Origin of the sequence: Klebsiella sp. CN_Kp088, from assembly GCF_040064335.1 — a bacterium.
In the GTDB taxonomy this organism is placed as follows: domain Bacteria; phylum Pseudomonadota; class Gammaproteobacteria; order Enterobacterales; family Enterobacteriaceae; genus Klebsiella; species Klebsiella aerogenes.
Genome location: NZ_JBEAIQ010000027.1, coordinates 1 through 114,648, shown reverse-complemented (window position 1 = coordinate 114,648; position 114,648 = coordinate 1). Strand labels below are relative to the sequence as shown.

The window sequence follows — 114,648 nt, the reverse complement described above, 5'->3', positions numbered from 1 at the left end:
CAATCCGAAGGCGTTGCCAGCCTGCGGTTTTGCCATCGGTATCGAACGCCTGCTGTTACTCATTCAGACCGTCAGCCAGAAAGATAATCCGTTGTGGCATTTTCACCCTGACGTGGTCATTACCAGTGAATGTCAGGATGATGGCCTGCGGGCCCAGATGCTGGCGGAGCTACTGCGCCAACGTATTGAAAAGTTAAGCGTGATGGTGGATTGCAGCGGCAACAAACTTAAACGCCAGCATCAGACCGCCCTGCAAAGTCAGTGTCGCGCGATAATCACGCTGAATACCGACAATGAGATACGGCTGTGGGACCTCGCCAGCTCCCGTCAAATGACGCTCGAAGAGAAAGCGCTCATTGACTGGCTGCAACAGCACTGCCAGTAAACACGTCCAGATTGGGTACCGTGCGGCAGGACGGTACTCGTCCCGGCGCTAATCCCGCCTTCAGCATTTCACCCTGACACACAGCGAGATCCTTAAGCAGAGAACCGTGGACATGCCGAGAAAAAACAGATTATTTATTCCGGGGATGCCGCATCTGGCGCAGCTTCGCGGGCATAATGGCGAGGAGTTATTCCGCCACGAGGAGGATTACTCTGCCTTCGAACGGTGTATGCAAGACGCGGCGCAACGTTACGCCGTGTCTATTCATAGTTGGTCACTTGCCGTCCCACGTATCCTGCTGCTGGTCAGCGCTCCGGATAAACAGGCGCTGAGCCGTTTTATTCAGCATATCGGACGCAGCTATGTGCCTTATTACAATCGTCGTTACCAACGTCATGGCGCATTGTGGGACAGCCGCTACTTATGCAGCCCCCTGGAACCTGAAACCTATTTCCTGGCCGTGAAGCGCTTTATTGAATGTGACGAGGACGGGAGCCCGGGGTGCCATAGTCACGGTAATCTGCCTTCAGGTTTGATAGTCCCCCATCCTGTCTGGCTCAAGCTCGGTGAGAATGAGCAACAGCGACAGGCCCACTTCCAGGAATTCTGCCGGCAACCGGTAAATCGGGCGCTGGTGACCAGGATTCGCCATGCGTTGGCGCAAAATTGCCTGCTCGCCTCGCCAGCATTGAGCCAGCAACTTGAAGCCCAGATGGAAAGGCCGCTGCGGGCACGACATTGCGGCCGCCCGCGTAAATATGAATCCTCTCCATCAGAACAGTGGACCTGGCTGGAACTTCAGGCTGAACAGTTTCTGCGCCAGCATGGCTATCAACAAATCAGGTTACCCTTACTTGAACATACATCGCTATTCGCCCCAGGCGGCCCGGTGATGGCCGACAAGGGAAAATTACGTGGCGATGGGACAACCGGATGTCTGCGCCTGATGGCCGATAACCCTCATACCGCAGTAATGAGCCGGATTTGGTATTCGGGCGCCATGTTCCGTCAACGCTCCCTGGATGGAGATATCCGGCAAAATCATCAAATTGGCGTCGAAGCCTTCGGCATGCCGGGGGTTGATATCGAACTTGAGCATCTGGTTATGCAGGCGGTTTTCTTCAGGCGTATTGGCCTCGGTGAAATGGCGGAACTGCATATTAATATGCTGGGTGACGAGGCCTCGCTGGCGGCTTTCCGCCGGGCGTTGCGCGATTACTATCAGCCCATCTCGCGTTTGCTGAACCCGGAGCAGCAGCACTGGCTGGAGAAACATCCGGAGTGGTTGATCCATCATGAGGATATCCTTCTTCAGCGTCTTGCTCCTGCGGCGCCCTGCCTGGCGGATTTTATTACCGTTGACTCCCGTCATCGATTCCAGCGACTTCAGCACGCCCTGACCCAAGCCGGTATTGCCTGGCAATACGATCCTGCGCTGTTTCCCGCCAATGACTATTGTCAGTTGGTCTTTGAATGGCGCAGCATTGCCATGGAGCGCGAGTTAATCATCAGCCGTGGCGGCCGATACGATGCCTGCGCCAGCCGTATTGCTGAAAAACCGGTTTCCGCCTGCGGTTTTGCATTCATGATGGAGCCGATTGTCACTCTGCTCGGTTATCGTCCCCAACCCGCCAGAGCGCATCCGCCGACCGACATTGTGATTATTGCAGGCCAGCCTCGCGTGGCTGCTAAGGCAGTGCTGCTCGGGCGTAGCCTGCGTCAGCAATTTCCCTATTTAAGCATCATCAACGACTGCTCTCCCCAACGAATCAGCACCCGCTATAAAAATTCCAGACGCCTGGGGGCGAGATTTATTCTTGAAATCGAAGGCGACGGAGAAACGGTTATCCTCTCTGATTCACGGGACCATCGTATTAAGATTTGCACGCTTGATAACATCACCGATCGGCTCGCGCAGGTCGTTCTGTCTCAGTGATGAACGCAGGCCGATAAGAGGATATGTTTATCTCACTCCATTATTTGATTAAAAGGACGTCGCGCATCCTGCAGCCATGGAATACGCCTATCATTCGGGTATACCAGACAAAAGCGTGTCGCCAGACGATGCGCCTCGGCCAGGTCTCGCTGCTGTAACGCCAGCAAGATCTGCGTGAAGGAGACATTCGGGTCCGGTTGAACACGCACATAGTCTGGCGCCCAGCGGCGAACGGCTGCCAGCCAACGCTCATCACGGGTATGTTGATATCGTTGTAGATACCCCATCTGGACATCAAACCGGTAGCGAGTGGCAAGCAGCCAGCCTCCCACAGGGAGAGATTCGGCCAGACGCCACTGTGTTGATTGTCGCTCCGCCAGCGTCAGTTGCTGTTGCGTATGCAGCGTGAGAAACAACAATGGAGTGATGACAGCAACCGCGATCAATGCCACAGCGCGCAACAGCGACGCCAGGGTGAGCGGCAGCCGGGCCCCTTTTCGCCGGCAGTCTGCGCAACGAAGCAACAAAATCAGCAGTAGCCAATGTGGCGTTGACTGCCTGACGGGGTATTCCGTCAACATATGGATAACCACGGGTAGCGCCGCCACCAGGCAGGCGCGATGCCAGCGATTGCCGTACAGCCAGAGCCATAAACCACTCGCCATAAAACAAAGCGCCCCCAGCAGTCCAATCAGACCGCCCTCCACCAGCCACAGCGCCAGTTCGTTATGCGGATGCGAGATGCTGCTCAGCCCCAACGGCCCCGCGCGTTCAAGAAACACGGCGGCGAAACTGCCCACGCCCCATCCGGTCCACGGACGTTCGGCAAATAATGCCAGCGATGCTTTCAACACTGTCCAGCGCACCTGGGAGGTCGTCAGGTGATTAATCGTCACCACCGACAAGAAATGGCGAGCAAGCGCGCCCGCAATCATGCCTATCGCCAGCGGCAGCAGGAGTAACAGCAGCGTACGGCGCTGCGCAGGAAAAACCGCCAGCAGCAAGACCTCGCCTACCGCCACAGACAGGTAACCGGTTTGCGACTGAGACTCATGCAGTACAAATCCCATTATCACCAGAGCAATCGCGATGATAATTCGATATCCGCCACGTAGCCGTAAAAAAAGCAATGCTGACAGCAGCACGCCACACGCCGTGAAGCTGGCCATCAGATTAACCTGCTGAAAAATACCGTAGGGGCGTGTACCGCGCCGCCAGGCAAACTCCCAGTAATTCACCCCCGGCCAATGCCAGTATTGATAGGTAAACGCCAGACATTCGAGGACACACGCGCCCCAGAGCAGAGCCAGCAGTACTGTCAGCGTGTTTGTCGTAAGCGGAATTTGCAACGTCGCCAAATAGACAAGCACGCCTCCCAGCAACGCCCCCGCGACCAGCAGCGCCTCGGACCGCCAAACCTCAGGCGTCAACAGACAAAGCAACGTCAGAATGAGCGCCCCCATCGTAAACCCCGCGGCGGGTATAGTTATCCGCCAGCGTTGACGAGGTACCAGCATCAATGCGCTAGCTGCCAGCACAACGGCATAAATCCATGCCGTTATATTTAGCGGCAACGACAAACCGCTACCGCCGTTATTCGGCCAGTAGAGATGCATTGCCCCACCCCAGAAAAACAGACTGACAACCAGCAATACTTTCTGCGCCGGCAGCGGCGCAATACGATGCAATGCGTTCATCATGCTACTGGTAGCTCAGCGTCCAGGTCCCGCTGGCGCTGAAGGGGCCGTATTCGAGAGTCTGATTTTTTAACGCCGACGGTTCCGCCGCGACCCATGCCAAAAAGTTCAGCGTCATCGAGCCTTCAGTAATCTCTTTGACTGACGTGCTTTCATCAAGGCGGATTGCCGTACCATCCTCTTCGCTCATTCCGATGCCGATTCCGGAGGCGCCTTGTTCACTGCTATCCAGCGCCAGATGATCCGCCAGCTCCGCATCTTCACTTCCGCTGAAAGTGACCGAGATCCCGCGAAAAACCTCCGGGTTGCAGTCGCGTAACTCAATGCTGAATTTTTTCGGCTTACTGCGCCCCGAGAGATAGAGATCCTGGGTCGCGATTTGCCCGAAATCGACCTCGATTTTGTCGCCTCCTGGCGCAAGGCTGCAGGCCAGCGCTCGAATGGTGCCGTGAAAATACATATCGCCGCCGACCAGCTTAGTGTCGGCCTGCGCCAAGCCGCCAAGCAGTAGCGCGCTGGTGGCGATTAACAGCGTAAATCTCATGGCATCCCCCTACTGAAACTGCGCGACAACGGTGGCAGAGGCTTCAAACTCACCTTCTTTGACGCTTCCCACGCCCGGTTTGGCCACCGGCGCGGCGGTAAGATTCCAGTCGCCCTGATTCTGGTAAAAACCCTTCACGTTGTAGAACTGATTGGGCACGACGGTGCCACCGCTCGCGTCTTTAATCATAATGCCGAGATCGTCGCGTTTCTGTCCGCCACTCAACGTGCCGAGAAGATGATCGTTAAACCCAGCCGTACCTGACGCCGTGGTGGTTTGTACACCTAAATTGATGTTCAGCGCGCCCTGATCGAAGCTGCCACCTTCACAGACCACGTGTATCGGGATCGACTTGCTGTAGTTGGTACCGTTGAGCCGGGCGGCGGAGCCTGGCAAATCGCCAAATTCGATGCTGATTTTGTCTCCCCGATTAAAGATGCATTTGTCCGGCACCGTAATGAGCCCGGATTTAATGACCACACGGGAAATTGGCGTTGTCGGCGTAGGGCCAGCGCTGCCCAGACGTCCAGCAACCTCCACCAGCGACTGAGAAGTGATATTGATGCCGTTAATAATGGGTTTAGTGACAATAAACGTCACTTTTCCTTTAGAGCCACTTTCAATGTTAGTGGCTCGCTCGTAGCCCCTGCGCTTTTTGCAGCTGTGGTCGTTGTAGCGATTCGAAAAGTTGGTGAACGGCGCCTGAACATAGTTGTTATACCGCCCGGCGACCCATACCTGGACTTCCACATCCAGGTACTCATTCAGACGAAAACGGTTCGCTCCCTGATTAGAAGGCGGCATGGTGGTCGTGGTGGTGTAGTAAATCGGCTGTCGCGAGATGTCGGCCTGCTCACAATGAAAGTCCACGACATACCAACTCCCCAAATTCCAGGTGAACGGATCCGTTCTGCCGCCCTCGTGGTTTTTGCTGACATCCAGTGAGTTCAGTTCAATATCGTACTGATGCGGCGATCCGCCCTGAGGTTCTCCCTCACCGAGAGTAAATGCCTGCCCGGCCAGCGGACAGCCAGCCAGGACGACCCACAGCAGCGCTTTGTGCAATACGCTCATAGATACTCCAGCTTAAGTCTGACCAGACCGTTAAATTCGCCAGCGGTCACCTCCTGCCCAAAAGATTCCAGCGCGGCAAGAAAGTGAATCGCGTTATCGCCCGGCTTGAGGATCCACATGCGTTGCGGTTGATTCAGGTGGATCAACTGGTTGCGTTCGGTCAGTAGCCGAATGCCCGCGCCGCGCACATCGCCGCGAATCCGCCCAAGATCGCTGTTTTCCGGCGCACTTTCGGCCATCAGTGTCATCGAAACGCCACGCTCCACCGTACTGTGCGACAGCTCAGGGAGCTCGCTGGTCTGCCCAGGGAAGTCCTTTAACGTGTGCCCGGAGCCTTTTAAGCAGCCATTCAGGTGCAGCGTCACCAATACCGGATCGCTGCGATCGCCGCTCTGGCGAAAGCGGCTGGCGGAAATATCACCGAGATCGATGGTCTGATCGCGTGAAGCCATATCCAGCACGCACGGCGAAACGAATACCCGACCGTGAAAGCGGACGTTGCCATACTCGCCGGAAACGTTGCTCATATCATGGCGGCCGCTTGTGGCCTGAACCGAGCAGGCCATGCCTGCCATCAGCAGAGCGCAAAGCATCTTTTTCATTTACGAGTCCTTTACCGGGGCTGTTGCTCCATCGGCAATGCTTTACACACATTGCCTGTGCAGCTGAATTTCAATTCAGGGTGACCGCCAAAATCGTTCACGTACATCATGCTGAACTGGCTGACGCTGGCGTCCGAAACCTTGAAATCGAGAGAGGATTTTGGCGGGATCATAATCCCCGGGAAATCAGTCAGTCTGCCGCCGCCCTGGGCTTCAGGTTTGCGGCTCAAGCCGATTAAGGTGACGAAGTATGGCGTTGGGTTATCCACGGTCCAGCGCTGACCCTGCTTGTGAAAGATCAGTTGGTTTTGCCACACCGCCCCCGGCGTTTCCGGCACGATAGCTGTCGGCCGATAGAACAATTTGATCCGCGACTGCATCGCCAGCTGCAGCACGTTCGGCTTATCCGGTTTTGGCGGAATTTCACGCACGTTCAGGTAGAACAGACTCTCGCGATCCTGTGGCAACGCGTTAACTCCGCTGGTTTTCGTCACGCGGGCGATTCCCTTCTGCCCACCGTTAATCCGTTGCAGCGGCGGTAAGACCATTAATGGCGAGGTAATTTTTGTTCCGTGGGCGTCCTCTACCCACGACTGAGCCAGAAATGGAATGCTCGGGCTGGTGTTGGTTAAGTTCGCACTTACCGAGCGAGCATCACCGGTGATAATCATGCGTGTACGGTCGAGCGCAATACCCGCCCACGAAGCATTGATCTGGGCAATAAAAAACAGGCCACAGGCGACGGGTTTAAGCCAACGGCGCGCGAATTTAAGAGATTGATTATTCATGACAAAATTCATTCAGGTTATTGAAATTATTCACAAGGCAACAGCACGTTACCTTCCGGGTTGATTTGTTGTGGCACCTGTAAGTGACACTGCGCACGGCCAGCCCAGGCAACGGAAAGACGCTCGGACGGATTCACCCCCGCAATCCAGGCCATGCCGTTTTCCATCACCATGGCGACGCTGACGCCGTTGGCGTTAAACACTTCGGCGCCAAACGGCGGCACCGAGCCATCCTTCAGGCGCAGCAGCGCCATCATTTTTTGCCCCTGCGCGACGGCAAAGCGCTGGTAGCCAATAGCGCCTTCCGTCAGGGTGTTAGTCACGATCGCTTTGGTCGCGGAAATGTCCTCGTCCATGGCGTCCACATCGATACGGGTATCAAAGCTGTGATAACTGACGACGTCCGGTACAACAGCAATACCGAAACGATTTGAATGCGCCTGTTCACCGTTAAGCGGCACATTGGCAACGCCATCGGTATCAACCATCACTCTGGCGGTATTCATTGACGCCTGACTGTTATGTAGCGCCGCGCCGTGACGCGTCGCCGTAAAGCCGCCGCGTACCGTGCCGCCAACGGAGAAATAGCGTGATTGCTGCCAGCTGACGTTAGATTCCAGTTCCGCCATCATGCTGCGATGCTGGTAATAGCCATCAAATGCCGTATGCCCTTCACCGGAAACCCCTGCGCGCAAACGCCACGGATTGTTACGATCGCGGTTATCGGAATACGAAACCATTTGACTGGTTTGGTTACCGCTGTTCTGTAATTCATAATCCATAGAGCGACCATCACCCCATGGCACTGAAATTGAAAGCGAGAGACTGTCGTCCCGCTTGCCCTGATACTCAGAGCGATAAGCCGCGAGGTTGGCGCTGATCCCCTGGATACCCGCGAAGGAAAAACTGTGTCCCATCGATAACCCGTAACGATCCTGGGAACCGCGATCCCAATAGTTCTGGTGGGTATAGGTGAGGTAGAGCGTGGTCGCTAAATGCGGATCGTCAGCAAAAAAGGTTTTGTTGCCGGTAACGGTGTACATCTCTTTTTCGTTGCCGGCGCTGTTGTTACTTTCATACTGCTCGTCGAGAAACTGCGAGAAGGTACGGAAATTACGCTGTGAAAAGCGGTATCCGGCAAAGGTAATCGCGCTGTTGTACTCATCAAAGGTTTTGGCATAGCTGAGCTTAAAGGACATGCCTTTTTGTTCAGCCTGATGCTTCACCCGACTCACGGATTGCGTCGCATCGGCCGACAGCGCTCCCAGCCAGCTTAAATCCCGTCCTATCCCCATCGACCAGGCGTTGTAGCGCTCGCCGGTGAGCAACGCGCCGCCGTACAGTGACCATGCATTGCTCACCCCCCAGGAAAAATCGCCGCTATAAAACGCAGGGCCCTGAACGTCGTGGTTATAACGCGACGGCTTACCAACCGCGGCGTTGTAGCGAACATAACCCGGACGCGTCAGATAAGGGATATCAGCCGTATTGACCTGGAAAGTTTGTACGCTGCCATCCTGCTCTTCGACGCGCACATCCAACGTACCGCGTACCGAACCGTGCAGATCCTGAATATTAAACGGCCCAGCAGGAACGGTGGTTTGATAGATAACACGCCCCTGCTGACTGACGGTGACCTTCGCATTACTGCGGGCGATGCCGTGCACTTCAGGCGCGTAGCCCTGCAAATTTGGCGGCAGCATACGCTCATCGCTGGCGAGGTTGACCCCGGTGAAGCGCACCGAATCAAAAACCTGAGAATTCAAATAGATTTCGCCGACCGTCAGTTTTGCAGCCTGCATCGGTAACGGGCGATAAGCATAGATCTGATCCCAGTCGATACGCCCATGATTATCATCTGAAGCGTAATTGGCCTGATACTGGCCACGAAAACGCCATGCGCCGAGGTTAAAACCAGTCTGCCCATAGCCGGACAGAGAGCGATAATGATCGCCACCCTGTTCGTAATGCGTGGCCTGTCCTGAGATGCTGTAGTCAAAAATCAGCCCGGCGACGCCGTTATCCCAGCGCTCAGGCGGCGTCCAGTCTGGGTCGCTATATTTCATCCATGCCTGAGGCACGGTAATGTCCAGTACGCCTGCGCTATTATTCAGCGCCACACCCGGCAGGTGGGAAATGTCATAGCAGGTTGCGTTAATGGGATGAATATGGGTCAGCGCCTCTTCTTTGAGCGCCAGTAACTCAAGTTGTTGCGGCGTCAGACACGCTATAGATTTATGTGAATTGGCCGGATCGGCGATATAACGGATTGTCTGCTGAGGAATCTCCTGGCTGTTAATTCGAACATCCAGCAGATATTCTCCGGGAGCCACAAAGTTGCCTTCGGAAAAACGCTGTAAATCGACATTATGCCTGTCGCTGGCATCCAGTACGTCGGTATTAAATTCAATAGCCTCATCCGCTTCAGCGCATGAAGCGGCGCAGACCAGAGCAATAAATAGCGCCAGACGTTTTTTATCTGTTTTCAGCGTGATCATTTTCGTTCGCAACCTTCAGATACCCGAATTGCAGTGCAGCTCAGAGATAATTCACAACAAAATGCGTGACCGCAGTAAATTCGCCAGATGTCATTCTTCCGTCGCGGGAGATCAAATAAGCCGTAAATTTAAGCGTATTTTTTCCTGGGTTAAGTACATAGTCCGGTGATGGTTCGCCCAGATGAATTTGCTGTCCTTTGCTGTCGTATATTTCTATCGCTAAATTTTCAGTTTCCGATTGCACGCTTAGATAATCTGGATTGTCCCTATCGGGGGCACCGGAAAAAGTAATATTGGCGCGTTGAAACACATTACCGGGGTGTTGAGAATCCCCTAGTGAGCATCCCAGCAAATGAATGCTGAAATTATGCGCAGATACTTTTTCAGGTTTACCGGAAATATCTCTGGCTGAGAGATCATCGAATTCAACCAGTAGCGACCGGTCGCGCGGATCGACATAACAAGCAGCCTCAATAATATTTCCCCGCATACGCATTTTTCCGGGCGTACTGACAAGACGGAGAGTGTCAGCCGAAACCCATGCAGGCGATATGAAGATAAAAAGCAGTAAAATACGCCATCCAGGCATAACCGCATTTCCTTTCAGTTATTCGCAGGAAGGGTTAAGCAGGCGCGATAATGCGCCCGCTGCAGATCGTTACTGATAATCGATCTGGAAATTAACGGTAGATTCGAAATCACCCGGAGTTACCGCTGCAGATGCGTTGTTTGCCTGCAGGTAAGCGACGAAATCAATGTCGGTTTCGCCATCGGTAATGTTGACCTGAGAGGCAGCTTTACCCCACTCAACATCCTGGTTGCCGCTGTCAACCATACCGATGCCTGCGCCCTTGGCGGTACCAGAGGTGAAGGCGGCTAGCGCGTTGTTGTCTGCATCAATAGTTGCCGGGGTATAAGTTACGGTAGCGGTTTTTGCGACAGTCGTATCGCAACCCTGCAGAACAATTTTGGCATGTTTAACGCCAGCACGTTGGTTGTCTTTTAACTGAGAAGTTGGGATCTCGCCAAAATTCACCTGCACCGGGCTGGATTCTGGCGCCAGACCACATGCGGAATTAACGAGAGAGCCGGTGAAGTGGATTTTACCGTTAGTCGGTTCAACATTTTTTGCAGCGAAAGCAGAAGAGGCAGTAAAAGTCATTCCCGCCATCAGCGCACAGGCCACAGCCACGTTTTTCATTTTCATATTACTACTTAACCTTATATCTGTTTTTGGGTTATTCCGACGATCTATTTCCGCAGACAATTCCTGTCCGGGAAAACCCGATCTCGCGGTGGCGGCAGCGCATATCCTTGCAAACAATCCATCTCGAACCGCACCGTATTTTGAACTTCATTGGTATTCCATCAGAAATACCGTCCACAGTCGTTTACGCTGTTTCGGGGCTTATATTAAGTCGACGAAAAATTGACACAATGCCAAAATACGGAATCAATCAAACTCAGGAAATCGTGTTGCTCTCCAGCCTGCAGATCGATCATTTACCTAAAAACCAGCCAAAAAACACGCAACCAACAGTGTTAATGTCTATTATTTATAGTTTTTATAGAGTTTTTAACTATCAACTATTTTTTAATTTAGAACAGATAACTGGCAAAATATATTTATAAAATATTTTTAAAAATTGAAATGGATACCAAAAGTGAGTGCTGACAATAAGATAGTGAAAGAAAGGAAGGAGAATGAATGATTACATAAAGAATATTAAAATATTGTTATGTAAATGATAATAAAGCGATCTATGGCACAACCTCTTTTTATAAATGAATTATGTTATGCTGTTGCTTCCCCCACTCGAATGCGAGATATCCTGCTTTAAAGGAGACATCAGTGATTTCTCATATACCAATAAACAAAATTAAATCCGTAATTATTGGTGATGGTTTAGTTTTCAGACCACTTAAAAATACCCTAAAAGACGTGGCATCTGGTGAAATAGCCACATTGAATAACGTGGCTACACAATTACTGCTCTATTTGTTGCAAAATGGTAAAGAGATATCCTCGCGCGATGAAATTCTGCTGAATGTTTTCCAGCATAATGGCGCCAGAGCGACGGATGCGAATCTTAACCAGCACATTTCATTTTTGCGCAAAGCCATTACGTCGACAGGTCATCCTGCAGAACTCATCGTTACCATTCCTCGTATTGGATTTCGGATGGGCGACGTCAATATCAATATTCAGCTACAGGAAGAAGCGCAAACGGCCGCCAGAGTTGCCTATGTTGCATCGACGCCGAGGAGAAAGAAACCAAACCGGTGGCCTGTCGCTATCACAGCGTTAATTACCAGCATCGCCGTACTGGCAACAGCGTGGTTAACATGGATACCCAATCATATAGCCATGACGGACGCAGCTATCTTGCGAACCATCGACTACGAGCAATGCCGTGTACATATATTAGGAAATGCACTCACAGACACGATAACCGAAAAGAAAGCGCTGGATATTTTCAAGTCCGTGGGGATTAGCCCCAACTGCTCGCACCCTAAAGACCTGTATCTTAATACCTGGGCGAGCAACCATAACCTGGTTGAGTGGTCGTTTGCCGCAGAATGCGGCCTCAACCTCGGCTATTACCATTGCATCAGCCAGTATCGCCATCATGAGGAATGATATGAAGCAGGAAAGCGATCACTCTTTTTTACTCTGGTCAGTCGTAATCGTCATTATTGGGCTGGCAGCTATCGCCTATTTGATTATCACTGGGAATGCTAAAAAACAAGAAATCAGTTTTTCCTGCTCCTCGGAATTCACGTCGATAATCGACATCCAGAATACCAAAAAGGAACTCCACGGAATCATGTTGATTACCAGCTACAACTCCGGGCATCTTTCATTATCAGTGCAAGGAAAGCTCAAAAGCGATGACGGCGAGTTTGCTGTAAACCGAAAATTGTTCTTTCGGTATGCTCGTCCGCTTGGACATACTGCCGGCGTTTTCATGCTCACCCCCGAGGGACGCGAAAAATCCCCCGATGATAATGCAACGGACGCTGTCGATTACCTCTTCTTCGACGCTTACGAACATGCCGACAAGCTGTATATGTTAAAGCGCCTGAATGAGGAAACGGTTCTTATTGGCGATAACTTTTCACCCCGCTTCGCCTGCGTGATGAATCACTTCGCAGATTAATCACCTTCTGGATATGCGTCGGGTTAAGGATGACCTGATGTATCTCTAAATATGAATGGCACGATTATGCGAGATACTTACAGTAAGACAACATGTGAAGCCGTCAGGCGACTTCATCAGGATATAGCAGACAGTGAAATTTATCAGATGTCCATGTACCCGAAGGAGCGTGTAGTGGCGCAGCGTGGGGTTATTCTGGGGCAGAATGCCCCCTTATTCGTTGGGATAAGAAAATTCAGCAGTGACTAGATGTGACTCTGATTTATCAGATTGGACGTCATACGCGAAGTTATACCGCTCTCCAGGCGTAAACTTAAATCCGAACACAGGAAGACACTCACCCTTCGGTACATAAACAGGCTTGTCATCGAAAATCTTGTGAAGAGAGCCGCTATTATCGCTATTGATTTGAATAGCAGTGATCCGTTCCTGTGGCTCCAGTGGTGACACCACACAAACTTGATTATCTTTGATTAATGCCGTTGTAGATTCACGATCTACCATTCGATCGCCAGGCCCAGGGCATCCCGTTAAGAGAAATACAACACCCAGCAACATTTTGTTCTTCATGTTTAACGCCCCTTCCCTGTTACGATTTTCTGGTAAAGCGAAGGGACATCCTGCAACATATCTACGCCCCTGTACATCCCCATGCGCCCTGCTCTCTGATAGTAGGACCACTTACTGATCCCATAAACCAGTAGTAACCAGTAATCAGCTAAAATAGAGGCTTGCTGCTCAAGAGAGTAATCGGTGAGCTTTTCTTTATCCAGCCTGTAGGTATATTCAGCAGCCCAGCTAAACGCACCCCGCATTCTCACCCATTGCCCGTGCTGGTGTTGCCAGACATGCCCCAGTTCATGGATGAAAACATATTTATCTTCAACGAAAACCGAGTTTGCGGAAAAGTCTTCCCTGTACATCTGTTTTCTGTACCACAACCCCCGTTGGAAGTCATCGCGTAGTTCTGTTTCTGGAGGCCGAACGGTAAATAGCTGTCGCAATGAATCCAGACACGGCTATAAACTATCGAATCACCGAATACCCTACGAGCCATTGCTATCTCGCCTAACGTCATCCGGCGTAATGTTCCTTCCTCTGCCTGGGCGCTCATAAACAGTCCTCCTTGTATGTTTTATATCAGGGTATCCAGGGGGGCATAAAATGCGCAACTAACAGATTTTGGGCAATAGAAGCCATAAAGCCCCGTTGGTGATACAGCAACAAGCGGAGCGTAACAACTTCATTAGATTGTCTGATAGATCACACCTTATCAGGGTGCTCGTTTACCTTTCGGAGCATGAGTGAAGCGCTGGCAGAATCGAATCTGTAGCTATCTATCCACCTGTTTATGAGGCTGTGCAGCCTTTACATTGGGCTTAAATGCGTGTGACCAATCTGTCGATGAAATGACAATGCCCAGTTAGGTTTTTGTTCACGTTGTACTATCGCGGTATGACTCTGGAACTGCGCCAACGTTAAGTTTAACTTTCATCTAACCGTTAACTTCACGTGAAAACTAACAGTGTATTTTTGAGTGGTACTACGAGAGATTGCTTATATATACGGGGTCAGTAACCTGTTTCAAAAACAGCAAGTTACAAAACATGTGTGACTACAAGAGAAATTCTGGAGCGGGCGAAGGGAATCGAACCCTCGTATAGAGCTTGGGAAGCTCTCGTTCTACCATTGAACTACGCCCGCGAAGAGGTGCGAAAAGCATTATAGACCTTACGCACCCTGTGGCAAGCCCGGATTGGGCTAACTGCTGATAAAATAACCTTTTAGCACTTAGGCTTACTGCCTTGCGGCGGCAGATAACGCAGCGGGTCGATGGCCGTGGCGCGATAGCGAATCTGGAAATGCAGCCGTACGGAATCAGCGTCCGTACTACCCATGGTTGCAATCTGCTGGCCAATCTTCACGCTCTGGCCGTTATTAACCATCATCTTATCGTTATGCGCATACGCGGTGATGTAATCCTCGTTATGCTTAATCATGATCAGGTTGCCGTAACCGCGCAGCTGGTTGCCGACGTAGACCACCTTACCGGCGCCGGCGGCGTAAACCGGCTGGCCGCGGGTACCGGCAATATCGATACCTTTATTGCCGCCATCGCGGGTGGAGTACGGCATCACCACTCTACCGCTGGTCGGCCAGCGCCAGCAGCGCTGCCCCACAGGCGGCCATGAGGACTGCGGCACCGCCGATGATGGCGTCACGGCGGCTGTGCGGGTGCTGGAGGATTTTTTCCCGGCGGTGCTGCTTTTTGATTTTGAACCGCCGTTAAGTTTCAGCTTCTGCCCGACTTCAATAGTATATGGCGGAGAGATGTTATTCAGGCGCGCCAGATCGCGTACGCTGGTGCCGGTACTACGGGAGATCGCATACAGCGTATCGCCGCGTTTCACGGTATAGGTGGACCCAGAATCGGAAGTACTGGAACAGCCGGCTAAAGTCAGGCTAGCAAGCAGCATTATCGCGATATAAAAGCGTGTTTTCATCAGGCGTCCTGCACTCAACGGTTTCTCATCTCGGCATCATGGACGAATATCATACCAGCCCGAGGGACGATCCCCAATGTTCTACGCTTATTCTACGACCTCTACTCCCTTCGGCGCGTTAAATGGATAGCCTCCGGCGATAATATCCATCAACGCCGGGAGATACGACATCGACGGTAATTTCACCAGCGCCGGATAAAATATCTGCGGCGAGGGGAAGACATCAACCACATAGCAATGAGGCAGTTTTTCAGCATTCACTTCCGAGGATGGCAACAACGTCGCCGCTTCCAGTCCGCCCTCCAGCCAGTCGAGAATTACTCCTGGTTGGGTAATATGCATAATCACTTTCGCGCTGACGCCGGATTTACGAAACAGATCCATCAGCATCTCATAGGTGCCGGAATCTTTCGCCCGGTGAAGCAGCACCAGCGGCATCGTCGCCAGCGCGTTATAATCGAAGGGGTTAGACGGCGGCTGCGGCAAACATTTTTTATTAATGACGGCTACCAATTTTATCGGGTCAAAGGAGACATAATCGAAACCCTCACTACGGTAGGGTCGCTGTATTAAGGCCAGGTCGATAGCGCCTTCATTTAATAACGTTTCCAGATGACTTGAATCGGTCACCGAGATATTTATTGCCGTTTCTGGATTTCGCCGATAGAGCTCCATTAATAAAGGCTGAAAATAGTTTTGATAAAGATGAGTTAAGCCAACGCGCACTTCCGCACGGGTCTTTTGCGCAATATCGGCCGTTTCCCTGGCGGTATCTTCCACCTGGCGTAATATTTCACAACCCTTACGATAAAGAAAATAGCCTGCTTCCGTTGGTTCAATACGGTTGCCGCGGCGTTCAAAAAGCGACACCTGCAGCTCTTCTTCAAGCTCCTGTATCCGCTTACTGAGCGGCGGCTGCGCCATGTTGAGCGATTTCGCCGCCTGGCTAACCGAGCCATGTTCGACCACCCGGCAAAAATAGCGTAAGCGCTTCAGATCCATTATCTAACCCCTCTTTATCTGCAGGTCAGTATTGCACTAATGGAATCAAATAAAAAGCCGCGCCAATTTATCCATTTTAATTAATCATTTCTTAACAGCTTTTTAAATTAAACCTTTTTGATCTACTGACCATCCGGTAAACGGTATTTGTTTAATTATTCGAACAAAAATATTGTGCGGTTAGCAAAATTGCTTTCCCAAAGGAACACTCATGGCACACTCAGATAAAAAAGCGCCGTCATCGGTGCACGATTTACGCTCTGCCCTGGCGCTACTAAAAACGCTACCTGGCGAGTATGTTGAAACCGATACTGAAGTCGATCCCCACGCCGAGCTCTCCGGCGTTTATCGCTACGTGGGCGCCGGCGGTACCTGCCAGCGTCCGACGCGTAAGAACGGCCCGGTGATGGTATTTAACAATATTAAGGGCTTCAATGACATTAGCGTAGCCATCGGTCTGAACGGTTCACGCCAGCGCATCAGCCAGTTCCTGCAGTGCGAACCGGCGAAACTGGGTCACCTGTTGAAAGACTCCGTTGAAAATGCCATTGCCCCGACCATGGTGCAGGGCGCGGCGGTATGCCAGGAAGTGGTGCACCTCGCCAGCGATGATGATTTCGATCTGCGCAAACTGCTGCCTGCGCCAACCAACACCGAAGAAGACGCTGGCCCTTATATCACCATGGGCCTGTGCTATGCCTCCGATCCGCAAACCGGTGAATCCGATATCACCATTCATCGTCTGTGCGTACAGAGCCGCGATGAACTCTCAATGTGGCTGACGCCGGGCCGCCATATCGATGCCTTCCGCATGAAGGCGGAAGCGGCGGGGCAGCCGCTGCCGATCTCGATTAGTATCGGCGTGGACCCGGCTATCGAAATCGCCGCCTGCTTTGAACCGCCGACCACCCCGCTGGGCTTTGATGAGCTAAGTATCGCCGGCGCGCTGCGCGGCCATCCGGTGGAGATGGTGCAGTGTAAAACCATTAATGAAAAAGCCATCGCCCACGCTGAAATCGTTATCGAAGGCGAACTGCTGCCGAACGTACGCGTGCGTGAAGATCAAAACACCAATACCGGCCGCGCCATGCCGGAGTTCCCTGGCTATACCGGCGAAGCCAAAGAGGCGATTCCGGTCATTAAAGTTAAAGCGGTTACCCATCGTATCAACCCCATCTGGCGCACCACCGTCGGGCCAGGCGAAGAACATGTCAACATGGCCGGGATCCCGACCGAAGCCAGTATTCTCGATATGGTAGAACGCGCCATGCCGGGCAAATTGCTCAACGTCTTCGCCCACTCGGCGGGCGGCGGCAAGCTGCTCGCGGTGCTGCAATTCAAAAAGTCGTCCCCAGCCGATGAAGGCCGCCAGCGCCAGGCTGCGCTACTGGCGTTCTCCGCCTTCCCGGAACTCAAACACGTTATTCTGGTAGATGAAGATGTTGATATTTTCGATAGCGACGACGTGCTATGGGCGATGCAAACCCGTTACCAAGGCGATGTCGATACCGTGGTGATCCCTGGCGTACGTTGCCATCCGCTCGACCCATCGCAGGTGCCGGAATACAGCCCCAGCATTCTGCAGCAGGGAATGTCGTGTAAAACCATTTTCGACTGCACCGTACCGTTCCATCTGAAGCACAACTTTGAGCGCTCTAAGTTCAAAGCGGTTGATGTAAAACGTTTCCTGCCGGATTTCGAATAAGGGCAAATACCATGACACCACGCATCATCATTGGCATTAGCGGCGCTTCCGGATTCCAGTACGGCGTCAAAGCGCTGGAGCTTCTGCAGCCGCAGGCGGTAGAAGTGCACCTTGTGGTCTCCAAAGGCGCGGAAAAGACCTGCGAGCTGGAAACGGACTACCGCTTAGACGAAGTGATGGCGCTGGCTGACGTGGTACACCCTATCAACCATCTGGGCGCATCTATCTCCAGCGGATCGTTTAAAACGCTGGGGATGTTAGTCGCCCCCTGCTCAATGCGGTCATTGGGCGCTATCGCCCACTGTCTCACCGATAATCTGCTCACCCGCGCGGCGGACGTGGTGCTGAAGGAACGCCGTCGGCTGGTGTTGTTAGCGCGCGAGACCCCGCTCAACCTCGGCCATATACGCAATATGGCGGCGGTTACCGAGATGGGCGGCATCATCTTTCCACCGGTTCCGGCGCTCTATCAACGCCCGCAAAGCGCAGATGACATTATTACCCATAGCGTGAACCGCGCGCTCGACCTCTTTGACCTTGAGGTCAATAACATCCCACGCTGGGGTGAAGGCGCGCTGCATTACGCGTAACAGGAACTCGCAATGTTAATTGGTCCATATGTAAATGGTTCCGCCGTGATCATCGGCGGATTGATCGGCGCCATGGCCGGAGGCAAACTTCCGGAACGCGTCAAAACCGCGCTACCGATGACCTTTGGTCTCTGTTCCGTCGGCCTGGGCATCACCCTGGTACTGAAGGTGAAATATATGCCGGCGGTAGTGCTGGCAATGGTACTCGGCGCTTTCCTCGGCGAACTGCTGCATCTGGAAAAACGCATCGGTAGCGCGGCGGGTTCAACGCGCGGCTTGATTAATAAAGTTCTGCCGCCTGTTCAGGGGTTAGGACATGAGGAGTTCACCGAAAAATTCGTCGCTATCCTGGTGCTGTTTTGCGCCAGCGGTACCGGTATTTTCGGCGCTATGACCGAAGGTATGAGCGGTGATCCGTCGATCCTGTACATTAAAACGATCCTCGACCTGTTCACCGCCGGGATATTCGCAACTCTGCTGGGTTACGCGGTGATGACCATCGCTATCCCGCAGATCGTCATTCAGGTGGCGCTGGCGATGCTGGCGGTGTTTATTCTGCCGATGATCACCCCGTCAATGATGGCGGATTTCTCCTGCGCCGGTGGATTGCTGATGGTAGCGACCGGATTGCGTATCTGTAACATCAAGCTTTTCCCGGTCGCCAACATGCTACCAGGGCTTGTTTTGGTAATGCCTTTCTCCCATTTATGGGCTACCCTAGTGGCCTGAGTACATGACCCGGCGGGTTTGTGCCGGGTCATTTATTTTTTTCAGGAGTCGTCATGGCCGGGGAACACGTCATTTTGCTGGATGAGCAAGATAAACCCACAGGTATGCTGGAGAAGTATGCCGCCCACACGCTCGATACCCCTTTGCATCTCGCGTTTTCCTGCTGGTTGTTCAATGAGCAAGGCCAGTTCCTGGTCACGCGCCGCTCGCTTAGCAAAAAAGCCTGGCCTGGCGTGTGGACTAACTCAGTGTGCGGACATCCGCAACAGGGCGAAACCTTCGAGCAGGCCGTCACCCGGCGCTGCCGCTTCGAACTGGGCGTCGAGATCGCTGATATTGCCCCCGTCCACCCGGCCTTCCGCTACCGCGCCGTCGCACCGAATGGCATCGTCGAAAACGAAGTCTGCCCGGTTTTTGCCGCACGCGTGGTCAGCGAACTACAACCTAATGATGATGAAGTGATGGATTATCAGTGGGTTGAGCTGCCGGAAATGTTAAGCGCGCTGGCCGCTACCCCGTGGGCCTTTAGCCCGTGGATGGTGCTGGAAGCCAAAAACAAAAACGCGCGTCAGGCGTTGATAGACTTTGTCGCGCGTTTACGCGCGTAACCGCGAGTGACAAGCATTAACGACCCGGGCTACGCCAGCGACGAACCTTGACATCAAATATAAAAAAACCCGGCAAGCCGGGTTTTTTGCTTTTCGCGAAAAGCGATTATTTCTGCGGACGCATCGCCGGGAACAGAATAACGTCGCGGATGGTGTGGCTGTTAGTGAACAGCATCACCATACGGTCGATACCGATGCCCAGACCGGCGGTCGGCGGCAGGCCGTGTTCCAGCGCGGTGACGTAGTCTTCGTCGTAGAACATCGCTTCGTCGTCGCCGGCGGCTTTCGCATCAACCTGATCCTGGAAACGCTGCGCCTGGTCTTCCGCATCGTTCAGCTCGCTGAAACCGTTACCGATTTCGCGGCCGCCGATGAAGAATTCAAAGCGGTCGGTGATTTCCGGGTTCACGTCGTTACGACGGGCCAGCGGAGAAACTTCTGCCGGGTATTCGGTGATGAAGGTCGGCTGGATCAGATGCGCTTCCGCCACTTCTTCGAAGATCTCGGTCACGATACGGCCCAGACCCCAGCTCTTCTCAACTTTGATGCCGATAGACTCAGCGATCGCTTTCGCGGAATCGAAGTTATCCAGATCCGCCATCTCGGTTTCCGGACGGTATTTCTTGATAGCTTCACGCATGGTCAGTTTTTCAAACGGCTTGCCGAAATCGAAAGTCTGATCGCCATAAGGCACCGCGGTATTACCGAGGATGTCCTGCGCCAGGGTGCGGAACAGGGATTCGGTCAGCTCAATCAGATCTTTATAATCCGCATACGCCATATAGAGTTCCATCATGGTGAACTCTGGGTTGTGGCGAACGGAGATCCCTTCGTTACGGAAGTTACGGTTGATTTCAAAGACGCGTTCGAAGCCGCCAACCACCAGACGCTTGAGGTACAGTTCCGGCGCGATACGCAGGTACATGTCCAGATCCAGCGCATTGTGATGGGTGATGAACGGACGCGCGGAAGCGCCGCCTGGGATCACCTGCATCATCGGGGTTTCCACTTCCATAAAGCCGCGGCCAACCATGAACTGACGGATGCCAGCCAGGATCTGCGAACGTACTTTGAAGGTGTTACGGGATTCGTCGTTGGAGATCAGATCGAGATAACGCTGACGATAACGCGCTTCCTGATCCTGCAGGCCGTGGAATTTATCCGGCAGCGGGCGCAGGGCTTTGGTCAGCAGACGCAGCTCGGTGCAGTGGATCGACAGCTCGCCGGTTTTGGTTTTGAACAGCTTACCGCGGGCGGCGATAATGTCGCCGAGATCCCATTTTTTGAACTGATCGTTGTAGACGCCTTCCGCCAGATCATCACGCGCGACGTACAGCTGAATGCGGCCGCCGACATCCTGCAGGGTAACGAAAGACGCTTTACCCATGATACGACGGGTCATCATGCGCCCAGCAACGGCCACTTCAACGTTCAGCGCTTCCAGCTCTTCGTTTTCTTTGGCATCGAAGTCAGCGTGCAGTTGGTCAGAGGTATGGTCACGACGGAAATCGTTCGGGAATGCGACGCCCTGCTCACGCAGCGCAGCCAGCTTCTCACGACGGGTTTTCAGTTCATTATTAAGGTCAATTGCCGCGTCAGCGCCCTGTGCTTGTTGTTCAGACATGTTGGTTCCTCATAACCCTGCTTTCAAACTTGCTTCGATAAATTGGTCCAGGCTGCCATCGAGCACCGCCTGAGTGTTGCGGGTTTCCACCCCGGTGCGCAGATCTTTAATACGCGAGTCGTCCAGCACGTAAGAGCGGATCTGGCTGCCCCAGCCGATGTCGGATTTGTTATCTTCCATCACCTGCTTCTCGGCATTTTTCTTCTGCATTTCCAGCTCATAAAGCTTCGCTTTCATCTGCTTCATGGCCTGGTCTTTGTTCTTGTGCTGCGAACGGTCGTTCTGGCACTGCGTCACTAACCCGGTCGGGATATGGGTAATACGCACCGCGGATTCCGTACGGTTAACGTGCTGACCACCGGCGCCGGACGCGCGGTATACGTCAATGCGCAGGTCGGCTGGGTTAATTTCGATATCGATATCGTCATCAACTTCCGGGTAAACGAACGCCGAGCTAAAGGAGGTATGACGGCGGCCGCCGGAATCGAACGGGCTCTTACGCACCAGGCGGTGAACGCCAGTTTCAGTACGCAGCCAGCCGTAGGCGTAATCGCCAATGATTTTGATGGTCACGGATTTAATGCCCGCGACTTCACCTTCGGATTCTTCGATGATTTCGGTCTTAAAGCCGCGCGCTTCCGCCCAACGCAGGTACATGCGCATCAGCATGCTGGCCCAGTCCTGGGCTTCGGTGCCGCCGGAACCGGCCTGAATATCGAGATAGCAGTCGGCGCTGTCATATTCGCCGGAGAACATGCGGCGGAACTCAAGCTGCGCCAGCTTCTCTTCCAGCCCGTCCAGCTCGGCAACCGCTTCGTTGAAGGTCTCTTCGTCTTCGGCTTCTACCGCCAGCTCCAGCAGTCCGGCGACATCTTCCAGACCCTGGGTCATCTGATCCAGCGTTTCGACGATAGCTTCCAAGGAAGAACGTTCTTTGCCCAGCGCCTGTGCGCGCTCAGGTTCGTTCCAGACGTCCGGCTGTTCCAGCTCGGCGTTTACTTCTTCGAGACGCTCTTTCTTCGCATCGTAGTCAAAGATACCCCCTAAGAACGTCGGAGCGCTCCGTGAGGTCCTGAATGCGGTTTTTTACCGGATTTATTTCAAACATGGTCGGTTTCTTTTAATGGATTTGTCAAAATGCGGTGATAAGAGCGGAATTCTACCGGATTCGCGCCCTTATTAATACACTGTTGTCAATTTGGCCAGAGGTGATCGATGATCAGCTGCAGGCTGCGGTTGCCGCGGAACTCGTTGATGTCGAGCTTGTAGGCTAACTGTACTTCACGCACGCCGTTATCCGGCCAAATGGAAGTATCGATGTTGAAGGCAATACCGTCCAGCAGCGGCCCGCCGTCAACCGGTTCGACCATCACCTTCAGGTGACGCTCGCCCACCAGCCGCTGCTGCAGCAGGCGGAAACGGCCATCAAACAACGGTTCCGGGAACATCTGCCCCCATGGCCCGGCATCGCGCAGCATCTGCGCCACTTCCATGCTCATCTCCGCCGCCGCCAGCGGGCCATCGGAAACCACCTCGCCCTGCAATAATGCGGGATCCAGCCACTCGGTCACCAGCTCGCCGAAGCGCTGTTGAAACTCTTCAAAACGCGCCTCTTCCAGCGATAAGCCCGCCGCCATCGCGTGGCCGCCAAACTTCAGGATTAACCCAGGATAAAGCGTATCAAGGCGCTCCAACGCATCGCGCATGTGCAGCCCCTGAATGGAGCGGCCAGAACCTTTGAGCGTGCCGTCGCCGGTAGGCGCAAAAGCGATAACCGGGCGATGGAAGCGCTCTTTAATCCGTGATGCCAGGATGCCGACTACCCCCTGATGCCATTGCGGATGGTACATCGCCAGCCCGCCGGGCAGGGTGTCGCTACTGCGTTCCAGCTGCTGGCACAGAGTCAGCGCTTCGGCCTGCATCCCCTGCTCAATCTCTTTGCGCGTCTGGTTAAGCGCATCGAGCTCATTGGCCAGCACCCGCGCTTCGCCGATGTTATCGCACAGCAGCAGTGCAACGCCGACGGACATATCATCCAGCCGCCCCGCAGCATTCAGGCGCGGCCCGAGGGCGAAACCGAGATCGCTGGCGGCAAGCTTTTGCGGATCGCGGTTGGAAATTTCCAGCAGCGCTTTAATGCCTGGCCGACATTTTCCGGCGCGAATGCGGCTTAACCCCTGCCAGGTCAGGATGCGGTTGTTAGCATCTAACGGCACCACGTCCGCAACGGTGCCCAGCGCCACTAAATCCAGCAGCTCGGCAAGGTTTGGCGCGGCGATACCGCGGGCCTCGAACCAGCCGTTATCGCGCAGGAAGGTGCGCAGCGCCAGCATCAGATAAAACGCCACCCCGACCCCGGCCAGTGATTTTGACGGGAAGTCGCAATCGCGCAGGTTAGGGTTAACGATGGCCTCCGCCGCCGGCAGCGTATCGCCCGGCAGGTGGTGATCGGTCACCAGCACCGGGATACCGAGCTTATGGGCGTGATCGACGCCGGCATGTGATGAAATACCGTTATCGACGGTCATGATCATCTGCGCGCCGCGCGCGTGCGCCTGCTCGACCACTTCCGGGCTTAAACCATAGCCGTCTTCAAAACGGTTCGGCACCAGATAGGAAACGTTGCCGTAGCCCAGCGCGCGCAGCGCCAGCACGCTGAGCGCGGTACTGGTGGCGCCGTCGGCGTCAAAATCGCCGACCACCACAATATGTAACCCTTTCTGGAAAGCGTCATGCAGCATTTCAACGGCTTTTTCAACGCCGGTGAGTTGCGTCCATGGCAACATGCCTTTGACGCCGCGTTCCAGCTCCTGCGCGCTGCGCACGCCGCGGCTGGCATACAACCGCTGCAGTAGCGGCGGCAGGTCGGCGGGGAGGTCGACGCCATCAACCGCCTCGCGGCGGCGTAGTTGTATCTGTTGTTTCACGCGAATCAGTTACCGCTTGTCTGTTTTTGATGCTCGTCGAGGAAAGCTTTAAGCTCTTTCGGCCCCTGATAGCCCGGCAGCACCATGCCGTTGCTGAGAACCATCGCCGGGGTGCCGTTGACGCCCATTTGCACCCCGAGGGTATAATGTTTGGCGATATCTACGCTGCAGCTCGCCGGCTGTACGCCCTTACCGTTCATGGCGTCATCCAGCGCTTTGTTGCGATCTTTCGCACACCAGATCGCTTTCATGTCCTGCTCGGCCTGGCTTTGCAGCCCCTGGCGCGGGAAGGCCAGATAACGCACGGTGATCCCCAGCGCGTTATAGTCGCTCATCTGCTCGTGCAGCTTGTGGCAGTAGCCGCAGGTGATGTCGGTAAAGACGGTAATGACATGCTGCTCCTTCGGCGCTTTATAGACAATCATCTCTTTGGTTAAGGCGTTCAGCTTGCCGACCAGCAACTGGTTGGTGACGTTAACCGGCTGCGCGCCGCTAACGTCATACATCGGTCCCTGAATAATGTGTTTGCCATCGTCAGTGACGTACAGCACGCCGCTGTCGGTGAGCACCGTGCTCATCCCGGAAACCGGCGACGGTTGGATATCGGTGCTCTGCACACCCAGTTTCGCCAGCGACTGTTTGATCGCCGCGCTATCGGCATGCGCCGCGCCGGAGAGTGAAGCCGCCAGCAGGGTGAACATCAATAAACCTTTTTTCATACTCAGTCCTTTTATTCAGCACTCACGCCCGCGGGTGATGCTGTTGATGAAGTTGTCGTAAACGTTCGGTCGCCACGTGGGTGTAGATCTGCGTGGTGGAGAGATCGCTGTGTCCTAACAGCATCTGTACCACGCGTAAATCGGCGCCGTGATTGAGCAAATGCGTGGCAAACGCATGACGCAACACGTGCGGGGAGAGCTTCGCGCTGTCGATCCCCGCCAGTACGGCATAGTGTTTAATGCGGTGCCAGAATGTCTGGCGCGTCATCTGCTGCGCGCGCTGGCTGGGGAAAAGCACGTCCGAAGCCACGCCGTTCAGCAGCCACGGGCGGCCGTATTCAAGGTAATTTTCTACCCATGACACCGCCTCTTCGCCCAGCGGCACCAGCCGCTCTTTGTTGCCTTTACCAATGACCCGCAGTACGCCCTGTCGCAGGCTGATATCGCTCATCGTCAGGCCAACCAGTTCGGAGACGCGCAGGCCGGTGGCATACAGCACTTCCAGCATCGCCTTATCGCGCAACTCCAGCGGCTGCTCCACCAGCGGCGCCTGCAGCAGACGCTCAACCTGCGCCTCGCTGAGATCTTTCGGCAGCCGCTGCGGCAGCTTCGGCGAAGCCAGCAGCGCGCTGGGATCGTCCGGGCGGACTTTCTCCCGGTACAAATGCTGGAAGAAGCGGCGCACGGCGCTAAGCAGCCGCGCGGTACTGGTCGCTTTGTAGCCGCCGGTTTGCCGCTCGGCCAGCAGCGCCTGTAGATCGTCGCTGCCGACGCTCGCCAGCGACAGCCCGCGATGATGCAGCCACTCTACTAACATCGTCAAATCGCGGCGATAGGCGCTGAGCGTGTTCTCCGCCAGATTACGCTCCAGCCAAAGGGCATCGAGAAACTGTTCAATTTGTGCCAGATCCTGTTTCACATCGGCCTCTTTGTTCGTTATACGCCCTCATTATGCCTTAAGAGGCCGCCTTTCTGGTACACTGGGCGCAATTCACGGCAAGAATTGAGACGTTTACGCGATGAATATAGGTCTTTTTTACGGCTCCAGTACCTGCTACACCGAAATGGCCGCGGAAAAAATCCGCGATATCATCGGCCCCGAGCTGGTGACGCTGCATAATCTGAAAGATGACTCCCCCGCGCTGATGAGCCAGTACGACGTGCTGATTCTCGGCATCCCGACCTGGGATTTCGGCGAAATTCAGGAAGACTGGGAAGCGGTCTGGGAACAGCTCGACGCCTTAGATCTGAATGGCAAAATCGTCGCGCTGTACGGCATGGGCGATCAGCTTGGTTACGGCGAATGGTTCCTTGATGCGCTGGGGATGCTGCACGATAAGCTGGCGACCAAAGGCGTGAAGTTTGTCGGCTACTGGCCAACCGAGGGCTATGAGTTCACCAGCCCGAAACCGGTTATCGCCGATGGCCAACTGTTTGTCGGCCTGGCGCTGGATGAAACCAATCAGTACGACCTGAGCGATGAGCGCATCCAGAACTGGTGCGAGCAGATCCTCGGCGAAATGGCGGAGCACTTCGCCTGATCCTGAGTTAGTCGTGCGCCGGTTTTTGCAGCACCAGCCGGCGCAAATCCCGCCATTCTCCCGCATCCATACTATCCGCCGCCACCCACAAATGCTGGCTACGGCCGGTTTCCGCATGCTTCAGGCGCAGCAGCATCCCGCTGCTGATAACCCATGGCGTCCCGACGATATCCCATTCCGTTTTTTGCCACCGTAAACGGGAATCGATCAACAGCTTAATTTCTCCCTGGCAGGCGTGGATCCGCCGCTGGCTGCGCACGCAGTCAAACACCACCAGCGATAGCAACAGGAGCCAAATCGGGGTGTAGCTTAACGGCCAGGGCATGAGCAGCACTATCGCCGCCACCACCCCGTGCAGCAGCAGCGAGAACCACTGCGAACGCCAGGAAATACGTAAATCAGATTGCCACAGGACCACGTTCCCGATTCCGAGTCTGGATTAAATTAATCATCCGTTGAAGTTGCGCATCTGCCGGCTTGCCGTGATTCATCAGCCAGTTAAACAGATCCGGATCATCGTTCTCCAGCAAACGGATGAACAGGCGCTTGTCGTCATCGCTGAGCGTGTCGTACTCATACTCGAAAAACGGCATGATGGAGATATCGAGTTCGCGCATACCGCGGCGGCATGCCCAGTGGATGCGAGCTTTGTTGTTAATGTCCATGTTGTCCTTCCAGCATCAAGATATAGCTTAGTTTAACCCTTTTTAGGCACTTACTTTACAGTAATATCGCCTTGTGCGAGCAGCATTCCATAAAAGCCCAAAATCCGGTTGGCTATTCACCGCATCCTGAGGGCACAAATGGCTTGCCGAAAGCGCTTGCATTGCACCATAGCTCTTTTACCATTAGTCATTCACTCTGCGTTAAGCTATTCAGGATATGACTATGGCTTTTACACCTTTTCCTCCGCGTCAGCCCTCTTTTTCCGCTCGTCTGCCGTTAACGCTGATGACGCTGGATGATTGGGCGTTGGCGACGATTACCGGTCCGGATGGCGAGAAGTATCTGCAGGGGCAGATCACCGCCGATGTCAGCCATTTAACCGCCGATCAGCATCTGCTTGCCGCGCACTGTGATGCCAAAGGCAAAATGTGGAGCAACCTGCGCGTCTTCCACCGCGACGGCGGTTTCGCGTGGATTGAGCGCCGCAGCCTGCGCGAAGCGCAGCTGACCGAACTGAAAAAATATGCCGTCTTCTCCAAAGTCACCATCGCCGCAAACGACGATCTGGTCCTGCTGGGCGTTGCCGGTTTCCAGGCGCGCGCCGCGCTGGCTCCATTGTTCGCCGCGCTGCCGGACGCTGGTAAACCGGTGGTCACCGAAGGCGTGACCAGCCTGCTGTGGTTTGAACATCCTGCCGAACGCTTCCTGCTGGTGACCGATGCCGACACCGCCAACCGGGTGACAGACGCGCTGCGCGGCGAAGCGCAGCTTAACAACAGCCAGCAGTGGCTGGCGCTGAACATCGAGGCCGGTCTGCCGGTTATCGACAGCGTAAACAGCGCGCAGTTCATTCCGCAGGCGACCAACCTGCAAGCGTTGGGCGGTATCAGCTTCAAGAAAGGCTGCTACACCGGCCAGGAAATGGTCGCCCGGGCGAAATTCCGCGGCGCCAATAAACGCGCGCTGTGGACGCTGGCGGGTACCGCCAGCCGGGTGCCGGAAGCCGGGGAAGATCTGGAGCTGAAAATGGGCGACAACTGGCGCCGCACCGGTACGGTGCTGGCAGCCGTACAGTTGGATGACGGAAGCCTGATGGTCCAGGTGGTGATGAATAACGATATGGAACCGGACAGCGTGTTCCGCGTGCGTGATGATGCCGGCAGCCTGAGCATCAAGCCATTGCCGTATTCGCTGGAAGAAGATTAAGGAACAGTTCCCGGCTTACGGCGCTTGCGCCTTAGCCGGGCTACCAGCCTGCAGAATATCGTGACCGCGGCAAGCGCAGCGCCATCGTGGAATTTCCAGACCGCAGAATATCGTAGCCACGGTAAGCGCAGCGCCACCGTGGAATTTACAGGCCGCAGAATATCGTAGCCACGGTAAGCGCAGCGCCACCGTGGAATTTCCAGGCCGCAGAATATCGTAGCCACGGTAAGCGTAGCGCCGCCGTGGACGTTTGATCAGGACTGGCCGACGTAAAGATAAATCGCCAGGAAGTGACACACGCTGCCGCCGAGCACGAAGCCGTGCCAGATAGCGTGGTTATAAGGAATACGTTTGCAGACGTAGAAGATGACCCCCAGCGAGTACACCACCCCGCCAACCGCCAGCAGCGTTACCCCGCCCACCGCCAGCTTCACCGCCAGTTGATAGACCACGATAAGCGACAGCCAGCCCATCGTCAGATAGGTCACCAGCGACAAAATTTTAAAGCGGTGCGCGATAGTCAGCTTAAACAGGATCCCCAGTAGCGCCAGGCTCCAGATGACAATCATCAACCCCTTTGCCAGCGGCGAATTCAATCCCACCAGCAAAAATGGCGTGTAGGTTCCGGCAATCAGCAAGTAGATGGCGCAGTGGTCGAATTTCTTGAGCCACTGTTTCGCCCGCTGATGCGGGATAGCGTGATAGAGCGTGGAAGCGAGGAACAGCATAATCATACTGCCGCCGTACAGGCTGTAGCTGGTGATCGCCGTCGCGCTGGCGTTCGTGTCTACCGCCTGCACCAGCAGCAACACAAGGCCGACAATACCGAACACCAGCCCGATCCCGTGACTGATGCTGTTGGCAACTTCCTCTGCCAGAGAATATCCCTGAGTGATTAATGGTTTGCGAACCATATTTTGACTCCGTGAAAACAAGAACGCTTTCATTGCCCACTTAGGTTAACTGAGAATGATTCCAGTGAACACCTGTTAGCTAAAATAAAACGATGTATATTTGTAAACACATTAAAATCATAGTGTTACAACAATATTTCAACTAACAGTTGTGCTGGTTTTATTTAAAGGCGTTTGAATTCAATAACATAAAACCGATCTTCCGCAGGATAGATTTCACTGATGACCTCCCGCAGTTGTTCGAGGGTCATATTCTCCTGTTGAGCATGCTGTTCAGTTAGCGTGTCGAGGGTCACCGTCGAGGTCGCGGTAACGGCGATAGTGCAAAAGTAGCCGTCATCTTCATAGCGTCCGACGCGCAGCACGTCACCGGGCTTAAAGTGCGACTCCGCCGCATCGCGAATGGTGATCGTTTTGCGCCCGGCGAGGATGTCGTCCTGAAAACGCTGAAAAAAGGTAATGTCATTAGCCTGCATGATATAATTCCGTCCTGGTCTTTATGAATTGTGAGTTCGCCACTGTGAGTATGTTCTCCCACGCCGCTGTCGCCAGTCTCAATAATCTTGAGATGATGGTCTACCACTACGTCATTAAGAATCGTGACAAAGTGATGTACATGACTATTCGCGAACTGGCCGAGGCTGCCGGGGTCTCCACCACCACCGTGTTGCGCTTCTGCCGCAAACTGCAGTGCGAGGGCTACTCTGAATTTCGCGTACGCTTTAAATTATATCTTGAGCAGAATGAGCCTCAACAGGCAAATATCGGCGCCAGCGAAATAATGAGCTTTTTTAAAAGCGTCAATAATGACGAGTTCGATCAATTGCTCGAACAAGCCGTCGATATTATTCTCTCCTCCGAGCGTATTATTTTCGTCGGCGCCGGTACTTCCGGCGCGCTGGCGAAATATGGCGCGCGCTTCTTTTCCAACGTCGGGAAATTCAGCAACCATATTGACGATCCTTATTTCCCGGTCACCAATGACATGGCTCGCAACGCGCTGGCGATTGTGCTTTCCGTCTCCGGTGAAACCGAAGAGATCCTGCGCTTTGCCAGCCAGTTCAGCCTGCATCACTGTAAGGTGATGTCGATTACCAGCCATGAACATTCGCGGCTGGCAAAACTGGCTGATTTCAATCTCTCCTGGCACGTGCCGCAAACGCGCATCGGCGGCGTTTACGATATTACAACACAGATTCCGGTGATATATATTCTCGAATCCCTGGGGCGTAAATTAGCGCGCAAAATCGGCTTAAAATAACAGCCTGTTTTTTCGATGTAACATATTACCTTTAGCGGGATTTGTTATATCGTGACATTCAATTTCGCTTTGCTAGACTCAATCGCAATAGTTATTCATAGAGATTAGCAAAGATGAAAAAATTGACTCTTCCCAAAGACTTTTTATGGGGCGGCGCGGTCGCCGCGCATCAGGTTGAAGGTGGCTGGAATAAAGGCGGCAAAGGCCCCAGCATCTGCGACGTTTTAACCGGCGGGGCGCACGGCGTGCCGCGCGAAATCACCCAACAGGTCGAAGCGGGTAAGTATTACCCTAACCATGAAGCGGTTGATTTTTACGGCCACTACAAAGAAGACATCAAATTGTTCGCCGAGATGGGTTTCAAATGCTTCCGCACCTCTATTGCCTGGACCCGCATCTTCCCGCAGGGCGACGAAACTCAGCCAAATGAAGAAGGGCTGAAATTCTACGATGACATGTTTGATGAACTGCTGAAGTACAACATCGAGCCAGTGATCACCCTTTCCCACTTTGAAATGCCGCTGCATCTGGTACAGCAGTACGGCGGTTGGACCAACCGCAAAGTGGTCGATTTCTTTGTGCGCTTCGCCGAAGTTGTCTTTGAGCGCTATAAGCACAAAGTGAAATACTGGATGACCTTTAACGAGATCAATAACCAGCGTAACTGGCGCGCGCCGCTGTTCGGCTACTGCTGTTCCGGCGTGGTCTATACCGAGCATGAAAACCCGGAAGAGACCATGTACCAGGTGCTGCATCACCAGTTCGTCGCCAGCGCGCTGGCGGTGAAAGCGGCGCGCCGCATCAACCCGGAAATGCAGGTCGGCTGCATGCTGGCGATGGTCGCCCTCTACCCTTACTCCTGCAAACCGGAAGATGTCATGTTTGCCCAGGAGTCGATGCGCGAACGCTATGTCTTTACCGATGTCCAACTGCGCGGCTACTACCCGAGCTACGTGTTGAATGAATGGGAACGCCGCGGCTTCAACATCAAGATGGAAGACGGCGACGCGCAGATCCTGCGTGAAGGCACCTGCGCCTATCTCGGCTTCAGCTACTACATGACCAACGCGGTGAAAGCCGAAGGCGGCACCGGCGATGCCATTTCCGGCTTCGAAGGCAGCGTGCCGAACCCGCATGTGAAAGCCTCCGACTGGGGCTGGCAGATTGACCCGGTTGGCCTGCGCTACGCCCTGTGCGAATTGTATGAGCGCTACCAGAAGCCGCTGTTTATCGTGGAAAACGGCTTTGGCGCCTACGACAAAGTAGAAGCCGACGGCAGCATCAATGATGACTACCGCATCGATTATCTCCGCGCCCACGTCGAAGAGATGATTAAAGCGGTGACTTATGACGGCGTTGATCTGATGGGTTATACCCCATGGGGCTGCATCGACTGCGTCTCCTTCACCACTGGCCAGTACAGCAAACGCTACGGCTTCATCTACGTTAATAAACACGACGACGGCACCGGCGACATGTCCCGCTCGCGCAAGAAGAGCTTTAACTGGTACAAAGAAGTCATCGCCAGCAACGGCGAGAATCTGTAATTAACCGCCCTCTCCCGGCCGGGAGGGGGCAAATCACTTATCCGCCAGACACTTCTTTACAGCTTTACCATTGCTAAAACGCGTTCGCCCGATAAGATAGGCCTCGTGAATATTTGAGGCGACCATGATTAAGCGACAACGCAAAGCCATTCTTCTTGTACTCCTTGCCTGCCTGGTGGTGCTGATCTGCACCGCCCAGAGAATGGCGGGGATGCATGCGTTGGTGATGAACGTCACGGCCGCCAGCCAATCCGCTCAACCTGGCCCGGATAATGCCGAGGCGCCGGTTTCCCCCTGCGAACTCAGCGCCAAGTCGCTGATGGCCGTTCCGCCGATGCTGTTTGAAGGGGCGCTATTAGCGATCGCTCTGCTGCTGGCGGTGCTGGCGGCCATCCCGCCGCGCATCGAGCGAATCTGGCCTCCCCGCGTCATTTCTCCTCCCCGATTGCGGGTGCATCTACGATTATGCGTCTTCCGTGAGTGATTAATTCTCCTGACAGCTCAGGTTAATTTATTACTTACGGAGAAAATTTATGTTTATGGTATTCAGGCGACTGCTGGTCTGCCTGCTTTGGCTATGGCTGCCCGTCAGCCAGGCCGCCGATAGCGGCTGGCTGCGCGCCGCCGACAATCAACACGCCAGCGTGCGCCTGCGGGCGCAAAGCGAAAGCAATGGCGACACCCGCCTGCTTTTAGACGTAGCGCTGGAAAAGGGCTGGAAAACCTACTGGCGTTCGCCGGGCGAAGGCGGCATCGCGCCAGCTATCGCCTGGCACACGCCGCTGGAGGTTAACTGGCGCTGGCCGACGCCGCAGCGCTTCGACGTCGCGGGTATTTCCACTCAGGGGTATCACGGCGACGTCAGCTTCCCGATGACCCTGCGCGGCAAAATACCGCCGACGCTCAGCGGCGTACTGACGCTCTCTACCTGCAGCAATGTCTGCATTCTCACTGACTACCCCTTTTCGCTGGATATGACGGCTCCGGCGGGAGAGCGTTTTAATTACGATTTCACCCGCGCGATGGGCACGCTGCCCCTGCGCGACGGTCTCACCTCGGCGCTTAGCGCCAGCTACGTCAGCGGAAAGCTGACGGTAACCGCCCGCCGCGATGCCGGCTGGCAGCAGCCAGCGCTGTTTATCGACAGCATGGAGGATGTCGATTTCGGCAAGCCGAGCTTTACCAGCCGCGGCGATACATTGACCGCCACCGTACCGGTCACCGATAGCTGGGGCGAAGCGGCGCCGGATCTGAGCGGCAAAACGCTGTCGCTGGTGCTGGCTGATAGCGGCCAGGCGCAGGAAAGCCATATCGCCATCGCCGCCGGCAGCGCCGCGCCGGGGCTGGCGTTAGGCTGGGTGCTGCTGATGGCGCTGGCCGGCGGGCTTATCCTCAACGTCATGCCTTGCGTGCTGCCGGTGTTGGCGATGAAACTCGGCTCATTGGTGCAAACCGAACGTCGTGAACGCGGCGCGGTGCGGCGGCAGTTCCTCGCCTCGGTATGCGGAATCGTCGTCTCCTTCCTGGCGCTGGCGCTGATGATGACCGCGCTACGTTTAGGTAATCAGGCGCTCGGCTGGGGGATCCAGTTCCAGAACCCGTGGTTTATCGGCGCGATGGCGCTGGTGATGGTGCTGTTCAGCGCCAGTTTATTAGGGCTGTTCGAAATCCGTCTCTCCTCCAACGCCAGTACCTTCCTCGCCACCCGCGGCGGCAACGGCTTAATGGGCCATTTCTGGCAGGGCGCCTTCGCCACTCTGCTGGCGACGCCCTGTACCGCGCCGTTCCTCGGCACCGCCGTTTCGGTGGCGCTGGTAGCGCCGCTGCCGCTGCTGTGGGGGATTTTCTTCGCCATGGGGATCGGCATGAGCCTGCCGTGGCTGCTTATCGTCGCCTGGCCGGGTCTGGCGCAACGACTTCCACGTCCAGGCCTCTGGATGAATCATCTGCGCGTGGTGTTGGGGCTAATGATGCTTGGTTCAGCGCTATGGCTGGTTAGCCTGCTGACGATCCACATCGGCCGTACGCCGGTGCTTACCCTGCTGGTGATTCTGGCCATCGTCCTGCTCCTGGCCACCGCCTGGCGCTACCGCTGGCGTACGGCGCTGCGCGCGGGCGCTCTGGCCATCGTGGTGGCGGGCGCCGTCGCCTTTGTCGCACAACAGGACGGCCAGGGCCCGCGCCGAGACCGGGTTAACTGGCAGCCGCTCAGCGAGCAGGCTATCGCTAACGCCCTTGCGGAGCATAAACGGGTATTTATTGATGTCACCGCCGACTGGTGCGTGACCTGTAAAGCCAATAAATACAACGTGCTGCTGCGGGATGACATCCAGCAGGCGCTATCAGCGCCAGATGTGATCGCCTTACGCGGCGACTGGAGCCGCCCCTCCGCTGACATTAGTCATTTTTTAACCGCACGCGGCAGCGCCGCGGTGCCGTTTAACCAGATTTACGGACCGGGATTGCCGCAGGGACAAATTCTGCCTGCGCTGTTAGACCGCGAACAACTTCTCGCCACCCTGTCCGCCGCTAAAGGAAAATAACATGAGAGCTATCACCGCCTTATTACTGCTGTGCGTATCGGCCTTCAGCTTCGCCGCCCCGGCGGAAGAACCACAATCGAACGGTAATGACCAGTTAGCCCAGCTGCTGTTTAACGATCCGAATAGTCCGCGCACCGGCGCGAAAGAGCCAAAACTCACAATCGTCTCGTTTACCGATTACAACTGTCCTTACTGCAAACAGTTTGATCCGATGCTGGAAAAAATCGTCCACGATAATCCGGATATTCAGCTCATCGTTAAGCTGCTGCCGTTTAAAGGGCAGAGTTCGGTGAATGCCGCTAAAGCCGCGCTCTCCACCTGGCGTCAACAGCCCGATAAGTTCTGGGCGCTGCATCAGCGGCTGATGGCGAAAAAAGGCTATCACGATGACGCCAGCATCGCCGCCGCGCAGAAGAAAACCGCCACCGATAGCGTGAATATCGATGACAAGACCATGGATTCGCTGAAAATGAACCTGTTTTTGTCGCAGGTGCTGAATATTCAGGGCACCCCGGCGACCATCATCGGCGATCAGATGGTGGCCGGCGCGATCCCTGCTGAAGACCTGGAGGGGCTGGTGAAAGAGCAGCTGGCGAAAGCCCGTGGCCAGTAAACTCAGGCGCTGGCTACGCGAGCTGGCGGTGTGGCTGCTGATTGGCGCGGCGGTGAGCCTGGCGGTGGATTATTTTCGCCAGCCCGCGCTGCCGCAAAACTTCAGCGCCACATCGCTGCAGACACTCGACGGCAGGACGCTGGATCTGAACGCCATGAGCCAGCAAAAGCCGCTGCTGCTGTACGTCTGGGCGACCTGGTGCGGAGTCTGTCGCTATACCACGCCGTCGGTGGCATCGCTTGCCGCCGACGGCGGCAATGTGCTGACGGTAGCCCTGCGTTCCGGCGATAACGCCGCGCTGGAGAAGTGGCTGACCAGGAAGAAAATGGCGCTGCCAACGGTGAATGATCCAAGCGGTCAGCTGGCGCGGCAGTGGGATATCCAGGTAACGCCAACGCTGGTGGTCATTTCTCAAGGTGAGGTGAAGTCGGTTACCACCGGCTGGACCAGCAGTTGGGGAATGCGCCTGCGGCTGTGGCTGGCCTCCTGGTAGACCGCCGGGCAATAGACATCTACGGGTTATTTACCGCCCGCCAGTTCGAGGAAGCTACCCGTCACATACGACGCTTTGTCGCTCAGCAGCCAGGCAATGGCCTGAGCGACCTCTTCCGGCTGGCCGCCGCGCTGCATCGGTAGCGAATTTTTTACCCGGTCCACGCGTCCCGGTTCGCCGCCGGAGGCGTGCATCTCGGTATAAATCAGCCCCGGACGCACGCCGTTTACCCGAATCCCCTGCGCCGCCACCTCCAGCGCCAGCCCGGTGGTCAGAGTATCTACCGCCCCTTTCGACGCGGCATAGTCAACGTACTCTCCCGGCGCGCCAAGGCGCGAGGCCGCCGACGAAACGTTAACTATCGCCCCGCCCTTGCCGCCATGCCGATGCGACATGCGCTTTACCGCCTCACGGCAACAGAGGAAGTAGCCGGTGACGTTGGTGGCCAGCACGCGGTTAATACGCTCGGCGCTCAGGCTCTCCACCGTACATTGGGTAAACAGGATCCCGGCGTTGTTGACCAACGCCGTCAGCGGTTCGCCCATACGGTCAATCGCCTCAAACATCGCCATCACCTGCGCTTCATCGCTGATATCCGCCCGCAGCGCCGTGGCTTTGCCGCCAGATTCAACTATGGTATTGACCACTTCGGTGGCGGCTTTAATGTTGTGATGGTAATTGACCGCGACGGTATACCCTTCCTGCGCCAACAGCAGCGCCGTCGCCCGGCCTATGCCGCGGCTCGCGCCGCTAATCAGAGCTATCGCCATACCTTCCCTCCAAAAAATAAAGGCGCCGCAGCGCCTTTAAAAGTTTAGCTAATTAGCCACTTACTGGTATTCGCTCATCGGTACGCAGGAGCAGAACAGGTTACGGTCGCCGTAGACGTCATCCAGGCGTTTCACCGTTGGCCAGTACTTGTTGTGCAACCCAGCCGGGAATACCGCCAGCTCGCGGCTGTACGGATGGTTCCACTCGCTCACCAGCTCGCCCTGGGTGTGCGGCGCGTTCACCAGCGGGTTATCTTCCAGCGGCCATTCACCGGCTTTAACGCGATCGATTTCCGCGCGGATCGCCAGCATGGCGTCAATAAAGCGGTCCAGTTCTACCTTGCTTTCCGATTCCGTCGGCTCAACCATCAGCGTCCCGGCGACCGGGAAGGACATGGTCGGCGCATGGAAACCAAAGTCGATCAGGCGTTTAGCAATATCCAGCTCGCTAATGCCGGTCTCTTCTTTCAGCGGACGAATATCAAGAATACATTCGTGCGCCACGCGACCATCGCGGCCGGTATAGAGCACCGGGTAAGCATCTTTCAGCCGGGTAGCGATATAGTTGGCGTTGAGAATCGCGTTCTGGCTCGCCTGCTTCAAGCCTTCCGCGCCCATCATGCGAATATACATCCAGCTGATCGGCAGAATGGAAGCGCTGCCGAACGGCGCGGCGGAAACCGCGCCCTGGCGGGTCAGCATGCCTTCAATTTGTACCACGCTGTGGCCCGGTACAAACGGCGCCAGGTGCGCTTTCACGCCGATAGGGCCCATACCCGGACCGCCACCGCCGTGCGGAATGCAGAAGGTTTTATGCAGGTTGAGGTGCGAAACGTCAGCGCCGATAAAGCCCGGAGAAGTGATCCCGACCTGGGCGTTCATGTTGGCGCCATCGAGGTAAACCTGGCCGCCGAATTGATGCACTATCTCGCACACTTCACGGATGGTCTCTTCATACACGCCGTGGGTCGACGGATAGGTGACCATGATGCAGGAGAGATTCGCCCCTGCCTGCTCTGCTTTTTCACGCAGATCGGCAAGATCGATGTTGCCGTTTTTATCGCAGGCAACGACCACTACCTGCATACCCGCCATCTGCGCGGAAGCCGGGTTAGTGCCGTGTGCGGAGCTTGGGATCAGGCAGATATCGCGATGGCCTTCGTTGCGGCTCTCGTGATAGTGGCGAATCGCCAGCAGGCCAGCATACTCGCCCTGCGCGCCGGAGTTCGGCTGCATACAGACGGCGTCATAGCCGGTCAGTTTCACCAGCCAGTCTGAAAGCTGGGCGATCATCTGATGATAACCTTCCGCCTGCTCGACCGGGCAGAACGGGTGCAGCTCGGCAAATTCCGGCCAGGTGATCGGGATCATCTCCGCTGCGGCGTTCAGTTTCATGGTGCAGGAGCCCAGCGGGATCATCGCCTGGTTCAGCGCCAGATCTTTACGCTCCAGCGCGTGCATATAGCGCATCATCTCGGTTTCGCTATGGTAGCGGTTAAACACCGGATGGGTGAGGATCGCATCGTCGCGCAGCATCGCCGCCGGGATCGAACGGCTATCCAGCGCCACGTCTTTATCCAGGGTATCGATATCCAGACCGTGATCGTCGCCAACGATGGCGCGGAACAGGTTCAGCACATCTTCGCGGGTGGTCGCTTCATCGAGCGTAATGCCAACCGCGCCGTGAATATCGCTACGCAGATTAATCTGCAGCGCTTCGGCACGCGCCAGCACCGCGGCTTTATCCGCCACTTCGACGCAAAGGGTGTCAAAGTAGTGCGCATGGCGCAGCTTCAGCCCTTTCTTCTGCAGGCCGTCGGCCAGAATGTCGGTCAGGCGATGAATGCGGCCAGCGATACGTTTCAGGCCCGCCGGGCCGTGGAAAACCGCGTACAGGCTGGCGATGTTGGCCAGCAGAACCTGCGAGGTACAAATGTTGGAGTTCGCTTTCTCGCGGCGGATATGCTGCTCGCGAGTCTGCATCGCCATGCGCAGCGCGGTATTACCCGCCGCATCTTTCGATACGCCGATAATACGGCCCGGCATGGAGCGTTTGAATTCATCTTTCGCGGCGAAGAAGGCCGCGTGCGGGCCGCCATAGCCCATCGGCACGCCGAAACGTTGAGCGGAGCCGAAGACAATATCGGCGCCCTGCTTGCCCGGCGCCGTCAGCAGCACCAGCGCCATAAAGTCGGCGGCGACGCTGACAATCACTTTGCGCGCTTTCAGCTCGGCGATCAGTTTACTGTAATCGTGGATTTCACCGGTGGTGCCAACCTGCTGCAACAGCACGCCAAAAACATCCTGGTGATCGAGCACTTTGTCGGCGTCATCGACAATCACGTCGAAGCCAAAGGTTTCCGCACGGGTGCGAACCACATCCAGGGTTTGTGGATGAACGTCGGCGGCAACGAAGAAGCGGTTGGCGTTCTTCAGTTTGCTCACGCGTTTGGCCATCGCCATCGCTTCGGCGGCGGCGGTGGCTTCATCAAGCAGCGAAGCGGAAGCGATATCCAACCCGGTCAGATCCAGAGTGACCTGCTGGAAGTTGAGCAGCGATTCCAGACGGCCCTGGGATACTTCCGGTTGGTAAGGGGTGTAGGCGGTGTACCAGCCCGGGTTTTCCAGCATGTTGCGCTGAATGACCGGCGGCAGTTGTACGGCGGTGTAGCCCATGCCGATGTAAGACTTGAAGCGCTTGTTGCGACCGGCGATCGCCTTCAGCTCCGCCAGCGCGGCGAATTCGGTAGTCGCGTCGCCCACCTGTGGTGGGGTCGCCAGCTGGATATCCTGCGGCACAATCTGGCCGATCAGGGCGTTAAGCGAATCCGCGCCGACGGTCTTCAGCATCTCTTGCTGCTGCTGAGCGTCCGAGCCAATGTGACGTTCAATAAAGGCGTCGCGGTTTTCAAGCTGACTTAAAGTCTGAGTCATGAGCGATGGTTCCTGAAACGTGCGGTGAATCGTGATTGTCTCTACTTACCTGAATTGCCCGGTGGCGCTAGCGCTTACCGGGCCTACAAAGTTCGTAGGCCGGATAAGCGCAGCGCCATCCGGCACACATTTATTCGTCTTCTAACAGAGCTTCATACGCGGCGGCATCCAGCAGCGCGGCAACCTGCGCTTCGTCGCTGGCTTTAATTTTGAAGATCCAGCCGTCGGCATACGGGTCGCTGTTGACCAGTTCCGGAGAGTCGTTCAGCTCTTCGTTGACGGCAACGATTTCACCGCTAATCGGCGCGTAGATATCGGAAGCCGCTTTCACGGATTCGGCAACGGCGCAATCGGCGCCCGCTTCAACGGTGGCGCCCACTTCCGGCAGGTCAACGAAAACCATGTCGCCAAGCAACTCCTGCGCGTGCTCGGTGATCCCGACGGTATAGGTGCCGTCCGCTTCTTTACGCAGCCACTCGTGTTCTTTGCTGTATTTCAGTTCTGCTGGTACGTTGCTCATCAATTCATCTCCAAAAAAGGGAAATCACACAATGGCTTTGCCATTGCGTACAAAACCAGGTTTAGTCACTTTTACCGGCATTTCACGGTTACGAATTTGCACCACCGCGGTTTCGCCAATCCCGGCCGGTACGCGAGCCAGCGCGATGCTGTAGCCCAGCGTCGGCGAGAAGGTGCCGCTGGTGATAATGCCTTCTTTTTGATTACCGTCGCTATCGGTAAAACGTACCGGCAGGCCGCCGCGCAGGACGCCTTTCTCGGTCATCACCAGGCCAACCAGCTGCTCGGTGCCTTTTTCGCGCTGCATTTCCAGCGCTTCGCGGCCGATGAAGTTACGATCGGCGGGCTCCCAGGCGATAGTCCAGCCCATGTTCGCCGCCAGCGGCGAGACGCCTTCGTCCATCTCCTGGCCGTAAAGATTCATCCCGGCTTCCAGGCGCAGGGTGTCGCGCGCGCCAAGGCCGCAAGGCTTAACGCCGGCGTCCAGCAGACCGCGCCAGAAATCCGCCGCCTGCTCGTTCGGCATAGCGATTTCATAACCCGCTTCGCCGGTATAACCGGTGGTGGCGATAAACAGGTCGCCGGCCTGTACGCCGAAGAACGGCTTCATGCCTTCCACGGCCTGGCGCTGAGCGTCGGTGAACAGCGTCGCCGCCTTCGCTTTCGCCTGCGGACCCTGCACCGCGATCAGCGACAGATCGTCGCGAACGGTGATTTCAAGACCGTAAGGTTCGGCTTGTTCGGAAATCCAGGCGAGGTCTTTTTCACGAGTGGCGGAGTTAACAACGAGGCGGAAATAATCTTCAGAAAGGAAATAAACAATCAGGTCATCGATGACGCCGGCGGAAGCGGTTAGCATGCCGGTGTAGAGCGCTTTGCCTGGGGTGGTAAGCTTCGCCACATCGTTTGCCAGCAAATAGCGCAAGAACTCTCTGATCCGGCTGCCGTGGAAATCGACGATGGTCATATGCGACACATCGAACATCCCTGCATCGCCGCGCACCGCGTGGTGCTCATCAATCTGGGACCCGTAATGCAGCGGCATCATCCAGCCATGGAAATCCACCATGCGAGCGCCGCACAGCGTGTGTTGTTCATACAACGGAGTCTGTTGAGCCATCTTTTCCTCATCGAATAAAACGGAACCAGCCACGATATTGTCGGCGATTTTGCGCCACGAAATCCGGCGACGGCACCGCTTACGGACACCGACGCAAACGTTCTCTTTTGCCTGAACTTACCACCGAACCCGGTGCTAAACCATAAGGTAAATCAGGACATCACATTAGCTTATGACCAAAGCGCGCAGAAAAGCCTACAGAGTTATTGACTGGAAAAAAGCGATTTGTGCCACATAAAATTAACATAATGAGCAAACCAGTCAGGTGATAATGGTGTTTTATGCGATTTTATGGGCCTAATTTCTTTAACAAAAAAAAGAGCGCATTAATAAAACTAATGCGAAAAAAGAGGTGAAATTAGAATATTTCAAATGAGAGAGAAAACCCGGCACGCAGGCCGGGTAAAAGAAGTGTGACGGGGTTAACGTAACCAGGCGGGGAGATCGTTGAGGCCCATGGCCTGGCGAATCAACTGTGGTTTTACGCCAGGCAGCGAATCGGCCAGTTTGAGCCCCATATCGCGGAGGAGTTTCTTCGCCGGATGGCTGCCGGAAAACATTTCGCGGAACCCCTGCATACCCGCCAGCATCAGCGCGGCGCTGTGCTTGCGGCTGCGCTCATAGCGGCGCAGGTACAAATGCTGACCGATATCTTTACCCTGCGCGTGCAGGCGCTTCAGCTCGTCGATAAGCTCGGCGGCGTCCATAAAGCCAAGGTTCACCCCCTGCCCGGCCAGCGGATGAATAGTGTGGGCGGCATCGCCAACCAGCGCCAGACGATGGGCGGCGAACTGACGCGCGTAGCGTCCGGTCAGCGGGAAAACCTGCCGATCGCTCTCAAGCTGGCAAAGGCCAAGGCGATTATCAAAAGCGATGTTCAGCGCCTGGTTAAACGCGGCTGCATCGGCCTGCTGCATTCGCTGCGCCTCCTCCGGCGACAGCGACCAGACGATCGAGCACAGATGCGGATCGCTAAGCGGCAGGAAGGCCAGAATGCCTTCACCGTGGAACGCCTGACGCGCCACGGCCTGATGCGGCTCGGTGGTTCGTATCGTCGCCACCAGCGCATGATGGCGATAGTCCCAGAAGGTCAGCGGAATATCGGCTTTATTGCGCAGCCACGAATTGGCGCCATCGGCGCCGACCACCAGCCGCGCGGTCAGCATGCTACCGTCCTGCAGGCTCAGAAAAGCTTCGTTTTCGCCCCACGCTACCTGCTGCAGTTGCGCAGGCGCCAGCAGGGTAACGTCAGCACAGCGCTGCGCCTTCTGCCACAGCGCGTGATGCACCACGGCATTTTCAATAATATGGCCCAGATGGCTAAAGCCCATGCTCTGGTCATCGAAGCTAATGCGGCCAAAGCTATCTTTGTCCCACACTTCCATGCCGTGATAGCAGCTGGCGCGCTGGGAGATGATTTCGCTCCAGACGCCCAGCTTATCCAGTAACTTTTCGCTGGCGGCATTAATAGCCGAAACGCGCAGCGCCGGCGGCGCATCGGCGTCAAGAGGCTGCGGCGCCGCTTGTTCCAGCACCGCGACGCGCAGGCCGCTGCCCTGTAAACCACAGGCTACCGCCAGTCCCACCATTCCGCCGCCAACAATGGCAACATCAACACTTTGCACGTTCTACTCCTTAACGGGGAACCCAACCGAGGGTACGCTGCGCCAGCGCATCGCGCGCCGGGGTAAATAATTCCATCGCCATCAGACCGACGTTGCGCCCCGCCACCAGCGGCGCCCAACGGTTGGCAAAGAGATGCACCAGCCCATCGGTCACGCCGATGGTGGCGGCTTTATCATCCGCTCGCCGCGCCTGGTAGCGGCATAGCAGAGAATAATTGCCCGCATCCTCGCCGAGCCCGTGGGCGTCGGCAAGCAGTTCAGCCAGGCTCATCACGTCGCGCAGGCCGAGATTAAAGCCCTGCCCGGCGATCGGGTGCAATGTCTGCGCCGCGTTGCCGACCAGCGCCAGACGGTGCGACACCGAACGGATGGCGGTGGTTAACGCCAGCGGATAAACACTACGCTTACCGGCATGGGTAATGCGCCCCAGCCGCCAGCCAAACGCCTGCTGTAATTGTTGGCAAAAACGTTCGTCAGACCAGCTAAGCACCTCGTCGCGCCGCGACTGCGGATGGCACCACACCAGCGAACAGCGCCCTTGCGACATCGGCAGCATCGCCAGCGGACCGTGCTCGGTAAAGCGCTCGAAGGCGCGGCCTTCGTGCGGCAACGCGGTGCTAACGTTGGCGATAATCGCCAGTTGCTCATAGGGCTGCTGCTGCCAGCTAATGCCGCAGCGCGCGCCCAGCGACGAACGCGAACCATCTGCCGCCACCAGCAGCTTACCGTTGATCGTTTCGCCGCTATCGAGGGTGAGGCTGACGCTGTCCTGGCTGCGGTTGACCGCTTCCACTTTCGCCGGACAGTGCAGGGTGACGCCCGGCGCCTCGCGCAGCAGGCTAAACAGCCGCTGGCCGACATCGTGGAGTTCAACCACCTGCCCCAGCGCCGACAGGCCGTAATCGGCCGCCGCCAGGCTTACAAAACCGGCATGGCCGCGGTCGCTGACGTGTACCCGCTGGATAGGCGTCGCTCGTTTAGCAAGGTTCTGCCAGATACCGATGCGCGCCAGCTGCTGGCAGGTGCCCGCAGCCAGGGCGATCGCCCGATCGTCAAAACCTGGGTGGCGTGACGACGCCGGATCCTGCGCTTCAATCAGATGAACCGGCAGCGCACCGCCGGTCAAACGGGAGATGGCCAGCGCGAGCGTCGCGCCGGTCATCCCGCCGCCGACAATCAGCACGCTCATGACTGGCGCGCCGCCGCCATCAGCGCCTCGATCTCATCCGCCTTCTTCACCACGCTGGCGGTGAGATTTTCGTTGCCATCTTCGGTAATCACGATGTCATCTTCAATACGAATGCCGATGCCGCGATATTGGGCCGGTACGTCGGCGTCGGTGGCGATATACAGCCCCGGCTCGACGGTCAACACCATTCCCGGTTCCAGCACGCGCGAACGGTCGGTGTCGTAATTACCGACATCGTGCACATCCAGACCCAACCAGTGGCTCAGGCCATGCATGAAGTAAGGACGGTGGGCGTTGTTGGCGATAAGCTCGTCAATCTCGCCTTTCAGGATCCCCAGCCGCACCAGGCCGGTAATCATAATGCGCACCACTTCCTGATTAACCTCATAAATGGAGGTACCCGGACGATACAGCTCCAGCGCGGTTTCCAGCGATTCCAGCACGATGTCGTAGATTTCACGCTGCGGTTTAGTGAATTTACCGTTAACCGGGAAGGTGCGGGTGATATCGCCCGCATAGCCGCGGTATTCACAGCCGGCGTCAATCAGCACTAAATCGCCATCACGCAGTTCGGATTCGTTTTCGGTGTAGTGCAGGATGCAGGCGTTTTCGCCGCCGCCAACGATGGTGTTATAAGACGGGAAACGCGCGCCGTGGCGGTTGAATTCGTGGAGAATTTCGCCTTCCAGCTGATATTCGAACATGCCCGGGCGGCATTTTTCCATCGCCCGGGTATGGGCAAGGGCGGAAATTTCACCGGCGCGGCGCATCACTTCCAGCTCTTCCGCGGATTTGAACAGGCGCATTTCATGCACCACAGGCCGCCAGTCGATGACGGAGTTCGGCGCCTGCAGGTTTTGACGTGAACCTTTACGCAGTTTTTCGAGGGCGTTAAACACAATTTCATCGGCATAGGCATATTCGCCCTGGGCAAAATAGATAGCGTCCAGGCCGTTGAGCAGTTGATACAGCTGCTGGTTGATTTCGCTAAACGCCAGCGCGCGATCGACGCCGAGTTTACCCGGCGCGGCATCCTGGCCCAGACGGCGGCCAAACCAGATTTCCGCCGTCAGATCGCGAACGCGGTTAAACAGCACGCTATGATTGTGCGTTTCATCGCTTTTGATCAGCACCAGCAGCGCTTCCGGTTCGTTGAAGCCGGTGAAGTACCAAAAATCGCTGTTCTGCCGGTAGGGATATTCCGAATCTGCGCTGCGTACCGCTTCCGGCGCGGCAAAAATCAGCGCCGCGCTGCCCGGCTGCATCTGCGCCAATAATGCCTGGCGACGAGAAAGAAACTCCTGCTGTGTCATGACGCCCCCTGAATGTCGTTTTTATTTAGTGTAACGTTGGCTTGCGTACTTCCGGTGCGGTTGGCTGCTGGCGCGCGAAGGTATCGTGGCACAGTAACGCGGCGACGCGTACGTACTCAATAATCTCTTCGAGAGACATTTCCAGCTCTTCCTGGTCTTCATCTTCGTCGTAGCCGAGTTGCGCAATGTTACGCAGATCATCGATGGCTTCGCCGGTCTCATCCTTCACTTTATCCAGCTTCGGCTGGGTCACGCCAAGGCCGAGCAGGAAATGGTTTACCCAGCCCGCCAGCGCATCGGCGCGGTCGAAAACGCTGACGTTGTCGCCTTCCGGCATATACAGCTGGAACAGGAAACCATCATCTTCCAGCGAATCGCTGGTGGCGGAATGCATGCTACGCAGCGCCTGGGCCAGTTCATGACCAAAGGCAAGGCCTTCGTTGGTCAGGTCATGCACCAGCGGCTGCCAGCTGCTGTCGGTGTTGCCGCCGCAAAGGATGCCGCTTATCAAACCGTGCATTTCGGCCGGGGTTAATCCCACCCCTTGTTGGTTCAGTAACTGGTCTACATCGTTGTAACCAGGCATTTCGTTCTGTATAGACATGCGCATTCGTCATCGTTGGGAGAAATATTCATGATATGCTACCACTTTGGACCCTGGTGAACCAGAAAAGGGCTTGTATCCCCGCACCAGGGTAGCTATAGTGTCGCCCCTTCGCAGAGCCGGGCTCGGACGTGAAGGCAGCGCAGTCAATCAGCAGGAAGGTGGCATGTCTGCACAACCCGTAGATCTCCAAATTTTTGGCCGTTCACTGCGAGTGAATTGCCCGCCTGAACAAAGGGATGCCCTGAATCAGGCAGCTGAAGACCTTAATCAGCGGTTGCAAGATTTAAAAGAACGCACTAGAGTCACAAATACTGAGCAGCTGGTCTTCATCGCCGCGTTGAACATCAGCTATGAGTTGACTCAGGAAAAAGCGAAGACCCGCGACTACGCCTCCAGTATGGAACAGCGCATTCGCATGCTTCAGCAGACCATCGAACAGGCATTGCTTGAGCAAGGTCGCATAAGCGAAAGACCGGGGTCGAAGTTTGAATAACACTTTGTCGTTAACTGTGTTAGAGTAATCGCAAGAACAAAATTTCTCTGAGATGTTTGCAAGCGGGCCAGTCCCCTGAGCCGATATTTCATACCACAAGAATGTGGCGCTCCACGGTTGGTGAGCATGCTCGGTTCGCCCGAGAAGCCTTAAAACTGTGACGACGCATTCACCTTGAACCAAGGGTTCAAGGGTTACAGCCTGCGGCGGCATCTCGGAGATTCCCTTCTTAAGTTTGCATTATCCCCTCAACGTTGTTTTCGGCCTGTGCCGCCCTGTATTACACTTTCCCGTATCGTTTCGCCTGCTCGTAATGAGACCAGCATGACTATACAGCCCGATATCCCGCTCTCCAGACAGCAAATTCGCCAGCAGATCCGCGAGCGTAGACGCGCGCTTAGCGCCGAACAGCAGCAGCGCTTCGCCCTGCAGGCCGCTGAACGAATGATGGCGTATCCGCCCGTCGTTCTCGCTCATACCGTGGCGCTGTTCCTCTCCTTCGACGGCGAGCTGGACACCCAACCGCTGATCGAGCAATTGTGGCGGGCGGGCAAGCGGGTTTATCTGCCGGTACTGCATCCGTTTAGCCCCGGTAATCTGCTGTTTTTGCATTACCATCCGCAAAGCCAGCTGATTTTCAATCGCCTGAAGATTTACGAACCAAAGCTCGACGTGCGCGACGTCCTGCCGCTGGCCGAGCTCGATGTGCTGATTACCCCACTGGTCGCCTTCGATGCCAGCGGTCAACGCCTGGGGATGGGCGGCGGTTTCTATGATCGTACTTTACAGAACTGGCGGCAGTATCGCCTGCAGCCGGTAGGCTACGCCCACGACTGCCAGCAGGTGGATACGCTGCCGAGCGAACAGTGGGATATACCGCTGCCGGCGGTGATTACGCCAGGTAAAACCTGGCGCTGGTAGAAAGTGATGCGGGTTCGAGAATTGCGCCCGGAAGACATTAAAAAAATACGGGCAGGTATGCGACCTGCCCGTGAGGCAACAACAAATTAGTACAGCAGACGGGCGCGGATGGTGCCCGGGATCGCTTTCATCGCCAGCAGCGCCTGCTGCGCGACGTCGCCATCGGCTTCGATATCAATTACCACATAGCCCATCTGCGGAGTCGTTTGCAGATACTGGGCGGCGATGTTGATGTTCTGCGCGGCGAAAATCTGGTTAAGCGCCGTCAGGATGCCCGGGCGGTTTTCATGAATATGCAGCAGACGGCGACCGCCGTGCAGCGGCAGAGAAACCTCCGGGAAGTTCACCGCCGACAGCGTAGAACCGTTATCGGAATACTTCGCCAGCTTGCCAGCCACTTCCAGACCAATGTTCTCTTGCGCTTCCTGAGTTGAACCGCCGATATGCGGCGTCAGGATCACGTTATCGAATTCGCATAGCGGAGAGTTAAACGGATCGCTGTTGGTCGCCGGCTCCGTCGGGAAGACGTCAATGGCCGCGCCGGCCAGGTGTTTACGCGACAGCGCATCGCACAGCGCCGGGATATCGACCACCGTGCCGCGAGAGGCGTTGATCAGCAGCGCGCCCGGTTTCATCAGCGCCAGCTCTTCCGGCCCCATCATGTTTTTGGTGGAGGCGTTTTCCGGCACGTGCAGGCTAACGACATCGCTCATGTTCAGCAGGTCGGAGAGATGCTGAACCTGCGTGGCGTTGCCCAGCGGCAGTTTGTTTTCGATATCATAAAAATAGACGTGCATCCCCAGTGATTCCGCCAGAATGCCGAGCTGGGTGCCGATATGGCCGTAACCGATAATCCCCAGTTTTTTGCCGCGCGCTTCAAAGCTGCCTACCGCCTGCTTATTCCACACGCCGCGATGCGCCTTGGCGTTAGCTTCCGGCACGCCGCGCAGCATCAGCAGCAGCTCGCCGATGACCAGCTCAGCCACCGAACGGGTGTTCGAGAACGGGGCGTTAAATACCGGGATACCGCGCTTTGCCGCCGCATCCAGATCGACCTGATTGGTGCCGATACAGAAGCAGCCCACCGCCACCAGTTTTTCCGCCGCGGCGAAGATCTCTTCAGTCAGATGAGTACGGGAACGCAGGCCGATAAAATGGGCATCACGGATCGACGCTTTCAGCTCTTCAGTATCCAGCGCGCCTTTGTGAAATTCGATGTTGGTGTAACCTGCCGCACGAAGGTTATCGATTGCTTTCTGATGCACGCCTTCAACGAGCAGAAATTTAATCTTGTCTTTTTCCAGTGATACCTTAGCCATTTCCCCGTCCTGTTTTTATTGGTACTGATGTCGTGCTGAACAAAAACTCTTCCAGCAACATATCAAAAAAAACTATCGCGGCAATATGAACGTTTGCCTCGCCGACCTGAAGAAATATCACGTTGAAGCAAAAGACAGGACAAAACACCAGAAAGAGAATAGATGGCAGATTGTTACTCAGAAAGGTTACGTAAATGTGACACAAGTCACCAAATTAAGGCCATAGAAAAAAATTTAGGGGGAAGCGCGAAACTTCCCCCCGATCGTCTTATTTGTTGACGATGGTTTTCACGCCGTCGGCGGTACCGATCAGCGCCACGTCGGCGCCGCGGTTGGCGAACAACCCGACGGTCACCACGCCCGGAATACCGTTAATGGCGTTTTCCAGCGCGATAGCATCAAGAATTTCCAGGCCGTGTACATCGAGGATCACGTTGCCGTTATCCGTCACCACGCCCTGACGATATTCCGGGCGGCCGCCCAGCTTCACCAGCTGACGCGCGACGGCGCTGCGCGCCATCGGGATCACTTCCACCGGCAGCGGGAAGTTGCCGAGGATATCAACCTGCTTAGAGGCGTCGGCGATGCAGATAAACTTATCGGCAACCGAGGCGATGATCTTTTCGCGGGTCAGCGCCGCTCCGCCGCCTTTGATCATCTGCATGTGGCCGTTAATTTCATCCGCGCCGTCAACGTAGATGCCCAGGCGGTCAACGGAGTTAAGGTCGAATACCGGGATACCGAGGCTTTTCAGCTTCTCGGTGGAGGCGTCGGAGCTGGAGACCGCGCCTTCGATCTGCCCTTTCATGGTTCCCAGCGCATCAATAAAATGCGCCGCCGTGGAGCCGGTGCCGACACCCACAATGGTGCCCGGTTGTACATATTGCAGCGCTGCCCAGCCAACTGCTTTTTTCAGTTCATCCTGCGTCATGATTATCGTCCGAGATGTGAATACTTACCGCGCATTATAGAACATCGACGGATGAAATGTCCCTGCGATGGCGATCACACATCTGAGCAGACCATTTTCGTCTTTATCAAAAACAAATTTATGTCATAGTGCGGGTTAACGAAAAGTTATGGGGGTACGCCAGAATAATGAAACGACCGGACTACAGAACATTACAAGCGCTGGATGCGGTGATTAGGGAACGTGGGTTTGAGCGCGCCGCGCAGAAGCTATGCATTACACAGTCCGCCGTCTCACAGCGTATCAAACAGCTGGAAAACATGTTTGGCCAACCGCTGCTGGTGCGTACCGTACCGCCGCGCCCGACCGAGCAGGGGCAAAAACTGTTGGCTCTGCTGCGCCAGGTTGAGCTGCTGGAAGAAGAGTGGCTGGGCGATGAGCAGACCGGCTCCACGCCGCTGCTGCTGTCGTTGGCGGTCAACGCCGACAGTCTGGCGACCTGGCTGCTGCCGGCGCTGGCCAACGTGCTATCCGACTCCCCTATTCGCCTCAATCTGCAGGTTGAAGATGAAACCCGCACCCAGGAGCGCTTGCGCCGTGGGGAAGTAGTCGGCGCGGTGAGTATTCAGCCGCAGGCGCTGCCAAGCTGCCTGGTCGATCAACTCGGCGCGCTCGATTACCTGTTCGTCGCCTCGAAGGAATTTGCGCAACGCTATTTCCCTAACGGGGTAACGCGTTCTGCGCTGCTGAAAGCGCCGGTGGTCGCCTTCGATCATCTCGACGATATGCATCAGGCGTTCCTGCAGCAAAACTTCGACCTGCCGCCGGGCAGCGTGCCTTGCCATATCGTCAACTCGTCGGAGGCCTTCGTGCAGCTGGCGCGCCAGGGCACCACCTGCTGTATGATCCCGCATCTGCAGATCGAGAAAGAGCTGAAGAGCGGCGAGCTTATCGACCTGACGCCGGGGCTGTTCCAACGCCGGATGCTTTACTGGCACCGTTTTGCGCCGGAAAGCCGCATGATGCGCCGGGTGACCGATGCGCTTATTGATTACGGCCACAAGGTGTTGCGCCAGGATTAAACGGCGGGCATAAAAAAAGCCACTTCACTGAAGTGGCTTTTTTGTCGCTGCGGCTTACTGAGCCGGTTTCGGCGCTTCCGCTGGTTTCACCGGCGCGGCAGGCGCGGCGGCCTGTGCTGGCTGCAGTTCAAAGACCACGTCAACCTGATCATCAAACTGGATGGTCGCCTGCTCGTAGGTTTCCTGCGCGGAGACCGGCGCGGCGTCAGCTGCCTTCATCATGCGAACCATCGGGCTCGGCTGATAGTTGGAAACATGGTAACGCACGCTATAGACCGGACCCAGCTTGCTGTGGAAGCCAGCAGCCAGTTCCTGCGCCTGATGTACCGCATCATCGATAGCCGCTTTACGCGCTTTATCTTTATAGGCGTCAGGTTGCGCAACGCCCAGCGATACGGAACGAATTTCGTTCAGCCCCGCTTTCAGCGCGCCGTCCAGCAGGCCATTCAGCTTATCGAGCTGACGCAGGGTAACTTCAACGGTACGCACCGCGCGATAGCCCTTGAGGATGCTTTTGCCGTTCTGATAGTCGTAATCAGGTTGGGTACGCAGGTTCGCCGAGCTGATATCCTTTTTGGCAATGCCGCTCTTTTCGAGGAAAGAGAGATATTGCGCAACGCGATCGTCAGCCTGTTTTTTTGCCGATGCCGCATCTTTTGCCGCGACGTTAACTTCAATCGCCAGAGTGGCGATATCCGGAACCGCTGCAACGCTTGCTGTGCCTGAAGTCACAATGTGCGGGCCATCCGGCAATTCACTTGCCTGCGCCGCCATAGTGCTGAATCCGAGTGCTGCCGCCAGGGCTAAGACTTTTAACTTCACTGTCGTTTCTCCATCTTGCTTAGGTCGCCCATTTTAAGGACGCATGCCAGCTAGCTTAGCGCTTACGCGCGGAAAGTCCATCGGACTAAGCCTGGTTGATGAGCATCTGTATATGTTGTAAGCCATCTTTTGCCAACTGCAGGGCGATAAACCACATCACCAGCCCGACAAGCACGTTGATGATTCGCTGCGCCCGCGCGGTACGTAAACGCGGCGCCAGCCACGCGGCCAACAGCGCCAGGCCGAAGAACCATAAGAATGACGCGCTAATCGTCCCCAGCGCGAACCAGCGTTTGGGCTCGACCGCCAGCTGGCCGCCAAGACTGCCCAGCACCACGAAAGTATCGAGATACACATGAGGGTTAAGCCAGGTCACCGCCAGCATGGTGACGATGATTTTCCAACGTCCCTGCTTCATCACCTCGGCGCTGGCCAGCTCGAGATTATTGCTCATCGCCGTTTTCAAGGCGCCGAAGCCATACCATAACAAGAAGGCGACGCCGCCCCAGGTGACCAGCGCCAGCAGCCACGGCGACTGCATCAGTAGCGCGCTACCGCCGAAAATTCCGGCGCAGATCAACGCCAGATCGCTAAGCGCGCACAACAGCGCAATCATTAAATGATACTGACGGCGGATCCCCTGATTCATCACGAAAGCGTTTTGCGGCCCGAGCGGCAGGATCATCGCCGCACCCAGCGCAAGCCCTTGAAAGTAATAAGATAGCATCGTTTAATTTTCCGGTTTCATCGTTAATGCCGGAGAATATAGCGCGCCGTCAACATTAGCGGAAATTGATAATTTTAATCATTAATAAGTGAAGCTAATATACAAAGACAAAAAAAGACCGGCAGTGCCGGTCTTGCACCATTGCTGGAAAAAATTACTGCGCTTTTTCCTGCTGATTCACCATATGTACATCCATCTGCGGATACGGGAAGCTGATGCCGTTGGCGTCGAAATCACGCTTAATGCGCTCCAGCACGTCCCAGTAGACGTTTTGCAGGTCGCTGCTTTTGCTCCATACGCGAACCACGAAGTTCACCGAAGAGGCGCCCAGTTCGTTAAGGCGAACGGTCATTTCGCGATCGCGCAGAATGCGGTCGTCGGATTCGATAATCGCGGTCAGCAGTTGTTTCACCTTATCGATATCGGCATCGTAGGAGACGCCGATAATAAACTCATTACGGCGCGCCGGCTCACGGGAGAAGTTAATGATATTGCCAGCGATGATTTTGCCATTCGGCACCACCACGATTTTGCCATCAACAGTACGCAGGGTAGTGGAGAAAATCTGCACGTTCTGCACGGTGCCCGCGATGCCGCCGAGATCGACATATTCACCGGCGCGGAACGGACGGAACATCACCAGCAGCACGCCTGCGGCAAGGTTCGACAACGACCCCTGCAGCGCCAGACCCACGGCCAAACCGGCGGCGCCCAGCACGGCGATCACTGAGGCGGTCTGTACGCCAACGCGGCCCAGGGCGGCAATCAGCGTAAAGGCGATAATCGCATAGCGCACCAGCGCGGAGAGAAAATCGGCGACAGTCGCGTCGATCTTACGCGCCAGCATCAGGCGGTTGACGGTGTTAGAAACGATGCGCGCCACGATCATCCCGATGATCAGGATAACGATAGCGGCAACGATGTTGACGGCATAGCTCAGCAGCAACTCCTGGTTGCGCGCCAGCCAGGTCCCGGCATGGTTGATGCTATCGACAACGTTCAAATCTTCCATTTAGTAATCCTTGGGTCATATCAAAAAAAAGCAAATGAGATCATTCTCACGAAAATGACCTTTTAAAGGTAAACAAAAACCACCGAAGATGCCATTTCTCAATCTGATCCAGTTGAAACTAACGCAGCATTACGCTTGCGCAGGACGATCCACCATCCGCAAAAAACCGCTGACTAATGCCTCTTTGCGCTCGAACGCCCTGGCGATTTCACTGACAACTTTACCGCTGCCGGCATTCTTCCAGGCAACGGAGAGCGGCGAAGGCTGGCGGGGGTTGGCGACCGCACGGGCCACCAGCGCGCCGGACTCCAGGTAAGCGCGACACATCCGCTCCGGCAAAAAGCCGACTCCCAGACCGCTAAGATGGCAGGCCAGCTTGGTGCTGAGATCCGGCACCTTGATCTCTTTTTGCCCATTGAGCAGCCAGGCGACACGACGCGTCAGAGTCCGCGATGTATCTTCAATATTAATTGCCGGATAGCGGCGTAGCGTATCGTCGGAGAGCACCGCCGCGGGATGAGTGGCAAGGGGATGATTCTGCGCCACCACAAACTGCCAGCGAATATCGCCGAGCGGCAATAAAGAGATATTGTTGGACAGGGATTCCGAGCCGGTGACGCCAATCGCCAGCTGGAAATCGTCGTATAGCAAAGAGTCCCAGACCCCCATATAGACCTGGCGGGAAAGCTGAAAGCGGGTAAAGGGAAACTGCTGATGTAGCCAGGTCAGAAGATCCGCGGCGCTCTGCGGCTGATACAGAAGATTATTGATAACGATATTAACCTGTCTTTCGACGCCGGCATTAATCTGCTGGAGTTCATCGGGCATCACGTCGAGCCAGTTCAGCCACTGCCGACAGTGCTCAAGCAGATGTTGCCCGGCCAGCGTCAGGCTTACCGATCGGGTCGTGCGTAAGAAGAGCTGCGTTGCCACCTGCTCTTCCAGCGTTTTGATACGATAACTAATCGCCGCCGGCGTTTTGTGCAGCAGACTGGCCGCGCGGGAGAAACTCCCGGTCTCGGCGACCTGTATAAACGTGCGGATGGTTTCCTGATCGAGCATGCGTTCTCCTTGAATCCACTCTCTGTAACCAGTGCTGCGCGAATGCCATCCCCAGCAGCGTATCAGCCCCAGAAGTATGACCTACCGCCAGCAAACGCTGAATTGCCCGCCTGGGATCGCCTGTCGACCGCAGCCCGCGCATTACCTTAACCACCGGCAGCGAAAACTCGCCGCGCCTGGCGCTATTCAGATAGCTACAGCTTACCGAAGTTGTCAGCGAGGTAAGTTGATCCGCCGGGGGGATAAACGCGTGCAGGCGGTCAGAAAAACCGGCGCCGTACAGCATCGCCAACATCCCGGCGAGCATATCATCGCCGCTGGGGGTTAATCCCGGCCCGTTGCCAATCAGCCATCCCCAGTCCGGGAGATCGCCGTGCCGCCAGCGCTCAAGCTCGCCCATAATAGATGAATAAAGCGGCATATCCGCTAACGGTTGATTGAGCGCAACGCGAAGTCCGCTCTGACATGAATAAGACGAAAGATCGAGAGGAAACGAGTGGCCGACGGGAAAGCGAAGTTTGAGCGTCCGACGCGGACGGATGGCGACTCCCGCCCCCCATAACAAGCGCCCTTGCTTTACCAGCCGCGGAAGATTAGCCAACTGCGCAAACTGGGTGCTGCTAAGCAGAATACCCGTCGGACCCATACCTTTGCCGTAGCGAAACAGCGTCAGCAAAGCCCCATCGGCGTGGACGAAATTAACCGCCTGTGAAAACCGGCTATGACGCTGCCACACGCCATCGGCTAACTGTTCAAGGCCGTTACAGGCCAGCGCATTGAGGGTTTTCATCGGCGTCTCTCCGGGGCGGCAGCGCCGCCCCTCTCTCGAGTCAGGCAGTAATGTGGTGCAGTTCCGCTAACGCTTCCAGCGCTTTCTCAAAGCACAGCAGCGGTGCGCGAACGGTTCCCGCTCCCACCTGGCCTATCCCTGCTTCGCGGTGGGCAATACCGGTATTGATAAACGGCGTGATGCCGGTTTCCACGACCCGACGAACATCCAGCCCCAGGCAGGCGCCTTTGAAATCCCATGATGGGATCTGGAACAGCGGGTTGTTGGCGAGATAGATTTCAGACATCTCTTCCGATGTTTCCAGCGCCGCGCCCATTCCACCAGCGCCGACAAACCGCGTCACGCCCGGTGCGGCGATCATCGCCGCGCCGCCGATCCCCAGCGTTTCGGTAATCGCGCTATCGCCGATGTCAGGGTTAGCATCCGCCTGGCTGTATCCGGTGAAGAACAGCCCCTGCGGCGTATTCACCGGTGCGGTAAACCAGCGATCGCCGGTACCGCTAACACGAATGCCGAACTCGCGGCCATTGCGGGTCATGGCGGTCACCACCGAGCCGGCTTTAATTTCCGCCGCCGCATCCATCACCGCTTTGCTGTAAGCCATCGCCAGGTTGAGGAAGAACTGATCGGTGACGCTGAGGAACTGCAGCACGGCGACAATTTCCGCATTCGGTCGATCCAGACCGGCAATGACCGGCGATAGCGTGCGCAGCAGCAGCGACGAGGCGGCGATATTACGCTGGTGGAACTCATCGCCCATGGTAATCGCCTGCGCCATCATCGCCGTCAGGTCAACGCCGTTTTCCATCCGCGACAGCGCCTCCTGCAGCACCGGCGCGAGCGTGTCGCGCATCCAGCGCAGACGCGTTTGCACATCCTCGCCGTAGGCGCCGAAGCGCATCACTTTACCGATCCCTTCGTTCAGGTTGCAGCAGGATTGGTTGCCATGAACCATATCGCGCACCACCAGCACCGGCATGTTCGCCGAGGTAATCCCCCCCATCGGCCCCACCGCGCCCACGTGGTGACAAGGGATGAATTCCACCTCTCCCTGCTCCAGCATCCGCACGGCTTCTTCTTCGCTCGTCGCCCAGCCTTCAAACAACGAAGCGCCGATACAGGCTCCGCGCATCGGCCCGGTCATCTCTTGCCAGGCGATTGGCGGCCCGGCGTGCAGTAATTTACGTCCAGAAGATAATTCAGCCACCGCCTCTTTCGCAGGGCGGACGGCAACCCAATGCGGGCGCGCGGCTTTAATTCGTTCGATAATGGCTTCGTTAGCCTGTGCAATTGATGAGTACATATCCATACCTCTGAACTTAATGTAACTGCTTGAGTAAACTGGCAAGACGAGCGTTACCGCCGGCAACGGGCGCCCACTGATAATGCACCACTGGCGTACCGCTGCTTTGTAGATCCAGCGCGAAGCTGCGCAACCCGGCATTAATGACCTGCACGCCGTCGAGCAGCGGGTTATGCGCTGTCGATTCGCTCTGCGGCTGATGCTGCGTCAGGCTAACCGCCAGTAGCGTCGCCTCTTCGAGGGTTTCGACCACCGCAACCCCGGCATCGCGCAGGATGGCTATCTGCTCGCTACGGCCCTGCGGGTCGGCATCGGTACCGGTCATGGTGGCGATAACCACCAACGGCGCGACACGTTTACGGCGAACCTGCTCGATGGCCTCAACCACCGCCCCGGCCGGATCGGCGCAGGCGCCATAGCCCAGCACCACATCCAGCAACAGCACGCCAACTTCCGGCATCGCCGCCAGCTTCTCAATTTCAATGCTGCGGGTGGTGGGGTCGATCATCGGGTGCGGTCTGCCGAGGGTGTAGCTATCGTCGCCAAGGTCAACAATGCGATGCCCGCCGGCTTCCAGCATCACACCGTCGGCGTGGCTGTCGCTGACCGGCACTCCCAGATGGGCGGAAAGCAGCATCGCGGCCTCGGCGGCAAGGGTACCGCCAGCGTACAGGCCATAAATCCCCTTGCCTGCAACCTGCGGCTGGCTCTGCCGCTGTTGCGCGACCCGCATCAGCAGTACCGCCAGTTGCGCGGCGTCCGCCAGCGAGTTCGCCAGCCAGACGTTGCCCTCGCGGCGCTGCTCGGCACGGCTGCCGAGGAACAGCGCCACCACCGGTTTATTCTGTTTTTGCATGGCGGCAATGATGCGGGCACGCACCTGTGGCGAAGGCGGTTTGGAGACAAAAGCGATAACCTGCGTCGCGCTATCGGCCGCCAGCATCTCCAGCGCGGTCAGGGCGCTGATACCGCCGACTTCGGCGCTGAGATCACGCCCGCCAAGGCCGATGGCGTGGCTAATTCCCTGTTGATGCAGCGCCACCTGCGAGGTGATTTCCTGGATGCCGGTCCCCGATGCGCCGATGACGCCAATTCCGCCCTGCGGCAAAACGTTAGCGAAAGCCAGTGGGCTACCAGCGATCATCGCCGTCCCGCAGTCCGGACCCATTACAATGAGCCCCTTCTCGCGAGCCAGCGTTTTCAGTTCAACTTCTTGCTCCAGCGGGACGTTATCGGAAAACAGCATCACACTCTTATTGGCTAACAATCCCTCTTTCGCCACCCCGGCGGCGTACTCGCCTGCCACCGAAACCAGCAACAGATTCGCGTCCGGTAATTTCTGGCAGGCGCTCTCCCAGCGCCGCGCCTTGACCAGCTGCGTTGAACTGCCCGATGCATTAGCGATAGCGCTCAGCTCTTTCTCTAATTGTTCACGGATTAAATCGAGAATTTCCGGCTGCGCTTCCTGCGTGCGGACTGCGACACAAATATCGTTGGGCGTCGCCTCGGCGAAATCCGGGTGCCAGAATCCGGTCGACTCCAGCATTGATTTATTCGCCGGGGTGCCCATCATGACCGAAACCTGATCCACTTCCGGGCGTTCACTTAATTTGCGGGAAATAATCATCAGGCTTACGGAATCCTGAAAGCTTCCCTTTTTAATAAAAGCGTAAATCATTACCGCTACCTCTTTATGTGCGTTTTTCTTTTAAAAACAGCATGGCGACCAGACCAATGACCAGCAGCGCAGCGGAAACATAAAAACTCGAAGCCAGACTGCCGGTAATATCACGCGCCGCCCCTGCAATAATTGGCGCCAGAATCGATGAGCTCATGCCGATAAAATTAAATAAACCAAACGCGGTGCTGTAATTGGTTTCATCGACGCTATCGGCGACCAGCGCCACCAGCACCGGATCCAGCGCCAGTTTGCCAACCAGGCCGTACACGCACAGCGCCACGATGACGCCGGTCATACTCGGCATCCAAATAATGGAAAGCATGCTGGCAATCGCCACCGGCACGAGGAATAAAATTAACGGTTTGCGGCGGCCTAATTTATCCGACAGTCCCGAAAACAACAGCGCGCCGGGAATAGAGATCCACGCGACCAGCGACGAAATAAACCCAGTTTCGCTACCGGCAATACCGCGCTCGTTTTGCAGATAATAAGGAAGCCAGGTCAGAATAACGAAGAAACCAAACAGGCTGCAGAACACCATGATATAGGTCAGAATTAAATTACGATTCTTCAACAGATCGCTAAATTTGCCTTTTTGTACCGGCTTGCCCTCGGCGTCGGCGGTGCGTTTTTTCTCTTTCACAAAGAGCCAGATAGCAACCCCTACCAGCACCGAAGGTATCGCCATGGCATAAAACGGCATCCGCCAGGAGTAACCCTGGTCATAAACCAGCCAACTGGAGGTCATCAGACCCAACGCGATGCCAAAGGCCATTCCGCTATTGATAATCGCGCTACCCAGCGAGCGGAACTTTTTCGGGATCTGCTCGGAAGACAATCCGTACTGCGGGCCATAATATGTCCCCTCGCCTGCGCCGGTGACCACGCGGGCAAACAGCAGCATATACCAGCTTTTTACCCAACCGGTGACCGCGGTAAAAACGCCAAATAGAATAAACCCAGGCACCAGCACTTTTTTCTTACCGATTTTGTCCCCGAGGATCCCCGCCGGCACCTGCAGCAATGCATAAGAAAAATAAAATACGGAGTTGAGCACTCCTAATTGCGTACCGCTTAAACCAAATTCTTTTTCCAGCTCACCCATCACCGGATTTAATACCGTGCGATCGGCATACATAAATACCCAACCTAACCAGAAAAGAAATACCGTGACCCACCAGGCGGGTATTCCTTTTCTTTTGGTCACCTCGGTTACCTCATACGTTCCTGACATAAGCTATCTCCCGACAATATTCACCTCAGGCCATCCCAGAGGATGGGTGAAGGATGGATGTTTTAACTCCGCTAACCATATCGGGGTAACCATGTATTTCATTTGAACAAAGTCACACAAAATCCATTGTTTTAAATTCCTAAAGACTGCTGACGAAATTATTAAAAAAAATCTAATAATCATCTTTAAAAACATTTAAATAAAACCAGCGAATATAATATTTATTAGCGAGATATTTTTTACTCTCGATAAAGTGGCGACCTCATCACATTACCTGGCCGCTAAAACGATATTTTTAGCGCACTTCTATAATTCAATGAGGTCATCATGAAAAAGAAAATCGTTATTGCGCTGGGTGGTAATGCACTGCTGCAGCGCGGAGAAGTGCTCAGCGCGGAAAATCAGCAGCGCAGCATTCAACTTTTTGCCCGGATGGCGGCGGAATTAGCCCGCGATTACCAACTGGTGATCGTACACGGCAATGGCCCGCAGGTCGGGTTGCTGGCGCTGCAAAACGCCGCCTATCAGGAATCTCCCGCCTGGCCGCTGGATATTCTGGTCGCGGAAAGTCAGGGGATGATAGGCTTCGCTATCGCTCAGGAACTGATGCAGTACGCCGGTGCGCCGGTCAGCACCCTGATGACGCGCGTAGAGGTGGCGGCAAATGATGACGCTTTCGCGGCGCCGGGGAAATATATTGGCCCGGTTTATCAGCCGCAGCAGCAGGCGGAGCTGGAAAAACGCTATGGTTGGCAGATGAAAGCGGATGGCGACTATATCCGTCGGGTGGTCCCTTCCCCCAGACCGCTAAATATTGTTGATAGCGCGGCCATTCAGACGCTGATGGATGCCGGTCATCTGGTGATTTGCTGCGGCGGCGGCGGGATCCCGGTGGTTGCCGATACGCACGGTTACCGGGGAGTCGAAGCGGTTATCGATAAAGATCTGACGGCGGCGGCGCTTGCCAGTGCCATTCACGCCGACCACCTGCTGATTCTGACGGATGCCGATGCGGTCTATGTTGACTGGGGGACGCCGCAGGCTCGCCCGTTGCATCACGCCACCATTGCGACGCTCGCGCCCTTTGCCGCGCCGGACGGCGCAATGGGGCCGAAGGCGGAAGCGGTCATTCAGTTTGTCAAACAGACCGGAAATAACGCCTTTATCGGCGCGTTAAAGGATGCGCCACAGATATTAGCCGGGGAGAAAGGGACCTGTGTAAGCCGCTAAAAAAAATGGCTTCCCGCAGGAAGCCATTTTTATGCCGGTAATAAAAGAAAACGCCGTTTCCTTCATTACCTCGCAGCAAGCTAAATTACAGAACGTCGATCGCGTTCAGCTCTTTGAATGCCTGCTCCAGACGGGTCACCATAGAGGTCTGAGCGGCACGCAGCCATACGCGCGGATCGTAGTATTTCTTGTTCGGCTGGTCTTCGCCTTTCGGGTTGCCCAGCTGGCCCTGCAGGTAAGCTTCGTTCGCTTTGTAGTACTGCAGGATACCGTCCCAGGTCGCCCATTGGGTGTCGGTATCGATGTTCATTTTCACAACGCCGTAGCTGACGGAGTCTTTGATTTCCTGAGCGGAAGAACCGGAACCGCCGTGGAAGACGAAGTTCAGGCTGTTGTGCGGCAGGTTGTGTTTCTTAGAAACATATTCCTGAGAGTCGCGCAGGATAGTCGGAGTCAGAACCACGTTACCCGGCTTGTAAACGCCGTGTACGTTACCGAAGGAAGCGGCGATGGTGAAGCGCGGGCTGATTTTGCTCAGCTCGGTGTACGCGTAATCAACGTCTTCCGGCTGGGTGTACAGTGCGGAAGCGTCCATGTGGCTGTTGTCCACGCCGTCTTCTTCACCGCCGGTGCAGCCCAGTTCGATTTCCAGAGTCATGCCCATTTTAGCCATGCGAGCCAGGTACTTAGAGCAGATCTCGATGTTTTCGTGCAGGGATTCTTCGGACAGGTCGATCATGTGGGAAGAGAACAGCGGTTTACCAGTGGCAGCGAAGTGTTTTTCACCCGCGTCCAGCAGACCGTCGATCCACGGCAGCAGTTTCTTCGCGCAGTGGTCAGTGTGCAGGATAACCGGCACACCGTAGTGTTCAGCCATCTGGTGAACGTGATGCGCGCCAGAGATAGCGCCGAGGATAGCAGCGCCCTGCGGAACGTCAGTTTTCACGCCTTTGCCCGCGATGAACGCAGCGCCGCCGTTAGAGAACTGTACGATAACCGGAGAACGAACTTTCGCAGCAGCTTCCAGAACGGCGTTGATGGAATCAGTACCCACGCAGTTTACCGCTGGCAGAGCAAAGTTGTTTTCTTTAGCTACCTGGAACACTTTCTGAACGTCGTCGCCAGTGATGACGCCCGGTTTTACGAAATCAAAAATTTTAGACATGTTACTTAGTCCTGTATCTGTATCTTCGACCGTTGAAGAAGGTTCGCGAGCTGTACAAAATTGTACGTTAGCGCGCTGAAAAACAGGCGGGTTTCCCCGCCTGAACTAAATTACTGCTTAGCGCGCTCTTCGAGCATTGCTACTGCCGGCAGAACTTTGCCTTCCACGAATTCGAGGAATGCGCCGCCGCCAGTGGAGATGTAGGAGATTTTGTCAGCGATGCCGAACAGGTCGATCGCCGCCAGGGTGTCACCGCCGCCTGCGATAGAGAAACCTTCGCTGTCTGCGATAGCATTAGCGACGATTTCAGTACCTTTACGGAAGTTCGGGAATTCGAATACGCCAACCGGGCCATTCCACAGAATGGTTTTGGCGTTTTTCAGGATTTCAGCCAGTTTCTGTGCGGAAACGTCGCCGAGGTCCAGAATCTGCTCGTCATCTTTGATGTCGTTAACGGATTTCAGGGTCGCAGTGGCGGTTTCAGAGAACTCGGTAGCGACGCGAACGTCAGTCGGAACCGGGATATCGCAGGTGCTCAGCAGGCGCTTAGCTTCGTCAACCAGGTCCGCTTCGTACAGGGATTTACCGACGTTGTGGCCTTGAGCGGCAACGAAGGTGTTAGCGATACCGCCGCCTACGATCAGCTGGTCAGCGATTTTGGACAGAGAGTCGAGAACGGTCAGTTTGGTGGAAACTTTAGAACCGCCAACGATAGCAACCATCGGACGAGCCGGCTCTTTCAGCGCTTTACCCAGCGCGTCGAGTTCAGCGGCCAGCAGCGGGCCTGCACAAGCGACATCGGCGAATTTACCGATACCGTGGGTGGAAGCCTGCGCGCGGTGCGCGGTACCGAAAGCGTCCATGACGAATACGTCACACAGCGCAGCGTATTTCTTAGACAGTTCTTCGTCGTCTTTTTTCTCGCCTTTGTTGAAGCGAACGTTTTCCAGAACCACCAGTTCACCGGCAGCAACGTCAACGCCATCCAGGTAATCTTTAACCAGACGAACCGGGTTAGACAGTTTGTCTTTCAGGTAATTAACAACCGGCAACAGAGAGAATTCTTCGTTGTACTCGCCTTCGGTCGGACGACCCAGGTGAGAAGTAACCATTACTTTAGCACCCTGTTTCAGCGCCAGTTCGATGGTCGGCAGGGAGGCGCGGATACGCGCGTCGCTGGTCACTTTGCCATCTTTAACCGGTACGTTCAGATCAGCACGGATGAAAACGCGTTTACCAGCTAGATCCAAATCGGTCATCTTAATTACAGACATGGTGAATCCTCTCGTTGATTCTTGATAAAGTTTTGCAAGCGCCACAGCGCCTTACCTGAAACCTTGCGCAGCCATCGCTAACGTCGTGTCGAGCATTCGGTTAGCAAAGCCCCATTCGTTATCGCACCAGACCAACGTTTTGATCAGATGCGCGCCACTGACCCTGGTTTGCGTACCATCGACGATGGCGCTGTGCGGGTCGTGGTTAAAATCTGTCGAGACCAACGGTAATTCCGTATAGTCAACTATACCATGAAATGCTCCCTGTGCTGCTTTTTGCAGCAACTGGTTGACTTCACAGGCCTTTACCGGTTTTTTCACCGTCACGCTCAGGTCAATTGCGGTGACGTTAATCGTCGGTACACGTACCGCGATCGCCTCAAAACGGTCGTTAAACTGCGGGAAAATACGGGTGATCCCCGCCGCAAGTTTAGTATCAACCGGAATAATTGACTGGCTGGCCGCACGGGTGCGCCGCAGATCCGGGTGATAGGCATCGATCACCTGCTGGTCGTGCATCGCGGAGTGGATTGTCGTGACCGTTCCTGACTCAATGCCGTAGGCATCATCTAGCAGTTTAATGACCGGAATAATGCAGTTGGTAGTGCAGGAGGCGTTGGAGACAATGCGGTGCTCCGCGCGCAGTTCATCATGGTTGACGCCGAAGACTACCGTTGCGTCGAGATCGTTGCCGCCAGGATGTGAAAAGAGCACTTTCTTCGCGCCAGCCTGAAGATGGGCTTCGCCATGTTCACGGCTACCGTATACGCCGGTACAGTCCAGCACCACATCCACCGCCAGCTCCTGCCAGGGCAGCGCGGCGATAGAAGGCTCATGCAGTAGACGAATGACGTCATCGCCGACATACAGCTGTTCCCGCTCCTGGCGAACATCCCAGGAAAAACGGCCATGGCTGGTGTCGTACTTCAATAAATGCGCGATGCCTGCGGCATCCGCCAGTTCATTGATCGCCACCACGGTGATTTCCGCACGACGCCCGGATTCATACAAAGCGCGAACCACGTTGCGTCCTATGCGACCGAAGCCATTAATCGCGATGCGTATGGTCATAGGTCTCCTGCAAGGTTATCCCTGATTTGAGGTGGCTGACAGAGTAATCCAGCAACGCCTTTAGGGGAACCTTACCTGTCGCAAACTGCGACTGATTGATTAATTGTCGAACATTTATACGACTGAAACGCTTCAGCTAGAATAAGCCAAAGTCGGAATAAAAGGAATGTTTGTCCAGAGCAATAAACCAGCTATATGACTTGCGTCACATTTTCTTTGGAATAATTTACAGGATAGTTACATGTTCGAGGAATAGCGCCTACAAAAAGCCAGGTGGCGAGATAAAAGCAAAACGGTAACCCAGGGGTTACCGTTTTTGGTGTTCGCACCCTCTCCCACAGGAGAGGGTTGAGGTGCGGGCATCAGCCCGCACCGTACCAGCGATTACAGCAGTGCTTTCGCTTTGGCGACAACGTTGTCAACGGTGAAGCCGAACTCTTCAAACAGCTGCTCTGCCGGCGCAGACTCACCGAAGGTGGTCATGCCAACGATGGCGCCGTTCAGGCCAACGTATTTGAACCAGTAGTCCGCGATACCGGCTTCTACCGCTACGCGGGCAGAAACGGCTTTCGGCAGTACGGATTCACGATAGGCCGCATCCTGCTTGTCGAACGCATCGGTGGACGGCATGGAGACCACGCGCGCCTTCACGCCTTCAGCGGTCAGTTTGTCCCACGCTGCAACCGCCAGCTCCACTTCTGAACCGGTGGCGATGAAGATCAGTTCCGGCTGGCCGGCGCAATCTTTCAGCACATAACCGCCGCGGGCCACGTTTGCCAGTTGCTCTGCGGTACGCTCCTGCTGCGCCAGATTCTGACGGGAGAGGATCAGCGCGGTCGGGCCGTCCTGACGCTCTACGCCATATTTCCACGCAATCGCGGATTCAACCTGGTCACACGGACGCCAGGTGGACATGTTCGGCGTGACGCGCAGGGAAGCCACCTGCTCTACCGGCTGGTGAGTCGGGCCATCTTCGCCCAGACCGATGGAGTCGTGGGTGTAGACCATCACCTGACGCTGTTTCATCAGCGCCGCCATGCGTACCGCGTTACGCGCATATTCCACGAACATCAGGAAGGTAGAGGTGTACGGCAGGAAACCGCCGTGCAGCGAGATACCGTTGGCAATTGCGGTCATACCGAATTCACGTACGCCGTAATGGATGTAGTTACCGGCGGTGTCTTCGTTGATCGGCTTAGAGCCGGACCACAGGGTCAGGTTGGACGGCGCCAGGTCGGCAGAACCGCCGAGGAATTCCGGCAGCAGCGGGCCAAACGCTTCAATGGCGTTCTGCGATGCTTTGCGGCTGGCGATCTTCGCCGGATTCGCCTGCAGCTTAGCGATGAACTCGTTAGCTTTGGCGTCGAAGTCAGACGGCATTTCGCCTTTCATACGGCGGGTGAATTCGGCGGCTTCCTGCGGGAAGGCTTTGGCGTAGGCGGCAAACTTGTCGTTCCACGCGGCTTCTTTCGCCTGGCCAGCTTCTTTCGCATCCCACTGCGCATAGATGTCAGACGGGATTTCAAACGGGCCGTATTTCCAGCCCAGCGCTTCGCGGGTCAGCGCGATTTCCGCGTCGCCCAGCGGCGCGCCGTGGGAATCATGGGTGCCTGCTTTGTTCGGCGAACCGAAGCCGATGATGGTTTTGCACATCAGCAGGGACGGTTTGTCGGTGACCGCGCGCGCTTCTTCTACCGCGCGTTTGATGGCGTCAGCGTCGTGACCGTCAACGCCGCGCACCACGTGCCAGCCGTAGGCTTCAAAGCGTTTCGCGGTATCGTCGGTGAACCAGCCTTCAACGTGGCCATCGATGGAGATGCCGTTGTCATCATAGAACGCCACCAGTTTACCCAGTTTCAGGGTACCGGCCAGGGAGCACACTTCGTGAGAAATGCCTTCCATCATGCAGCCGTCGCCCATGAAGGCGTAGGTGAAGTGATCGACGATGTCGTGTCCTGGACGGTTAAACTGCGCCGCCAGCGTTTTTTCCGCGATAGCCATACCGACTGCGTTAGCGATACCCTGGCCCAGCGGGCCGGTGGTGGTTTCCACGCCTGCGGTGTAGCCGACTTCCGGGTGGCCCGGAGTCTTGGAGTGCAGCTGACGGAAGTTTTTCAGTTCTTCAATCGGCAGATCATAACCGGTGAGGTGCAGCAGGCTGTAAATCAGCATGGAGCCGTGACCGTTGGACAGCACGAAGCGGTCGCGATCGGCCCAGGACGGGTTCTGCGGGTTATGGTTCAGGAAATCACGCCACAGGACTTCGGCAATGTCAGCCATGCCCATCGGGGCGCCAGGGTGGCCGGATTTGGCTTTCTGTACAGCGTCCATGCTCAGCGCACGAATAGCGTTGGCAAGCTCTTTACGTGAGGACATTTTGACTCCAGTTCGGATGTTATAAGGCCATGCCCTTAACGACTTGACGAGAGCGCGTTTTGGGCTACGCCGGAAAAAAGTGTGAACAATGTAACCCAAGCGACAAAGCATGTACATGGAGCATCCTTTTGCCCATTAAGAAATCTCTGGAACACGTTGTGCTGCCGCGGAATCCACTCGCCCGGATCATGAGATACTATTTATACTTTGCACAGGACGAGGCGGGTCCGTCGTCGCCCATTATTCAGATAAAAAACCATAAGATTGTGGAAGATAAAAATGAAAATTCGCTCAACCCTTCTTGCCTTCGGGATCGCAGCAACGTTAACCGGATGTCAGAACATGGACTCCAACGCCCTGCTGAGCTCGGGCGCGGAAGCATTCCAGGCCTACTCTCTTAGCGACGAACAGGTAAAAACCTTAAGCGACCAGGCGTGTAAAGAGATGGACGCCAAAGCCACTATTTCTCCGGCCAGCAGCGAGTACAGCAAACGCCTGAGCAAGATTGCCGCGGCGCTGGGCAATAACATCAACGGTCAGCCGGTCAACTATAAGGTTTATGAAACAAAAGACGTCAACGCCTTCGCGATGGCCAACGGCTGCATCCGCGTTTATAGCGGCCTGATGGACCTGATGAACGATAATGAAGTGGAAGCGGTTATCGGCCACGAAATGGGCCACGTTGCGTTGGGCCACGTGAAGAAAGGGATGCAGGTCGCGCTGGGCACCAACGCCGTGCGCGCGGCGGCGGCCTCCGCTGGCGGCATCGTCGGCAGCCTGTCGCAGTCGCAGCTGGGCGATCTCGGCGAAAAACTGGTGAACTCGCAGTTCTCCCAGCGCCAGGAGTCGGAAGCGGACGACTACTCTTACGACCTGCTGCGTAAACGCGGCATCAATCCATCGGGGCTGGCCACCAGCTTCGAAAAACTGGCCAAGCTGGAAGCCGGCCGTCAGAGCTCCATGTTTGACGATCACCCGGCATCGGAAGCCCGCGCGCAGCATATTCGCGATCGCATGAAGACCGACGGTATTAAATAAGCGACAGCGGGAGGCATTATTGCCTCCCTTTTTTATATACCTGTAAAAATATTTAACCGCATCAATTGATAATTTAAGCGCACAAACCGTTAATTATTATCACAGCGCATCACAGCCAATTATTTTATGCCCGGCGATTCAGAAATATATTATTTGGTAAATTAAAAAGGCCGCACACTATCTGGCTTCCAGAATCGTCTTTAGCCGAATAATAAATAGTCCACCCCTTACTACCTGGCGCACGGCTCACGCGCCATACAGCCTGTTTCCGGCTGCAATAACTGCTCACACAATGATTGCTTTCGACATTATTTCAGGAGAATATCTGACTGGCAGTGATTCCCTTGAATATATCGACAGACAGAGAAGTGCCCTCAGTGAAAAAAGAATTATCATTACTCGCACTTGGCATTATTGCCGCCGCGCCGGCTTTCGCCAGCCAACAATCTACCAGTCAGGGCTTTATTGAAGACAGCCACCTCGATCTCTTTTTACGTAACGCTTATATCAAACGCGATTATCGCGATGGTTTGCCGGATAAAGCCGAATGGGGTCAGGGTATCATCGCTACCTTCGAGTCCGGCTTTACTCAAGGGCCGGTCGGCTTCGGCGTTGACGGCATTGCACAGTACGCCGTGCGCCTCGACGGCGGCCGCGGCCGCAGCGGCGCAGGCGGTATCGACTTTTTCGCCCAGGATGATGATGGCCGCGCGAAGTCCGATTTAGCAAAATTTGGCGCTACCGCTAAAATGCGCTTCTCGAATACCGTACTCAGCTACGGCAGCCAGCGCCCGATGCTGCCCATCGTCTACGCCGATGACTCGCGGCTGCTGTATGAGAGCTATACCGGTACCATGCTGACCTCAAGAGAAATCGACGGTCTGGAAATTAACGCCGGTTATCTCACCGATCAGCAGCGCAAAAGCGACGACAGCCACAATAGCGGCCTGAAGAGCCTGACCTTTGGCGGCGCCAGCTATCAATTCAACGACCAGCTCAGCGGCGCGCTTTACGCTTCGCACGTCGAGGACGTGCTGAATAAGCAGTATCTCGGCCTGAACTACAAGCAGCCGTTCGCCGCCGACCAGCAGCTGATTGTTGACTTCAATGGCTATAACTCGCGCTTAGATCAAGAGTATGCCGACGCCAATGACACCGGGCGCAGCAACAGCATCTGGAGCCTGGCCGCCAGCTATATCTGGGATATTCATACCTTTAAAGTCGCTTACCAGCAAAGCAGCGGCAGCACCGGCTACCACTACGGCGGGTATCAGAATCAGGGCGGCGTTGGCGATGGCGGCAACACCATCTGGCTGGCTAACTCCTACTGGTCCGATTTTAACGGCGAGGATGAACGTTCCTGGCAGGCCTCCTATGGCCTGGATTTTGCCGGACTGGGCGTACCGGGTCTGAGCTGGACCACCGCCTACGTTCGCGGCGATAACATTAAAACCGCCGAGACCAGCAACGGCAAAGAACACGAATGGTTCAACCAGGTGCAGTACCAGGTGCAAAACGGCATGGCGAAAGATTTGAAATTGAGACTCCGCTATTCGGTGCTGCGCGTTTCCAGCAACGCCAGCGACTATAACGTCAGCGGTAATGAAGTGCGGTTCTACGTCGAATATCCGTTTAACGTGTTTTAACCGTGTAATGAACCCTCTCCTGTGAGCCGGCCCTCTCCCGGTGCGCGGGAGCAACCGTGCGGCGCCTTGATCAACCCCCTGTGCCGTGCGGTACCCTCTCCCCGGAAGGGAGAGGGTTGGGGTCACTGGGTTATATTAATACAGCGTCTTCTGCGGCGGGCCGGCAAAGCGCAGCGCGCCAATCTGGCCCATTTTCACTTCCACCACCGATGGCCCCGGTATCGCCAGCGCTTCGGTCATCACCGCCTGGAAATCCTCCGCCCGTTCCACGCTCCACGCCTGCAGACCAATCGCCTGCGCCAACAGGGTAAAGTCCGGCGTGTGCAGCTCGTTGTAATACTGGCGGCCGCCAAAGTACTTATCCTGAATACCGCGCATCACGCCGTAGCCGCCATCGTTCATAATCAACAGCGTCACGTTGGCCTTCTCCTGCGCCAGGGTCGCCAGCTCGCCAAGGTTGAGGCTCAGGCCGCCGTCGCCGACCAAGCCGACCACTTTCCGTTGCGGATTGGCAATCGCGGTGCCCACCGCCATCGGTAGCCCCATACCGATGGCGCCGGCCAGAGAATGGATATTCATCAGCGGGCCGTGAGCGCGGAACAGACGGCTGCCCCACAGGCTGCCGGAAACGGTAATATCGCGCACCAGGATGCCGTCATCGGGCAGCGCCTGCGCAATTGCGTCATTCAATTTAGCGTAAGCGCCGCACTGGTCGCGCAGCCCCTGCTCCGCCGCCTCTACCGCCGCTTTAAGCTGGCTATCCCAACGCGCATCTCCCCACATCCGGCCCTGTACTCGCTTCGCCAGCACGTCTAATAAAGCGCGGCAGTCCGCCACCAGCGTGTTGTCCATCAGGTAGTTACGGCTGGCCGCCGCCGGGTCGATATCAATCTGCACCCGTGGCGTTGGCAGTTCCAGCGTCCAGGAACGCGTTTCGTTGCTGCGCAGCCGGGAACCGGCAACAAGTGTGAAATCACATTGTGAAATCAGCGCTTCAACCGAGGGAGAATTATGAAACGCGCGTAGGCTGGCGCGATGGCTGTCCGCCAGAATGCCGCGGCCGTGGGTACTGGAAATCACCGTCACCCCGGCATCCGCCAGCGTCTTCACCGCCTCGCCGCTCTCTAACGCGCCGCCGCCAAGCCACAGCAGCGGCTGCTTCGCCTGCTTAAGCTGCGCCCACAGCGCATCGACCAGCGACGCTTCCGGCTCAACCGCCGGAGCGCGTTTCAACGGCGCGGTCAGCAGTGAAAGCGGAATTTTGGCGCTCTGAATATCGATGGGAATTTCCACCGAGACCGGGCCGCACGGCGGCGTCTGCGCCTCCTGAATCGCCTTATGCAGGATAGCCACCGCCTGGTTGGCGTTGCTAATGCGGTAAGCGCGCTTCGAACTGGCTTTCAGGAAGGTCAACTGATCGCGGGTTTCATGAATAAAACCGGTGTCGGCGTCCAGCCAGGCTTTTTCGACCTGTCCGGTCAGGTGCAGCAGCGGCGTACCGGCGTTCATCGCCTCAACCAGCGCACCGACCGCATTACCCGCGCCCGCGCCGGTACTGGTCAGCGCCACGCCGAGCCCGGAAAAACGGCCGTGGGCGTCAGCCATGGTCACCGAGCCCGCTTCACCGCGCGCCGGAACAAAGCGGATTTTTTCCCGCTGGCCGACGGCGTCGGCGATCGGCAGGTTATGGATAGAAATGACGCCATAAATGGCTTCAACGTGATACTGCTCCAGCGTTCTGGCGATGGCATCGCCGACGGTTATCATTTCGCTCATTGCTCACCCTTTCTCAGTCGCACCAGTGGTTGACGCTATTACCCGTCGCCAGATAAATGCTCTTTTGTTGCATCCAGGCTTTCAGCCCCTGGATCCCTTTTTCGCGGCCCAGACCGCTCTCTTTAAAGCCCCCAAACGGGGTCGAAATGGAGAAAACTTTGTAGGTGTTGATCCACACCGTACCGGCTTCCAGTTGCTCGCTCAGACGCAGCGCGCGACCGGTATCGCGCGTCCAGATCCCCGCCGCCAGTCCGAAGACCGAATCATTGGCCTCACGGATCAGCGCCGCTTCATCGTGAAAACGCATTGCCACCAACACCGGCCCGAAGATCTCTTCCTGGCAAACGCGGGCCTGATTGTTCAGCCCTTCAATGATGGTCGGCAGGAAATAGCTCCCCGCCGCCAGCGCCGGATCCGCCGGGATCTCGCCGCCGCATAGCACGCTGCCGCCTTCGCGTTTCGCCAGCTCGACGTACTCCAGCACGCTCTGGCGGTGTTTATCGTTGATCAACGGCCCGACGTGGGTGCCAGCGCTGAACGGATGACCAACCCGCAGCCCTTGGGTTAACTCCAGCAGGCGAGCCATTAATTGCGGATACACTTTGTCATGAACAAACAGCCGCGAGCCGGCAATGCAGGCCTGACCGCCGGAGCTGAAAATGCCGTAGCAGATGCCCCGCGCCGCCTGTTCGATATCGGCATCTTCCAGCACGATGGTCGGCGATTTACCGCCCAGCTCCAGCGACGCCGGGATCAGCTTTTCCGCCGCCACGTGCGCCAGGTGACGCCCGGTGGTGGTGCCGCCGGTAAAGGAAATTTTGCGCACCTTAGGATGGCGGGCCAGCGCATCGCCGATAATCGATCCTTTACCCGGCAGCACGCTCAGCAGTCCGGCGGGTAAACCGGCCTGCTCAAAGATCTTCGCCAGCTCCAGCGCCATGAGCGGCGTGGCTTCCGCCGGTTTGAGGATCACCGCATTTCCGGCGGCGATCGCCGGGGCCACCTTCTGCATTTCGCTGGCGATCGGCGAGTTCCATGGGGTGATCGCCGCCACCACGCCCAACGGCTCATAGCGGCTCAGGGTCAATAGATCCGCCTGCCGCGGCGTCGGCAGCTCGCCTTCCAGTAACTCGCAGGCGGCGGCAAAATAGCGCGCCGTCCCCGCCGCGCTCATCACCAGCCCTCGCGCTTCCGCCAGCGGTTTACCGTTATCGCGGCTCTGCTTTTGGGTGAGCGCATCAAGCTGTGCTTCAATCAGATCGGCGACTTTATGCAGGATCTTCGCCCGCTGATGCGGCAGCATCGCCCGCCACGTTGGCTCCCGCCAGGCGCGGTCGGCGCAGTCGATCGCCTCCTGTAAATCATCGAGGCTTGCCGCATGCAGCGCCGCGTTAATAGCGCCATCCGCCGGAAACTGGCTGTGCATCAAATTGCCGCCGCCGCGACGCCATTGGCCGCCGATAAAAATGTCTAATTCGTCCATCTCAGCCTCTCTGCGTTATGCCAGTTCACGGCAGGCGCGTACCGCGCTCAGTGCCGCGAGGGTCGATGTTTTCGGATTGCTGGCGAGCGGCAGGCCGCTCAGCTCCAGGTGAAACTCGCCGAACAATCCTTCGGCGTGTAGCGTATGGGTGTTGCGTTGCGTCGCCGGATCGACCATCAGCTGTACTCGAGTCGCGTCAAGGCCGATACCGCCCAGCGCGATGGTTGCCGCCACGTTGGCATTTGCCGGGAATAGCCGCGCCGCCTCGCGGGCGCTGCCTTCGAAGAAAATTTGCGCTTCATTGACCGCGCTGAGGTCGATAAGCTGTTCGGCATAGCTGCCGCGCCAGCTGGCCGGGCTTTTACGCGACTGATAGGTCACTCGTTCAAGCCCCCCCTCTTTGGCCGCCGCCAGGCCGTCAATCCCGGCTACTGCGCCAGCCAGCAGCGTCAACTTGCCGCCCGCCTGACGTAAACGCTGTTCCAGTTCGCTGTCCGCCAGCGCGCCGGTCGAGATCACCGCCAGATGCCAGCCGCGCGCCAGCACCGCTTCGCCGTACTGCGCGACCGCCTGCTGGCTGGCGCATTCCAGCACCAGATCCGGTGTCTCTTCGCACTGCTGCGGATCGGTAAGCGGCGTCACCGTGTGGCTGAACTGCTGGCGGATCGCCGCATGATGCGATTCGCGGGCGACGATCCAACCCAACGTCACCTGCGGCGGCAGGCGTTCAATCACCGCCTGCGCCATCGCGCCATAGCCGATTAACATGACCTTTTTCATCATCTTTCCTTACAGATGGCGGCAGAAACCGCCGGAAACGTCCAGCGCCGCGCCGGTGGTAAAGGAGGCCAGCGGCGAAGCGAGGAATAGCAGCGCCTGTGCCGGTTCCTGCGGTTTGCCGAGGCGCGCCATCGGGATCCCGCGTTTGCGGGCGATATCGGCGGTCCACTGCGGCCAGCTCTGGCTCTTATCGCTGCGGTTTTCGAAACGGCGCTGCCACTGCCCGGATTCGACCATTCCCAGCAGGATGGAATTCACGCGGATGCCTTTCTCCACCAGCTCTTTCGACAGGGTCAGCGTCATATTGAGCAGCGCGGCGCGGGCAGCAGAGGTGGCAATCATGTGCTCTTCCGGCTGCAGAGCCAGCAGCGAGTTCACACAGGTAATCGAGGCGATATCCGACTGTTCAAGCTGCGGCTGGAAGGCCTTTACCGGGTTAATCACGCCGAACAGTTTCAGTTCGGCTTCGTGCAGCCAGGCCTCGCGCGGCGTATCGGCGAAATGGGCGACATAGCCCTGCCCGGCGTTATTAATCAGCATGTCGGCGCCGCCGAAACGCGCGGCGACCGCGTCAGCGAAGGCCTGAACTTCCGCTTCGTTCAGTACGTCGCAGCGCCAGGAGAACACCTCGCCTTCTGGATATTCGTTTTGCAACGCCGCATGGGCGCTGGCCAGCCGATCCGGGTTGCGGCCGCAAAAGGCGACCTTCGCCCCTTCGCCCAGCAGCAGGCGCAGCGTTTCAAAGCCGATCCCTGACGAGCCGCCGGTGACTACCGCGACGCGTCCTTCAATTTGTGCATTCATCGCGCACCTCTTCCCCTATGCGTAAAAGCAGTTGATTAAAAAAGGTTTCGTTATCGAGATAGCTGGCATGTCCAGCCTGCGGGATGGCGATGTAAGGAGCGCCGTAACGCAGCGCCACTCCCTGCACCAGCTCCGGTTGGGTAATGGCATCCTGCTCGCCGCACCACACCGAGAGACGACCGCGATAGTCGGCAAGCCAGCGGTGGATGTCGTCATGCGCCAGCATCCAGGCGGCAGCGAGATAGCCTTCGCTACGCAGCCTACGCATGCCTGCCGCCACGGTCGCCACATCGGCTTCGCGCGCGCCGGGGCGCAGCAGTTTTGCCGCCCGCCCCTGCGCCATCGCCTCGCCGCCCAGCGCTATCTGCTGTTGACGTCCCTGCCAGACTTTTTCCCGCTGTGCGGCTTCCGCCTGGCCGTAGCCCTGCGCGACGTCGGCGAGCACCAGGTAAAGCACCCTCTGCGGGTATTTCGCGGCGAAGGCGGCCGCCACCAGCGCGCCCAGCGAATGGCCGACCAGTACGGTTTGCTCTACTCCAGCGCGGTCCAGCATTCGCGCCAGCGCGTCGGCGTAATCACCGGCATCCGCCGACGCCGCCGCCAGCATCGGGCTTTCGCCATAACCGGGCATATCCCAGGCCAGCACGCGGTAGCCGGGCAGCGCCATCTGTTTATGCCAGGAGGCCGCGCCGGAACTGATGCCGTGCAGCAGCGTCAGCGGAATACCGCTTCCTTGTTCACGAAACCCCGTCATCATCGCCCCTTAGTTACGTTTTACTTTTGCCAGCGGATGATCTTCCGGGTAGGTCGGAATATGCGGCTTATGGGTGCCGAGCATCACGCACATCAGCGCCTCTTCTTCGCCGTGGTTGAACAAACCGCGGTAAATTCCAGGCGGCACCGAGATCAGATCGCGTTCGCGTAGCACGGTTTCGGTATAGTTGTCGCCATCCTGAATCATCAGGGTGATCTGCCCTTTGAGCATGAAGAACACCTCTTCTACGTCATCATGCAGGTGCAGCGGGCCTTCACATTTGGACGGCAACACCATGGTGGAGAAGGTGAAGTGCTCGGCCGGAACGGTGTTGGTATCACTGGCGACGCCGGTGGCGCCGGTGCCGATGTAGCGCATCTGCGCGCGGCGATATTTCGGATCGAAATCGGCCTGGAATTTCAGCGCATTCCAGTCGTATTTACGGCCTTCAAAGCGCGCGATACGCGACTCCACCCACTCTTCCATCGTCATATGGTCAGGTTTCAAACTCTGTTTTGCAGTTACGGTTGAATCAGTCATCGTTTTATCCTCAGTAACGTCTCAGCAGCGGCAGTAACAGGGCGCAGCCCACCGCCGCCATCACCGCCAGAAAAATCAGCCCGGAATCCATGCTATGGGTGAAGGCGATAAGCGCGCCCATCACCGCCGGCGATAGCGCCCCGGCAAAGTTTCCCAGCCCGTTGAAAATCCCCCCCGCCGTGGCGCTGACCCGTGGATGGGTCGCTTTAGCCAGCAGCGCGAAAATGTTTGGCGCGCCGGTGCCCCACATAAAGGTGCTAAAACTCATCGCCGCGATCACCGGCAACGGCGCGCTAAAATGCATCACCGCCGCCAGCCCGATTCCGGCGCCCGCCAGGGAAATAAAGCAGGCGGCGGCGCGCTTATCGACGCGGTCGGACAGCCAGGCGCCTATAATTTCGCCCAGCAGCATGGCGATAAACGGCATCGACGACAGCCAGCCGGCGTGTTCCAGATGAATGCCTTTGCCTTTAATCAGGTAGCCCGGCAGCCAGCCGTTGATCCCCCACAGATAGGCGAGAAAGGCGATGTTGAAAATGCAGATCATCCAGAAATGCGGACTCACGAAGAGCTCGCGACGCGCGCTGCGGCGCGCTTCCTGCGAAGTTTTATCGCTGCCGACTTTCGCCTCCAGCTGCACGCCGCGCAGCCCGATGCGCACAAAAATCAGCACCGGTACCGTCAGCATCGCCATCACGAAAAAGGTGCTCTGCCAGCCGAAGGTATTGAGTAGCCAGATTGACAGCGGGAAACCCAGCGCCGCGCCAACCGGCGTGCCAAGCAGCCACAGCATGGTGGCGCGGGCCTGTAGCCGCTGCGGGAAGGTGTGACGCACCACGGCGAACGCCAACGGGAACAGCGGCCCTTCAGCAATGCCCAGCAGGATGCGCAGCGTCACCATCAGCGCGTAGTTGTGGGTGAAACCCATGATCACCATCAGGATGCACCACACCACCATCATTCCAGTTAGCAAGCGCAGCGGCGCAATCCGGTCGCCAAGACCGCTTAACAACACTGACGAGAAGCCGTAGCTCAACAGAAAGGCGCTCATCAAAATGCCCAGCCGGGTGGTATCGAAATCGATCCCCATCGCCTGCTGGAAATGGCTATCGGAAAACAGCGCGGCGATGCTGATTTTGTCGAAAAACGCCAGCAGTACGCAGGCCAGCAGCGACAGCGGAATGGCCCAACGAACCGCCTTTTCAGGCGTGCGGACGCCCTCGCCGCTCGCCTCAGCAGGCGCGGCGTTAGTCTCTAATGTGGTCATTTATCCCCCTTAAGGGTTCGCGTTAATTATCGCAATGACATCAGCGAGAAAGTCGGGTCAGCGAGCGGGACGTCAGAGAGATCCCTCCCCGCCGCCATCCAGCGCTTCGCCAGCTTCACGGTACGTGCATTATTGAAGGCCACCAGCTGCGTTAAACGCCCATCGGCATTCAGCGAGAAGTAGAGCGCGCCCTGCGGCTCGTCACGCACGATGGTGCGGCTGCCCGCCTGCGGGATCCCCAGGATCTGGATATTGCGATCGTATTGATCCGACCACAGCCACGGCGCCTCGTCGTAGCCGCTGGCCTGCGGATCGAGCATCGCTTTCGCCGTCGCGATGGCCTGATTTTGCGCAAAGGCCCACGACTGAATGCACAGGCCGTATTGATGGTGCTGGGCGACATCGCCGGCGGCGAAAATCACCGGATCGCTGCTGCGCCCCTGGGCATCAACGACAATGCCGCGTTCGACAGTGAGCCCGGCATCGCGCGCCAGTTCGAGATTCAGATCGACGCCGATCCCCACCACCACCGCATCGAAGGTTTCCCGCTGGCCATCGCTGTGCAGCGTCGGCAGGCCGTTATCATCTTCCAGCTCCAGCGCGCCGCAGCCGCGGCGAATATCAACGCCCTGCCCGCGATGCAACTGATCCAGGGCCTGCGAGACCTCCATACTGACCGAGCGCATGCACAGCGCCGGCTGCTGTTCATAAAGGGTCACGGCTACGCCGCTTTTGCGCGCCGAGGCGGCGATTTCGAGGCCAATCCAGCCGCCGCCGACGATCGCCAGCCGCGTTGCCGACGCCAGCCGCTGCTTCAGATGCTGCGCGTCCTGCCAGTGGCGCAGGGTATACACCTGCGGATGCTGCCTCCAGGCCTCGGACGGCAGCCGCGCGCGGCCGCCGGTGGCGATCAGTAGTTGGTCGTACGCCAGCGTTTCGCCGTTGCTCAGCGCCAGGGTTTTATTTTGCCGGTCGATCGATTCCGCGCGCAGCGGGCGGTACCAGCGCAGATCCAGCGCCTGCTGCGCCTCGGCGCTGAATAACCGCGGCAGCGCCGGTTCGGCCTCCAGCAATGCCGCTTTCGACAGCGGCGGGCGCTCGTAAAAATCCCATTGCTCTTCGGCAACCACGCAAATCTCGCCGCTAAACCCTTCATCACGCAGCGTTTTCGCTGCCCAGCCGCCAGCCTGGCCGCCGCCGATAATGACTATCCGCGCCGTCATACCGCCTCCGGTTTTTTCTGCTGGCGACGGGTATCGTGATCGATACCGCCTTCCACCGCCCATTCGGTAAAGGACACGAGTGAATGCTCCAGTTCGCGCGGCTGCCAGTTTTCCGTCAGATAGTCATCGTTGGTGTAGTACTCAAAAGCGCCGCCGGTCGGGCTGTTGACATACCAGAAGTAGGCCGAGGAGACCGGATGGCGGCCGGGACCGATAAACGTGCTCCACGCGTTTTTATTCATCGCAATGCCGCCGCCGATCACTTCATGAATATCCCGTACGGTAAACGCGACGTGGTTTAGCCCGCGCTTGCGGTTGGGCAACTGCAATAAGAAGAGGTTATGGTGTCCGCCGCGCACGCCGCAGCGCAGGAACACCGCGCGATTGATATAGCGGTCTGACACCTGGAAGCCGAGGACTTCGCGATAGAAACTTTCCACCGCCGCCAGTTCTTCCACGAAGAACACCACGTGGCCGACGTTAATCGGCTGCGCGCGGTCGTACACCGGGCTCGGGGTGTCGATGCGACGCACATCGCCCCACTGGTTGATCGGTTCAACGTTCAGTTCAACCGCCGTTTGCTGGCTAACCTGCACCCGCAGTGTCATACCGTTGGGATCGCGGCACTCCAGCGCGCCGTCGATTTCACGGAAAGCGGGCTGAAGTTCCAGCTTCGGGCGCAGCGCATCCAGCGCCGCCCAATCCGCCACGCCCCAGGTCATGCGACGCAGGGTGTTGCCCGCCTCAAAGGCTGGCGGCAGGTCGGCGGCATCGGTCGGGTTAAGTTCGACCCGCGCGCCGCTGAGGGTGGTAAACGCGCGGCCGCTGGCGTCGCCGGTCAGGCCAAAATCGCGCATGAATTTAGCGCTGTGGTTCAGGTCGTCTACGCCAAATTCCAGCTTTTCAATTCCGGTAATACTCATTATTCGTCGCCTCTTTACCGTTCAGTCGCCCGAATTTGGGCGTAAAACATGCCCGACGCAATCAAGCGCCTGCAGTTAAGTTGTTGATTTAACTTGCCTGTGACAAATATCCGAGGAAGCCGGAAATTTTGTCCGCCGCCATACTGACGTCGTTCTGCAACCGTTCGCGATCGCTTTGCGGGATCTCGTCCGACGGCACCAGAATGCTGACGACCGCCGCCACCCGGCCGCTGCGGTCAAAGACCGGATAGACAATCGATGAGATGCCGTGGCGATAGAACGATTCGCCAATCACGTAGCCGCGGGCTTTATCCTGCTGCACCATCTGCCACAGCGCTTCGCGGTCGTACAGCTGGCCCGGCGTATTGCCCGGCAGACGTTCATTCGGGAACAATTGTTCAAACTCGCTGCGGGAAACATCGGTCAGCAGCATGCGGCCAAGCGAGGTACAGTGCACCGGTAGCCGCGTTCCGACGCTGACCTGGTTGATACGCGAACCGGCGGCGCTGACGCGGGCGATGTAGATAATGTCGCGGCCATCGCGGATCGCCAGATGGCTGCTGCACTGGCTGATATCGCGCAGTTGCTCGATGACCGGCTGACCCACCTGAGCGACATCCAGTGAGGCGATATATTCAAAGCCCAGACGCAGTACGTTCATGCCCAGCGAAAAGGTATTGGTGCGGGCATTGCGCTCGAGAAAGCCCATATATTCCAGCGTCTGCACCACGCGATAGGCGGTCGCTTTCGGCATATCCACCAGCCGATGCAGCTCGGCAAAGGTTAGATCGCGATGCTGTTCGCCAAACGCCAGCAGCAGTTGTAAACCGCGCTCCAGACCCGGTACCAGGTACTTCACTTCCTGATCGTTCGCCATACCGCCTCACTTGTTAGTTAAAGACAAAACCGCCGTTGACCGGGATCAGTTGGCCGGTGATAAAGCGCGAAAGATCGCTCAGCAGCCAGACCACGCTGCCGGTGACATCTTCCGGCTGCTGCGCGCCGCTGAGCGCGCGGCCGTTCTCATACAGCTGATGACGCTCGGCGGGAACGTATTCCGTGGCCTCAACGCGGGTCAGTCCCGGCGCGATGGCGTTGATACGGATCCGCTTTTCACCCAACTCGCGGGCCATGGAGCGGGTCATCGCAATCACCGCGCCCTTACTGGCGACATAGGCCATCAGCCGCGGCGCGCCCCACAGCGCGGTATCCGAAGCGACGTTGACGATCGCCGACCCTTCGCGCAGCAGCGGTACCGCCTCGCGGGTCACCAGCCAGGTGCCTTTGACATTGACCGTCATCACCCGATCCCACAGGTCCGGATCGTAATCGATCATATTTTTACCGCCGACGCCGGTGGCCATCGCCGCGTTATTGACTAAGCCATCGATAGGCCCCTGCGCGCCGATGGCGCTGAAGACCTGCTCGATCGACGCTTGACTGGCAAGATCGATGGCGTGGGATTCGATCTGATAGCCCTTCTGCTGCAGGCGATGAGCGCTTTCCGCCAGCTCCCCCTGCAGGATGTCGCACATCACCACCGTCGCGCCCTGCGCGGCGCAGGCTTCGGCAAAGTGGTAACCCAGGCCGCGCGCCGCGCCGGTGACGACAATACGTTTACCGTTCAGCAGGCCGTTCATCAGGCGGCACCCTGCTGCGCTTCGCGAAGCGCTAACTGCTCTTTCGCCGCTTTCTGCATCATGCGGCGCAGGCGGGACAAACCGACGTCATGTTGATAGAGATATTCATGATCGCGGGCGTTCGGCGCCAGGCTTTCCAGCACCACGCGATCCTGTTCCAGTACTTCCCAGTGCAGTTTTTCCAGACGGTTGCGGTACATAAAGCGCCACAGATCGCGCTGCCAGCCCTGAACGCCGCGGATGCGCCAGAAGAAGACGCGGCAGTTGTCGTTATCTTCCGGAACCACCATGCCGACGATCCAGAAGTGGCCGCCCGGCCCGAAACGCTTTTTGTACGGAATAGACAGGCGCATCCAGTAGGCGCCGCTGTTGCCCAGTTCAACCCAGTCAAAGTTGACGCCGCTCTGCCCTTTTTTCTCGAAGATAAAGCCGGTTTTCGTCGGCTGCAGCACCATATCGGCTTTGCGATCGCCTTCCGCCATCGAATGCGATGACGAGTGCAGATAGGTACCGTGCATCGGGTCCATCACGTTTTCCAGCGCGTACTGGTAGTTGCATTTCCACGCCGCGGTGCACAGGAAGTTACTGTATTTTTCGTGGTTGGCCAGTTCCTCCGGGAAGCTCAGTTCATCCGGCTGCTGGTCGGCGGTGACGCCGAACCACAGGAAGATTGCCCCATGCGCTTCCTGCACGTTGTAGCTGCGCACGCACTGCTGGCCGACCAGCGGGCAGCGGTCAACCGCCGGGACGTCTTTGACTTCGCCGTTACCGGCGACTTCCACGCCGTGATACCAGCAGGCGATACGATCGCCTAAGTTCCAGCCCATTGACAGACGCGCGCCGCGATGCGGGCAGCGGTCTTCCAGCGCCTGCACCTGACCGTCTTTATTCCGCCAGACCACGATCTGCTCGCCGAGACGGGTAATGCCTACCGGCGCAGACTGCACTTCCCAGCTCGCCAGCACCGGATACCACAGGCCGCGCAGTCCTTTATCAAGATAGTTTTGTACCGTTGTCGTCATCGCTGTGTCCTCAGTAGCCGTTAACCTGTAAAAATGCCTGGAAGCTGCTTTCGCTCCACGGTTCGCCCTGTTGGTCATGCATCCTGACGCCATTGAGGCCGTTCACCAGTTCACCGAGACTTTCCGCGCCCTGCTCGAACAACGTTTCCAGGGTGGCGATAAGCTGCAGTTCCCAGTTTTCCGGCACCCGGCTGCGGGTTTGCCAAATCAGATTGTGATAGTCGCCAGGCTTATGGATATTGCCGTTTCCGCCTTCCGCCGGTGGCGTAAACTGGCGGCTTTCCGGTAGCGCCGGGTTGAAGTCCAGGGATTCGCTCATGCCACGTTCTCCTCGATAAAGGTAATCTGGATCTGATTGTCGTATACCCGCACCGGGTAACGATTAAGGTTGCGACCGCCGGGGCCATGCAGGCACTGGCCGGTTTTGACGTCGAATACCGCCTCATGCAGCGGGCATTCCACCTTGCCATCTTCGACAAAGCCCTGGCTCAGGAGCGCATAGGCATGAGGGCAAACGTCTTCCAGCGCGTAATATTCGCCATCAATCAGATAAATACCGATTTCCTTACCGTCGATATTGCCGCTATATGGGAAATCTTCCTGTACTTGCTCCGCGTCACATACGCCTATCCAGCTCATCGCAATCCTCCGGGCTTATGTTTCATATATGAAACTCTGTTTCTTATTTAATACGGTCAATATAAAAGCGGTGAATGTTTCGTCAAGCGTTAATGTGACGAACTTGTTAATGAATGGCTTTTAAATTAGCTAAGTGTGCAATTGATCACGAAAAACTGCATTCAGATGAAATGATGATATTTAAAGCGGTGATCCATTATAAATAAAAATGCCGATTTAAATTTCACATACGACTATTGACTTCTTTTCAAATCGATCATTAAAAATGGGCAATAGCGGAAACCATGGTGTTTCACCCATGAAACAACTCTTTATTTAATCATTTAAAAACAATGAGTTTCACAGGTGAACCATTTTACTCATGTAACTATTTCTGGCGTTAAAAAATAATAACTGGCAATCATTAAATTAAGCGTGGAGACAACGAATGGCGGCAAGATGGCAAGGGGTAATAGCATTACTTTTGTTAATAATCATTTCCTACGTCGATCGGGTAAATATCTCGGTGATGATCCTTAATCCGGAATTCGCTGCCCATTTTCAGTTAAATGAAAACAGAATGTTACAAGGTATGCTAATGACATGCTTTCTTCTGGGTTATGGTTTTTCGGCATTATTATTAACCCCAGTTATAGAAAGTAGATGGCATTATCGTCAGGGACTGTTAAGCAGCATTGCGATATGGGCGCTGGTGTGCGCCATTTCCCCGCTACTCGGCTCACTGCTGGGAATGTTGATCGCGCGCATCGTTCTTGGCGTGGCGGAGGGGCCGCTGTTCTCTCTGAAAACGCGCTTTATCAACGACAACTTCGCCGCCGATGAAATAGGCAAGCCGAATGCGCTGACCGCCCTTGGCGTATCGTTGGGGCTGGCGGTAGGCTTCCCGCTGGTCACCTGGCTGATGGCGCACGTTGGCTGGATCGGCTCCTTCTACGCGCTGGCGCTGCTTAACCTGCTACTCGGCGGCGGATTAATCTGGCGGTTTCTCCCCGCGCCACAAGTAACCTCACAGCGCGCGAAGCCGGGTTTCAGGCAGACTTTCGCCCTCGCCTGGCGCACGCCGCTGCTAGGCTGGATCCTGCTGGTAGAAATCGCCACACTCAGCTATCTGTGGGGGAGTAGCGCCTGGTTGCCCGCCTGGCTGCGCGACGAGCACCACTTCTCGCTACAGGCTACCGGCCTGCTGGCGGCTGTCCCCTTTCTGTTAAGCCTCGGCTCAAAGTTTCTTGGCGGCGTGCTCCTCGACAAAATGCGCCCGGAGCAGGCGCCGCTGCTGTTTATTATCGGCGGCCTACTCACCGCCGGTTCTGTGCTGGCGCTGATGCTCAGCCATCAGCCGGCGATGCTGGCGCTGTTTATGCTGGCGGCGAACGTTTTCTGGGGATTACAGGGGGCAGCGATCCCCGCGGTGGTTCAGCATCACGCCCCGCGCGAAGCGGTGGGCAGCGCCTATGGGATCATTAACGGCATTGGCAATATTTGCGCGGCGTTTATTCCGCTGCTGATGGGAGTGGTGATGAAATCGGTGGGATCGGTCAGTTCAGGTTTTTCCGTTCTGGTGGCATCGCAGCTGATCACGCTGTGCGCCGGCGGCGTACTGCTGCTGCGCATGCGTCGCGCAGCAGCAGCAGTAAACGCTTAAAAATTAGTCGCCTTTCTTCGCCGCCTGAATATAAAGCATCTCCAGCGCCAGAGTCGCCGCCGCCAGGGCGGTGATTTCGGACTGGTCATAGGCCGGGGCGACTTCAACCACGTCCATCCCGACGATGTTCAGATCCTTCAGGCCGCGCACCAGTTTGATCGCACGGTCGGAGGTGAGTCCACCGATCACCGGCGTACCGGTACCTGGCGCAAATGCCGGATCCAAGCAGTCGATATCGAAGGTCAGGTACACCGGCATATCGCCGACGATCTGCTTCACCTGAGCGATGATGTCATCGACGCTGCGGTCGTTAACCTGGCCCGCATCAAGCACGGTAAAACCGTTATCTTTATCGAATTCGGTACGAATACCGATCTGCACGGAGTGGTTCGGATCGATAAGCCCTTCGTTCGGCGCGGTGTAGAACATGGTGCCGTGGTCGAATTCACAGCCGTTGGCGTAGGTATCGGTGTGGGCATCGAAGTGTACCAGCGCCATTTTACCGAAATGCTTGGCGTGGGCGCGCAGCAGCGGCAGGGTGACGAAATGGTCGCCGCCGAAGGAGAGCATGCGTTTACCGGCCGCCAGCAGTTTCTCCGCGTGCGCCTGCAGTTTCTCGCTCATTTCGCGGGCGTCGCCGAAGGCGTAGACCAGATCGCCGCAGTCCACGACGTTCAGGCGTTCGCGCATGTCGAAGTTCCATGGGAAACGGTTGTGCTCCCAGGCAAGGTTGGTTGACACCTGACGGATCGCCGCCGGGCCATGACGGCCGCCCGCGCGCCCGGAGGTCGCCATATCAAACGGCACGCCGGTGATGACCCAATCCGCATCGCTTTCATACGGCATAAAGTTCATCGGCAGACGCAGGAAACCAAAGGCGTTGGATACCAGGGAGTTATCGTATTGATGACCTAAAGTGCTCATGGATATGACCTCTTTTCGCAGTCGTGGTACGTAAAAAATAAGTATAAAAAAACCCCTCCGCGTCGTTAGGCCCGACGAGGAAGGGTTTGAATTGGGTTACTGCTTATGGGCATAAATTATCGCCCGAAAAACGCCCGGCAGCAAGCGGGACGTTTATTTTTGACAAGGCGCCGGGGCGAAACCGTCCGCCTGGAAGGCCTGGCTCGCGCACGGCGGTAGCGACGCTTGCTCTTTTCCACGTAAAGCGAAGGCCGCAAAACCAATGACTCCAACGTTACGCGTGTCGCCCTGTACGGAATGGGCGGCATAAGATTGCGCGACGTTTGAAAATTCGAATGCCGCCTCGATACGGCTGTTTTTACGAAAGCCTTTGATCGCTAACGAGCCACCAGCAGGCACAATGTAGCCATTGTTGTTAAGCGAACCGGCCTTACCGCTCAGGACATCGAGACCATCCACCGTGGCGACAATTTCATAATCCACGCTGTGGCTATAATTACGGACATATAATTGATACTGAGTACCAACGCGGGCCGCAATGGCGTATTGCCATTTTCCCGTGGAATTATTATAGCTGCGAGTAATAGGGAGAGAGTTAAAATTAGCATCGCGCACCGCATATTCCAGATCGCTATTACGAATGCTATAGCGCTGGTCAAACCCGGTTTGATATTGACCGGAATAATTAATTAGTACGATCTCATCAGGATGGGAATCTACGCGTTCTGCAGACACGCCTTTAACCGTTGAGTGAACGTCGCTGCCCCAGCGGGTGGCAACCTCAGTGGAGAGTGCCGTGCGGGTATTGTACTCCGGCTGTTTTGCGCAGCCGCTTAAAAATAATAAACCGATAATAAGACCGTAACGCGGTATGCTTTTCATATTCCGTCCCTGTTTCACTGAATGTTAATTCCCTGCGGCAGTGTACGGACCTTTGTCATTTTAAAAAGCAGCTACCATGATGTTTCAGATTTCATTTATAAAAAAGGGCCGGTTCAGGAATATAAACCGGCCCGCCAGCGGATAACTCTTAGTTACTCATCTTCAAGATAAGTATACCCGTACAGCCCCGCTTCGAACTCTTCGAGGAACTGCTGCTGCAGCTCGGCGTCGAGTCCGGTATTTTTCACCTGATCGCGGAACTGGGTCAGCAACGTATTCGGATCCAGTTGAACATACTGCAGCATATCCGCCACCGTATCGCCCTCATCGGAGAGCTCAACCTCAACGCTACCGTCCGGGAAGACGAAGACGTCTACCGCTTCGGTGTCGCCGAACAGGTTGTGCATGTTGCCGAGGATCTCCTGATAAGCGCCAACCATAAAGAAGCCCAGCATTGGCGGGTTCTCCGGGTCGTATTCCGGCATCGGCATGGTGGTGGCGATCCCGTCGCCGTCAACATAGTGATCGATGGCGCCATCGGAGTCGCAGGTAATATCCAGCAGCACCGCGCGGCGTTCCGGCGACTTGTTCAGCCCTTCCAGCGGCATCACCGGGAACAGCTGATCGATACCCCAGGCATCCGGCATCGACTGGAACAGCGAGAAGTTGACGTAGATTTTATCCGCCATACGTTCCTGCAGCTCATCGATAATCGGGCGATGGGCGCGGTTGCTTGGATCGAGCTGTTTTTGCACCTCATGGCACATGTTCAGATACAGCTGTTCCGCCCACGCGCGCTCCTGCAGGTTGAAGGTGCCTGAGGAGTAGCCGATGTGGATATCGTGCAGATCCATTTGGCTGTCATGCAGCCATTCACGCAGCGAGCGGCGGTTGCCGGTTTCGTGCATCTCCAGCCAGGTTTCCCACATGCTCTGCAGCGGACGCGCGGCGTCTTCCGCCGGCGGGGTCGCCTCGGTGTATTCGTTGCGCTCGACGCCGATAATGTTGGAAACCAGTACGGTGTGGTGCGCGGTCACCGCGCGGCCGGACTCAGTAATCACCGTCGGGTGCGGCAGGCCGTTCTCTTCACAGGCATCGCCGATCGCCCAGATGATATTGTTGGCGTACTCATTCAGGCCGTAGTTCACCGAACAGTCGGACTGCGAGCGGGTCCCTTCATAGTCCACGCCCAGACCGCCGCCGACATCGAAGCACTGAATATTGACGCCCAGCTTATGCAGCTCGACGTAGAAACGCGCCGATTCGCGCACGCCGGTGGCGATATCGCGAATGTTGGCCATCTGCGAGCCGAGGTGGAAGTGCAGCAGTTGCAGGCTCTCAAGATGGCCTGCCTCGCGCAGAATTTCGACCAGTTGCAGCACCTGCGTCGCCGCGAGGCCAAATTTGGATTTCTCACCGCCGGAGGACTGCCATTTACCGGAGCCCTGCGAAGCCAGACGCGCACGCACGCCAAGGCGCGGCACTACGTTCAGACGGGCGGCCTCTTCCAGCACGATGGCGATTTCCGACATCTTCTCGATGACCAGATAGACCTTATGGCCCATCTTCTCACCCACCAGCGCCAGACGGATGTATTCGCGATCTTTATAACCGTTACAGACGATCACGCTACGGGTCATCCCCGCGTGCGCCAGCACCGCCATCAGCTCAGCCTTCGAACCGGCCTCCAGCCCCAGCGGTTCGCCGGAGTGGATCAAGGATTCAATCACGCGACGGTGCTGGTTAACCTTGATCGGGTAGACAAGGAAATAGTCGCCGTTATAACCGTAGGATTCACGCGCGCGCTTGAAGGCGGCGTTAATCGAGCGCAGACGATGTTGCAGGATCTGCGGGAAGCAGAACAGCGCCGGCAGGCGTTGTCCCTGGGCTTCGCGCGCTTTGACCAGCTCGGCCAGGTCGACGCGCGCTTCCGGGACGTCAGGATCCGGGCAAACGCTGATATGGCCCAGTTCGTTAACGTCGTAATAGTTATTACCCCACCAGGCAATATTGTAGGTACGTAGCATTTTGCTGGCTTCCTGGGAGCTCATCGCAACCTCCTGCATGGAACGTAGTACACCGTGTTCGCCTGCTGACGAAAGCGAACCCAAAGACATGTCGTCAGACATAGCGAACCTCAACTTGTAATATTAACTACTATCGCAGTCGACAGACGCGATAACAACCCATGAACAGCCTTTAATCCCAGCAGATAGTGCTGGCACTGCAGCTGCGCGACCGGTTTCTTATTCATATATAGTAAAACACGTACCCGAAGCTGGTGTGACAGCCCGGAGAAACCACGAGAAAACCCTTGCTCACGCAAGAGCGCCCTTGTTCAGTTTTCAAAAAGCCTGGAGGCCCTGGAATCCTGAGAAGCGCCGAGATGGGTAGAACATCGGCAGGTTTGCACGAAAGAGATGCAGATTGCGGGATAGAATTGCGCGACAGAACGACGCGACGAATCAGGCGAAAAACGTTGGTTCATTATCTGGTATCACCTCCACACTGCCCCGAAACAGGCCAGCGACAAGCCAAAGCTATACCCGTCATACTTCAAGCTGCAGATGCGTTGGCTGCGTGCGTTCATCCCAGTCACATAGTTATCTATGCTCCTGGGAATTCACGCCCTTGCCGCCTTCCTGCAACTTAAATTATTTAGGGTACATACATATCGAACAGCCGGCGAAACCGCCGCTGTGTAACAGAGTGCTTAACCCGGCTGGAAGTGGCGTCACGAGATGGGGCTTCGTGCGCTTTTTTAATGAGCCGCGCGCGGCGTTTTATACCGAGAAGCGGGGTAAAATGCAAAATAAAAATACGCGCCTTGCCGGGGTTGTCAGGAAAAATTTCCACCACGCTTTTTCCATTAATGCGGGTGATGTCAAAAAAATGTGGAAATGCGATGAAGTTCTGACCTAAAATAGCCATCCAGAAGTTAATCCATCTATACTGATTAACACTCAGACTGCTCGTGTCACTACCTGCAAGCCTTGGTAGGGTCATCTATCAAAGCCTCTCTACACAACAGTATGAGCTACACGAATACTCACAGGTAAAATAAAACATGGCAAAACACCTCTTTACGTCCGAGTCTGTATCAGAAGGGCATCCAGACAAAATTGCTGACCAAATCTCCGATGCCGTGCTGGACGCGATCCTCGAACAGGATCCGAAAGCGCGCGTAGCCTGCGAAACCTACGTTAAAACCGGCATGGTTCTGGTTGGCGGTGAAATCACCACCAGCGCATGGGTTGATATCGAAGAGATCACCCGTAACACGGTGCGTGAAATTGGCTACGTGCATTCCGATATGGGCTTTGACGCCAACTCTTGTGCCGTCCTGAGCGCCATTGGTAAACAGTCCCCGGACATCAACCAGGGCGTTGACCGTGCCGACCCGCTGGAACAGGGCGCGGGCGACCAGGGCCTGATGTTTGGTTATGCCACTAACGAAACTGACGTGCTGATGCCGGCTCCGGTGACCTATGCTCACCGTCTGGTACAGCGCCAGGCTGAAGTCCGCAAAAACGGCACCCTGCCGTGGCTGCGTCCGGACGCGAAAAGCCAGGTCACTTTCCAGTATGACGACGGCAAAATCGTCGGCATCGATGCGGTAGTTCTGTCTACTCAGCACGCTGAAGATATCGATCAGAAATCCCTGCAGGAAGCAGTGATGGAAGAGATCATCAAGCCGATTCTGCCGACCGAATGGCTGAACGCTTCGACCAAGTTCTTCATCAACCCGACCGGCCGTTTCGTTATCGGCGGCCCGATGGGCGACTGCGGTCTGACCGGTCGTAAGATCATCGTTGATACCTACGGCGGTATGGCTCGCCACGGCGGCGGCGCGTTCTCCGGTAAAGATCCATCTAAAGTTGACCGTTCCGCAGCCTACGCGGCGCGCTATGTGGCGAAAAACATCGTTGCCGCAGGCCTTGCCGATCGTTGTGAGATTCAGGTTTCCTACGCTATCGGCGTCGCTGAACCGACCTCAATCATGGTCGAAACCTTCGGCACCGAAAAAGTGCCTTCTGAACAGCTGACCCTGCTGGTACGCGAGTTCTTCGACCTGCGTCCATACGGCCTGATTCAGATGCTGGATCTGCTGCACCCGATCTACAAAGAGACCGCGGCTTACGGTCACTTTGGTCGCGAACATTTCCCATGGGAAAAAACCGACAAAGCAGCCCTGCTGCGCGAAGCGGCTGGCCTGAAATAAGCCACCCCGCTTGACGACTTAAGGCCAGCCCCGCGCTGGCCTTTTTGTTGCCCCTCATTCCCCACATCTAACGCTTCCTGCCCTTTTTTGTCATGCAGGCCATAGACAATGGAAGCGATTACATATCTGTTATAGAGCCTGGCGTAACTGAGCATTCTTTTGAAGCCAATTCTTTTCACAATGTTACATACCATGTCGAACCTCACCGTTTCAGCGCAATCTTATTGGCGATAATTGCCTTTTATATCTATGATTTGAATATGTTTTTGCTGATTACATATCTTTACCTTAGTGTAACCGATTACACAGTCGTGATTGTAATCACGTTTTTTTGTCCTGCACTCCCCTACTCTAAGCATCGACAGAATCAATAACTCAACTGGAGGGCGTTATGCCTGACAATAAAAAACAAGGGCGTTCAAACAAGACGATGACGTTCTTTGTCTGTTTCCTCGCCGCGCTGGCCGGCTTACTGTTCGGCCTTGATATCGGCGTTATTGCCGGCGCCTTACCGTTCATTGCCAATGAATTCCAAATCAGCGCACACACCCAGGAGTGGGTGGTCAGCTCCATGATGTTCGGCGCCGCCGTCGGCGCAGTGGGCAGCGGCTGGCTCTCTTTCAAACTTGGGCGTAAAAAAAGTCTGATGATCGGCGCGATCCTGTTCGTTGCGGGCTCGCTATTTTCCGCCGCCGCGCCGAACGTCGAAATCCTGCTAATTTCCCGCGTATTGCTGGGGCTGGCGGTTGGCGTCGCCTCTTACACCGCGCCGCTGTACTTGTCGGAAATCGCGCCGGAGAAAATCCGCGGCAGTATGATTTCGATGTACCAGTTGATGATTACCATCGGTATTCTCGGCGCCTATCTTTCCGATACCGCCTTCAGCTATAGCGGCGCGTGGCGCTGGATGCTCGGCGTGATTATCATCCCGGCAGTCCTGCTGCTGATCGGCGTTATCTTCCTGCCGGATAGCCCGCGCTGGTTTGCCGCTAAACGCCGTTTCGTCGATGCCGAGCGCGTCCTGCTGCGCCTGCGAGATACCAGCGCCGAAGCCAAACGCGAGCTCGATGAAATCCGCGAAAGCCTGAAAGTCAAACAGTCCGGCTGGGCGCTGTTCAAAGAGAACAGCAACTTCCGCCGTGCGGTATTCCTCGGCGTACTGCTGCAGATCATGCAACAGTTCACCGGAATGAACGTCATCATGTACTATGCGCCGAAGATTTTTGAACTGGCGGGCTATGCCAATACCACTGAGCAAATGTGGGGCACCGTGATCGTCGGCCTGACCAACGTACTGGCCACCTTTATCGCTATCGGCCTGGTCGACCGCTGGGGCCGCAAACCGACGCTGATCCTCGGCTTTATCGTGATGGCCGCCGGTATGGGCGTACTGGGCAGCATGATGCATATCGGTATTCATTCTGCTACCGCACAGTACTTCGCGGTACTGATGCTGCTGATGTTTATCGTCGGCTTCGCGATGAGCGCCGGCCCGCTGATTTGGGTACTGTGTTCGGAAATCCAGCCGCTGAAAGGCCGCGATTTCGGTATCACCTGCTCCACCGCGACCAACTGGATTGCCAATATGATCGTCGGCGCCACCTTCCTGACCATGCTGAACTCTCTCGGCAGCGCCAACACCTTCTGGGTCTACGGCGGTCTGAACGTGCTGTTTATCCTGCTGACTATCTGGCTGATTCCGGAAACCAAAAACGTCTCGCTGGAACATATTGAACGCAACCTGATGCAGGGACGTCCGCTGCGCGAAATCGGCGCTCGCGATTAATCCCCTCTGTGCTTCCTCCCCTTCGGGAGGAAGCTTCTTCTTGCTCTCCACCGCGCGGCGCACTATCCTCTGGCGCTATGAAAACACCCCGTATTCCCATCGCTATCCAGCAGGCCGTCATGCGTAGCCTGCGGGAGCACCTTGCCACCGCCAATCTCAAGCTGGAACGCCGCTATGCGGAACCGACGCTGGTTTATCAGCAGCGCGGCACCTCCGCAGGCACCGCGTGGCTGGAGAAAAACGAGATCCGCCTTAATCCAGTGCTATTGCTGGAAAATCAGCAGGCGTTTATCGATGAAGTGGTGCCGCACGAACTGGCGCATCTGCTGGTGTGGAAACACTTTGGCCGCGTCGCGCCGCACGGTAAAGAGTGGAAATGGATGATGGAGGCCGTGCTGGGCGTCCCCGCCCGCCGCACCCACCGCTTTGAGCTTGATTCGGTACGCCAGAACACCTTCCCCTATCGCTGCCAGTGCCAGCAGCATCAGCTCACCGTTCGTCGTCATAACCGCGTGGTGCGCGGTGAAGCCACCTACCGCTGCGTTCGCTGCGGCGATCTACTGGTGGCGGAAAAGTAACCACCGGAATTAATTAGAAACTTTCTGATCTGACTGATTGCATCTGACACCCTCATTCGCTACGTTGCGGGCTCGTTTTGACACGGAGTTTACGATGTCCCGTATGTATGTTTTTGCCGTCGCGTTGTTCAGCGTGGCAGCCAGCGGCCCGCTTGCGGCAGCTGGTATTCATAGTTTTTCCCAGGCGAAAGCCGCTGGCGTAAAAGTGAATGCCGACGTCCCCGGCGACTTTTATTGCGGTTGTAAAATCGACTGGCAGGGTAAAAAAGGCGTTATCGATCTGGAATCTTGCGGCTACAAAGTGCGTAAAAACGAGAACCGCGCCAGCCGGGTCGAATGGGAACATGTGGTTCCGGCGTGGCAGTTCGGCCACCAGCGCCAGTGCTGGCAGGATGGTGGACGTAAAAACTGCGCCAAAGATCCGGAATATCGCAAGATGGAAAGCGATATGCATAACCTGCAGCCTGCGGTCGGCGAGGTCAATGGCGATCGCGGCAACTTTATGTACAGCCAGTGGAACGGCGGCGACGGGCAGTATGGTCAATGCGCCATGAAGGTCGATTTCAAAGATAAAGTCGCCGAACCGCCGGTACGCGCCCGCGGCTCGATCGCTCGCACCTACTTCTATATGCGCGACCGCTATCAGCTGACTCTTTCCCGCCAGCAAACCCAGCTATTTACCGCCTGGGATAAGCAGTATCCGGTGACCTCGTGGGAGTGCGAGCGCGATGAGCGAATCGCCAAAGTACAGGGCAACCATAATCCTTACGTCCAGCAGGCTTGCCAGGCGCAAAAGAGCTAACCTACACTAGCGGCAATTGTTAATTTGCAGCCGCCGTCTTCCCCGCTATGGGGAAGACGCTATCTGCGCGAAGAACGGAATATCAAGCATGCGCATTCCTCGCATCCACCACCCGGAACGCATTACCCCCGGCAGCCACATTGCCCTCAGCGAAGACGCGGCAAACCACGTTGGCCGCGTCCTGCGCATGAGCAAAGGTCAGGAAATCCAGCTGTTTGACGGCAGCAATCAGGTTTTTGACGCGGTCATCACCGAAGCGGGTAAGAAAAACGTCATGGTCGAGGTTATCCGTGGCCAGATCGACGATCGTGAATCACCGCTGCACATCCATCTCGGCCAGGTGATGTCACGCGGCGAAAAAATGGAATTCACCATCCAGAAATCGATCGAACTTGGCGTAAGCCTCATAACGCCACTGTTTTCCGAGCGCTGCGGCGTTAAACTGGATGCCGAACGCTTGCAGAAGAAGATTCAGCAGTGGCAGAAAATCGCTATTGCCGCCTGCGAACAGAGCGGCCGTAACATCGTGCCGGAGATTCGCCCGGCGATGCAGCTGGAAGCCTGGTGCGCCGAGGAAGAAAACGGCCTCAAGCTCAACCTGCACCCGCGCGCCAGCGCCAGCATCAATACGCTGCCGCTGCCGGTTGAACGTGTTCGCCTGCTGATTGGCCCGGAAGGCGGTTTGTCGGCGGAAGAGATAGCGATGACCGCTCGCTATCAGTTTACTGATATCCTGTTGGGACCGCGCGTTCTGCGTACTGAGACCACCGCGCTCACCGCCATCACCGCGCTGCAGGTGCGTTTTGGCGATCTGGGCTAAAATCTGGCGCAACGTTCCGCAAACACGACAGCGCTAATGGAGAAAAGAATGATCAAGCTCGGCATCGTGATGGACCCTATCGCATCCATCAACATCAAAAAAGACACCAGCTTCGCTATGTTGCTGGAAGCGCAGCGTCGCGGCTATGAACTCCATTACATGGAGATGAACGACCTGTATCTCATCAACGGCGAATCCCGCGCCCGTACGCGCACGCTGAGCGTCGAGCAGAATTACGACAAGTGGTACGCGTTCACCGGCGAACAGGACCTGCCGCTGGCGGATCTCGACGTTATCCTGATGCGTAAAGACCCGCCGTTCGATACCGAGTTTATCTACGCCACCTACATTCTCGAACGCGCGGAAGAGAAAGGTACGCTTATCGTCAACAAGCCGCAGAGCCTGCGCGACTGTAACGAGAAGCTGTTTACCGCCTGGTTCTCCGATCTAACCCCGGAAACGCTGGTCACCCGTAATAAAGCCCAGTTGAAAGCGTTTTGGGAAAAACACGGCGATATCATTCTCAAACCGCTGGACGGCATGGGCGGCGCCTCAATCTTCCGCGTGAAAGCGGGCGACCCGAACCTCGGCGTCATTTCCGAAACCCTGACTGAACTGGGTAGCCGCTACTGCATGGCGCAGAATTATCTGCCGGCCATCAAAGACGGCGACAAACGCGTGCTGGTGGTAGACGGCGAGCCGGTGCCATACTGCCTGGCGCGTATCCCGCAGGGCGGTGAAACGCGCGGCAACCTGGCTGCCGGTGGTCGTGGCGAAGCGCGTCCGCTGACCGAAAGCGACTGGGAAATCGCCCGCCGCGTTGGCCCAACGCTGAAAGCTAAAGGCCTTATCTTCGTCGGCCTGGACATCATCGGCGATCGCCTGACCGAGATTAACGTTACCAGCCCGACCTGCGTGCGCGAAATCGAAGCCGCTTTCCCGGATGTGTCGATTACCGGCATGCTGATGGATGCCATCGAAAAACGTATCAACAAATAAGCACTGGGGCGGGCAAACGCCCGCCCGCAAGGCGCCCCTCTGGCGCCAGTAAAAACAAAGTGCATCGACACGTTTCTACTTTACCCGCATACTGGGTGTTGTTTTTTTAAACCAGGAACAGAACCTCTGACAATGAATTTACAGCATCACTTTCTGATTGCCATGCCTGCGCTACAGGACCCTCTTTTCCGTCGCTCCGTCGTCTATATCTGCGAGTACAACGACGATGGCGCCATGGGCATTATCATCAATAAGCCGCTGGAAAATTTGCAGGTGGAAGGGATCCTGGAAAAATTGAAAATCGCGCCGCAACCGCGCAACCCGGATATCCGCCTGGATAAGCCGGTGATGGTCGGCGGCCCGCTGGCGGAGGATCGCGGTTTTATTCTGCACACGCCGCCGTCTGATTTTTCCTCCAGCATCCGTATCTCCGACAACACGGTGATTACCACCTCACGCGACGTGCTGGAAACTCTCGGTACCGATAAACAACCGAGCAACGTGCTGGTGGCGTTGGGCTACGCGTCGTGGGAAAAAGGGCAACTGGAACAGGAAATTCTCGATAACGCCTGGCTTACCGCACCGGCCGATCAGAATATTTTGTTTAAAACGCCGATTGCCGACCGCTGGCGCGAAGCGGCCAAACTTATCGGTATCGATATCGTGACGATGCCTGCCGACGCGGGGCATGCATAATGAGCGGTACCTTTCTGAGTTTTGATTTTGGCACTAAAAGCATTGGCGTCGCCGTTGGGCAGCGCATTACCGGCACGGCGCGTCCGCTCCCGGCGCTGAAAGCGCAGGACGGCAAACCGGACTGGAACATCATCGAAAAGCTGTTGAAAGAGTGGCAGCCGGAAGCGGTGATTGTCGGCCTGCCGCTGAACATGGACGGCACCGAACAGCCGCTAACCGCGCGCGCACGTAACTTCGCCAATAAAATTCATGGCCGCTTCGGCGTGAAAATCACCCTCCACGACGAGCGTTTAAGCACCGTCGAAGCCCGCGCAGGGCTGTTCGAACACGGAGGTTTTCGCGCGCTCAATAAAGGCAGCGTTGATTCCGCCTCTGCCGTGGTTATCCTCGAAAGCTATTTCGAACAGGGATACTAATCGGTAGCTCTGGGATGAAAGCGAAGCATAGATTCGCGTTTGCGCCGGGTGGCGGCTTCGCCTTACCCGGCCTACAAAACCCCCGCTGGAGTAACCCGTAGGCCCGCGCAAGCGTAGCGCCGCAGGGCAATCATGGCAGCGGATGCGGAGCCGCTTTTGCGCCGGGTGGCGGCTTCGCCTTACCCGGCCTACAACCCCCTCGCTGGCATAACCCGTAGGCCCGCGCAAGCGTAGCGCCGCCGGGCAATCAGTGACGCAGATGTTCATTCGCCCAGCTTACCGCCTGGGTACGGTTCTTGACGCTCAATTTGCGGAACACATTGTACAGATGAGTACGTACCGTGTTTTCGCTGATGAACAGCGCGCGGGCAATATCCATATTCGTTGCGCCGCAGCGCAGCTCGTTGAGGATCTCACATTCACGCTCGGTCAACGGTGAGTTCTCCGTCGGCGCCGTGACCTGATCCGCAGAATACAGCGCCGGGTGCATCACGCTCAATTCAGCCGTCTGCTCGCCATTTAATACGGCTTTGACGCCCTCAATTAAGCGCGATTGGTCATCGTCATGGCGGAATACGCCATATAACGCAGGCCATTGCGCCATTTCGTAAAGCTCATACTTTTGCGCGCTATTGATAATCAACAGACGCGGATTATCTGCCTGTACGCGAATAATATCTCGCCACACGCCATTCAATTTCTTATTAGAGACGGCAATATCAAACAATATTACAGAGTCTTTTGCCAGACGTTGAGTTAGCGGTTTGTTGATATTATGCAGAGTTACGTTTACGGATAGCTTCTCAGTCAACCACGTCGCAAATGCATTACTCTGAATGGACGGATGAGTAATGAAAGTCACCTGACGCGAATGCAGTAAATTCTCCGATAAATTAATCACTTGAAACTCTCCTTAGCAGTACCCCGCCATCTTAGCGGTTAAATTAACTGAAAATTAAACGTTCAATAATGTATTTATATTTTCAAATACAGTTTGGATATTGAAACATCATTTCATGAGAATCTTCCTATTCCCGTAAACAGCATAAATCGAACCCCGTAAAAGTGTCAAAAGGTAATCCCATTTTTTTCCTGGTTAAGTGGGGTAAATGTAAGCCCGCTGTCATAACATTCATTATTTCGGCTTAGGTCGTACCACTTATTTGTATTATGAAATCATTAATCAAAACATTAATTGAACACTGAATTAACAATTTAATGAATACCACCTTTGTTTCATCACGGCATGGGCTATAACTCACCTGCTAACGCACGTTGTTGAAAACTCTGCGCAAAGGTTTGCATTCCTGCCTGTTGACTGGTTTGCATCACGCCGGGTAGCTGATGCGTTTTTCCTTCGCGGATCAAATTTGCCACCGCTGGCGTGTTCACTAAAAGTTCGTATAGCGCAACCCGGCCACCGGAAGCATTTGGCAACAATTTTTGCGCCGCCACGGCGCATAAACTCCCCGCCAGCTGACTGCGAACCGGCTCTTTTTCTTCCGCCGGAAACACATCCACCAGCCGCTCGACGGCCTGCGCCGCGCTGCGGGTATGCAGCGTCGCCATCACCAGGTGCCCGGTTTCGGCCGCGGTCAGCGCCAGGCGGATGGTTTCGCTATCGCGCAGCTCGCCTAATAAGATCACGTCCGGGTCCTGACGCAGCGCCACGCGTAGCGCCGCCGCGAAGGAGGAGCAATGGCGGCCGATTTCGCGCTGCTGGATCAGGCAGTTCCTGCTGGCGTGAATAAACTCCACGGGATCCTCAAGGGTTAAAATATGACCATGGCGATGTTGATTGAGGTAGTCCACCATCGCCGCCAGGGTGGTCGACTTGCCGCTACCGGTAGCGCCGGTAACCAGGATCAAACCACTCTCTTCATTTAACAGTTCGCTAAGCGCGGCGGGCGCGCCCAAATCCCCCAACTGCGGGCATCGCTGCGGCAAAAGACGCAGCGCCAACGACAAGCCGCGCGCGTGGGCAAAAGCGCTGGCACGCAGCCGCGGCCCATCTGAAAGGGCCAGGGCAAAGTCCACCTGGCCATCAGCACGCCACTGCGCCAACTGTGGGTCGTTAAGCCAGCGAATGAGGATTTCCTCAACATCCGGCGAAGTAAACGGTGCAGGCTCAAGCTTTCCCAAACGACGCCAGCGCGGCGGATACGCGCTGCACAGGTGTAGATCGGAGACGTTATGCTTTACACTAAGGGCCACGATTTCTTCCAGCTCCATAACTGATCCTCGGAATATGAACGATATTGCGCATAACCTGGCACAGGTCCGGGATAAAATCTCAGGCGCCGCCGCCCTCTGCGGCCGCGCTTCAGAAGAAGTTACGTTGCTTGCAGTGAGTAAAACCAAACCTGCGAGCGCTATCGAAGAAGCAATGACCGCAGGACAGCGGGCATTCGGCGAAAACTACGTCCAGGAAGGGGTGGATAAAATCCGCTATTTCCAGCAGGCGGGCGCCAGCGGTCTGCAGTGGCACTTCATCGGCCCGCTGCAGTCCAACAAAAGCCGGCTGGTGGCCGAACATTTTGACTGGTGCCACACCGTCGACCGGTTGAAAATCGCCACCCGCCTGAGCGAGCAACGTCCGGCGGATTTACCGCCGCTGAACGTGCTGATTCAAATCAACATCAGCGATGAACAGAGTAAATCCGGGATCCCGCTGGCGGAGCTTGACGCTTTAGCCGCCGGTGTCGCCGCCTTACCGAACCTCCAGCTTCGCGGGTTAATGGCCATTCCGGCGCCAGAGTCAGAATATGAAAGGCAGTTTGCCGTCGCCCAACAAATGGCGGTAGCATTCGCGCAACTGAAAACGCTCTACCCTTCGGTTGATACGCTCTCTCTGGGCATGTCGGATGACATGGAAGCCGCTATCGCGGCGGGAAGCACTATGGTGCGCATCGGGACCGCAATCTTCGGCGCGCGCGACTACAGCAAAAAATAAGGAATCTGAGGAACGCCATGAAGACGTTGACCTTCCTGCTCTCAACGGTCATTGAGCTCTACACAATGGTCATGTTGTTACGCGTCTGGATGCAGTGGGCGCGCTGCGACTTTTACAATCCGTTTTCACAGTTCGTCGTGAAAGCGACCCAGCCAATCGTCGGGCCGCTGCGCCGGATTATCCCGGCAATGGGGCCGCTGGATAGCGCCTCCCTGCTGGTCGCCTTCGTGCTCTGCGTTATCAAGGCTATCGTGCTGTTTATGGTGGTCACCTTCCAGCCGATTATCTGGATTGCCGCGGTGCTGATCCTGCTGAAAACCATCGGTTCGCTGATTTTCTGGGTGCTGCTATTGATGGCGATCATGAGCTGGGTAAGCCAGGGCCGCAGCCCGGTGGAATACGTGCTGATGCAGTTGGCCGACCCGCTGCTGCGCCCGATCCGCAACCTGCTGCCATCCATGGGCGGCATCGACTTTTCGCCGATGGTGCTGGTCCTGCTGCTGTACGTGATTAACATGGGTATCGCTGAGCTGCTGCAAGCTACTGGCAATGTCCTGCTTCCGGGGCTGTGGATGGCGCTATGAGTGCCGTTGAAGTCTGCGCTGACGGGCTGGTGCTCAGGCTGTATATTCAGCCAAAGGCCAGCCGCGACAGCCTTGTTGGTCTGCATGGCGACGAGCTCAAAGTCGCCATCACCGCCCCACCCGTCGACGGCCAGGCAAATGCCCATCTGGTTAAATATCTCGCTAAACAGTTCCGCGTCGCGAAAAGCCAGGTGCTTATCGAAAAAGGCGAACTGGGCCGTCACAAACAGGTAAAAATCATTCACCCGCAGCAGATCCCGCCCGCCGTCGCGGCGCTGACTGACTAAACAGGATTGAATATGCAAAAAGTTGTACTCGCTACCGGCAACGCCGGTAAAGTTCGCGAGCTGGCCTCGCTGCTGGAAGATTTTGGGCTCGACGTCGTCGCCCAGACCGAGCTTGGCGTCGATTCCGCCGAAGAAACCGGCCTGACCTTTATCGAAAACGCGATCCTCAAAGCGCGTCACGCCGCGCAGATCACCGGCCTGCCGGCCATCGCCGACGACTCGGGTCTGGCGGTGGATGCGCTGGGCGGCGCGCCGGGCATTTACTCCGCTCGCTACTCGGGTGAAAACGCCAGCGACCAGCAGAATCTGGAAAAGCTGCTGGATGCCCTGCAGGACGTGCCCGATGAGCAACGCCAGGCCCAGTTCCACTGCGTGCTGGTGTATCTGCGCCATGCCGAAGACCCGACACCGCTGGTGTGCCACGGCAGCTGGCCGGGCGTGATTACTCGCCAGGCGGCGGGTAGCGGCGGCTTTGGCTATGACCCGATTTTCTTTGTTCCGTCCGAGGGTAAAACCGCAGCGGAACTGAGCCGTGAAGAGAAAAGCGCCATTTCCCACCGTGGGCAGGCGCTGAAACTGTTACTGGAAGCATTACGTAATGGCTAATTTGCCGCCTCTGAGTCTTTATATTCATATCCCGTGGTGCGTGCAGAAGTGCCCGTACTGCGATTTCAATTCGCATGCGTTAAAGGGCGAAGTGCCGCACGACGACTACGTCCAGCACCTGCTTGCCGATCTGCGCCACGATGCGCCATACGCACAAGGACGTGAAATTAAGACTATTTTTATCGGCGGCGGTACGCCAAGCCTACTTTCCGGCCCGGCGATGCAAACCCTGCTGGATGGCGTGCGCGCCTGCCTGCCGCTGGCGGCAGATGCGGAGATCACCATGGAAGCCAATCCGGGGACCGTGGAGGCCGATCGCTTTGTTGAGTATCAGCGTGCCGGGGTCAACCGTATCTCCATCGGCGTACAGAGCTTTAGCGAGCCCAAATTGCAGCGTCTGGGGCGTATTCACGGTCCGGAAGAGGCAAAGCGCGCGGCGCGGCTGGCGAGCGGCCTGGGGCTGCGTAGCTTTAACCTCGATTTAATGCATGGCCTGCCGGACCAGTCGCTGGAAGAAGCGCTGGATGACTTACGCCAGGCGATCGCGCTCAATCCGCCGCATCTGTCGTGGTATCAGTTGACTATTGAGCCGAACACGCTGTTTGGTTCGCGCCCGCCGGTATTACCGGATGACGATGCGCTGTGGGATATTTTCGAGCAGGGGCATCAATTGCTAAGCGCCGCAGGTTATCAGCAGTACGAGACCTCCGCTTACGCCAAACCAGGCTATCAGTGCCAGCACAATCTCAACTACTGGCGCTTTGGCGATTATCTGGGTATTGGCTGCGGCGCGCACGGCAAAGTGACCTTCCCTGATGGCCGAATTCTGCGTACGGCGAAAACCCGTCACCCGCGCGGCTACATGGAAGGCCGTTACCTGGAGCGCCAGCACGACGTGGACGCGGCGGATAAACCGTTCGAGTTCTTTATGAACCGCTTTCGCCTGCTGGAGGCCGCGCCGCGCGCGGAGTTCAGCTTGTATACCGGCCTTGATGAGCAGGTTATCCGTCCGCAAATCGATGCCGCTATCGCCGAAGGCTATCTGCTGGAAGATGCGCAAAACTGGCAAATTACCGAGCACGGTAAACTGTTTTTAAATTCGCTGCTGGAACTGTTCCTCAGCGAAGAGTAATCCCTGCGGGCGGCACGTCGTCGCCCGTATCTTTCCTCTTACATCCTCTCCCGCCACGGTCAAATAGACTGGCGTTTTTTTGTTCACTTATTTGCAGCGAATCACAAAATCCGATCGACTTTTTTCCTTTTCTTGACTCATTTTTTGCGCAGTGGTAATCCTGCTTCATCGGTTGAGCAAATGTAAAACCGACGTATCCTACATGTGAATTATTGGTAACTCTGATTAAAAAAAGTCTCTGTAACGCCGGCGTAACCCGGCGGGCTTAAGCCTATAAAAAAGAGGGTAACACAATGAATTACCGTAATATTTTTATCACACTCGCCGCACTATCCGGCACCGTCACGGCTTCAGCCTGGTCTGCAGAGTCCGCCACCGTGGCCTTTTTAATGCCCGATCAGGCCTCTACCCGCTATGAGCAGCACGACTTCCCCGGTTTTAAGGCGGAAATGAGCAAGCTTTGCGCGGAATGTAAGGTCATCTATCAGAATGCCAACGCCAACGCGTCGCTCCAGCAGCAGCAGTTTAATTCGGTTATTGCCCAGGGGGCGAAAGTGATCGTCCTGGATCCGGTTGACTCTTCCGCCGCCGCCGCGCTGGTCGAAAACGCCCAGGCGCAGGGGGTCAAGGTCATTGCCTATGACCGCCCGGTGCCAAACAAACCGGCTGATTTCTACGTCTCATTTGATAATGAGGGCATTGGTTACGCCATCGCGAAATCTCTCACCGACCATCTGAAAGCGAGCGGCGTGCCGCAGGATGCCGGCGTGCTGCAGATTAACGGTTCGCCAACCGATGCCGCCGCAGGGCTGATCCGCGACGGTATCCATCGCGGATTGAAAGAGTCCGGTTACAAAACGCTGGCCGAATTCGACACCCCGGAGTGGGCGCCGCCGAAAGCCCAGGAGTGGACCGCCGGGCAGGTTACCCGCTTTGGCGACAAAATTAAGGGCGTGGTCGCGGCAAACGACGGTACCGGCGGCGGCGCAATTGCCGCCTTTAAGGCTGCCGGGGTCCAGCCGCTGCCGCCGGTCACCGGCAATGACGCCACTATCGCCGCGCTGCAGCTGATCATCGCCGGCGACCAGTACAACACCATCTCCAAGCCATCGGAGATCGTCGCCGCGGCGGCGGCCAAAGTGGCGGTTGATTTTATTCAGGGCAAAAAACCGCAGGCCAGCACCACCCTGTACAACACCCCTTCCCAGCTATTTACCCCGGAAGTGGTGACGGCCAAAAACATCAAAGCGGAAATCTTCGATAAAAAAATCCAGACCTGGGATCAGGTGTGTAGCGGCGAGTACGCCGCCGCCTGCCAGAAGTTAGGCATCAGCAAGTAACCTTTGCCCCTGCGCCCGCCGCGGCGGGCGCGATTTCGCCATGATTGAGGTCGTTTTGTATGCCGCAACAACAACACAACTCCGCCGCCGGGCGGCCAATACTGCAACTGCGCAACGTCTCTAAACATTTTGGCGCGGTGTCCGCGCTGACGGATATCGAATTAGAAGTCCACGCCGGCGAGGTAGTTGCGCTGGTCGGCGACAACGGCGCGGGCAAATCCACGCTGGTGAAGATCCTCGCCGGCGTCCACCAGCCGACCTCCGGCACCATTGAGTTTGACGGCAACCCCGTCACCCTCGATAGCCCCGGCAAGGCGCTGGAATACGGTATTGCCACGGTGTTTCAGGATCTGGCGCTGTGTGAAAACCTTGATGTGGTGGCAAACCTGTTTCTGGGTCATGAAATTTCGCCGTTCCAGCTCGATGAAGTGGCGATGGAAGTGAAAGCCTGGACGCTGCTGCAGGAGCTGGCGGCACGTATTCCGTCGGTACGCGAACCGGTGGCATCGCTTTCCGGCGGCCAGCGGCAGACCGTCGCCATCGCCCGTTCGCTGCTGCTGAACCCTAAAATCATTATGCTCGATGAGCCCACCGCGGCGCTGGGCGTCGCGCAGACCGCGGAAGTGCTCAACCTGATTGAGCGCGTTCGCGAGCGCGGGCTTGGCGTCATTATCATCAGCCACAACATGGAAGACGTTCGCGCCGTCGCCGACCGTATCGTGGTGCTACGTCTCGGGCGCAACAAAGGGATCTTCACGCCCGATGCTTCCAATCAGGATCTGGTCGCCGCGATCACCGGCGCGACGGAAAACGCCGTTTCACGCCGGGTTGAACGTAAATCACAGCCAACAACTTCCGGAGCGATGTAATTTTATGAACAGTAAGACCGCATCCCACACCGCGCTGGATCGCAGCGATGAGCGCGTTCGTCACGACGAGGGGCTGTTTGGCGCCCTGCGCGCGCAGATAACCCGCATCAAAACCGGCGATCTCGGCACCGCGCCGGTGATAGCCGGGCTGATTGTGATTTCCCTGGTTTTCACCTTCCTCAACCCGGTCTATATCGCGCCGAATAACCTGGTGAACCTGCTGTTTGACTGCGCGACGGTCGGGTTTATCTCGCTCGGCATCGTCTGCGTGCTGATGCTTGGTGAGATAGACCTGTCGGTCGGCTCCATGAGCGGCCTGGCATCGGCTATCGTCGGCGTGCTGTGGGTGAACGCAGGATGGCCGCTGGCGGGAGCCATCGCCGTGGCGCTGGCCTGCGGCGTGGCCGTCGGGCTGGTCTACGCGCTACTGTATACCCGCGTCGGAATGCCAAGTTTCGTCGCCACTCTCGCCGGCCTGCTGGCGCTGCTGGGCATGCAGCTGTATATCCTCGGGCCGAGCGGCAGCATCAACCTGCCCTATACTTCGCCGCTGGTGCGCTTTGGCCAACTGCTGGTGATGCCCGGCTGGTTCTCACACCTGATGGCATTGCTGCCAGGACTGGCGATTATTGTCTTTGGTCTGAAAAAGCGCTCGCGGCGCCTGGCGGCCAATCTTTCCGCCGAGGGAGTCAGCTCGCTACTGGCGCGCGCGATCGCGCTGACGATTATCTTCGAGGCCGCGGTGCTTTACCTCAATCAGGGGCGCGGTATTCCGTGGATTTTCGGTCTCTTTGTCGCCTGCGTGATGATCCTCAACTACGCGCTGAAACGGACAAAATGGGGTCGCTCGATGTTCGCGGTCGGCGGCAACCGTGAAGCGGCGCGCCGTTCGGGAATTAACGTGCGGGCGATTTATGTGAGCGCTTTTGTTCTGTGTACCACGCTTGCGACCTTCGGCGGCATTCTCGCGGCGTCGCGACTGGCTTCCGCCAGCCAGCAGGCCGGCACCGGCGACGTCAACCTCAACGCCATCGCCGCGGCGGTGATCGGCGGCACCAGCCTGTTCGGCGGACGCGGCAGCGCCTGGTCCGCGCTATTGGGGATCATCGTGATTCAGTCGATTTCAAATGGGCTGACGCTGTTGAACCTGCCGTCTTCGCTGCGCTATATCATTACCGGCGCGGTACTGGCGATTGCGGTAATCATTGATTCTCTGGCTCGCCGTTCACGCGTGTCGCACGGCCGCGCCTGAGTGGATAAGTGCGCGGCCCAAAGAAATGCGGGCCGCGAAATCTTGCTTACTTTAACGAACCAACCAGCGCTTTGCGGCTCTCTTCCAGCGAGACCACCCGGCTGCAAACATCTTTGCCGAACTGCTGGAAATCCGCTTCCTGGTTTTTCCACTCATCCTGGATTGCGGTTTGCAGGCCGCCAAGACTGCCGAGAATGCCCTGCAGCGGATTGCCGCCGCCTTTAAGCACCGCTTTGGCGCCCATCTCGTTAATGCTGTCCTGCAGAATGCCGCCCATCGCCTGATTCACCAGTTGTTGGCCATCGGCGCGAACCTGGTCGATGGCTTTATAGTGGAAAGTCAGGCCATCGCTGCGACGTTCGATAATGCGGTTCATCTGTTCTTTCAGCTGCGCGTCCAGCTTGGTCAGGCGGCTATGCATACTGCTGCTGGCGCCGACCTGTTCGGTGATGATTTTATCCAGCGCCTTGCGGCCCTTTTCGACCCGCGAACGCGCGCCATCATCAATCCACGGCAGACTGCTGCGCAGACCGGCCTGATAATCTTGCGCCTGTTCGCGCTGGGCCGCGCTAAGGGCATAGGCTTTACCGTTAAAGGTCAGATTACCGTCCGGCTTAATCACCAGATCGCCGTTTTCACCCTTCACCTGCACCTGCTGCGGGCTGAGGATCACATCGTCACGCGGCGTGACGCTACACTGGTAGTCCGCGTGGGCAGACAAAGCGGTGACGGAAAGCGCCACCGCCAGCAGCGTTTTGCGCATCATTTTACTCCCTTAAGACAAATCGGGCCGGCAATTGCCGACCCTTGTCAAACTTAGTCCCACCAGACGTCAAAAAGTTCGCTGGTGCGCACATCCGCTAATTTACGATCTTCCAGCCACTTACGAACGATGGCCTGATGCTCTTCGGTACATTTACCGATTTCCTGCATGCAGATGAGCCCTTCCCACGAGAGATAGCCGCTGCCGTCAAAGGCCAGTTTATTCGGCTCAATGACCTCTTCGATCAGATCGTTGACCGTCTGGTCGATCTGCTCTTCGCTGGTCCCTTCCGGGAAACGCCAGGCTACGGAGAAACCTAACTCCTGAAACTCGTCGATATGCATTTTTTTACGCAGACGACGGCTACGATTCTTGGCCATTATTTCACCCTCTCGAACATTAAGTCCCATACGCCGTGGCCAAGACGATGGCCACGTTGTTCAAATTTGGTTACCGGGCGCGATTCCGGGCGCGGTACGTAATCGTTACTTTCCGACCGGTTACGATAGCCTTCCAGCGAAGACATCACTTCCAGCATATGCTCGGCATAGGCTTCCCAGTCGGTCGCCATATGGAAGACGCCGCCCAGCTTCAGTTTGCTTTTTACCAGCTCGGCGAAAGGCGGCTGCACGATACGACGTTTATTATGACGCGCTTTATGCCACGGGTCAGGGAAAAACAGCTGCACCATATTCAGCGAGTTATCCGGGATCATAGTGTGCAGCACTTCGACCGCATCGTGACACATTACGCGCAGATTTTGTACGCCTTCTTCTTCCGCGGAAGCCAGGCATGCGCCGACGCCCGGCGAGTGCACTTCAATACCGAGGAAGTTTTGCTCCGGTTTAGCTTTCGCCATCGCCACCAGCGAAGCGCCCATGCCGAAACCAATTTCTAAGGTGACCGGCGCTTCGCGGCCAAACAGGGCGGCGAAATCGAGCGGCGCATCGTTGAATTCAACGCCCATCACCGGCCAAATGTTATCCAGCGCATGCTGCTGCCCTTTCGTCAGGCGGCCCTGGCGACGGACGAAGCTACGAATACGGCGCAGCGGGCGACCGTTTTCATCGAATTCCGGAGAAATGACGTCGTTTTTCATAAAAGTTAAGTCTGCTTGTGAATGTGTTCGGAAAACGGGCATTATCCAAAGTTACCCGGCGGATGCAAGGGTTTACAGCCACTCGCCCTTGTGCTGCAATCTGCCACCCTGTAATCGCGATTCCGGAGCCGTAGCTTTGACTTTTCTCGCCGCGCAATTTTCAGCCCAGGTCCTGGACTGGTACGACAAATACGGCCGTAAAACCCTGCCCTGGCAAATCGCCAAGACGCCCTACAAAGTATGGCTCTCCGAAGTGATGTTGCAACAAACCCAGGTCACCACGGTTATTCCCTATTTTGAACGCTTTATGGCGCGTTTCCCAACGGTTGTTGATTTAGCCAACGCGCCGCTGGATGAAGTGCTGCATCTGTGGACCGGCCTTGGCTACTACGCGCGGGCGCGCAACTTACATAAAGCCGCGCAGCAGGTCGCCACGCAACACGGCGGTGAGTTCCCGCAAACCTTTGAAGAGGTGGCCGCGCTTCCCGGCGTCGGGCGCTCGACGGCGGGGGCGATTTTATCCCTTTCGCTCGGTCAGCATTATCCGATTCTCGACGGCAACGTGAAGCGGGTACTCGCCCGCTGCTATGCTGTGAGCGGCTGGCCGGGGAAAAAAGAGGTGGAAAAACGGCTGTGGGAAATAAGCGAAGAGGTGACGCCGGCGCAGGGCGTAGAGCGCTTCAACCAGGCGATGATGGATCTCGGCGCCATGGTTTGCACCCGCTCGAAGCCGAAGTGCGAACTGTGCCCGCTGAGTAACGGCTGCGTGGCCTACGCTAACCATTCATGGGCGGAATATCCGGGGAAAAAACCGAAGCAGACCATCCCGGAACGCACCGGCTACTTCCTGCTGATGCAGCACGGCGACGAGGTATTTCTTTCCCAACGTCCGCCGGTGGGTTTATGGGGCGGGTTGTTCTGTTTTCCGCAGTTTGAGGATGAAGCCGGGCTGCGTGAGTGGCTGGCGCAACGTCAGATAAAGGCCGATAATCTGACGCAATTAACCGCCTTCCGCCACACTTTCAGCCATTTCCACCTGGATATTGTGCCGATGTGGCTTACAGTGCACTCATCTGGCGCATGCATGGATGAAGGTAACGCACTCTGGTATAACTTAGCGCAGCCGCCATCGATCGGACTGGCGGCCCCCGTGGAGCGCTTGTTGCAACAGTTGAAAGCCGGAACGCCGGTCTAGTTTTTTCGGCTATAAAAGAGGATTGATTATGAGCAGAACGATTTTTTGTACTTTCCTGCAGCGTGAAGCGGACGGCCAGGATTTCCAGCTCTATCCGGGCGAGCTCGGTAAGCGCATTTACAACGAAATTTCCAAAGAGGCCTGGGCGCAGTGGCAGCATAAGCAGACTATGCTGATCAACGAGAAAAAACTCAGCATGATGAACCCGGAGCACCGCAAGCTGCTGGAACAGGAGATGGTGCAGTTCCTGTTTGAAGGGAAAGACGTTCACATCGAAGGCTACACGCCGCCGGAAAAACAGTAAGGGCCTCACGGCCTTTACCAAACAAACACAACACGCACTCCCGGAATGATGAAAAAATACTTAGCGCTCGCGCTGATTGCGCCACTGCTCGTGTCCTGTTCCAGTTCCAATAAAAAAGGCGCCGAATATAACGAGGCCTGGGTCAAGGACACTAACGGATTCGATATCCTGATGGGCCAGTTTGCCCATAACATCGAGAACATTTGGGGGTATAACGAAGTTCTGCTCGCCGGGCCGAAGGACTACGTAAAATATACCGATCAATATCAAACCCGCAGCCACATCAACTTTGATGCCGGTACGATTACCGTCGAGACCATCGCCGGAACCGATCCGCAAGGACGGTTACGCCAGGCGATTATCAAAACTCTGTTGATGGGCGATGACCCCAACTCTATCGACCTCTATTCCGATGTCGATGATATTCAGATTTCCAAAGAACCGTTCCTCTACGGCCAGGTCGTCGATAACACCGGCGAATCCATCCGCTGGGAGTGGCGCGCCGCGCGCTATGCCGATTATCTGCTGCAAACCCGTCTGAAGAGCCGCAGCAATGGCCTGCGCGTGGTCTATAGCATCACTATCAACCTGGTGCCTAACCACCTCGATAAACGTGCGCATAAATATCTCGGCATGGTGCGCCAGGCCTCGCGTAAATATGGCGTTGATGAGTCGCTGATCCTTGCGATTATGCAAACAGAATCATCGTTTAACCCCTATGCGGTGAGCCACGCGGATGCCATGGGGCTGATGCAGGTCGTACAGCATAGCGCGGGGAAAGACGTCTTCCGCTCGCAGGGCAAATCCGGCCTGCCGAGCCGCAGCTATCTGTTTGACCCGGCGAATAACATCGATACCGGTACCGCCTATCTGGCGATGCTGAACAACGTTTATCTCGCCGGCATCGATAACCCCACCTCGCGTCGCTACGCGGTGATCACCGCCTATAACGGCGGCGCCGGCAGCGTACTGCGCGTCTTCTCCAGCGATAAAGTCCAGGCGGCGAACATCATTAACAGCATGGCGCCAGGCGACGTCTACCAGACGCTCACCACCCGCCATCCGTCTGCCGAATCGCGCCGTTATCTGTATAAAGTGAATACCGCGCAGAAAAGCTACCGCCGTAAGTAACGCTTCTTTCACCCAGGCCCGGACATCTCGCCGGGCCTCTCTTTTTTACGACATACTTCGTAATATCTTTCGATTTTCTGCGGCAGTTAACAGAAGCCTTCAACCGGTGAATGATAGAATCGCATCAAAATAACGGTGGTTATGTTATTTAAAAAACATCACCAGCCCACATTCGTGAGGATAAATACATGAATCTTAAGCTGCAGTTAAAAATACTGTCGTTCCTGCAGTTCTGCCTTTGGGGGAGTTGGCTAACCACGCTCGGCTCGTACATGTTCGTCACCCTGAAGTTTGACGGCGCGGCCATCGGCGCGGTGTATAGCTCGCTCGGTATCGCCGCCGTTCTGATGCCAACGCTGCTCGGGATCGTCGCCGATAAATGGATCAGCGCCAAATGGGTGTATGCCATCTGCCACCTGGTCGGCGCGTTAACGCTGTACCTCGCGGCACAGGTCACTACGCCAGGCGAGATGTTCCTCGTGATCTTGCTTAACTCGCTGGCCTATATGCCGACGCTTGGCTTGATCAACACCATCTCCTACTACCGCCTGCAGTCGGCGGGGCTGGATATCGTGACCGATTTCCCGCCAATTCGTATCTGGGGCACCATCGGCTTTATCCTCGCCATGTGGGGCGTCAGCTTCTCGGGCTTCGAGCTTAGCCATATGCAGCTTTATATCGGCGCGACGCTGTCGGTCTTGCTGGCGCTGTTCACCCTGACGCTGCCGCATATTCCGGTCGCCAACGCCCAGCGCAACCAGAGCTGGACCGAGATGCTCGGCCTGAACGCCTTTGCGCTGTTTAAAAACAAGCGTATGGCAATCTTCTTTATCTTCTCTATGATGCTCGGCGCCGAACTGCAGATCACCAATATGTTTGGCAACACTTTCCTGCACAGCTTCGATAAAGACCCGCTGTTCTCCGGCAGCTTTATCGTCGAGCACGCGTCGGTATTGATGTCGATTTCGCAGATCTCCGAAACGCTGTTTATCCTGACCATCCCGTTCTTCCTTAGCCGCTACGGCATTAAGAACGTGATGCTGATTAGTATCGTGGCGTGGATGCTGCGCTTCGGCCTGTTCGCCTTCGGCGACCCGACGCCGTTCGGTACCGTGCTGCTGGTACTGTCGATGATCGTCTACGGCTGCGCCTTCGATTTCTTCAACATCTCCGGTTCAGTGTTCGTTGAGAAAGAGGTGCGTCCGGAAATCCGCGCCAGCGCCCAGGGAATGTTCCTGATGATGACCAACGGCTTCGGCTGTATCCTTGGTGGGATGGTGAGCGGCAAAGTTGTCGAGCACTTTACCATTGAGGGGATCACTAACTGGCAAAGCGTGTGGCTGATTTTCGCCGCCTACTCGCTGGTGCTGGCCGTCGCTTTCGTGGCGCTGTTCAAGTATCAACACGTCAGACAGCCTACCGCCGCGCGCCAGAACGCCTGATCGTCATTGCCCGGTGACGGCTGACGCCTTACCGGGCCTACAGAACTTGTAGATACTGTTATCGATTTGCAACGGTTTTGTCGCACAGGGGTTTTCCCGGAGGCGGCGCGTTGCGCCTTCTCCGGGCTACCAAACCGCACAGCGCTGTAGCCCCGGTAAGCGGCAGGGCCACCGGGGTTTTGAGGCCATTGCTACCGGCAGTTTCAGCCAGCACGATGATTAAATTAAAGGCAGGCCGCACGGACCGTAGGCCGGATAAGGCGCCAGCCGCCATCCGGCAAAATACGCGCACAATGCCTGGTCCCGGTTTACGCTTTCAACACATACCCATACAACCGCTTAATACCATCGGCATCCGTTTCGCTATAAACCCCCTGCAGCTCCGGCGAAAAGCCCGGCAGCATATTGACCCCCTCTTCCAGCGCGAGGAAGTAGCGCAGCACCGCGCCGCCCCAGAGTTCGCCCGGCACCACGCACAGCACGCCCGGCGGATACGGTAGCGCCCCTTCCGCCGCGATGCGGCCTTCAGCCTCGCTCAGGCGCACCAGCTCAACGTTACCGCTGATAAATTCACGGTTGGCGTCCTGCGGGTTCATCACCACCGGCGGGAAACTCTGCTTGCGGAACATCGCCTTTTGCAGGTCTTTAACATCAAAACTGACGTACAGATCGTGCATTTCCTGACACAGCTGGCGAATGGTGTAATCGCGGTAGCGAACCGGGTATTTGTTGTAAATAGTCGGCAGTACCTCGGCGAGCGGCGAATCCGCTTCGATATGCTGTTCGAACTGGGCCAGCATCGCCACCAGTCGCGCCAGTTTTTCCGCGCTTTCCGCCGGCGTCAGCAGGAACAAAATCGAGTTGAGATCGCACTTCTCCGGCACAATGCCGTTTTCGCGCAGGTAGTGCGCCAGGATGGTCGCCGGGATGCCAAACTCGGTATAGTCGCCGCTATCGGCATCGATGCCCGGCGTGGTCAGCAGCAGCTTACACGGATCGACAAAGTATTGATTGTCAGCATAACCGCTAAAGCCGTGCCAGCTCGCGCCCGGCTCGAAGCTAAAGAAGCGACGTTCGCTGGCGATAGTCGCTGTCGAATACTCCTGCCACGGTTTCCCGCCAACCAGCGGCGGCACAAATGGCCGCAATAATTTACACTGCGCTAGTATCGCTTTACGTGCTTCGATACCCAGCTCCACGCACTCCGCCCACAGCCGCCGACCGCTCTCTCCTTCATGGATTTTGGCATTCACATCGAGCGAGGCGAACAGCGGATAAAACGGACTGGTGGAAGCATGCAACATAAAGGCGTTATTCAGCCGCTTATGCGGGCAGAAACGCGCCTGGCCGCGCAGATGGTTATCCTTCTTGTGAATTTGCGAGGTCTGCGAAAAACCGGCCTGTTGCTTATGCACCGATTGCGTCACAAAAATGCCCGGATCGTTTTCATTGAGATCCAACAGCAGCGGCGAGCAGTCAGCCATCATCGGGATAAACTGCTCGTAACCGACCCACGCCGAGTCAAACAGGATGTAATCGCAGAGATGGCCGATTTTATCGACCACCTGGCGCGCGTTATACACCGTGCCGTCATAGGTGCCCAGTTGGATCACCGCCAGGCGGAACGGGCGCGCCGCGTCGGCTTTTTCCGGCGCCGCTTCGCGGATCAGCTCGCGCAGGTAGGTTTCATCAAAGCAGTGGTCGTCGATGCCGCCGATAAAGCCGAACGGGTTGCGCGCGGCTTCCAGATAGACCGGCGTCGCCCCGGCCTGGATCAGCGCGCCATGGTGGTTTGATTTATGATTGTTGCGATCGAACAGTACCAGATCGCCGCGGGTCAGCAGCGCATTGGTCACGACCTTGTTCGCCGCGGAAGTGCCGTTAAGCACGAAGTAGGTTTTATCGGCATTGAAGACTTTTGCCGCAAATTTCTGCGCGTGCTTAGCCGAACCTTCATGGATCAGCAGATCGCCGAGCTTGACGTCGGCGTTGCACATGTCAGCGCGAAAAACGTTCTCGCCGAAAAACTCGTAGAACTGGCGGCCCGCGGGATGTTTTTTAAAGAACGCGCCATGCTGATGGCCGGGACAGGCGAAAGTGCTGTTGTCCATCTCAACGTACTGGCTAAGCGTATTGAAAAATGGCGGCAGCAGTTTCTCTTCATAGCCGCAGGCGGCCGCTTCCAGCTCCAGCCACTCCTGCTCTTTGCCGCTAATCACCGCGACGACTCCTTCCGGTTTATCCGTTTGCGTTTCGCTAAATAGATAGACCGGCAGATTGAATCCGCTGCGCTTGAGCAGGGCCAGGATACCGCTGCGGCTATCCGCCGCGGTGATGACGACCGCTGCCGCATCGGTAAAATCAGTGCTGTCCAGCGCCACAACCTGACGATGGGTGGACAGACGGGAGACCAGCTCGCAGCTGGCGGCAATGTGCATAGATTTCATAAGCGCAAATGCCCGTATCGGGAGTGTAAAAATCTCAGGCAAAGGTGGAGCCTTGCCCAACGAGGTGTCCGGGTCTGACGGAATTCAGCTCCGACCGCCGGACATCAGTAAAAGCAGACGCGTCCGATCTTACTGTTGTCCTACAGTGAGCATACGTGGCCTTCACCGCATGGTGAACAGGGAGAGTAAGGAACGAGGCAAACCGCGCAGCAATGCGCAGCGGCAACGGCGATGTAATGGCGATGTCGTCATCCCGGCGGCCTCAGGGTAAAGAGGTGAAAATCCGCGCAATCATGGCACCTTTCCGAAAGTGGCGCAAGATGAAATCCATATGCATTATCCCCACGTATCCGCAAGCCTTAGCGGCGAAACAACGTCATAATGATGCGGACATCAGGAATAATTAACAGGAGTTTACTTTGGTTATAGGGCCATTTATTAACGCCAGCGCGGTGCTTGTCGGCGGCGTACTGGGCGCGCTGCTGAGCCAACGATTGCCTGAACGGATCCGCACCTCGATGACCTCGATTTTTGGGCTGGCATCACTGGGGATTGGTATTTTACTGGTCATCAAGAGCGCCAACCTGCCGGTGATGGTGCTGGCGACGCTGGTCGGCGCGCTACTCGGCGAAGTGTGTAATATGGAGAAAGGCATCAATACCCTGGTAAGCAAACTCCAGCAGCTATTGTCGCCAAAGGGCAGGAAAAAGGCCTCGGCCCACGAGTCTTATATTCAGAGCTACGTGGCGATCATCGTACTGTTTTGCGCCAGCGGTACCGGCGTTTTTGGCGCCATGCGCGAAGGAATGACCGGCGACGCCAGCATCCTTATCGCCAAAGCGTTTCTCGACTTTTTCACCGCTACTATTTTCGCCTGCACGCTGGGGCTGGCGGTGTCGGCAATCTGTGTGCCGATGCTGCTGATTCAGTTGAGTCTGGCGGCTTGCGCCTCGCTTATCATGCCGCTGACCACGCCAATGATGATGGCCGACTTCAGCGCCGTCGGCGGTATGCTGCTGGTGGCGACCGGCCTGCGTATCTGCGGGATTAAGATGTTCGCAGTGGTCAATATGCTCCCCGCCCTGCTGCTGGCAATGCCGATTTCGGTCGCGTGGACGGCCTTTTTTGCCTGACGACGCGTGCTTTTACGGCAAAGTGGTGATAGATTGTGCAGTCTGCTGCGAAATTTATAAATTTCGTTGACGAGGCGCGGTGAATCAGGTTTAATGCGCCCCGTTGCCCGGATAGCTCAGTCGGTAGAGCAGGGGATTGAAAATCCCCGTGTCCTTGGTTCGATTCCGAGTCCGGGCACCACTATTTAAAGAACCCGCCCCAAAGGCGGGTTTTTGCTTTTCTGCGGGCCGGACTCTCCATCGAACTGCGTTCGATTATTCGCCGCAACGCGGCTCACCCCTTCGGGGCCAGCGCGACAAGCGCGCTGTTCAACGCCTGCGGCGTTAGTCCGAGTCCGGGCACCACTATTTAAAGAACCCGCCCCAAAGGCGGGTTTTTGCTT

The 114,648-nt window shown here is 56.4% G+C and carries 111 protein-coding genes, 2 tRNA genes, 1 other RNA gene and 1 pseudogene (1 of these 115 only partly in view); 46 read left to right on the top strand and 69 right to left on the bottom strand.

The features are described from left to right. Together hisS and ABLV08_RS17390 are read left to right on the top strand one after the other, a co-directional pair. Positions 1-385, top strand: the end of a protein-coding gene (hisS, locus tag ABLV08_RS17395) for a histidine--tRNA ligase (protein WP_020077994.1). The gene continues 884 nt to the left of window position 1, outside the view; only the last 385 of its 1,269 coding nucleotides appear in the window; the start codon falls outside the window, past its left edge; it ends in the stop codon at positions 383-385. A gap of 145 nt (positions 386-530) precedes the next feature. After that, a complete protein-coding gene (locus ABLV08_RS17390; RefSeq protein ID WP_032715776.1) occupies positions 531-2,321 on the top strand; it encodes an ATP phosphoribosyltransferase regulatory subunit in 1,791 nt (596 codons plus the stop codon). A gap of 32 nt (positions 2,322-2,353) precedes the next feature. Here ABLV08_RS17390 and ABLV08_RS17385 read toward each other — a convergent pair whose 3' ends face one another. The 8 genes from ABLV08_RS17385 to ABLV08_RS17350 all read right to left on the bottom strand — a co-directional run bounded on the left by ABLV08_RS17385 (position 2,354) and on the right by ABLV08_RS17350 (position 10,731). Further along, complete coding sequence (locus tag ABLV08_RS17385) at positions 2,354-4,021, bottom strand: Wzy polymerase domain-containing protein (RefSeq protein WP_325923436.1); 1,668 nt, start codon at positions 4,019-4,021, stop codon at positions 2,354-2,356. A 1-nt stretch (position 4,022) separates the two neighbouring features. Beyond that, positions 4,023-4,562: a fimbrial protein gene (locus ABLV08_RS17380; protein WP_348856078.1), complete on the bottom strand. Its 540-nt coding sequence runs from the start codon at positions 4,560-4,562 to the stop codon at positions 4,023-4,025. 9 nt (positions 4,563-4,571) lie between these two features. Then, a complete protein-coding gene (locus ABLV08_RS17375) occupies positions 4,572-5,636 on the bottom strand; it encodes a fimbrial protein (protein ID WP_151584343.1) in 1,065 nt (354 codons plus the stop codon). Next, positions 5,633-6,238, bottom strand: a complete 606-nt coding sequence (locus tag ABLV08_RS17370; protein WP_015703381.1) for a fimbrial protein — start codon at positions 6,236-6,238, stop codon at positions 5,633-5,635. Before ABLV08_RS17370 ends, ABLV08_RS17375 begins: the two co-directional genes overlap by 4 nt. 11 nt (positions 6,239-6,249) lie before the next feature. Beyond that, positions 6,250-7,026 carry a molecular chaperone gene (locus ABLV08_RS17365; RefSeq protein WP_015703382.1) on the bottom strand — a complete coding sequence of 259 codons (777 nt, stop codon included), beginning with the start codon at positions 7,024-7,026 and terminating at the stop codon, positions 6,250-6,252. Between the two features lie 26 nt (positions 7,027-7,052). Then, the gene (locus ABLV08_RS17360; protein ID WP_348856077.1) at positions 7,053-9,524 is read right to left on the bottom strand and encodes a fimbria/pilus outer membrane usher protein; all 2,472 of its coding nucleotides are present in this window, start codon (positions 9,522-9,524) and stop codon (positions 7,053-7,055) included. 40 nt (positions 9,525-9,564) lie between these two features. Then, entirely contained in the window at positions 9,565-10,113 is a 549-nt protein-coding gene (locus tag ABLV08_RS17355) for a fimbrial protein (RefSeq protein WP_032712484.1), read from the bottom strand. 69 nt (positions 10,114-10,182) lie between these two features. Further along, the gene (locus ABLV08_RS17350) at positions 10,183-10,731 is read right to left on the bottom strand and encodes a fimbrial protein (protein WP_015369827.1); all 549 of its coding nucleotides are present in this window, start codon (positions 10,729-10,731) and stop codon (positions 10,183-10,185) included. 645 nt (positions 10,732-11,376) lie between these two features. On the opposite strand from ABLV08_RS17350, the gene ABLV08_RS17345 reads away from it, so the two are divergent. After that, positions 11,377-12,165: a winged helix-turn-helix domain-containing protein gene (locus ABLV08_RS17345; protein ID WP_015369826.1), complete on the top strand. Its 789-nt coding sequence runs from the start codon at positions 11,377-11,379 to the stop codon at positions 12,163-12,165. 1 nt (position 12,166) lies between these two features. Continuing rightward, positions 12,167-12,685 (top strand): hypothetical protein, encoded by a 519-nt coding sequence (locus ABLV08_RS17340; protein WP_015703385.1) that lies wholly within the window; start codon positions 12,167-12,169, stop codon positions 12,683-12,685. Between the two features lie 213 nt (positions 12,686-12,898). Here ABLV08_RS17340 and ABLV08_RS17335 read toward each other — a convergent pair whose 3' ends face one another. The 5 genes and pseudogenes from ABLV08_RS17335 to ABLV08_RS17315 form a co-directional block, all read right to left on the bottom strand. After that, the gene (locus ABLV08_RS17335) at positions 12,899-13,255 is read right to left on the bottom strand and encodes a putative T6SS immunity periplasmic lipoprotein (RefSeq protein WP_077202905.1); all 357 of its coding nucleotides are present in this window, start codon (positions 13,253-13,255) and stop codon (positions 12,899-12,901) included. Between the two features lie 2 nt (positions 13,256-13,257). Continuing rightward, positions 13,258-13,799: pseudogene (locus tag ABLV08_RS17330) on the bottom strand (type IV secretion protein Rhs). 516 nt (positions 13,800-14,315) lie between these two features. After that, positions 14,316-14,389 (bottom strand) — tRNA-Gly (locus ABLV08_RS17325). Positions 14,390-14,469: 80 nt separating this feature from the next. After that, the gene (gene actS, locus ABLV08_RS17320; RefSeq protein WP_077202870.1) at positions 14,470-15,189 is read right to left on the bottom strand and encodes an amidase activator ActS; all 720 of its coding nucleotides are present in this window, start codon (positions 15,187-15,189) and stop codon (positions 14,470-14,472) included. Positions 15,190-15,276: 87 nt separating this feature from the next. Further along, positions 15,277-16,191: a LysR family transcriptional regulator gene (locus ABLV08_RS17315; protein ID WP_015369802.1), complete on the bottom strand. Its 915-nt coding sequence runs from the start codon at positions 16,189-16,191 to the stop codon at positions 15,277-15,279. 211 nt (positions 16,192-16,402) lie between these two features. Here ABLV08_RS17315 and ABLV08_RS17310 point away from each other — a divergent pair, with 211 nt between their 5' ends. From ABLV08_RS17310 to idi, 4 genes are read left to right on the top strand one after another with little or no spacing between them, the layout of a single operon-like run. Beyond that, positions 16,403-17,896 (top strand): UbiD family decarboxylase, encoded by a 1,494-nt coding sequence (locus ABLV08_RS17310; RefSeq protein ID WP_348856076.1) that lies wholly within the window; start codon positions 16,403-16,405, stop codon positions 17,894-17,896. Between the two features lie 11 nt (positions 17,897-17,907). Continuing rightward, positions 17,908-18,486, top strand: a complete 579-nt coding sequence (locus ABLV08_RS17305) for a UbiX family flavin prenyltransferase (protein ID WP_032709106.1) — start codon at positions 17,908-17,910, stop codon at positions 18,484-18,486. Positions 18,487-18,498: 12 nt separating this feature from the next. Beyond that, a complete protein-coding gene (locus tag ABLV08_RS17300) occupies positions 18,499-19,215 on the top strand; it encodes a DUF554 domain-containing protein (RefSeq protein ID WP_004144724.1) in 717 nt (238 codons plus the stop codon). Positions 19,216-19,268: 53 nt separating this feature from the next. Then, a complete protein-coding gene (gene idi, locus ABLV08_RS17295; protein WP_015703418.1) occupies positions 19,269-19,823 on the top strand; it encodes an isopentenyl-diphosphate Delta-isomerase in 555 nt (184 codons plus the stop codon). A 106-nt stretch (positions 19,824-19,929) separates the two neighbouring features. Here the strand turns inward: idi and lysS are convergent, their stop codons facing one another. The 5 genes from lysS to xerD form a co-directional block, all read right to left on the bottom strand. After that, positions 19,930-21,447, bottom strand: coding sequence for a lysine--tRNA ligase (gene lysS, locus ABLV08_RS17290; RefSeq protein ID WP_015369798.1), 1,518 nt, complete (start codon positions 21,445-21,447; stop codon positions 19,930-19,932). A 9-nt stretch (positions 21,448-21,456) separates the two neighbouring features. Continuing rightward, positions 21,457-22,555, bottom strand: a protein-coding gene (gene prfB, locus ABLV08_RS17285; protein WP_096335406.1) for a peptide chain release factor 2 whose coding sequence is annotated in 2 segments (ribosomal slippage) — positions 21,457-22,479 and positions 22,481-22,555 — 1,098 coding nt in all. Because the reading frame shifts where the segments join, the coding sequence is not laid out codon by codon here. 85 nt (positions 22,556-22,640) lie between these two features. Continuing rightward, on the bottom strand, positions 22,641-24,374 hold the full coding sequence (gene recJ / locus ABLV08_RS17280) for a single-stranded-DNA-specific exonuclease RecJ (RefSeq protein WP_015369796.1): 1,734 nt from the start codon (positions 24,372-24,374) through the stop codon (positions 22,641-22,643). A 5-nt stretch (positions 24,375-24,379) separates the two neighbouring features. After that, positions 24,380-25,093 (bottom strand): bifunctional protein-disulfide isomerase/oxidoreductase DsbC, encoded by a 714-nt coding sequence (dsbC, locus tag ABLV08_RS17275; protein ID WP_015369795.1) that lies wholly within the window; start codon positions 25,091-25,093, stop codon positions 24,380-24,382. A 22-nt stretch (positions 25,094-25,115) separates the two neighbouring features. Next, positions 25,116-26,012, bottom strand: a complete 897-nt coding sequence (gene xerD / locus ABLV08_RS17270) for a site-specific tyrosine recombinase XerD (RefSeq protein ID WP_015703420.1) — start codon at positions 26,010-26,012, stop codon at positions 25,116-25,118. A gap of 100 nt (positions 26,013-26,112) precedes the next feature. On the opposite strand from xerD, the gene fldB reads away from it, so the two are divergent. Next, on the top strand, positions 26,113-26,634 hold the full coding sequence (fldB, locus tag ABLV08_RS17265) for a flavodoxin FldB (protein WP_015369793.1): 522 nt from the start codon (positions 26,113-26,115) through the stop codon (positions 26,632-26,634). Between the two features lie 7 nt (positions 26,635-26,641). On the opposite strand, the gene ABLV08_RS17260 is transcribed toward fldB, so the two are convergent. Then, a complete protein-coding gene (locus tag ABLV08_RS17260) occupies positions 26,642-27,052 on the bottom strand; it encodes a protein YgfX (RefSeq protein WP_015369792.1) in 411 nt (136 codons plus the stop codon). After that, positions 27,033-27,299: an FAD assembly factor SdhE gene (gene sdhE / locus ABLV08_RS17255; RefSeq protein ID WP_015369791.1), complete on the bottom strand. Its 267-nt coding sequence runs from the start codon at positions 27,297-27,299 to the stop codon at positions 27,033-27,035. The genes ABLV08_RS17260 and sdhE overlap by 20 nt, the downstream gene beginning before the upstream one ends. Positions 27,300-27,522: 223 nt before the next feature. Between sdhE and ygfZ the strand changes: the two genes are divergently transcribed. Then, complete coding sequence (gene ygfZ / locus ABLV08_RS17250; protein ID WP_015703421.1) at positions 27,523-28,506, top strand: tRNA-modifying protein YgfZ; 984 nt, start codon at positions 27,523-27,525, stop codon at positions 28,504-28,506. 254 nt (positions 28,507-28,760) lie between these two features. On the opposite strand, the gene ABLV08_RS17245 is transcribed toward ygfZ, so the two are convergent. Further along, positions 28,761-29,420, bottom strand: coding sequence for a hemolysin III family protein (locus ABLV08_RS17245; RefSeq protein WP_008806429.1), 660 nt, complete (start codon positions 29,418-29,420; stop codon positions 28,761-28,763). 164 nt (positions 29,421-29,584) lie between these two features. Continuing rightward, positions 29,585-29,896 carry a N(4)-acetylcytidine aminohydrolase gene (yqfB, locus tag ABLV08_RS17240; protein WP_348856075.1) on the bottom strand — a complete coding sequence of 104 codons (312 nt, stop codon included), beginning with the start codon at positions 29,894-29,896 and terminating at the stop codon, positions 29,585-29,587. Between the two features lie 50 nt (positions 29,897-29,946). Here yqfB and ABLV08_RS17235 point away from each other — a divergent pair, with 50 nt between their 5' ends. The 6 genes from ABLV08_RS17235 (at position 29,947) to ABLV08_RS17210 (ending at position 35,877) form a co-directional block, all read left to right on the top strand. Then, positions 29,947-30,681: a MurR/RpiR family transcriptional regulator gene (locus ABLV08_RS17235; protein WP_015703423.1), complete on the top strand. Its 735-nt coding sequence runs from the start codon at positions 29,947-29,949 to the stop codon at positions 30,679-30,681. 113 nt (positions 30,682-30,794) lie between these two features. After that, positions 30,795-32,228 carry a 6-phospho-beta-glucosidase BglA gene (bglA, locus tag ABLV08_RS17230; RefSeq protein WP_032712496.1) on the top strand — a complete coding sequence of 478 codons (1,434 nt, stop codon included), beginning with the start codon at positions 30,795-30,797 and terminating at the stop codon, positions 32,226-32,228. Between the two features lie 124 nt (positions 32,229-32,352). Beyond that, positions 32,353-32,712 carry a copper resistance protein gene (locus tag ABLV08_RS17225; protein ID WP_015369786.1) on the top strand — a complete coding sequence of 120 codons (360 nt, stop codon included), beginning with the start codon at positions 32,353-32,355 and terminating at the stop codon, positions 32,710-32,712. Positions 32,713-32,761: 49 nt separating this feature from the next. After that, on the top strand, positions 32,762-34,771 hold the full coding sequence (locus ABLV08_RS17220; protein ID WP_348856073.1) for a protein-disulfide reductase DsbD domain-containing protein: 2,010 nt from the start codon (positions 32,762-32,764) through the stop codon (positions 34,769-34,771). A gap of 1 nt (position 34,772) precedes the next feature. After that, a complete protein-coding gene (locus ABLV08_RS17215; RefSeq protein WP_348856072.1) occupies positions 34,773-35,384 on the top strand; it encodes a DsbA family protein in 612 nt (203 codons plus the stop codon). Then, entirely contained in the window at positions 35,374-35,877 is a 504-nt protein-coding gene (locus ABLV08_RS17210; protein ID WP_063410822.1) for a protein disulfide oxidoreductase, read from the top strand. The genes ABLV08_RS17215 and ABLV08_RS17210 overlap by 11 nt, the downstream gene beginning before the upstream one ends. A gap of 26 nt (positions 35,878-35,903) precedes the next feature. On the opposite strand, the gene ABLV08_RS17205 is transcribed toward ABLV08_RS17210, so the two are convergent. The 8 genes from ABLV08_RS17205 to ABLV08_RS17170 all read right to left on the bottom strand — a co-directional run bounded on the left by ABLV08_RS17205 (position 35,904) and on the right by ABLV08_RS17170 (position 45,951). Continuing rightward, positions 35,904-36,647, bottom strand: coding sequence for an SDR family oxidoreductase (locus ABLV08_RS17205; protein ID WP_020077975.1), 744 nt, complete (start codon positions 36,645-36,647; stop codon positions 35,904-35,906). Positions 36,648-36,707: 60 nt separating this feature from the next. Next, entirely contained in the window at positions 36,708-39,581 is a 2,874-nt protein-coding gene (gene gcvP, locus ABLV08_RS17200) for an aminomethyl-transferring glycine dehydrogenase (protein WP_015369781.1), read from the bottom strand. A gap of 130 nt (positions 39,582-39,711) precedes the next feature. Continuing rightward, the gene (gene gcvH / locus ABLV08_RS17195) at positions 39,712-40,101 is read right to left on the bottom strand and encodes a glycine cleavage system protein GcvH (protein WP_015369780.1); all 390 of its coding nucleotides are present in this window, start codon (positions 40,099-40,101) and stop codon (positions 39,712-39,714) included. A gap of 24 nt (positions 40,102-40,125) precedes the next feature. Beyond that, entirely contained in the window at positions 40,126-41,220 is a 1,095-nt protein-coding gene (gene gcvT / locus ABLV08_RS17190) for a glycine cleavage system aminomethyltransferase GcvT (RefSeq protein WP_020077972.1), read from the bottom strand. A 422-nt stretch (positions 41,221-41,642) separates the two neighbouring features. Beyond that, a complete protein-coding gene (gene ubiI / locus ABLV08_RS17185; protein ID WP_171824719.1) occupies positions 41,643-42,845 on the bottom strand; it encodes an FAD-dependent 2-octaprenylphenol hydroxylase in 1,203 nt (400 codons plus the stop codon). 10 nt (positions 42,846-42,855) lie between these two features. Then, positions 42,856-44,034, bottom strand: a complete 1,179-nt coding sequence (gene ubiH / locus ABLV08_RS17180; RefSeq protein ID WP_348856071.1) for a 2-octaprenyl-6-methoxyphenyl hydroxylase — start codon at positions 44,032-44,034, stop codon at positions 42,856-42,858. Beyond that, on the bottom strand, positions 44,031-45,347 hold the full coding sequence (gene pepP, locus ABLV08_RS17175) for a Xaa-Pro aminopeptidase (protein ID WP_020077969.1): 1,317 nt from the start codon (positions 45,345-45,347) through the stop codon (positions 44,031-44,033). The genes ubiH and pepP overlap by 4 nt, the downstream gene beginning before the upstream one ends. Before the next feature lie 25 nt (positions 45,348-45,372). After that, the gene (locus ABLV08_RS17170; RefSeq protein ID WP_015703432.1) at positions 45,373-45,951 is read right to left on the bottom strand and encodes a YecA family protein; all 579 of its coding nucleotides are present in this window, start codon (positions 45,949-45,951) and stop codon (positions 45,373-45,375) included. A gap of 166 nt (positions 45,952-46,117) precedes the next feature. Between ABLV08_RS17170 and zapA the strand changes: the two genes are divergently transcribed. From zapA to ABLV08_RS17155, 3 genes are all read left to right on the top strand, one after another. Then, a complete protein-coding gene (gene zapA / locus ABLV08_RS17165; protein WP_004205298.1) occupies positions 46,118-46,447 on the top strand; it encodes a cell division protein ZapA in 330 nt (109 codons plus the stop codon). A gap of 41 nt (positions 46,448-46,488) precedes the next feature. Beyond that, positions 46,489-46,672: non-coding RNA, 6S RNA (gene ssrS / locus ABLV08_RS17160), on the top strand. Positions 46,673-46,771: 99 nt separating this feature from the next. Then, a complete protein-coding gene (locus tag ABLV08_RS17155; protein ID WP_045414353.1) occupies positions 46,772-47,368 on the top strand; it encodes a 5-formyltetrahydrofolate cyclo-ligase in 597 nt (198 codons plus the stop codon). Positions 47,369-47,454: 86 nt separating this feature from the next. Here the strand turns inward: ABLV08_RS17155 and serA are convergent, their stop codons facing one another. Both serA and rpiA read right to left on the bottom strand, forming a co-directional pair. After that, positions 47,455-48,687, bottom strand: a complete 1,233-nt coding sequence (serA, locus tag ABLV08_RS17150; protein ID WP_015369774.1) for a phosphoglycerate dehydrogenase — start codon at positions 48,685-48,687, stop codon at positions 47,455-47,457. Positions 48,688-48,955: 268 nt separating this feature from the next. Next, positions 48,956-49,618 carry a ribose-5-phosphate isomerase RpiA gene (gene rpiA / locus ABLV08_RS17145; protein WP_015369772.1) on the bottom strand — a complete coding sequence of 221 codons (663 nt, stop codon included), beginning with the start codon at positions 49,616-49,618 and terminating at the stop codon, positions 48,956-48,958. 167 nt (positions 49,619-49,785) lie between these two features. Here rpiA and argP point away from each other — a divergent pair, with 167 nt between their 5' ends. Next, positions 49,786-50,679, top strand: a complete 894-nt coding sequence (argP, locus tag ABLV08_RS17140) for a DNA-binding transcriptional regulator ArgP (RefSeq protein ID WP_008806448.1) — start codon at positions 49,786-49,788, stop codon at positions 50,677-50,679. A 54-nt stretch (positions 50,680-50,733) separates the two neighbouring features. Here the strand turns inward: argP and ABLV08_RS17135 are convergent, their stop codons facing one another. From ABLV08_RS17135 to ABLV08_RS17100, 8 genes are all read right to left on the bottom strand, one after another. Next, a complete protein-coding gene (locus ABLV08_RS17135; protein WP_045363611.1) occupies positions 50,734-51,501 on the bottom strand; it encodes an oxidative stress defense protein in 768 nt (255 codons plus the stop codon). A gap of 85 nt (positions 51,502-51,586) precedes the next feature. Next, complete coding sequence (gene argO, locus ABLV08_RS17130) at positions 51,587-52,228, bottom strand: arginine exporter ArgO (RefSeq protein ID WP_015703435.1); 642 nt, start codon at positions 52,226-52,228, stop codon at positions 51,587-51,589. A gap of 154 nt (positions 52,229-52,382) precedes the next feature. Continuing rightward, positions 52,383-53,240: a small-conductance mechanosensitive channel MscS gene (locus ABLV08_RS17125; protein ID WP_015369769.1), complete on the bottom strand. Its 858-nt coding sequence runs from the start codon at positions 53,238-53,240 to the stop codon at positions 52,383-52,385. Positions 53,241-53,369: 129 nt separating this feature from the next. After that, a complete protein-coding gene (gene allS / locus ABLV08_RS17120; RefSeq protein WP_348856070.1) occupies positions 53,370-54,302 on the bottom strand; it encodes an HTH-type transcriptional activator AllS in 933 nt (310 codons plus the stop codon). Then, positions 54,202-55,092, bottom strand: coding sequence for a DUF2877 domain-containing protein (locus ABLV08_RS17115; protein ID WP_047055103.1), 891 nt, complete (start codon positions 55,090-55,092; stop codon positions 54,202-54,204). The genes allS and ABLV08_RS17115 overlap by 101 nt, the downstream gene beginning before the upstream one ends. Positions 55,093-55,132: 40 nt before the next feature. Then, positions 55,133-56,395 (bottom strand): DUF1116 domain-containing protein, encoded by a 1,263-nt coding sequence (locus ABLV08_RS17110; protein ID WP_348856069.1) that lies wholly within the window; start codon positions 56,393-56,395, stop codon positions 55,133-55,135. Positions 56,396-56,411: 16 nt separating this feature from the next. Beyond that, positions 56,412-58,073, bottom strand: a complete 1,662-nt coding sequence (locus ABLV08_RS17105) for an acyl-CoA synthetase FdrA (protein ID WP_047055101.1) — start codon at positions 58,071-58,073, stop codon at positions 56,412-56,414. 13 nt (positions 58,074-58,086) lie between these two features. Continuing rightward, entirely contained in the window at positions 58,087-59,310 is a 1,224-nt protein-coding gene (locus tag ABLV08_RS17100) for an MFS transporter (protein ID WP_032706367.1), read from the bottom strand. A 327-nt stretch (positions 59,311-59,637) separates the two neighbouring features. Between ABLV08_RS17100 and ABLV08_RS17095 the strand changes: the two genes are divergently transcribed. Then, entirely contained in the window at positions 59,638-60,540 is a 903-nt protein-coding gene (locus ABLV08_RS17095) for a carbamate kinase (RefSeq protein ID WP_015369763.1), read from the top strand. An 85-nt stretch (positions 60,541-60,625) separates the two neighbouring features. On the opposite strand, the gene fbaA is transcribed toward ABLV08_RS17095, so the two are convergent. The 4 genes from fbaA to tkt all read right to left on the bottom strand — a co-directional run bounded on the left by fbaA (position 60,626) and on the right by tkt (position 66,426). Next, positions 60,626-61,705 carry a class II fructose-bisphosphate aldolase gene (gene fbaA, locus ABLV08_RS17090; RefSeq protein ID WP_004144748.1) on the bottom strand — a complete coding sequence of 360 codons (1,080 nt, stop codon included), beginning with the start codon at positions 61,703-61,705 and terminating at the stop codon, positions 60,626-60,628. 110 nt (positions 61,706-61,815) lie between these two features. Continuing rightward, positions 61,816-62,979: a phosphoglycerate kinase gene (gene pgk / locus ABLV08_RS17085; protein WP_015369762.1), complete on the bottom strand. Its 1,164-nt coding sequence runs from the start codon at positions 62,977-62,979 to the stop codon at positions 61,816-61,818. 51 nt (positions 62,980-63,030) lie between these two features. Further along, positions 63,031-64,050 carry an erythrose-4-phosphate dehydrogenase gene (gene epd / locus ABLV08_RS17080; RefSeq protein WP_015369761.1) on the bottom strand — a complete coding sequence of 340 codons (1,020 nt, stop codon included), beginning with the start codon at positions 64,048-64,050 and terminating at the stop codon, positions 63,031-63,033. Between the two features lie 384 nt (positions 64,051-64,434). Then, complete coding sequence (tkt, locus tag ABLV08_RS17075; RefSeq protein WP_020077966.1) at positions 64,435-66,426, bottom strand: transketolase; 1,992 nt, start codon at positions 66,424-66,426, stop codon at positions 64,435-64,437. Positions 66,427-66,705: 279 nt separating this feature from the next. Between tkt and ABLV08_RS17070 the strand changes: the two genes are divergently transcribed. After that, positions 66,706-67,464 carry a M48 family metallopeptidase gene (locus tag ABLV08_RS17070; RefSeq protein WP_047064796.1) on the top strand — a complete coding sequence of 253 codons (759 nt, stop codon included), beginning with the start codon at positions 66,706-66,708 and terminating at the stop codon, positions 67,462-67,464. A 377-nt stretch (positions 67,465-67,841) separates the two neighbouring features. Beyond that, positions 67,842-69,110 (top strand): OprD family outer membrane porin, encoded by a 1,269-nt coding sequence (locus tag ABLV08_RS17065; RefSeq protein ID WP_047039291.1) that lies wholly within the window; start codon positions 67,842-67,844, stop codon positions 69,108-69,110. 135 nt (positions 69,111-69,245) lie between these two features. Here the strand turns inward: ABLV08_RS17065 and ABLV08_RS17060 are convergent, their stop codons facing one another. The 14 genes from ABLV08_RS17060 to ABLV08_RS16995 all read right to left on the bottom strand — a co-directional run bounded on the left by ABLV08_RS17060 (position 69,246) and on the right by ABLV08_RS16995 (position 81,961). Next, on the bottom strand, positions 69,246-70,886 hold the full coding sequence (locus ABLV08_RS17060; RefSeq protein WP_213198303.1) for a thiamine pyrophosphate-binding protein: 1,641 nt from the start codon (positions 70,884-70,886) through the stop codon (positions 69,246-69,248). Between the two features lie 13 nt (positions 70,887-70,899). Beyond that, positions 70,900-72,369 carry an aldehyde dehydrogenase gene (locus ABLV08_RS17055; protein ID WP_020077964.1) on the bottom strand — a complete coding sequence of 490 codons (1,470 nt, stop codon included), beginning with the start codon at positions 72,367-72,369 and terminating at the stop codon, positions 70,900-70,902. Between the two features lie 15 nt (positions 72,370-72,384). Next, entirely contained in the window at positions 72,385-73,149 is a 765-nt protein-coding gene (locus tag ABLV08_RS17050) for an aspartate dehydrogenase (protein WP_032715802.1), read from the bottom strand. A 9-nt stretch (positions 73,150-73,158) separates the two neighbouring features. Next, positions 73,159-73,953 carry an SDR family oxidoreductase gene (locus ABLV08_RS17045; protein ID WP_015703442.1) on the bottom strand — a complete coding sequence of 265 codons (795 nt, stop codon included), beginning with the start codon at positions 73,951-73,953 and terminating at the stop codon, positions 73,159-73,161. Continuing rightward, on the bottom strand, positions 73,937-74,707 hold the full coding sequence (locus ABLV08_RS17040; RefSeq protein ID WP_348856067.1) for an alpha/beta hydrolase: 771 nt from the start codon (positions 74,705-74,707) through the stop codon (positions 73,937-73,939). The genes ABLV08_RS17045 and ABLV08_RS17040 overlap by 17 nt, the downstream gene beginning before the upstream one ends. A 9-nt stretch (positions 74,708-74,716) precedes the next feature. Beyond that, on the bottom strand, positions 74,717-75,247 hold the full coding sequence (locus ABLV08_RS17035; RefSeq protein WP_004174433.1) for a cupin domain-containing protein: 531 nt from the start codon (positions 75,245-75,247) through the stop codon (positions 74,717-74,719). Between the two features lie 10 nt (positions 75,248-75,257). Beyond that, entirely contained in the window at positions 75,258-76,514 is a 1,257-nt protein-coding gene (locus ABLV08_RS17030; protein ID WP_015703444.1) for an MFS transporter, read from the bottom strand. A 26-nt stretch (positions 76,515-76,540) separates the two neighbouring features. After that, complete coding sequence (locus tag ABLV08_RS17025) at positions 76,541-77,737, bottom strand: FAD-dependent oxidoreductase (RefSeq protein WP_047064802.1); 1,197 nt, start codon at positions 77,735-77,737, stop codon at positions 76,541-76,543. After that, positions 77,734-78,660 carry a VOC family protein gene (locus ABLV08_RS17020; protein ID WP_045363635.1) on the bottom strand — a complete coding sequence of 309 codons (927 nt, stop codon included), beginning with the start codon at positions 78,658-78,660 and terminating at the stop codon, positions 77,734-77,736. Before ABLV08_RS17020 ends, ABLV08_RS17025 begins: the two co-directional genes overlap by 4 nt. 88 nt (positions 78,661-78,748) lie before the next feature. Beyond that, entirely contained in the window at positions 78,749-79,537 is a 789-nt protein-coding gene (locus ABLV08_RS17015) for an IclR family transcriptional regulator (RefSeq protein WP_015703447.1), read from the bottom strand. A 13-nt stretch (positions 79,538-79,550) separates the two neighbouring features. Further along, positions 79,551-80,300, bottom strand: coding sequence for an SDR family oxidoreductase (locus ABLV08_RS17010; RefSeq protein WP_032456612.1), 750 nt, complete (start codon positions 80,298-80,300; stop codon positions 79,551-79,553). After that, entirely contained in the window at positions 80,300-81,322 is a 1,023-nt protein-coding gene (locus ABLV08_RS17005; protein WP_015369746.1) for an aromatic ring-hydroxylating dioxygenase subunit alpha, read from the bottom strand. Before ABLV08_RS17005 ends, ABLV08_RS17010 begins: the two co-directional genes overlap by 1 nt. 10 nt (positions 81,323-81,332) lie before the next feature. Continuing rightward, a complete protein-coding gene (locus ABLV08_RS17000; protein WP_004144765.1) occupies positions 81,333-81,641 on the bottom strand; it encodes a recombinase-like helix-turn-helix domain-containing protein in 309 nt (102 codons plus the stop codon). Then, the gene (locus ABLV08_RS16995) at positions 81,638-81,961 is read right to left on the bottom strand and encodes a non-heme iron oxygenase ferredoxin subunit (protein WP_004151769.1); all 324 of its coding nucleotides are present in this window, start codon (positions 81,959-81,961) and stop codon (positions 81,638-81,640) included. The genes ABLV08_RS17000 and ABLV08_RS16995 overlap by 4 nt, the downstream gene beginning before the upstream one ends. A gap of 427 nt (positions 81,962-82,388) precedes the next feature. Between ABLV08_RS16995 and ABLV08_RS16990 the strand changes: the two genes are divergently transcribed. Beyond that, a complete protein-coding gene (locus tag ABLV08_RS16990; protein WP_032712511.1) occupies positions 82,389-83,603 on the top strand; it encodes an MFS transporter in 1,215 nt (404 codons plus the stop codon). A 3-nt stretch (positions 83,604-83,606) separates the two neighbouring features. Here ABLV08_RS16990 and speB read toward each other — a convergent pair whose 3' ends face one another. From speB to ABLV08_RS16965, 5 genes are all read right to left on the bottom strand, one after another. Continuing rightward, positions 83,607-84,527 (bottom strand): agmatinase, encoded by a 921-nt coding sequence (speB, locus tag ABLV08_RS16985; RefSeq protein ID WP_015369744.1) that lies wholly within the window; start codon positions 84,525-84,527, stop codon positions 83,607-83,609. 153 nt (positions 84,528-84,680) lie between these two features. Then, on the bottom strand, positions 84,681-85,409 hold the full coding sequence (locus ABLV08_RS16980) for a membrane protein (protein WP_032712512.1): 729 nt from the start codon (positions 85,407-85,409) through the stop codon (positions 84,681-84,683). A gap of 152 nt (positions 85,410-85,561) precedes the next feature. Further along, positions 85,562-87,538, bottom strand: a complete 1,977-nt coding sequence (gene speA / locus ABLV08_RS16975) for a biosynthetic arginine decarboxylase (protein ID WP_020077953.1) — start codon at positions 87,536-87,538, stop codon at positions 85,562-85,564. Positions 87,539-87,546: 8 nt separating this feature from the next. Beyond that, complete coding sequence (gene yqgB / locus ABLV08_RS16970) at positions 87,547-87,663, bottom strand: acid stress response protein YqgB (protein ID WP_015369741.1); 117 nt, start codon at positions 87,661-87,663, stop codon at positions 87,547-87,549. 404 nt (positions 87,664-88,067) lie between these two features. Further along, a complete protein-coding gene (locus tag ABLV08_RS16965) occupies positions 88,068-88,340 on the bottom strand; it encodes a hypothetical protein (RefSeq protein ID WP_221914121.1) in 273 nt (90 codons plus the stop codon). Between the two features lie 136 nt (positions 88,341-88,476). Here ABLV08_RS16965 and metK point away from each other — a divergent pair, with 136 nt between their 5' ends. The 8 genes from metK (at position 88,477) to ruvX (ending at position 95,728) form a co-directional block, all read left to right on the top strand. Continuing rightward, the gene (metK, locus tag ABLV08_RS16960; RefSeq protein ID WP_004149807.1) at positions 88,477-89,631 is read left to right on the top strand and encodes a methionine adenosyltransferase; all 1,155 of its coding nucleotides are present in this window, start codon (positions 88,477-88,479) and stop codon (positions 89,629-89,631) included. A 391-nt stretch (positions 89,632-90,022) separates the two neighbouring features. Next, positions 90,023-91,417 (top strand): sugar porter family MFS transporter, encoded by a 1,395-nt coding sequence (locus tag ABLV08_RS16955; RefSeq protein ID WP_015369739.1) that lies wholly within the window; start codon positions 90,023-90,025, stop codon positions 91,415-91,417. Positions 91,418-91,494: 77 nt separating this feature from the next. Continuing rightward, positions 91,495-91,995, top strand: coding sequence for a SprT family zinc-dependent metalloprotease (locus tag ABLV08_RS16950; RefSeq protein WP_020077952.1), 501 nt, complete (start codon positions 91,495-91,497; stop codon positions 91,993-91,995). Between the two features lie 94 nt (positions 91,996-92,089). Then, entirely contained in the window at positions 92,090-92,797 is a 708-nt protein-coding gene (gene endA, locus ABLV08_RS16945; protein WP_015369737.1) for a deoxyribonuclease I, read from the top strand. Between the two features lie 88 nt (positions 92,798-92,885). Next, entirely contained in the window at positions 92,886-93,617 is a 732-nt protein-coding gene (gene rsmE / locus ABLV08_RS16940) for a 16S rRNA (uracil(1498)-N(3))-methyltransferase (protein ID WP_015369736.1), read from the top strand. A gap of 48 nt (positions 93,618-93,665) precedes the next feature. Continuing rightward, on the top strand, positions 93,666-94,616 hold the full coding sequence (gene gshB / locus ABLV08_RS16935) for a glutathione synthase (protein ID WP_015369735.1): 951 nt from the start codon (positions 93,666-93,668) through the stop codon (positions 94,614-94,616). Positions 94,617-94,748: 132 nt separating this feature from the next. Further along, the gene (locus ABLV08_RS16930; protein ID WP_015369734.1) at positions 94,749-95,312 is read left to right on the top strand and encodes a YqgE/AlgH family protein; all 564 of its coding nucleotides are present in this window, start codon (positions 94,749-94,751) and stop codon (positions 95,310-95,312) included. Continuing rightward, the gene (gene ruvX, locus ABLV08_RS16925; RefSeq protein WP_015369733.1) at positions 95,312-95,728 is read left to right on the top strand and encodes a Holliday junction resolvase RuvX; all 417 of its coding nucleotides are present in this window, start codon (positions 95,312-95,314) and stop codon (positions 95,726-95,728) included. The genes ABLV08_RS16930 and ruvX overlap by 1 nt, the downstream gene beginning before the upstream one ends. 247 nt (positions 95,729-95,975) lie before the next feature. On the opposite strand, the gene ABLV08_RS16920 is transcribed toward ruvX, so the two are convergent. Together ABLV08_RS16920 and ABLV08_RS16915 are read right to left on the bottom strand one after the other, a co-directional pair. Then, a complete protein-coding gene (locus ABLV08_RS16920) occupies positions 95,976-96,629 on the bottom strand; it encodes a LuxR C-terminal-related transcriptional regulator (RefSeq protein WP_015369732.1) in 654 nt (217 codons plus the stop codon). 350 nt (positions 96,630-96,979) lie between these two features. Further along, positions 96,980-97,960 carry a type IV pilus twitching motility protein PilT gene (locus ABLV08_RS16915; protein WP_348856065.1) on the bottom strand — a complete coding sequence of 327 codons (981 nt, stop codon included), beginning with the start codon at positions 97,958-97,960 and terminating at the stop codon, positions 96,980-96,982. Positions 97,961-97,976: 16 nt separating this feature from the next. Here ABLV08_RS16915 and ABLV08_RS16910 point away from each other — a divergent pair, with 16 nt between their 5' ends. The 8 genes from ABLV08_RS16910 to ABLV08_RS16875 all read left to right on the top strand — a co-directional run bounded on the left by ABLV08_RS16910 (position 97,977) and on the right by ABLV08_RS16875 (position 104,751). Further along, on the top strand, positions 97,977-98,681 hold the full coding sequence (locus ABLV08_RS16910) for a YggS family pyridoxal phosphate-dependent enzyme (protein WP_045387250.1): 705 nt from the start codon (positions 97,977-97,979) through the stop codon (positions 98,679-98,681). 17 nt (positions 98,682-98,698) lie between these two features. Then, complete coding sequence (locus ABLV08_RS16905) at positions 98,699-99,265, top strand: YggT family protein (RefSeq protein WP_015369729.1); 567 nt, start codon at positions 98,699-98,701, stop codon at positions 99,263-99,265. Continuing rightward, positions 99,262-99,552, top strand: a complete 291-nt coding sequence (gene yggU / locus ABLV08_RS16900) for a DUF167 family protein YggU (RefSeq protein ID WP_015369728.1) — start codon at positions 99,262-99,264, stop codon at positions 99,550-99,552. Before ABLV08_RS16905 ends, yggU begins: the two co-directional genes overlap by 4 nt. Positions 99,553-99,564: 12 nt before the next feature. Continuing rightward, the gene (locus tag ABLV08_RS16895; protein WP_032715812.1) at positions 99,565-100,158 is read left to right on the top strand and encodes an XTP/dITP diphosphatase; all 594 of its coding nucleotides are present in this window, start codon (positions 99,565-99,567) and stop codon (positions 100,156-100,158) included. Beyond that, the gene (hemW, locus tag ABLV08_RS16890) at positions 100,151-101,290 is read left to right on the top strand and encodes a radical SAM family heme chaperone HemW (RefSeq protein WP_032715814.1); all 1,140 of its coding nucleotides are present in this window, start codon (positions 100,151-100,153) and stop codon (positions 101,288-101,290) included. The genes ABLV08_RS16895 and hemW overlap by 8 nt, the downstream gene beginning before the upstream one ends. 293 nt (positions 101,291-101,583) lie before the next feature. Next, positions 101,584-102,630: a sugar ABC transporter substrate-binding protein gene (locus tag ABLV08_RS16885; protein WP_015369725.1), complete on the top strand. Its 1,047-nt coding sequence runs from the start codon at positions 101,584-101,586 to the stop codon at positions 102,628-102,630. Positions 102,631-102,689: 59 nt separating this feature from the next. Next, entirely contained in the window at positions 102,690-103,499 is an 810-nt protein-coding gene (locus ABLV08_RS16880; RefSeq protein ID WP_004181271.1) for an ATP-binding cassette domain-containing protein, read from the top strand. A gap of 4 nt (positions 103,500-103,503) precedes the next feature. After that, the gene (locus ABLV08_RS16875) at positions 103,504-104,751 is read left to right on the top strand and encodes an ABC transporter permease (protein WP_015369724.1); all 1,248 of its coding nucleotides are present in this window, start codon (positions 103,504-103,506) and stop codon (positions 104,749-104,751) included. A gap of 46 nt (positions 104,752-104,797) precedes the next feature. Here ABLV08_RS16875 and ABLV08_RS16870 read toward each other — a convergent pair whose 3' ends face one another. Genes ABLV08_RS16870 through trmB form a run of 3 tightly spaced genes read right to left on the bottom strand, consistent with a single transcriptional unit; the run spans position 104,798 to position 106,613 of the window. Further along, positions 104,798-105,517 carry a DUF2884 domain-containing protein gene (locus ABLV08_RS16870; protein ID WP_032709145.1) on the bottom strand — a complete coding sequence of 240 codons (720 nt, stop codon included), beginning with the start codon at positions 105,515-105,517 and terminating at the stop codon, positions 104,798-104,800. 50 nt (positions 105,518-105,567) lie between these two features. Further along, positions 105,568-105,894 (bottom strand): YggL family protein, encoded by a 327-nt coding sequence (locus ABLV08_RS16865; protein ID WP_015369722.1) that lies wholly within the window; start codon positions 105,892-105,894, stop codon positions 105,568-105,570. Then, a complete protein-coding gene (gene trmB, locus ABLV08_RS16860; RefSeq protein ID WP_015369721.1) occupies positions 105,894-106,613 on the bottom strand; it encodes a tRNA (guanosine(46)-N7)-methyltransferase TrmB in 720 nt (239 codons plus the stop codon). Before trmB ends, ABLV08_RS16865 begins: the two co-directional genes overlap by 1 nt. 136 nt (positions 106,614-106,749) lie before the next feature. On the opposite strand from trmB, the gene mutY reads away from it, so the two are divergent. The 4 genes from mutY (at position 106,750) to ABLV08_RS16840 (ending at position 110,685) form a co-directional block, all read left to right on the top strand. After that, a complete protein-coding gene (mutY, locus tag ABLV08_RS16855) occupies positions 106,750-107,808 on the top strand; it encodes an A/G-specific adenine glycosylase (protein ID WP_348856063.1) in 1,059 nt (352 codons plus the stop codon). Between the two features lie 28 nt (positions 107,809-107,836). Beyond that, the gene (locus ABLV08_RS16850; protein ID WP_004105744.1) at positions 107,837-108,112 is read left to right on the top strand and encodes an oxidative damage protection protein; all 276 of its coding nucleotides are present in this window, start codon (positions 107,837-107,839) and stop codon (positions 108,110-108,112) included. Between the two features lie 48 nt (positions 108,113-108,160). After that, positions 108,161-109,243, top strand: a complete 1,083-nt coding sequence (gene mltC, locus ABLV08_RS16845; RefSeq protein WP_015369719.1) for a membrane-bound lytic murein transglycosylase MltC — start codon at positions 108,161-108,163, stop codon at positions 109,241-109,243. Between the two features lie 188 nt (positions 109,244-109,431). After that, positions 109,432-110,685: a nucleoside permease gene (locus ABLV08_RS16840; RefSeq protein WP_032715818.1), complete on the top strand. Its 1,254-nt coding sequence runs from the start codon at positions 109,432-109,434 to the stop codon at positions 110,683-110,685. 308 nt (positions 110,686-110,993) lie between these two features. Here the strand turns inward: ABLV08_RS16840 and ABLV08_RS16835 are convergent, their stop codons facing one another. Then, complete coding sequence (locus ABLV08_RS16835) at positions 110,994-113,132, bottom strand: ornithine decarboxylase (protein WP_348856062.1); 2,139 nt, start codon at positions 113,130-113,132, stop codon at positions 110,994-110,996. Positions 113,133-113,551: 419 nt separating this feature from the next. Between ABLV08_RS16835 and ABLV08_RS16830 the strand changes: the two genes are divergently transcribed. Beyond that, on the top strand, positions 113,552-114,265 hold the full coding sequence (locus ABLV08_RS16830; protein ID WP_348856061.1) for a DUF554 domain-containing protein: 714 nt from the start codon (positions 113,552-113,554) through the stop codon (positions 114,263-114,265). A gap of 105 nt (positions 114,266-114,370) precedes the next feature. Next, positions 114,371-114,446 (top strand) — tRNA-Phe (locus tag ABLV08_RS16825). The last annotated feature ends 202 nt before the right edge of the window (positions 114,447-114,648 follow it).

Bases quoted from the DNA above. Each gene is read 5' to 3' on its own strand.
- ABLV08_RS17340 (WP_015703385.1), top strand. From the start codon at position 12,167: ATGAAGCAGGAAAGCGATCACTCTTTTTTACTCTGGTCAGTCGTAATC.
- ABLV08_RS17015 (WP_015703447.1), bottom strand. From the start codon at position 79,537: ATGGCGAACGATCAGGAAGTGAAGTACCTGGTACCGGGTCTGGAGCGC.
- ruvX (WP_015369733.1), top strand. From the start codon at position 95,312: ATGAGCGGTACCTTTCTGAGTTTTGATTTTGGCACTAAAAGCATTGGC.
- ABLV08_RS16885 (WP_015369725.1), top strand. From the start codon at position 101,584: ATGAATTACCGTAATATTTTTATCACACTCGCCGCACTATCCGGCACC.
- ABLV08_RS17050 (WP_032715802.1), bottom strand. From the start codon at position 73,149: ATGAAAAAGGTCATGTTAATCGGCTATGGCGCGATGGCGCAGGCGGTG.
- ABLV08_RS17035 (WP_004174433.1), bottom strand. From the start codon at position 75,247: ATGACTGATTCAACCGTAACTGCAAAACAGAGTTTGAAACCTGACCAT.
- ABLV08_RS17055 (WP_020077964.1), bottom strand. From the start codon at position 72,369: ATGGACGAATTAGACATTTTTATCGGCGGCCAATGGCGTCGCGGCGGC.
- ABLV08_RS17030 (WP_015703444.1), bottom strand. From the start codon at position 76,514: ATGACCACATTAGAGACTAACGCCGCGCCTGCTGAGGCGAGCGGCGAG.
- pepP (WP_020077969.1), bottom strand. From the start codon at position 45,347: ATGACACAGCAGGAGTTTCTTTCTCGTCGCCAGGCATTATTGGCGCAG.
- yqfB (WP_348856075.1), bottom strand. From the start codon at position 29,896: ATGCAGGCTAATGACATTACCTTTTTTCAGCGTTTTCAGGACGACATC.
- ABLV08_RS17235 (WP_015703423.1), top strand. From the start codon at position 29,947: ATGTTCTCCCACGCCGCTGTCGCCAGTCTCAATAATCTTGAGATGATG.
- gshB (WP_015369735.1), top strand. From the start codon at position 93,666: ATGATCAAGCTCGGCATCGTGATGGACCCTATCGCATCCATCAACATC.
- ABLV08_RS16905 (WP_015369729.1), top strand. From the start codon at position 98,699: ATGAAGACGTTGACCTTCCTGCTCTCAACGGTCATTGAGCTCTACACA.
- tkt (WP_020077966.1), bottom strand. From the start codon at position 66,426: ATGTCCTCACGTAAAGAGCTTGCCAACGCTATTCGTGCGCTGAGCATG.
- allS (WP_348856070.1), bottom strand. From the start codon at position 54,302: ATGCTCGATCAGGAAACCATCCGCACGTTTATACAGGTCGCCGAGACC.
- serA (WP_015369774.1), bottom strand. From the start codon at position 48,687: ATGGCTAAGGTATCACTGGAAAAAGACAAGATTAAATTTCTGCTCGTT.
- ubiH (WP_348856071.1), bottom strand. From the start codon at position 44,034: ATGAGCGTGCTGATTGTCGGCGGCGGGATGACCGGCGCGACGCTCGCG.
- gcvT (WP_020077972.1), bottom strand. From the start codon at position 41,220: ATGGCTCAACAGACTCCGTTGTATGAACAACACACGCTGTGCGGCGCT.
- ABLV08_RS17390 (WP_032715776.1), top strand. From the start codon at position 531: ATGCCGCATCTGGCGCAGCTTCGCGGGCATAATGGCGAGGAGTTATTC.
- ABLV08_RS17300 (WP_004144724.1), top strand. From the start codon at position 18,499: ATGTTAATTGGTCCATATGTAAATGGTTCCGCCGTGATCATCGGCGGA.
- sdhE (WP_015369791.1), bottom strand. From the start codon at position 27,299: ATGGACATTAACAACAAAGCTCGCATCCACTGGGCATGCCGCCGCGGT.
- dsbC (WP_015369795.1), bottom strand. From the start codon at position 25,093: ATGAAAAAAGGTTTATTGATGTTCACCCTGCTGGCGGCTTCACTCTCC.
- ABLV08_RS17095 (WP_015369763.1), top strand. From the start codon at position 59,638: ATGAAAAAGAAAATCGTTATTGCGCTGGGTGGTAATGCACTGCTGCAG.
- ABLV08_RS17370 (WP_015703381.1), bottom strand. From the start codon at position 6,238: ATGAAAAAGATGCTTTGCGCTCTGCTGATGGCAGGCATGGCCTGCTCG.
- ABLV08_RS17005 (WP_015369746.1), bottom strand. From the start codon at position 81,322: ATGACGACAACGGTACAAAACTATCTTGATAAAGGACTGCGCGGCCTG.
- ABLV08_RS17115 (WP_047055103.1), bottom strand. From the start codon at position 55,092: ATGAAAACCCTCAATGCGCTGGCCTGTAACGGCCTTGAACAGTTAGCC.
- argP (WP_008806448.1), top strand. From the start codon at position 49,786: ATGAAACGACCGGACTACAGAACATTACAAGCGCTGGATGCGGTGATT.
- ABLV08_RS16875 (WP_015369724.1), top strand. From the start codon at position 103,504: ATGAACAGTAAGACCGCATCCCACACCGCGCTGGATCGCAGCGATGAG.
- hemW (WP_032715814.1), top strand. From the start codon at position 100,151: ATGGCTAATTTGCCGCCTCTGAGTCTTTATATTCATATCCCGTGGTGC.
- ABLV08_RS17060 (WP_213198303.1), bottom strand. From the start codon at position 70,886: ATGAGCGAAATGATAACCGTCGGCGATGCCATCGCCAGAACGCTGGAG.
- ABLV08_RS17070 (WP_047064796.1), top strand. From the start codon at position 66,706: ATGAAAATTCGCTCAACCCTTCTTGCCTTCGGGATCGCAGCAACGTTA.
- ABLV08_RS17105 (WP_047055101.1), bottom strand. From the start codon at position 58,073: ATGATTTACGCTTTTATTAAAAAGGGAAGCTTTCAGGATTCCGTAAGC.
- ABLV08_RS16955 (WP_015369739.1), top strand. From the start codon at position 90,023: ATGCCTGACAATAAAAAACAAGGGCGTTCAAACAAGACGATGACGTTC.
- ABLV08_RS17040 (WP_348856067.1), bottom strand. From the start codon at position 74,707: ATGACGGGGTTTCGTGAACAAGGAAGCGGTATTCCGCTGACGCTGCTG.
- bglA (WP_032712496.1), top strand. From the start codon at position 30,795: ATGAAAAAATTGACTCTTCCCAAAGACTTTTTATGGGGCGGCGCGGTC.
- ABLV08_RS17305 (WP_032709106.1), top strand. From the start codon at position 17,908: ATGACACCACGCATCATCATTGGCATTAGCGGCGCTTCCGGATTCCAG.
- ABLV08_RS16880 (WP_004181271.1), top strand. From the start codon at position 102,690: ATGCCGCAACAACAACACAACTCCGCCGCCGGGCGGCCAATACTGCAA.
- ABLV08_RS16840 (WP_032715818.1), top strand. From the start codon at position 109,432: ATGAATCTTAAGCTGCAGTTAAAAATACTGTCGTTCCTGCAGTTCTGC.
- epd (WP_015369761.1), bottom strand. From the start codon at position 64,050: ATGACCATACGCATCGCGATTAATGGCTTCGGTCGCATAGGACGCAAC.
- ABLV08_RS17010 (WP_032456612.1), bottom strand. From the start codon at position 80,300: ATGAACGGCCTGCTGAACGGTAAACGTATTGTCGTCACCGGCGCGGCG.
- endA (WP_015369737.1), top strand. From the start codon at position 92,090: ATGTCCCGTATGTATGTTTTTGCCGTCGCGTTGTTCAGCGTGGCAGCC.
- zapA (WP_004205298.1), top strand. From the start codon at position 46,118: ATGTCTGCACAACCCGTAGATCTCCAAATTTTTGGCCGTTCACTGCGA.
- ABLV08_RS17225 (WP_015369786.1), top strand. From the start codon at position 32,353: ATGATTAAGCGACAACGCAAAGCCATTCTTCTTGTACTCCTTGCCTGC.
- ABLV08_RS17110 (WP_348856069.1), bottom strand. From the start codon at position 56,395: ATGTACTCATCAATTGCACAGGCTAACGAAGCCATTATCGAACGAATT.
- ABLV08_RS16865 (WP_015369722.1), bottom strand. From the start codon at position 105,894: ATGGCCAAGAATCGTAGCCGTCGTCTGCGTAAAAAAATGCATATCGAC.
- ABLV08_RS17155 (WP_045414353.1), top strand. From the start codon at position 46,772: ATGACTATACAGCCCGATATCCCGCTCTCCAGACAGCAAATTCGCCAG.
- ABLV08_RS17375 (WP_151584343.1), bottom strand. From the start codon at position 5,636: ATGAGCGTATTGCACAAAGCGCTGCTGTGGGTCGTCCTGGCTGGCTGT.
- ABLV08_RS17000 (WP_004144765.1), bottom strand. From the start codon at position 81,641: ATGAGCGAATCCCTGGACTTCAACCCGGCGCTACCGGAAAGCCGCCAG.
- ABLV08_RS16895 (WP_032715812.1), top strand. From the start codon at position 99,565: ATGCAAAAAGTTGTACTCGCTACCGGCAACGCCGGTAAAGTTCGCGAG.
- metK (WP_004149807.1), top strand. From the start codon at position 88,477: ATGGCAAAACACCTCTTTACGTCCGAGTCTGTATCAGAAGGGCATCCA.
- mltC (WP_015369719.1), top strand. From the start codon at position 108,161: ATGAAAAAATACTTAGCGCTCGCGCTGATTGCGCCACTGCTCGTGTCC.
- gcvP (WP_015369781.1), bottom strand. From the start codon at position 39,581: ATGACTCAGACTTTAAGTCAGCTTGAAAACCGCGACGCCTTTATTGAA.
- ABLV08_RS17385 (WP_325923436.1), bottom strand. From the start codon at position 4,021: ATGATGAACGCATTGCATCGTATTGCGCCGCTGCCGGCGCAGAAAGTA.
- fldB (WP_015369793.1), top strand. From the start codon at position 26,113: ATGAATATAGGTCTTTTTTACGGCTCCAGTACCTGCTACACCGAAATG.
- ABLV08_RS17205 (WP_020077975.1), bottom strand. From the start codon at position 36,647: ATGGCGATAGCTCTGATTAGCGGCGCGAGCCGCGGCATAGGCCGGGCG.
- ABLV08_RS16910 (WP_045387250.1), top strand. From the start codon at position 97,977: ATGAACGATATTGCGCATAACCTGGCACAGGTCCGGGATAAAATCTCA.
- ABLV08_RS16980 (WP_032712512.1), bottom strand. From the start codon at position 85,409: ATGAAAAGCATACCGCGTTACGGTCTTATTATCGGTTTATTATTTTTA.
- rsmE (WP_015369736.1), top strand. From the start codon at position 92,886: ATGCGCATTCCTCGCATCCACCACCCGGAACGCATTACCCCCGGCAGC.
- yqgB (WP_015369741.1), bottom strand. From the start codon at position 87,663: ATGAATAAGAAACCGGTCGCGCAGCTGCAGTGCCAGCACTATCTGCTG.
- ABLV08_RS16835 (WP_348856062.1), bottom strand. From the start codon at position 113,132: ATGAAATCTATGCACATTGCCGCCAGCTGCGAGCTGGTCTCCCGTCTG.
- fbaA (WP_004144748.1), bottom strand. From the start codon at position 61,705: ATGTCTAAAATTTTTGATTTCGTAAAACCGGGCGTCATCACTGGCGAC.
- ABLV08_RS16915 (WP_348856065.1), bottom strand. From the start codon at position 97,960: ATGGAGCTGGAAGAAATCGTGGCCCTTAGTGTAAAGCATAACGTCTCC.
- ABLV08_RS17360 (WP_348856077.1), bottom strand. From the start codon at position 9,524: ATGATCACGCTGAAAACAGATAAAAAACGTCTGGCGCTATTTATTGCT.
- ABLV08_RS17310 (WP_348856076.1), top strand. From the start codon at position 16,403: ATGGCACACTCAGATAAAAAAGCGCCGTCATCGGTGCACGATTTACGC.
- actS (WP_077202870.1), bottom strand. From the start codon at position 15,189: ATGAAAACACGCTTTTATATCGCGATAATGCTGCTTGCTAGCCTGACT.
- ABLV08_RS17315 (WP_015369802.1), bottom strand. From the start codon at position 16,191: ATGGATCTGAAGCGCTTACGCTATTTTTGCCGGGTGGTCGAACATGGC.
- yggU (WP_015369728.1), top strand. From the start codon at position 99,262: ATGAGTGCCGTTGAAGTCTGCGCTGACGGGCTGGTGCTCAGGCTGTAT.
- ABLV08_RS17365 (WP_015703382.1), bottom strand. From the start codon at position 7,026: ATGAATAATCAATCTCTTAAATTCGCGCGCCGTTGGCTTAAACCCGTC.
- ABLV08_RS17335 (WP_077202905.1), bottom strand. From the start codon at position 13,255: ATGAAGAACAAAATGTTGCTGGGTGTTGTATTTCTCTTAACGGGATGC.
- ABLV08_RS16950 (WP_020077952.1), top strand. From the start codon at position 91,495: ATGAAAACACCCCGTATTCCCATCGCTATCCAGCAGGCCGTCATGCGT.
- ygfZ (WP_015703421.1), top strand. From the start codon at position 27,523: ATGGCTTTTACACCTTTTCCTCCGCGTCAGCCCTCTTTTTCCGCTCGT.
- ABLV08_RS17220 (WP_348856073.1), top strand. From the start codon at position 32,762: ATGTTTATGGTATTCAGGCGACTGCTGGTCTGCCTGCTTTGGCTATGG.
- ABLV08_RS17215 (WP_348856072.1), top strand. From the start codon at position 34,773: ATGAGAGCTATCACCGCCTTATTACTGCTGTGCGTATCGGCCTTCAGC.
- ABLV08_RS17245 (WP_008806429.1), bottom strand. From the start codon at position 29,420: ATGGTTCGCAAACCATTAATCACTCAGGGATATTCTCTGGCAGAGGAA.
- ABLV08_RS17125 (WP_015369769.1), bottom strand. From the start codon at position 53,240: ATGGAAGATTTGAACGTTGTCGATAGCATCAACCATGCCGGGACCTGG.
- ABLV08_RS17355 (WP_032712484.1), bottom strand. From the start codon at position 10,113: ATGCCTGGATGGCGTATTTTACTGCTTTTTATCTTCATATCGCCTGCA.
- ABLV08_RS17100 (WP_032706367.1), bottom strand. From the start codon at position 59,310: ATGTCAGGAACGTATGAGGTAACCGAGGTGACCAAAAGAAAAGGAATA.
- gcvH (WP_015369780.1), bottom strand. From the start codon at position 40,101: ATGAGCAACGTACCAGCAGAACTGAAATACAGCAAAGAACACGAGTGG.
- trmB (WP_015369721.1), bottom strand. From the start codon at position 106,613: ATGAAAAACGACGTCATTTCTCCGGAATTCGATGAAAACGGTCGCCCG.
- ABLV08_RS16995 (WP_004151769.1), bottom strand. From the start codon at position 81,961: ATGAGCTGGATAGGCGTATGTGACGCGGAGCAAGTACAGGAAGATTTC.
- ABLV08_RS17045 (WP_015703442.1), bottom strand. From the start codon at position 73,953: ATGAATGCACAAATTGAAGGACGCGTCGCGGTAGTCACCGGCGGCTCG.
- ABLV08_RS16990 (WP_032712511.1), top strand. From the start codon at position 82,389: ATGGCGGCAAGATGGCAAGGGGTAATAGCATTACTTTTGTTAATAATC.
- speB (WP_015369744.1), bottom strand. From the start codon at position 84,527: ATGAGCACTTTAGGTCATCAATACGATAACTCCCTGGTATCCAACGCC.
- ABLV08_RS17380 (WP_348856078.1), bottom strand. From the start codon at position 4,562: ATGAGATTTACGCTGTTAATCGCCACCAGCGCGCTACTGCTTGGCGGC.
- ABLV08_RS16930 (WP_015369734.1), top strand. From the start codon at position 94,749: ATGAATTTACAGCATCACTTTCTGATTGCCATGCCTGCGCTACAGGAC.
- speA (WP_020077953.1), bottom strand. From the start codon at position 87,538: ATGTCTGACGACATGTCTTTGGGTTCGCTTTCGTCAGCAGGCGAACAC.
- rpiA (WP_015369772.1), bottom strand. From the start codon at position 49,618: ATGACGCAGGATGAACTGAAAAAAGCAGTTGGCTGGGCAGCGCTGCAA.
- ABLV08_RS17020 (WP_045363635.1), bottom strand. From the start codon at position 78,660: ATGAGTATTACCGGAATTGAAAAGCTGGAATTTGGCGTAGACGACCTG.
- argO (WP_015703435.1), bottom strand. From the start codon at position 52,228: ATGCTATCTTATTACTTTCAAGGGCTTGCGCTGGGTGCGGCGATGATC.
- ABLV08_RS16965 (WP_221914121.1), bottom strand. From the start codon at position 88,340: ATGGCTATTTTAGGTCAGAACTTCATCGCATTTCCACATTTTTTTGAC.
- ABLV08_RS17350 (WP_015369827.1), bottom strand. From the start codon at position 10,731: ATGAAAATGAAAAACGTGGCTGTGGCCTGTGCGCTGATGGCGGGAATG.
- idi (WP_015703418.1), top strand. From the start codon at position 19,269: ATGGCCGGGGAACACGTCATTTTGCTGGATGAGCAAGATAAACCCACA.
- pgk (WP_015369762.1), bottom strand. From the start codon at position 62,979: ATGTCTGTAATTAAGATGACCGATTTGGATCTAGCTGGTAAACGCGTT.
- ABLV08_RS16850 (WP_004105744.1), top strand. From the start codon at position 107,837: ATGAGCAGAACGATTTTTTGTACTTTCCTGCAGCGTGAAGCGGACGGC.
- ABLV08_RS16870 (WP_032709145.1), bottom strand. From the start codon at position 105,517: ATGATGCGCAAAACGCTGCTGGCGGTGGCGCTTTCCGTCACCGCTTTG.
- ABLV08_RS17025 (WP_047064802.1), bottom strand. From the start codon at position 77,737: ATGACGGCGCGGATAGTCATTATCGGCGGCGGCCAGGCTGGCGGCTGG.
- ABLV08_RS17170 (WP_015703432.1), bottom strand. From the start codon at position 45,951: ATGTCTATACAGAACGAAATGCCTGGTTACAACGATGTAGACCAGTTA.
- lysS (WP_015369798.1), bottom strand. From the start codon at position 21,447: ATGTCTGAACAACAAGCACAGGGCGCTGACGCGGCAATTGACCTTAAT.